Origin of the sequence: Spirosoma oryzicola (assembly GCF_021233055.1) — a bacterium.
Lineage (GTDB): Bacteria > Bacteroidota > Bacteroidia > Cytophagales > Spirosomataceae > Spirosoma > Spirosoma oryzicola.
The window spans coordinates 5,282,974-5,398,316 of record NZ_CP089538.1; the positions used below are offsets into that span (position 1 = coordinate 5,282,974).

The 115,343-nt window shown below is 49.8% G+C and carries 95 protein-coding genes (2 of these 95 only partly in view); 61 read left to right on the plus strand and 34 right to left on the minus strand.

Going from position 1 to position 115,343, the window contains the following annotated elements; genetic code table 11:
- The 18 genes from LQ777_RS22255 to LQ777_RS22340 form a co-directional block, all read left to right on the plus strand.
- A protein-coding gene (locus tag LQ777_RS22255; RefSeq protein ID WP_425276914.1) for a PstS family phosphate ABC transporter substrate-binding protein crosses the window boundary here: on the plus strand, positions 1–54 show its 3' portion. Its footprint begins 924 nt before the window's first position; 54 of the gene's 978 nt are visible here — the last part of the coding sequence; its start codon lies off the left edge, out of view; the stop codon is at positions 52–54.
- An 88-nt stretch (positions 55–142) separates the two neighbouring features.
- Positions 143–1,903: a tetratricopeptide repeat protein gene (locus LQ777_RS22260; RefSeq protein WP_232560137.1), complete on the plus strand. Its 1,761-nt coding sequence runs from the start codon at positions 143–145 to the stop codon at positions 1,901–1,903.
- A 174-nt stretch (positions 1,904–2,077) separates the two neighbouring features.
- Complete coding sequence (locus tag LQ777_RS22265; protein ID WP_232560138.1) at positions 2,078–2,656, plus strand: adenylate kinase; 579 nt, start codon at positions 2,078–2,080, stop codon at positions 2,654–2,656.
- A gap of 48 nt (positions 2,657–2,704) precedes the next feature.
- Positions 2,705–3,715 (plus strand): GTPase ObgE, encoded by a 1,011-nt coding sequence (gene obgE / locus LQ777_RS22270; RefSeq protein WP_232560139.1) that lies wholly within the window; start codon positions 2,705–2,707, stop codon positions 3,713–3,715.
- A gap of 61 nt (positions 3,716–3,776) precedes the next feature.
- Positions 3,777–6,746 (plus strand): sialate O-acetylesterase, encoded by a 2,970-nt coding sequence (locus tag LQ777_RS22275; protein ID WP_232560140.1) that lies wholly within the window; start codon positions 3,777–3,779, stop codon positions 6,744–6,746.
- Positions 6,747–6,911: 165 nt separating this feature from the next.
- Entirely contained in the window at positions 6,912–9,059 is a 2,148-nt protein-coding gene (locus LQ777_RS22280; RefSeq protein ID WP_232560141.1) for a T9SS type A sorting domain-containing protein, read from the plus strand.
- 218 nt (positions 9,060–9,277) lie between these two features.
- Positions 9,278–9,649: an NADH-quinone oxidoreductase subunit A gene (locus LQ777_RS22285; RefSeq protein ID WP_232560142.1), complete on the plus strand. Its 372-nt coding sequence runs from the start codon at positions 9,278–9,280 to the stop codon at positions 9,647–9,649.
- 62 nt (positions 9,650–9,711) lie between these two features.
- Positions 9,712–10,257 (plus strand): NADH-quinone oxidoreductase subunit B, encoded by a 546-nt coding sequence (locus tag LQ777_RS22290; protein ID WP_232560143.1) that lies wholly within the window; start codon positions 9,712–9,714, stop codon positions 10,255–10,257.
- A gap of 70 nt (positions 10,258–10,327) precedes the next feature.
- Complete coding sequence (locus LQ777_RS22295) at positions 10,328–10,828, plus strand: NADH-quinone oxidoreductase subunit C (protein WP_232560144.1); 501 nt, start codon at positions 10,328–10,330, stop codon at positions 10,826–10,828.
- Positions 10,829–10,899: 71 nt separating this feature from the next.
- Positions 10,900–12,132 (plus strand): NADH dehydrogenase (quinone) subunit D, encoded by a 1,233-nt coding sequence (gene nuoD / locus LQ777_RS22300; RefSeq protein ID WP_232560145.1) that lies wholly within the window; start codon positions 10,900–10,902, stop codon positions 12,130–12,132.
- Positions 12,133–12,186: 54 nt separating this feature from the next.
- Positions 12,187–12,690, plus strand: coding sequence for an NADH-quinone oxidoreductase subunit NuoE family protein (locus tag LQ777_RS22305; protein WP_232560146.1), 504 nt, complete (start codon positions 12,187–12,189; stop codon positions 12,688–12,690).
- 3 nt (positions 12,691–12,693) lie between these two features.
- Positions 12,694–14,034, plus strand: a complete 1,341-nt coding sequence (gene nuoF, locus LQ777_RS22310; RefSeq protein WP_232560147.1) for an NADH-quinone oxidoreductase subunit NuoF — start codon at positions 12,694–12,696, stop codon at positions 14,032–14,034.
- Between the two features lie 64 nt (positions 14,035–14,098).
- A complete protein-coding gene (locus LQ777_RS22315; RefSeq protein WP_232560148.1) occupies positions 14,099–15,181 on the plus strand; it encodes an NADH-quinone oxidoreductase subunit G in 1,083 nt (360 codons plus the stop codon).
- A gap of 90 nt (positions 15,182–15,271) precedes the next feature.
- Positions 15,272–16,438: an NADH-quinone oxidoreductase subunit NuoH gene (nuoH, locus tag LQ777_RS22320; RefSeq protein WP_232560149.1), complete on the plus strand. Its 1,167-nt coding sequence runs from the start codon at positions 15,272–15,274 to the stop codon at positions 16,436–16,438.
- A 72-nt stretch (positions 16,439–16,510) separates the two neighbouring features.
- Entirely contained in the window at positions 16,511–17,077 is a 567-nt protein-coding gene (locus LQ777_RS22325; RefSeq protein WP_232560150.1) for a NuoI/complex I 23 kDa subunit family protein, read from the plus strand.
- A 39-nt stretch (positions 17,078–17,116) separates the two neighbouring features.
- Positions 17,117–17,671 carry an NADH-quinone oxidoreductase subunit J family protein gene (locus LQ777_RS22330; protein ID WP_232560151.1) on the plus strand — a complete coding sequence of 185 codons (555 nt, stop codon included), beginning with the start codon at positions 17,117–17,119 and terminating at the stop codon, positions 17,669–17,671.
- Between the two features lie 71 nt (positions 17,672–17,742).
- Positions 17,743–18,612, plus strand: coding sequence for a CE1 family esterase (locus LQ777_RS22335; RefSeq protein WP_232560152.1), 870 nt, complete (start codon positions 17,743–17,745; stop codon positions 18,610–18,612).
- A gap of 127 nt (positions 18,613–18,739) precedes the next feature.
- On the plus strand, positions 18,740–19,918 hold the full coding sequence (locus LQ777_RS22340; RefSeq protein WP_232560153.1) for an acetyl-CoA C-acyltransferase: 1,179 nt from the start codon (positions 18,740–18,742) through the stop codon (positions 19,916–19,918).
- Between the two features lie 53 nt (positions 19,919–19,971).
- On the opposite strand, the gene LQ777_RS22345 is transcribed toward LQ777_RS22340, so the two are convergent.
- A complete protein-coding gene (locus LQ777_RS22345) occupies positions 19,972–21,954 on the minus strand; it encodes a LysM peptidoglycan-binding domain-containing protein (protein ID WP_232560154.1) in 1,983 nt (660 codons plus the stop codon).
- Between the two features lie 230 nt (positions 21,955–22,184).
- Here LQ777_RS22345 and LQ777_RS22350 point away from each other — a divergent pair, with 230 nt between their 5' ends.
- The 8 genes from LQ777_RS22350 (at position 22,185) to LQ777_RS22385 (ending at position 33,366) form a co-directional block, all read left to right on the plus strand.
- Entirely contained in the window at positions 22,185–23,999 is a 1,815-nt protein-coding gene (locus LQ777_RS22350) for an acyl-CoA dehydrogenase family protein (RefSeq protein ID WP_232560155.1), read from the plus strand.
- Between the two features lie 140 nt (positions 24,000–24,139).
- Complete coding sequence (locus LQ777_RS22355; RefSeq protein ID WP_232560156.1) at positions 24,140–25,264, plus strand: Gfo/Idh/MocA family protein; 1,125 nt, start codon at positions 24,140–24,142, stop codon at positions 25,262–25,264.
- Between the two features lie 370 nt (positions 25,265–25,634).
- Complete coding sequence (locus LQ777_RS22360) at positions 25,635–27,905, plus strand: TonB-dependent receptor (protein ID WP_232560157.1); 2,271 nt, start codon at positions 25,635–25,637, stop codon at positions 27,903–27,905.
- A 123-nt stretch (positions 27,906–28,028) separates the two neighbouring features.
- Complete coding sequence (locus tag LQ777_RS22365; protein ID WP_232560158.1) at positions 28,029–29,408, plus strand: HmuY family protein; 1,380 nt, start codon at positions 28,029–28,031, stop codon at positions 29,406–29,408.
- Between the two features lie 121 nt (positions 29,409–29,529).
- Positions 29,530–30,405, plus strand: coding sequence for a heme/hemin ABC transporter substrate-binding protein (locus LQ777_RS22370; protein WP_232560159.1), 876 nt, complete (start codon positions 29,530–29,532; stop codon positions 30,403–30,405).
- A 4-nt stretch (positions 30,406–30,409) separates the two neighbouring features.
- Positions 30,410–31,510 (plus strand): FecCD family ABC transporter permease, encoded by a 1,101-nt coding sequence (locus LQ777_RS22375; protein WP_232560160.1) that lies wholly within the window; start codon positions 30,410–30,412, stop codon positions 31,508–31,510.
- 12 nt (positions 31,511–31,522) lie between these two features.
- Entirely contained in the window at positions 31,523–32,344 is an 822-nt protein-coding gene (locus LQ777_RS22380; RefSeq protein ID WP_232560161.1) for a heme ABC transporter ATP-binding protein, read from the plus strand.
- The gene (locus LQ777_RS22385; RefSeq protein WP_232560162.1) at positions 32,341–33,366 is read left to right on the plus strand and encodes a hemin-degrading factor; all 1,026 of its coding nucleotides are present in this window, start codon (positions 32,341–32,343) and stop codon (positions 33,364–33,366) included. The genes LQ777_RS22380 and LQ777_RS22385 overlap by 4 nt, the downstream gene beginning before the upstream one ends.
- A 74-nt stretch (positions 33,367–33,440) precedes the next feature.
- On the opposite strand, the gene LQ777_RS22390 is transcribed toward LQ777_RS22385, so the two are convergent.
- Positions 33,441–34,163: an ABC transporter ATP-binding protein gene (locus LQ777_RS22390; RefSeq protein ID WP_232560163.1), complete on the minus strand. Its 723-nt coding sequence runs from the start codon at positions 34,161–34,163 to the stop codon at positions 33,441–33,443.
- Between the two features lie 39 nt (positions 34,164–34,202).
- Positions 34,203–37,238 (minus strand): tetratricopeptide repeat protein, encoded by a 3,036-nt coding sequence (locus LQ777_RS22395; protein WP_232560164.1) that lies wholly within the window; start codon positions 37,236–37,238, stop codon positions 34,203–34,205.
- 175 nt (positions 37,239–37,413) lie between these two features.
- On the opposite strand from LQ777_RS22395, the gene LQ777_RS22400 reads away from it, so the two are divergent.
- Positions 37,414–38,406, plus strand: coding sequence for an aldo/keto reductase (locus LQ777_RS22400; protein WP_232560165.1), 993 nt, complete (start codon positions 37,414–37,416; stop codon positions 38,404–38,406).
- Positions 38,407–38,505: 99 nt separating this feature from the next.
- On the opposite strand, the gene malQ is transcribed toward LQ777_RS22400, so the two are convergent.
- Positions 38,506–40,104, minus strand: coding sequence for a 4-alpha-glucanotransferase (gene malQ, locus LQ777_RS22405; RefSeq protein WP_232560166.1), 1,599 nt, complete (start codon positions 40,102–40,104; stop codon positions 38,506–38,508).
- Positions 40,105–40,391: 287 nt separating this feature from the next.
- Between malQ and atpD the strand changes: the two genes are divergently transcribed.
- The 8 genes from atpD to LQ777_RS22445 all read left to right on the plus strand — a co-directional run bounded on the left by atpD (position 40,392) and on the right by LQ777_RS22445 (position 47,263).
- The gene (gene atpD, locus LQ777_RS22410; RefSeq protein WP_232560167.1) at positions 40,392–41,918 is read left to right on the plus strand and encodes a F0F1 ATP synthase subunit beta; all 1,527 of its coding nucleotides are present in this window, start codon (positions 40,392–40,394) and stop codon (positions 41,916–41,918) included.
- Positions 41,919–42,021: 103 nt separating this feature from the next.
- On the plus strand, positions 42,022–42,690 hold the full coding sequence (locus LQ777_RS22415) for a hypothetical protein (RefSeq protein WP_232560168.1): 669 nt from the start codon (positions 42,022–42,024) through the stop codon (positions 42,688–42,690).
- 84 nt (positions 42,691–42,774) lie between these two features.
- Positions 42,775–43,020, plus strand: coding sequence for an ATP synthase F1 subunit epsilon (gene atpC / locus LQ777_RS22420; RefSeq protein ID WP_232560169.1), 246 nt, complete (start codon positions 42,775–42,777; stop codon positions 43,018–43,020).
- 166 nt (positions 43,021–43,186) lie between these two features.
- Positions 43,187–44,293 (plus strand): sensor histidine kinase, encoded by a 1,107-nt coding sequence (locus LQ777_RS22425; RefSeq protein WP_232560170.1) that lies wholly within the window; start codon positions 43,187–43,189, stop codon positions 44,291–44,293.
- A complete protein-coding gene (locus tag LQ777_RS22430; protein ID WP_232560171.1) occupies positions 44,290–44,997 on the plus strand; it encodes a LytR/AlgR family response regulator transcription factor in 708 nt (235 codons plus the stop codon). Before LQ777_RS22425 ends, LQ777_RS22430 begins: the two co-directional genes overlap by 4 nt.
- Positions 44,998–45,191: 194 nt before the next feature.
- Positions 45,192–45,950, plus strand: a complete 759-nt coding sequence (locus LQ777_RS22435; protein WP_232560172.1) for a dioxygenase family protein — start codon at positions 45,192–45,194, stop codon at positions 45,948–45,950.
- 60 nt (positions 45,951–46,010) lie between these two features.
- Entirely contained in the window at positions 46,011–46,535 is a 525-nt protein-coding gene (locus tag LQ777_RS22440) for a hypothetical protein (protein ID WP_232560173.1), read from the plus strand.
- 5 nt (positions 46,536–46,540) lie between these two features.
- Entirely contained in the window at positions 46,541–47,263 is a 723-nt protein-coding gene (locus LQ777_RS22445) for a pirin family protein (RefSeq protein ID WP_232560174.1), read from the plus strand.
- Positions 47,264–47,345: 82 nt separating this feature from the next.
- On the opposite strand, the gene gcvP is transcribed toward LQ777_RS22445, so the two are convergent.
- Positions 47,346–50,264, minus strand: a complete 2,919-nt coding sequence (gene gcvP, locus LQ777_RS22450; RefSeq protein WP_232560175.1) for an aminomethyl-transferring glycine dehydrogenase — start codon at positions 50,262–50,264, stop codon at positions 47,346–47,348.
- 397 nt (positions 50,265–50,661) lie between these two features.
- Between gcvP and LQ777_RS22455 the strand changes: the two genes are divergently transcribed.
- The 9 genes from LQ777_RS22455 to LQ777_RS22495 all read left to right on the plus strand — a co-directional run bounded on the left by LQ777_RS22455 (position 50,662) and on the right by LQ777_RS22495 (position 60,104).
- The gene (locus LQ777_RS22455) at positions 50,662–52,479 is read left to right on the plus strand and encodes a hypothetical protein (protein ID WP_232560176.1); all 1,818 of its coding nucleotides are present in this window, start codon (positions 50,662–50,664) and stop codon (positions 52,477–52,479) included.
- Between the two features lie 121 nt (positions 52,480–52,600).
- A complete protein-coding gene (rfbF, locus tag LQ777_RS22460) occupies positions 52,601–53,371 on the plus strand; it encodes a glucose-1-phosphate cytidylyltransferase (protein WP_232560177.1) in 771 nt (256 codons plus the stop codon).
- A 10-nt stretch (positions 53,372–53,381) separates the two neighbouring features.
- Positions 53,382–54,488, plus strand: a complete 1,107-nt coding sequence (gene rfbG, locus LQ777_RS22465; RefSeq protein ID WP_232560178.1) for a CDP-glucose 4,6-dehydratase — start codon at positions 53,382–53,384, stop codon at positions 54,486–54,488.
- Positions 54,485–55,036 carry a dTDP-4-dehydrorhamnose 3,5-epimerase gene (gene rfbC, locus LQ777_RS22470; RefSeq protein WP_232560179.1) on the plus strand — a complete coding sequence of 184 codons (552 nt, stop codon included), beginning with the start codon at positions 54,485–54,487 and terminating at the stop codon, positions 55,034–55,036. The genes rfbG and rfbC overlap by 4 nt, the downstream gene beginning before the upstream one ends.
- Positions 55,037–55,040: 4 nt before the next feature.
- Positions 55,041–56,267, plus strand: coding sequence for a class I SAM-dependent methyltransferase (locus LQ777_RS22475; protein ID WP_232560180.1), 1,227 nt, complete (start codon positions 55,041–55,043; stop codon positions 56,265–56,267).
- Positions 56,261–57,124, plus strand: a complete 864-nt coding sequence (locus LQ777_RS22480) for an NAD-dependent epimerase/dehydratase family protein (RefSeq protein WP_232560181.1) — start codon at positions 56,261–56,263, stop codon at positions 57,122–57,124. Before LQ777_RS22475 ends, LQ777_RS22480 begins: the two co-directional genes overlap by 7 nt.
- Positions 57,121–57,858, plus strand: coding sequence for a cephalosporin hydroxylase family protein (locus LQ777_RS22485; protein WP_232560182.1), 738 nt, complete (start codon positions 57,121–57,123; stop codon positions 57,856–57,858). Before LQ777_RS22480 ends, LQ777_RS22485 begins: the two co-directional genes overlap by 4 nt.
- 4 nt (positions 57,859–57,862) lie before the next feature.
- Positions 57,863–58,900, plus strand: a complete 1,038-nt coding sequence (locus tag LQ777_RS22490; protein ID WP_232560183.1) for a glycosyltransferase family 2 protein — start codon at positions 57,863–57,865, stop codon at positions 58,898–58,900.
- Positions 58,901–58,907: 7 nt separating this feature from the next.
- On the plus strand, positions 58,908–60,104 hold the full coding sequence (locus LQ777_RS22495; RefSeq protein ID WP_232560184.1) for a glycosyltransferase family 4 protein: 1,197 nt from the start codon (positions 58,908–58,910) through the stop codon (positions 60,102–60,104).
- Here LQ777_RS22495 and LQ777_RS22500 read toward each other — a convergent pair.
- The 4 genes from LQ777_RS22500 to LQ777_RS22515 are packed head-to-tail and all read right to left on the minus strand — an operon-like array spanning position 60,097 to position 64,102.
- Complete coding sequence (locus tag LQ777_RS22500) at positions 60,097–60,861, minus strand: glycosyltransferase family 2 protein (protein ID WP_232560185.1); 765 nt, start codon at positions 60,859–60,861, stop codon at positions 60,097–60,099. The two genes, LQ777_RS22495 and LQ777_RS22500, sit on opposite strands and share 8 nt — an antisense overlap.
- 1 nt (position 60,862) lies before the next feature.
- Entirely contained in the window at positions 60,863–61,270 is a 408-nt protein-coding gene (locus tag LQ777_RS22505; RefSeq protein WP_232560186.1) for a DUF2304 domain-containing protein, read from the minus strand.
- Positions 61,270–62,004: a glycosyltransferase family 2 protein gene (locus LQ777_RS22510; RefSeq protein ID WP_232560187.1), complete on the minus strand. Its 735-nt coding sequence runs from the start codon at positions 62,002–62,004 to the stop codon at positions 61,270–61,272. The genes LQ777_RS22505 and LQ777_RS22510 overlap by 1 nt, the downstream gene beginning before the upstream one ends.
- Positions 62,005–62,014: 10 nt before the next feature.
- A complete protein-coding gene (locus tag LQ777_RS22515) occupies positions 62,015–64,102 on the minus strand; it encodes a DUF7657 domain-containing protein (protein WP_232560188.1) in 2,088 nt (695 codons plus the stop codon).
- Between the two features lie 125 nt (positions 64,103–64,227).
- On the opposite strand from LQ777_RS22515, the gene LQ777_RS22520 reads away from it, so the two are divergent.
- Positions 64,228–65,238, plus strand: coding sequence for a lysylphosphatidylglycerol synthase transmembrane domain-containing protein (locus LQ777_RS22520; RefSeq protein ID WP_232560189.1), 1,011 nt, complete (start codon positions 64,228–64,230; stop codon positions 65,236–65,238).
- On the opposite strand, the gene rhaM is transcribed toward LQ777_RS22520, so the two are convergent.
- Complete coding sequence (gene rhaM, locus LQ777_RS22525) at positions 65,226–65,540, minus strand: L-rhamnose mutarotase (RefSeq protein WP_232560190.1); 315 nt, start codon at positions 65,538–65,540, stop codon at positions 65,226–65,228. The two genes, LQ777_RS22520 and rhaM, sit on opposite strands and share 13 nt — an antisense overlap.
- A 137-nt stretch (positions 65,541–65,677) precedes the next feature.
- A complete protein-coding gene (locus LQ777_RS22530; protein WP_232560191.1) occupies positions 65,678–67,306 on the minus strand; it encodes an amidohydrolase family protein in 1,629 nt (542 codons plus the stop codon).
- Between the two features lie 144 nt (positions 67,307–67,450).
- Here LQ777_RS22530 and LQ777_RS22535 point away from each other — a divergent pair, with 144 nt between their 5' ends.
- Together LQ777_RS22535 and LQ777_RS22540 are read left to right on the plus strand one after the other, a co-directional pair.
- A complete protein-coding gene (locus LQ777_RS22535; RefSeq protein WP_341871360.1) occupies positions 67,451–68,338 on the plus strand; it encodes a hypothetical protein in 888 nt (295 codons plus the stop codon).
- 19 nt (positions 68,339–68,357) lie between these two features.
- Entirely contained in the window at positions 68,358–69,140 is a 783-nt protein-coding gene (locus tag LQ777_RS22540; RefSeq protein ID WP_232560193.1) for a hypothetical protein, read from the plus strand.
- Between the two features lie 2 nt (positions 69,141–69,142).
- Here LQ777_RS22540 and LQ777_RS22545 read toward each other — a convergent pair whose 3' ends face one another.
- The 7 genes from LQ777_RS22545 to LQ777_RS22575 all read right to left on the minus strand — a co-directional run bounded on the left by LQ777_RS22545 (position 69,143) and on the right by LQ777_RS22575 (position 81,726).
- Positions 69,143–70,018, minus strand: coding sequence for a metallophosphoesterase family protein (locus LQ777_RS22545; protein ID WP_232560194.1), 876 nt, complete (start codon positions 70,016–70,018; stop codon positions 69,143–69,145).
- Positions 70,019–70,075: 57 nt separating this feature from the next.
- The gene (locus LQ777_RS22550) at positions 70,076–70,798 is read right to left on the minus strand and encodes a hypothetical protein (protein WP_232560195.1); all 723 of its coding nucleotides are present in this window, start codon (positions 70,796–70,798) and stop codon (positions 70,076–70,078) included.
- Between the two features lie 4 nt (positions 70,799–70,802).
- Positions 70,803–72,068, minus strand: coding sequence for a glycerophosphodiester phosphodiesterase (locus tag LQ777_RS22555; protein WP_232560196.1), 1,266 nt, complete (start codon positions 72,066–72,068; stop codon positions 70,803–70,805).
- On the minus strand, positions 72,065–72,766 hold the full coding sequence (locus LQ777_RS22560) for a hypothetical protein (RefSeq protein ID WP_232560197.1): 702 nt from the start codon (positions 72,764–72,766) through the stop codon (positions 72,065–72,067). Before LQ777_RS22560 ends, LQ777_RS22555 begins: the two co-directional genes overlap by 4 nt.
- A gap of 226 nt (positions 72,767–72,992) precedes the next feature.
- On the minus strand, positions 72,993–76,412 hold the full coding sequence (locus LQ777_RS22565; protein WP_232560198.1) for a VCBS repeat-containing protein: 3,420 nt from the start codon (positions 76,410–76,412) through the stop codon (positions 72,993–72,995).
- Between the two features lie 67 nt (positions 76,413–76,479).
- Positions 76,480–78,333 carry a RagB/SusD family nutrient uptake outer membrane protein gene (locus LQ777_RS22570; protein ID WP_232560199.1) on the minus strand — a complete coding sequence of 618 codons (1,854 nt, stop codon included), beginning with the start codon at positions 78,331–78,333 and terminating at the stop codon, positions 76,480–76,482.
- 90 nt (positions 78,334–78,423) lie between these two features.
- Positions 78,424–81,726 carry a SusC/RagA family TonB-linked outer membrane protein gene (locus LQ777_RS22575; RefSeq protein WP_232560200.1) on the minus strand — a complete coding sequence of 1,101 codons (3,303 nt, stop codon included), beginning with the start codon at positions 81,724–81,726 and terminating at the stop codon, positions 78,424–78,426.
- Positions 81,727–82,129: 403 nt separating this feature from the next.
- Here LQ777_RS22575 and LQ777_RS22580 point away from each other — a divergent pair, with 403 nt between their 5' ends.
- On the plus strand, positions 82,130–82,717 hold the full coding sequence (locus LQ777_RS22580; RefSeq protein WP_232560201.1) for a DUF308 domain-containing protein: 588 nt from the start codon (positions 82,130–82,132) through the stop codon (positions 82,715–82,717).
- A gap of 54 nt (positions 82,718–82,771) precedes the next feature.
- Here LQ777_RS22580 and LQ777_RS22585 read toward each other — a convergent pair whose 3' ends face one another.
- The 3 genes from LQ777_RS22585 to LQ777_RS22595 all read right to left on the minus strand — a co-directional run bounded on the left by LQ777_RS22585 (position 82,772) and on the right by LQ777_RS22595 (position 86,406).
- The gene (locus tag LQ777_RS22585) at positions 82,772–84,244 is read right to left on the minus strand and encodes a TonB-dependent receptor (protein WP_232560202.1); all 1,473 of its coding nucleotides are present in this window, start codon (positions 84,242–84,244) and stop codon (positions 82,772–82,774) included.
- A gap of 194 nt (positions 84,245–84,438) precedes the next feature.
- Positions 84,439–85,911, minus strand: a complete 1,473-nt coding sequence (locus LQ777_RS22590; protein ID WP_232560203.1) for a S41 family peptidase — start codon at positions 85,909–85,911, stop codon at positions 84,439–84,441.
- Positions 85,912–86,052: 141 nt separating this feature from the next.
- Positions 86,053–86,406, minus strand: coding sequence for a YraN family protein (locus LQ777_RS22595; RefSeq protein WP_232560204.1), 354 nt, complete (start codon positions 86,404–86,406; stop codon positions 86,053–86,055).
- A 90-nt stretch (positions 86,407–86,496) separates the two neighbouring features.
- Between LQ777_RS22595 and lipB the strand changes: the two genes are divergently transcribed.
- The 5 genes from lipB to rnr all read left to right on the plus strand — a co-directional run bounded on the left by lipB (position 86,497) and on the right by rnr (position 91,052).
- A complete protein-coding gene (gene lipB / locus LQ777_RS22600; protein WP_232560205.1) occupies positions 86,497–87,255 on the plus strand; it encodes a lipoyl(octanoyl) transferase LipB in 759 nt (252 codons plus the stop codon).
- Between the two features lie 45 nt (positions 87,256–87,300).
- Positions 87,301–87,705: a hypothetical protein gene (locus LQ777_RS22605; protein ID WP_232560206.1), complete on the plus strand. Its 405-nt coding sequence runs from the start codon at positions 87,301–87,303 to the stop codon at positions 87,703–87,705.
- A 104-nt stretch (positions 87,706–87,809) separates the two neighbouring features.
- A complete protein-coding gene (locus tag LQ777_RS22610; protein WP_232560207.1) occupies positions 87,810–88,391 on the plus strand; it encodes a 3'-5' exonuclease in 582 nt (193 codons plus the stop codon).
- Complete coding sequence (locus tag LQ777_RS22615; RefSeq protein ID WP_232560208.1) at positions 88,392–88,547, plus strand: hypothetical protein; 156 nt, start codon at positions 88,392–88,394, stop codon at positions 88,545–88,547.
- A gap of 72 nt (positions 88,548–88,619) precedes the next feature.
- Positions 88,620–91,052 (plus strand): ribonuclease R, encoded by a 2,433-nt coding sequence (rnr, locus tag LQ777_RS22620; RefSeq protein ID WP_232560209.1) that lies wholly within the window; start codon positions 88,620–88,622, stop codon positions 91,050–91,052.
- A 102-nt stretch (positions 91,053–91,154) separates the two neighbouring features.
- Here rnr and LQ777_RS22625 read toward each other — a convergent pair whose 3' ends face one another.
- Entirely contained in the window at positions 91,155–93,344 is a 2,190-nt protein-coding gene (locus LQ777_RS22625) for a tetratricopeptide repeat-containing sensor histidine kinase (protein ID WP_232560210.1), read from the minus strand.
- Positions 93,345–93,822: 478 nt separating this feature from the next.
- Here LQ777_RS22625 and LQ777_RS22630 point away from each other — a divergent pair, with 478 nt between their 5' ends.
- The 3 genes from LQ777_RS22630 to nth all read left to right on the plus strand — a co-directional run bounded on the left by LQ777_RS22630 (position 93,823) and on the right by nth (position 95,410).
- Positions 93,823–94,422, plus strand: coding sequence for an RNA polymerase sigma factor (locus LQ777_RS22630; RefSeq protein WP_093826131.1), 600 nt, complete (start codon positions 93,823–93,825; stop codon positions 94,420–94,422).
- The gene (locus LQ777_RS22635) at positions 94,397–94,648 is read left to right on the plus strand and encodes a hypothetical protein (RefSeq protein ID WP_232560211.1); all 252 of its coding nucleotides are present in this window, start codon (positions 94,397–94,399) and stop codon (positions 94,646–94,648) included. Before LQ777_RS22630 ends, LQ777_RS22635 begins: the two co-directional genes overlap by 26 nt.
- 96 nt (positions 94,649–94,744) lie before the next feature.
- Positions 94,745–95,410: an endonuclease III gene (nth, locus tag LQ777_RS22640; RefSeq protein ID WP_232560212.1), complete on the plus strand. Its 666-nt coding sequence runs from the start codon at positions 94,745–94,747 to the stop codon at positions 95,408–95,410.
- Positions 95,411–95,494: 84 nt separating this feature from the next.
- On the opposite strand, the gene LQ777_RS22645 is transcribed toward nth, so the two are convergent.
- A complete protein-coding gene (locus LQ777_RS22645) occupies positions 95,495–95,914 on the minus strand; it encodes a nucleoside-diphosphate kinase (protein WP_232560213.1) in 420 nt (139 codons plus the stop codon).
- 133 nt (positions 95,915–96,047) lie between these two features.
- Between LQ777_RS22645 and LQ777_RS22650 the strand changes: the two genes are divergently transcribed.
- The 3 genes from LQ777_RS22650 to rdgB all read left to right on the plus strand — a co-directional run bounded on the left by LQ777_RS22650 (position 96,048) and on the right by rdgB (position 98,718).
- On the plus strand, positions 96,048–97,064 hold the full coding sequence (locus LQ777_RS22650; protein WP_232560214.1) for a DHH family phosphoesterase: 1,017 nt from the start codon (positions 96,048–96,050) through the stop codon (positions 97,062–97,064).
- Positions 97,065–97,143: 79 nt separating this feature from the next.
- A complete protein-coding gene (bamJ, locus tag LQ777_RS22655; protein ID WP_232560215.1) occupies positions 97,144–98,067 on the plus strand; it encodes a BamJ family beta-barrel-assembly machinery protein in 924 nt (307 codons plus the stop codon).
- 69 nt (positions 98,068–98,136) lie between these two features.
- Positions 98,137–98,718 carry an RdgB/HAM1 family non-canonical purine NTP pyrophosphatase gene (gene rdgB, locus LQ777_RS22660; protein ID WP_232560216.1) on the plus strand — a complete coding sequence of 194 codons (582 nt, stop codon included), beginning with the start codon at positions 98,137–98,139 and terminating at the stop codon, positions 98,716–98,718.
- Between the two features lie 78 nt (positions 98,719–98,796).
- Here the strand turns inward: rdgB and LQ777_RS22665 are convergent, their stop codons facing one another.
- The 7 genes from LQ777_RS22665 to LQ777_RS22695 all read right to left on the minus strand — a co-directional run bounded on the left by LQ777_RS22665 (position 98,797) and on the right by LQ777_RS22695 (position 106,818).
- Positions 98,797–100,911 (minus strand): peptidylprolyl isomerase, encoded by a 2,115-nt coding sequence (locus tag LQ777_RS22665; RefSeq protein ID WP_232560217.1) that lies wholly within the window; start codon positions 100,909–100,911, stop codon positions 98,797–98,799.
- Between the two features lie 70 nt (positions 100,912–100,981).
- Positions 100,982–101,707 carry a DUF3291 domain-containing protein gene (locus tag LQ777_RS22670; RefSeq protein ID WP_232560218.1) on the minus strand — a complete coding sequence of 242 codons (726 nt, stop codon included), beginning with the start codon at positions 101,705–101,707 and terminating at the stop codon, positions 100,982–100,984.
- 169 nt (positions 101,708–101,876) lie between these two features.
- Positions 101,877–102,425, minus strand: a complete 549-nt coding sequence (locus LQ777_RS22675; RefSeq protein WP_232562897.1) for a sll1863 family stress response protein — start codon at positions 102,423–102,425, stop codon at positions 101,877–101,879.
- An 81-nt stretch (positions 102,426–102,506) separates the two neighbouring features.
- Positions 102,507–103,127: a thioredoxin family protein gene (locus tag LQ777_RS22680; protein ID WP_232560219.1), complete on the minus strand. Its 621-nt coding sequence runs from the start codon at positions 103,125–103,127 to the stop codon at positions 102,507–102,509.
- A gap of 324 nt (positions 103,128–103,451) precedes the next feature.
- On the minus strand, positions 103,452–104,561 hold the full coding sequence (locus tag LQ777_RS22685; protein WP_232560220.1) for a fibronectin type III domain-containing protein: 1,110 nt from the start codon (positions 104,559–104,561) through the stop codon (positions 103,452–103,454).
- Positions 104,562–104,629: 68 nt separating this feature from the next.
- Positions 104,630–105,802 carry an AIR synthase related protein gene (locus tag LQ777_RS22690; RefSeq protein ID WP_232560221.1) on the minus strand — a complete coding sequence of 391 codons (1,173 nt, stop codon included), beginning with the start codon at positions 105,800–105,802 and terminating at the stop codon, positions 104,630–104,632.
- Positions 105,803–105,849: 47 nt separating this feature from the next.
- Entirely contained in the window at positions 105,850–106,818 is a 969-nt protein-coding gene (locus tag LQ777_RS22695) for a Gfo/Idh/MocA family protein (RefSeq protein ID WP_232560222.1), read from the minus strand.
- A gap of 107 nt (positions 106,819–106,925) precedes the next feature.
- On the opposite strand from LQ777_RS22695, the gene LQ777_RS22700 reads away from it, so the two are divergent.
- Positions 106,926–107,768, plus strand: coding sequence for a DUF481 domain-containing protein (locus LQ777_RS22700; protein ID WP_341871361.1), 843 nt, complete (start codon positions 106,926–106,928; stop codon positions 107,766–107,768).
- Positions 107,769–107,817: 49 nt separating this feature from the next.
- Here LQ777_RS22700 and LQ777_RS22705 read toward each other — a convergent pair whose 3' ends face one another.
- The 4 genes from LQ777_RS22705 to LQ777_RS22720 form a co-directional block, all read right to left on the minus strand.
- Complete coding sequence (locus tag LQ777_RS22705) at positions 107,818–108,648, minus strand: LysM peptidoglycan-binding domain-containing protein (protein ID WP_232560223.1); 831 nt, start codon at positions 108,646–108,648, stop codon at positions 107,818–107,820.
- A gap of 12 nt (positions 108,649–108,660) precedes the next feature.
- A complete protein-coding gene (purE, locus tag LQ777_RS22710) occupies positions 108,661–109,143 on the minus strand; it encodes a 5-(carboxyamino)imidazole ribonucleotide mutase (RefSeq protein WP_232560224.1) in 483 nt (160 codons plus the stop codon).
- Between the two features lie 124 nt (positions 109,144–109,267).
- Positions 109,268–110,470, minus strand: coding sequence for a DUF1501 domain-containing protein (locus LQ777_RS22715; protein ID WP_232560225.1), 1,203 nt, complete (start codon positions 110,468–110,470; stop codon positions 109,268–109,270).
- 52 nt (positions 110,471–110,522) lie between these two features.
- On the minus strand, positions 110,523–111,974 hold the full coding sequence (locus LQ777_RS22720) for a DUF1800 domain-containing protein (protein WP_232560226.1): 1,452 nt from the start codon (positions 111,972–111,974) through the stop codon (positions 110,523–110,525).
- Between the two features lie 237 nt (positions 111,975–112,211).
- On the opposite strand from LQ777_RS22720, the gene LQ777_RS22725 reads away from it, so the two are divergent.
- Positions 112,212–115,343 carry the 5' portion of a S8 family serine peptidase gene (locus tag LQ777_RS22725; RefSeq protein WP_232560227.1) on the plus strand. The gene runs 900 nt beyond the window's last position, so the window shows 3,132 of its 4,032 coding nt (coding positions 1–3,132); its start codon is at positions 112,212–112,214; its stop codon lies beyond the right edge, outside the window.

A 115,343-nucleotide genomic window follows, 5' to 3' on the forward strand; every position in this document is an offset into this window, starting at 1 on the left:
TTAGGTCTGTGGCCATCCGTACCGTATAATCGGGAAGTAAATCTAAGAAAATAAGCAATTTTTGGGTTTGCCCGCAATTTTTTAGTTTTGCTAATTGTTAACTAGTCATAAAACCTTTTTTCCATTTTCCAACCTGTAATACATGATGAACAACCAGAGAAAATCGCTGTTGACCATCCTGTTCGTAGGAACGTCCCTAGCTGCTCCACTTATGGCGCAGGATGTTCAAACGGCATTGAAAGACGTGGAGGCTGAGCGGTTTAATAAAGCGGGACAAACGCTTACTCAGCTAGCAACCAGCTCACCATCAGCAGAGAATCAATTTTATCTAGGCTATTATTATCTAAGAAGCGGACAAATTGATCAAGCTAAAGCAGCCTTTGAAAAGGGTGCAGCCGCTGATAAGAAAGACCAATTAAATAACATTGGTTTAGCTGGTGTTGCTCTGGCAAAGAAAGATCGTGCGACGGCTAAAACATTAATCGACAACGCTGTTTCGGCAACGAAAAGCAAGGACCAGAACGTACTGCTCCGGGCTGGCGAAATGTATACGCTGGAAGAAACAAACGATCCAGCAGAAGCGATTCGCCTTCTGACCATTGCTGACGAAAAAGACAAGAAGAACGAGAACCCAGAGATTGAAATGACTCTCGGTGATGCATACTTCTTGAAAAACGACGGTGGTAATGCTATTTCGAAATATGAGAATGCATTAGCAATCAGTCCGAATCTGGCCGAAGCGAACTATAAAATTGGTCGGCTTTACCTGCGTGGTAAAAACTACACGAAAGCACAAGAGTACTTCAAGCTAGCGATTCAAAACGATCCTGAGTTTGCACCTACTTACCGTGCGTACGCAGATGCACTTGCTAACTCTCGGGCGTACAAATCAGCTGCTCAGAACTACGAACTGTACGTTCAGAAAAGCGGAACAACGGATCCAGAGCAGTTACTTGACGTAGCTCGTTATAAGTTCTTGGCTGAAGATTATCAGGGTGCTACAGCTTACTTGGATCAACTGAAAGGGAAAGTAAACAACCCAATCATTGACCGCATGTACGGTTGGGCATACACGGCTACGGGCAAAAACAACGAAGCTGTAGAAGCGCTGAACCGCTTTATTACGTCGTCACCTCAGAAAGTAATGTCTGATGACTATAAGTATCTAGGACGTGCGTACGGACAGTTAGGTACTCCAGAGGGTGATTCATTAGGCATCGCAAACTTGGAAAAGGCAGCTTCTCAGGATACGACGGATAACTTATATCGTGAAATTGCTAAGAAGTACTACGATTCGAAGCGTTTCGACAAAGCTAGCGATTACTACACGAAGACGATTCAGCGCGATAAAAAGCCACAAAACAACGATTTCCTGTGGCTTGGCCTGTCGAGCTATCAATACGCTCCTCGTGTAGGTCGTGACAGTTCAGCGGCTCCAATGGATACAGCTCAGATCCGTCAGGTGAAACAGCAGTATTACATGAAGGCAGATTCAGCTTTCGGCCAGATGGCCCAGCGTATCGAAGCAGATGGTAAGACATATCCGTTGGCTTACTACTACCGTGCTATGTCGAATTACTATGCTTACGCTAAAGAACCAGAGAAAGCTAGTAGCTCAGCTACACCCTATTTTGAGAAGTTCATCGAGCAGGCTACTACGCCGAAGGATGCATCCGACAAAACGGATTACTCAAGATATCTGGTAACAGCTTACAAAACGCTGGCAGGTTTCAATATTGCGAAGAAAGACGACGCCAAGGCGAAAGAGTATTTCAATAAGGTATTGGAAATAAATCCAAATGATCCTGATGTGAAAAAAGCTTTGGAAGAGCCAAAAGCAGCTTCCCCAGCGGGCAGACCAGCAACTAAGGCACCGGCGCGCAAAAGCACGGCTGGAAAATAATCCGGTTCGCATGCAGTAAATAAAAAAGGGCAGACGATTGGTCTGCCCTTTTTTATTTAGTTTCCAGTTGATAAAATCCTGTTACTCATTACGAGTGCATCTATTATTTTAGAAGGGGAATCGTAACTTTGCGGGCGCAATTTTTTGCCCAGACGAATACTTAATCAGAGCTGTATGCTTAACCTTGTACTGTTTGGCCCGCCTGGTGCTGGCAAAGGGACCCAAAGTGAAAAACTGATCAATACCTATAACCTTGTCCACTTATCGACCGGCGACCTGTTACGCTCTCAAATTGCTGCTGGTACCGAGCTGGGTCTGAAAGCAAAGCAACTAATGGATCAGGGTTTGCTGGTTCCTGATGACGTAGTCATTGGAATGATCGAAAGTAAATTACAGGAAAATCAGTCCGCAGCAGGATTTATCTTTGACGGCTTTCCCCGGACAGTACCACAAGCTGAAGCGTTAGACAAACTGCTGGGTCAGTACGATACACAGATCACTACAATGGTGGCGTTGGTCGTAGATGATGAAGAACTCACCCGCCGTCTGCTATTAAGAGGAGAAACCTCCGGTCGACCTGATGATCAGAATGAAGAATTGATCCGTCGGCGCGTAAAGGAATACAACGAAAAAACAACGCCTGTTGCTGACTATTATAACAGCCAGGGAAAATTTGCAGCTATTGATGGTATTGGTGATATTGATACCATTTTCAATCTGATTTGTAGTAAAATTGAGCAGGCCGTCGGTTAACGAAGCGAATTTCGTTGCCTTCAGACGCTAGCAGTAGTACAATACAATATGGCTTCATCCAATTTCATAGATTACGTAAAAATAAATTGTCGTTCGGGCGCAGGCGGAGCGGGATCGGTTCACTTCCGACGTGAAAAACACGTTCCTAAAGGCGGACCAGATGGTGGCGACGGTGGACGAGGAGGTCATATTATTTTAAAAGGTAACGCTCAGTTGTGGACGTTACTTCACTTGAAATACCGCAAGCACATCAAGGCAGAGAATGGAACAGCGGGTGAAGGTGGTAGACGTAGTGGAGCACAGGGTCAGGATGTAATCCTGGAAGTTCCACTTGGTACCATCGCCCGCAATCCAGACACGAGCGAGCAGCTTGCCGAGATTACCGAAGATGGACAGGAGATCATTCTATTTCCTGGCGGCAGGGGTGGTTTAGGTAATGACCACTTTAAAAACTCAACGCAACAGGCACCCTATTACGCGCAGCCGGGTGAACCTGGCCTAGAAGAATGGGTTGTACTTGAGTTAAAACTACTCGCCGATGTTGGTCTGGTCGGTTTCCCTAACGCCGGTAAATCGACGCTCCTGTCAGTTGTGTCAGCTGCGCGTCCCGAAATTGCTGATTATCCGTTTACAACCCTTGTACCCAATCTAGGGGTCGTAGCTTATAGGGATTATAAGTCATTTGTTATGGCGGATATTCCGGGCATTATCGAAGGAGCTTCACAAGGCAAAGGACTCGGTCTTCGCTTCCTGCGGCATATTGAGCGAAATTCGGTGCTCTTGTTTGTAATACCCGCCAACAGTCCCGACATTCGACAGGAATACAACACGCTGTTGAACGAACTACGCGAGTATAATCCAGAATTGATGGACAAAGATCGTCTACTGGCAATCTCGAAAATAGATCTGGTTGAGCAGGACGAATTAACACGAATTAAAGAGACATTACCGAAGAAATTACCCGTAACGTTTATATCAGCAGTTACCCAGCAGGGGTTAGATGAACTAAAAGATAGCATCTGGCAACGACTGACGGCAACGCCTGAGCTAACAGATTGAAACGTGCAGAACTCTAGTCATTCTGGTCGCTGAGTCTACAACTTGGCAGCATTCAATAGTTATGAAACAATTTTCATTAGTCTGCTGTCTCGTCGTAGGGCTACTGTTGCCAACATACGCGACAGCTCAGATTCAGGTATCGTTTCCTACCAGCCGAGCTGTTTTCCAGCGTAATGCAAGTAACCAAGCCACTTTTCGAATAACGGGGTATTACACCGTGCCTATCACGCAAGTTCAGGCTCGTGTCCAGGCCCGTAACAACCAGGGAACGTCTACGGATTGGCAGACCATACTTGACAATCCAAGCGGAGGTATTTACACTGGCGATTTAACCGTAACAGGAGGCTGGTACGATCTTCAGGTTAGAGGACTGACTAACGGACAGCAAGTTGGAGACGTTACGACGATTGAGCGCGTTGGCGTTGGCGAGGTGTTTGTCATTGCTGGCCAGTCGAATGCGCAGGGCGTTCATTACAGTGCTCCCGTTTCTACCGATGACCGGGTCAACTGCGTCAATTACAAATACCCGGAGAATGCCTATCCGAACGATCCTCCCGTTCCCCAATTTTCTCACTTAGATAACAGTGACGGCTTCATCGTCGCACCACGTGGCATGGGCAGTTGGTACTGGGGACGTTTAGGCGACCTGCTAGCGACCCGTCTGAACGTGCCGATCATGTTTTTCAATGCCGCCTTCACGGGTACTTCCATTCGAAACTGGAGCGATAGTGCTCCCGAGGGAGGAGCCGCCTATGGGTACGGTGGTAGCCCTTATCCAGCCCGGCAACCATACGCTGGCCTGAAAGTAGCCTTGCAGTCTTACGCCAACATACTGGGCATCAGAGCTGTCTTGTGGCACCAGGGCGAAGCGGATAATGTGTTCAACACAACTACGCAAAGCTACGTCACCGATCTCCAGTTTGTCATTAACCAAACCCGACAAGATTACGGGCGAAACATCTCCTGGGTCGTTGCCAGAGCCTCCCATTACGATCCGTTGGGTGCTAGCAACCGCATCATTGCCGCGCAGAATCAAGTTATTTCCACAGTACCGAACGTATTTCCCGGACCGTCTACCGACACGGTTCAGGTTCCACGGTATCGGGCACCACTTTTTGATCCCGACCGTGTTCACTTCGATTACAATGGCCTGGTTACAGCCGCTACTTTGTGGAACGGTAGCCTCGATGATTCCTTTTTTCAACGATCAACACCGTTTGGACCTGCTTTAGCACCTACCGTTTCGGTAGCTTGCGCAGGCAACAATCTTACGTTTACAGTTAACGGTACTTACTCCTCAGTTCAGTGGGAAGCGGGCGAAAGCGGGCGCACTGTAACCAAAGGTCCGGGGGCACTATACCGGGCTAAAGTGAAAGATGCCTCGGGTAATACAAACTATACAGGGTATCTAAGGGTGTCAGATACCCCAATAGCTAGTGTAGCCAATAACCGCTTACCCATCATTTGTGCCGGTACGACGCTCGCTTTAACGTCCAACTATGATAATGTAACCTGGTTAAGTCAACCAAATAACGTGAGCGTCGCTTCAGGAAGAACGTTCAACGCAAGTTTAGTCGGAAGCTATTCAGCTCGCTACCGCGATGTCAGTGGTTGTGACTTCACGTCAAATACGCTTCAATTGACGACTAGTCCTCTCCCGGCGACTCCGACTATAACAAACGGCAGGTCTACTACGTTTTGCCAGGGCGACAACACAACCTTGCAGGCATCCAGTAACAATGTCGTTTACAACTGGAGCGATGGGCAAAAAGCAAAGCAGATCACCGTTACAACCTCTGGTTCCTATACGGCAACGGTCACCGATCAGAACGGATGTACTTCGTTACCCTCCAACGTCATACAAGTAGTCGCCAATCCAGTACCGGCAAAACCAACCATTACGGCGAGTGGTGCCACTACGTTCTGCGCTGACCGAAACGTTGTCCTGACTGCACCTACTGAAGCCGTGTATGCGTGGAATAATGGACAAACGGTACAAAGTCTAACCGTTACCCAGTCGGGTGACTATTCGGTTGTGACCAGAAATCGGTTTGGCTGCACTTCCGAACGGTCCGACGTAGTAACTACGAAGGTAAACCCGCTTCCCGCAACGCCCAGCGTATCGGCGGGTGGCGCAACGACATTCTGCGCAGGAAATAGCGTTACCTTAAACGCAGCCTCACCGTTAAACGTGGTGTGGTCAAGTGGTCAAACGAGCAAAGCAATCAGTGTAACGCAGTCCGGTAACTACGCAGTACAGTCGCGTGACCAAAATGGCTGTCTATCTACCTTTTCACCCAGAATCAATGTACGCGTCAATGCGTTACCCAATGCGCCAACCATCGTATCCACTCCTTCGGCAACCATCTGCCAGGGCGATCGGGCAACGCTTACGGTAGAAGGTCCGTACACCGTTTTTTGGTCAACCGGTGACTCTACACGCGCTATCACAACAGGACAAGCCGGCAATTACTCAGCCCGAATTCGCGATCAGAACGGTTGTGTTTCTACGCTGTCTGCTGCTACAACAGTTGATGTCAGGGCACTACCCCCCGCTCCTACCATAAACGCAATCGGTACATACACGCTTGAAGCGGTTAGCTCAACGAACGGCGAACGTTTTCGGTGGCGCCGGGATACGGATTCACTGGCCGTCCAAACGGCAATCATTAAGGCTGGTCGTTCGGGCAATTACACCGCCCGTTCATCCATTGTTTACTCAAACACCCTTACCTGTTTCTCCCTACCTTCGGCACCATTTTTGTACACGATAGATGCAAGCTTTGAGGGGCTAAGTGTGTATCCTAACCCGAATCCAAATAAGGTTGTCACGCTAGAAACACAGGAAAATTTATCCAACGCGACAGTTACGCTCTACAAGCCTACTGGGCAAAGAGTATTAACCAGAAATGTGGGTTTATTTGACGAACGAAAACAACTAATCTTGACCGACTTACCCTCCGGAGTTTACATTTTACGCGTAGAAGCGGCTGGTTTTAGCAGAACCAGACGAATTTTGCTCGGATTGTAATATAAAACCCGGTATACCGTTTAATCATAGAATCCCCGGTAGAATTTGTATTTTGCCGGGGATTTTACGGTATAGCCAAATAAAGACTAGCTGTTCAATACCGAACGTATTGAGCCTGATAGCTTTCAACAAACTAAGTGAAACAGGGTAAGACAGGAGCGACACATGAAAAAATGTTTTAGTGTATATATTTTTCTGCTATTTGGTTTAATAGCTACGCTCTACCGCACGCAGGCACAAACGACCAACCAGATAGTTAAGATCACTTACCCCGAAAGCCGTGCCGTTTTTCAACGAGGTAATGATGATTTCAGCACCATTTACATTTCGGGAAATTATTACCAGCCCGTAGACAGCGTCCAGGCCCGCGTTGTTGCGGAGCAGTCGGGTCAGGGAATCAATACCGAATGGGCCACTGTTCAGCGGAATCCCCAGGGTGGCATCTTCCAAAGCTCCTTACGGGCAAAGGGCGGCTGGTACCGGCTGGAAGTGCAGGCTTTTTCGGGGGGCGCAATCGTAGGTACGGATGTTATCCGTAAAGTTGGTGTCGGCGAAGTGTTTATCATTACCGGACAGTCCAACGCACAGGGTTTTCAGAATTTTGGCGCATTGGGTGCTTCGGATGATCGAGTGAACTGCGTTACGTATGACAACAGTACGGCTAACTCACTGAACGATCCGCCAGCTCCTACTTTTCAGCAACTAGGTGCAAGTTCATTGATCGGTCCACGGGGGCAAAGCGCCTGGTGCTGGGGTGTTCTTGGCGACTTGATTGCTAAGCAGTACAACGTTCCCGTATTGTTTATCAATACAGCCTGGCAGGCAACCACCATAAACAACTGGAAAGAAAGCGCGGACGGTCAAATAACTAAAAACATATTTGCCCTTGGTACGCCCAACGAGAATTTTCCCGCTGGAATGCCCTACGCAAACCTGCTGATTGCCCTCCGCTACTACTGTTCCCTTCAGGGATTGCGGGCAGTGCTGTGGCAGCAGGGCGAAAACGACAACGTCCCGCTGCATTCCAGCCGAAAAGTGTATAGCGAGGGGATGCAGTACTTGGTCAATAAGACCCGCTCTGATACAGATCGCTATCCAGCCTGGGTGCTGGCCCGGTCGTCGTACAACGTAGGCGAGGTTAGTCAGGACATTATCCAGGCTCAGAACGACGTTATCAACACCTATAACAACAACGTATTTGCAGGACCTTTTACCGATAATATTCAGATTCCCCGTTATGAGGGTAATGTACACTTTGGTGGTGAAGGCTTACAGCAGCTCGGCCAAGCCTGGTTTAATAGTTTGAACGCCATATTTTTTGCGACATCGCGCCCGCTCACTCCGCTTCCTTCGCCTGCGGTAACCGTAGCTTGCGGGTCGAACAATAACTTAACCGTTAGCTTGCCCAGCTTATACCGATCATATACGTGGAATAACGGTCAGACATCACGGACCATCAACGTCAATCAGCCCGGCGTTTATCGGGCAACCCTGAAAGACAATACAGGCAATACCTACCTGTCACCAGCCATCGATGTACAGGGTATTATTCAGCCAACAGTTCCTACCATCGCTTTGAACACGCAGCCGAATCAGGCAGCGACTTCTCAGCAACAGGTCTGCGCCGACTCGGCCTTAGTGCTCACGGCTAGTTCGTCGGCGGGTAGCATACCCTTGTGGAGTACAGGAATCAGTAGTAAAACAATATCATTGACGGCATCGGGCACTTACTCGGCTCAGGCAATCAATGTGTACGGTTGTAAATCAGCCCAATCGTCGCCTATTACCCTGACGGTTCGTCCTAAGCTGTTCGTTCCTGTTGTCGAGCAAGTCGGTACATATTCGCTGGAAGCCGCTTTACCCGCACCAACCAGTGGTGGTACTGACCAGTTCGACTGGCGACGGGCTAATGACCTCATTCCCCAGACTAGTTCAGTAGTCAAGGTTATCGTCAGTGGCAGCTACTCCGCCCGTACCAAAACGACTTTCACTCTGAACGGTAGCCAGAATTTGACCTGCTATTCGGACTATAGCGCACCCAGAGAGTTTGTATTTGACCAGACTACTGGTGGCGTCAGCGTTTATCCGAACCCGTCAACGGATGGTATGGTAACCGTTGAAACTGAAGAGAACCTGAAAGATGCGCTCGTTGACGTTTACTCCATGACCGGCCAGCAATTATCCTCCTACGTGGTACCGTTGTTCAATGAGCGAAAAGCGGTAGACCTGTCAGGACTTGCTAAAGGTGAATACATTATCCGGATTCGGGCAGCTGGGTTCAACGTATCCCGGCGCGTGATCGTTGCTCAGTAATACGTCGAACAATAACCTACTTACCAAGAAGTCCTTTTCACTGAAAAGGACTTCTTGTTTATAAGCATTCTAAGTAACAGTTGACTGGGAGCTATCTGTTGAAAAAAAGGCGGTTAGCCTGTATATTTGGAGGATGTTCGGATGAACGTCCGGGCAGCAATTAAATGTGCTTATTGGTTTTATCGCTACCTTTGTAGCACTACTTTTAATAGTACTGTATGAACGCGACTTACCTACCGGCCGACTATCTGCCGGTGCTCATTCAGCTTGGTTTAGCCCTTGGTTTCATCATCACAACGATGTTTGTAACCCATGCCATTGGTCCCAAGCGGAACAGTGAGAAAAAAGATGATCCATTTGAGTGCGGTATTCCTGTTCAGGGTGATGCACGCACGCCAATCTCGATCAAGTATTTTCTGATCGCTATCCTGTTCGTTTTGTTCGACGTGGAAGTAATCTTTTTGTACCCATGGGCTGTTAATTTCAAAGGGCTTGGCATGACCGGTTTTATTGAAATGGTTTTGTTTATGGGCTTGTTGCTGGCTGGTTTCTATTACATCATCCGCAAGGGTGTTTTGAAGTGGGAATAGCAGCAGTAAATGAATTTTAGTACATTCTTATTCGTTGTTAGAGTAATCAAACACAACGTTTTATGGCAACTGACATTAAGCTGGCCGAAGCTCCGCCTAGTTATGACGGGCAGGGATTCTCTGCCACTTCTTTCGATAAAGTAATTGGACTGGCCCGGGCAAATTCGCTCTGGCCACTGCCATTTGCAACCTCATGCTGCGGCATTGAATTCATGGCTACCCTGGCTTCCGACTGGGATTTAGGTCGTTTTGGCTCTGAACGGAACAGCTTTTCGCCCCGTCAGGCTGATATGCTTCTGGTAGCCGGTACCATTGCAAAAAAAATGGGACCTGTTGTCAAGCAGGTATATTTACAGATGGCTGAACCGCGCTGGGTGGTGGCTATTGGGGCATGCGCGTCGAGCGGTGGTATTTTCGATACCTACAGCGTGTTGCAGGGTATTGACCGGATCATTCCGGTTGACGTATACGTACCTGGTTGCCCACCACGTCCTGAACAGATTATTGAAGGAGTCATGCAGATTCAGGAGCTGGCCAAAAACGAATCGCTGCGCCGTCGTAATACAGAAGAATACCAGAAGTTGTTGAACTCGTATAATATTCAGTAATAACCACTTTACGTGAGATTGGTCGCCACAGATACTACCAATCCCGCATAAAGTTGTCTTACCCACCCCTATGCTGACGAACGAATCAGTCGCGCAAACCATCATTACTCAATTTGGTGAAGCCGTTAGTGATTTTGACGATCCTTATGATCTGCTAACATTTTCGACTACCCGCGAGACAATCATTTCGCTCATCACTTTTCTGAAAGAGCACTCGACTTTGCAGGTTGGTTTTCTGACCGATATCACAGCCGTTCATTATCCTGATTCTCCCGGAAAAGAGTTCTGCGTTGTGTATCACTTGCACAGCCTGATCAACAACCTCCGGCTACGCGTTAAAGTCTATCTGTCGAACGAGGATCTTCACATTCCAACGGCTATTCCGCTGTTCATGAGCGCGAACTGGATGGAACGCGAAACTTTTGACCTGTTCGGTATTATCTTCGATGGTCATCCGGATTTACGTCGAATCCTGAACATGGAAGAAATGGATTATCACCCAATGCGCAAAGAATATCCGCTTGAAGATCAAACTCGGGAGGATAAGATCGACGCCTTGTTTGGACGATAAACGTGCAAAGGACCGACCCGTAATTTTATATTTACCACTCGTCCGTTCTTTTGCTTTTTACCCTTTGACATATGGTTTCTGAAGAACTCGATATAGCGAATAAAAACCTGCCTGCCGAACAAGGTCCTGTTCAGTACGTTAACGAACTGACCACGCTTAACCTTGGGCCAACGCACCCTGCTACTCACGGTATTTTCCAGAACATTCTGCAAATGGATGGGGAGAAAATCGTATCGGGCGAGCAGACAATTGGCTATATCCACCGGGCCTTTGAAAAAATTGCAGAACGGCGTCCTTTCTACCAGATTACGACGCTTACCGACCGCATGAATTACTGCTCGTCGCCCATCAACAACATGGGCTGGCACATGACGGTTGAGAAACTGCTCGGCATTGACGTTCCTAAGCGCGCTCAATACATCCGTGTCATTATGATGGAGCTGGCCCGCATTGCTGACCACATCATTTGTAACGCCATTCTGGGTGCTGATACGGGTGCGCTCACCGGTTTTACGTACATATTCCAGGAGCGTGAGAAAATTTACGATATCTACGAAGAAGTTTGTGGAGCTCGTCTGACGACTAACATGGGCCGGATCGGTGGCATGGAGCGCGACCTTTCTCCTACTGCTATTCGGAAGATAAAAGAATTCCTGGACCGTTTTCCAAAAGTACTGACTGAGTTTGAAAACCTGTTCAACCGCAACCGGATTTTCATGGATCGGGTTGTGAACGTCGGTGGCATTTCGGCAGAACGTGCGCTCAGCTACGGTTTCACGGGTCCGAATCTACGGGCCGCCGGTGTTGACTACGATGTTCGCGTTATGAACCCGTACTCGTCGTACCAAGATTTCGAATTCGACATTCCCGTTGGTCAGAGCGGTGATACGTATGATCGTTACATGGTTCGTGGGGAGGAGATGTGGCAAAGTCTGCGCATCATCAAACAGGCGATTGACAACCTGCCCGAAGGCTCTCATTACGCCGATGCCCCTCAGTATTACCTTCCTCCCAAACAGGAAGTTTACAAAAACATGGAGGCTCTTATCTATCACTTCAAGATTGTGATGGGTGAAATCGACGCCCCTGTTGGTGAGGTTTACCACGCGGTTGAAGGTGGTAACGGCGAGTTGGGCTTTTATCTGATCAGCGACGGGGGCCGGGCTCCTTACCGGTTACACTTCCGTCGTCCATGCTTTATCTACTACCAGGCTTACCCTGAAATGTGTAAAGGTATGACGCTGTCAGACGCCATTATTATCATGAGTAGTATGAACGTCATTGCTGGTGAATTAGATGCGTAATGTAAGTTTCACCAAGCCGTGGCTGGCCCACCCAAGCGGTTTATAGTTTCAGTTATGAGTAAGACTGTTGAAAATAAAACGGTAGTTTTTACACCGGAGCGTGTAGCAAAAGCACAGGAAATAATAGCCCGCTATCCGGCAGATCGGCAGAAATCGGCTTTGTTACCCTTACTTCACCTGTTGCAGGAACAAGAAGGCTGGACAAGTCCGGAAGGTATGGACTACGTAGCCCGGCTACTCGATATCCAGCCCATTGAGGTGTATGAAGTAGCGACGTTCTACACCATGTACCACATTGATCCCGTTGGTCAGCATGTAATTGAATACTGCCGTACGGGTCCATGCTGCCTGATGGGTGGCGAAGATGTGCTAGCTCACCTGAAGCATCGCCTTGGCATTGATACCGGTCAGACAACGGTGGATGGGCGTTTTACGCTTAAGGAAGTAGAATGCTTAGCGGCTTGTGGCATGGGTCCGGTATTTCAGATTCGGGAGAAGTACTACATGAATCTGACCAACGAGCGTGTAGACGAGATTATTGACGAATTGTCGAAGTAACACATGGCTACTAAAATATTAACTGAACATATTAACGTTCCGGGCATCGAAACTTTTGATGTATACCGGAAACAAGGTGGCTACACCGCCGTTGAGAAGGCACTAAAGACAATGACACCCGATGAAATTGTCGAAGAAGTGAAAAAAGCGGGTGTTCGGGGCCGGGGCGGAGCAGGTTTCCCAATGGGGATGAAATGGAGCTTTCTGGCCAAACCGGAAGGTGTTCCCCGTTATCTCGTTTGTAACGCTGACGAATCGGAGCCCGGCACATTCAAAGATCATTATCTGATGAAAAATCTTCCTCACCTATTGATTGAGGGAATGATTGTTTCATCGTTTGCGCTTGGTGCCAACAAGTCGTTCATCTACGTGCGGGGTGAACTGATGTACGTAATCCGTATTCTCGAAAAAGCCATTGCCGAGGCAGAAGCCAAAGGTTTCTTGGGAAAGAATATCCTCGGTACCGGTTATGACCTCGAACTGGTCGTGCAACCCGGTGGTGGTGCGTATATCTGTGGTGAAGAAACCGCTCTGCTGGAATCGCTGGAAGGAAAACGTGGTAACCCACGGAATAAGCCACCGTTCCCAGCTGTCAAAGGTTTGTACCAATGCCCAACGGTAGTCAACAACGTCGAATCGATTGCGACGACCTCCTGGATTGTCAACAATGGCGGTGATGCGTACGCAGCGATTGGTATTGGTCGTAGTACGGGCACCAAACTGATTTCGGCTTCTGGTCACATCAACAAACCGGGCGTTTACGAAATTGAGTTAGGAGTTCCAGTCGAAGATTTTATCTACGCGGACGAATGGTGTGGTGGCATCCGGACTGGTCATAAGTTTAAAGCACTCGTAGCGGGTGGTTCTTCCGTCCCCATTCTCCCGGCGAATCTGGCCTTGACACTAGCCAACGGCGAAAAGCGGTTGATGAGCTACGAATCGTTATCCGATGGTGGTTTCGCAACAGGTACTATGCTCGGTTCGGGCGGGTTTATTGTTTTCGACGAAACGTCCTGTATCGTTCGTAACACATGGAATTTCTCCCGCTTCTACCACCACGAGTCTTGTGGCCAATGCAGCCCCTGCCGCGAAGGTACCGGTTGGATGGAAAAAGTACTGCACCGGATCGAATACGGTCATGGCCATCAGCAGGATATTGATCTGCTGGTAGATGTAGCCAAGAAAATTGAAGGAAATACCATCTGCCCGCTTGGTGATGCTGCTGCGTGGCCTGTTGCCAGTGCGATACGGCATTTCCGTGATGAGTTTCAGTGGCATATAGACAACCCATCCGAAGCGACACAGCCCGGTGCTGTTTATCGGGGCGAGATGGCTTTGGTATAAAGTAAGACGGCCCACAAGCCGCAATAGACTAATTAGTGAGTGGCTAAAAGCCGCAGCATACTATATGGAAGATGTAAAGCCGCAACTGTTGAAAGTCACCATCGACGGAATCGAAGTCGAGGTGGAACCGGGCACAACCATTTTGCAGGCCGCCCGCAAAATTGGTCCGGAGGTGGCTCCTCCTGCCATGTGCTATTATCAGCCCTTGAAAGGCAGTGGCGGCAAATGTCGGGCGTGTTTGGTTCGGGTAGCCGCAGGTTCGGCTAAAGACCCACGGCCAATGCCTAAACTGGTCGCTTCGTGTCTGACAGCCGTACAGGATGGTATGATCGTCGAGAACACAACCAGCCCACAAGTAATTGACGCCCGCAATGGTGTTGTTGAATTTTTGTTGCTTAACCACCCGCTGGACTGCCCCGTTTGCGATCAGGCCGGCGAATGTGATCTTCAAAACTTTTCTTTTGATCATGGCAAAGCAACGACACGTTACGAAGAAGATCGCCGGACGTTCGAGAAAAACGACCTCGGTCCCTACATTCAGTTGCACATGACGCGTTGCATTCTGTGCTATCGTTGCGTGTATACAGCCGATCAGATCACGAACAAACGCGTTCATGGCGTGTTAGGTCGGGGTGACGCAGCCGAAATCGGAACGTACATCGAAAAAGCGATTGATAACGATTTCTCGGGTAACGTCATCGATGTTTGTCCGGTTGGTGCACTAACCGATAAAACCTACCGGTTCAAAAACCGGGTTTGGTTTACAAAACCCGTCGATGCACACCGCGATTGTCCAACCTGCTCGGGTAACGTAACGCTTTGGTATCGTGGCGACGAGGTGATCCGGGTAACGGCTCGCAAAAACGAGTGGAACGAGGTTACCGAGTTTATCTGTAATACCTGCCGCTTCGAGAAAAAGAAAACCAGTGACTGGACGATTGAGGGACCAACCAAGATCTCACGCAGTTCTGTCATTTCGGCCAACAAATACCGGGCAGACACGATTAAACCGAGTTTCGGTCAGCGGTTAGCAGCAGCGGAGTATAAAGAAATTCACGAAGAGCGGGATACGTCGCAATTGAAAATTCAACAGTTGCCACCTGAGCGTTTTGCCAAGTTGCCGTCGGCAATGGAGCCCGAACCTTGATAAGTTTATAGGTAAAGCGTTTTCAGTTTCCGGATAGTTGGTACACAAAAGCCTAGCTATCGAAAAACTGAAAACCGAAAACTTTTAGAAATGGATCTGACCGTATTAATCGTTAGAGGAATCATTATCCTGGTACTCTTTGTGATAACGCTCGTCATCGCAGCCTACTCCACTTATGGAGAGCGTAAGGTAGCCGCGTTCTTGCAGGATCGTCTTGGACCAAACCGCGCAGGCCCCTGGGGGCTGATGCAACCCCTTGCCGATGCGGGCAAGATGTTTTTTAAAGAGGATTTCATTCCTTCCCAGGCGAGCAAATGGCTTTTTATTCTGGGACCTTGCCTAGCCATGCTGACAGCACTGATGTCGAGTGCCGTTATTCCGTTTGGCGACAGCATCCGGTTTGCCTGGAACAACATCAACTACGATGTTACTCTACAAGGTACTGAAATCAACATTGGCGTACTGTACATTTTCGGCGTAGTATCACTGGGCGTGTATGGCGTTATGGTTGGCGGCTGGGCGTCGAACAACAAGTTTTCGTTGCTGGGTGCCATCAGAGCGGCTTCACAAAACATCAGCTACGAGATCGCGCTGGGTCTTTCCATAATCGCGATCCTGATGATGACTGGTTCTTTGTCGCTGCGGGCCATCGTTAACGAGCAAGCTAGCTTTTTTGAGTGGAACGTATTCACCCAGCCGCTGGGCTTCGTCATTTTCTTGACCTGCGCTTTTGCGGAGTGTAACCGTACCCCGTTCGACCTACCTGAGTGCGAAACGGAACTTGTTGGTGGTTACCATACCGAATACAGCTCGATGAAGCTTGGCTTCTACCTCTTCGCGGAGTACATCAACATGTTTGTTTCATCGGCATTCATTTCAACGTTGTATTTCGGTGGCTTCCATTACCCATTCATGAACGAAGTGGGAGCCGCTCTCGAAACTAGTCTGGGCGCAGTAACCGGGCATAACTTAGCCACGGCTATTCAGTTTGTGATTTTCTTCGGTAAGATCTTCTTCTTTATTTTCTTCTTTATGTGGGTACGCTGGACGCTTCCTCGCTTCCGCTACGACCAACTGATGAATCTGGGCTGGAAGATGTTTATTCCGCTAGCGATTCTCAATGTGATTGTGACCGGAGCAGGCTTGCTTTTCAATATCAAATACGCGAGTTGGTTAATCGCTATTGTGATGATTGTACTCGCTGCAACATCAATGTCACGCGCGCCTAAACGAGAAATTGTTCCGCAACAGTCCTAACAGGTTATGGCTTTTGCTGGACGGTTTTACAAAAGACCGTCCAGCAAAAGCTGATTCTGAGCTCTGAAAAACATGCAACTAACGAATCGCTCAAAACAAGTCAGCAATAAAGAAATGACGCTGGCGGAAAAAATGTACCTCCCCGCCGTTATCAGCGGGTTGGGTATAACGATCCGTCACTTGTTTCGGAAGAAAGTGACTATTCAATACCCGGAGGTAAAAAAATACCTGGGTCCAATTTACCGTGGGCATCACGTTCTCAAACGTGATGAGCAAGGCCGTGAACGCTGCACCGCCTGTGGTTTATGTGCGGTTGCCTGCCCAGCCGAGGCCATTTCGATGGTAGCTGCCGAACGCAAGAAAGGCGAAGAGAAGCTCTATCGGGAAGAGAAATACGCTGCGGTTTACGAAATCAACATGCTGCGTTGTATCTTCTGTGGCCTCTGCGAAGAAGCTTGCCCCAAGCAGGCCGTTTATCTGCGTCACGACCGCATGGTACCTGTCTTTCAGGAGCGCGATCAGGTTATTTACGGTAAAGATCGTCTTGTCGAGAAAATGGATGACCGGTATGTTCGCGCGGCCAATTCAGAAGTAAAAGCTACGCCAACAGAACCTAGTCTGACACGGGCTGCCACCTAGCCAACTATCGTCACCCATCGTTCTTCATTCACCCGGACTATGACAGAATTTTTAAATTTTTTTAAAACGTTAACGCCTACTGGCTATCTGTTTCTGGCGCTGACAGCCCTTACTATTTTTAGCGCTATTGGCGTTGTTACCGCTCGCAATCCGATTTATAGCGTGCTTGCTCTGATCGCTACATTTTTCTGCCTATCAGGCCACTATGTATTGTTAAACGCTCAGTTCCTGGCAGCGGTCAACATCATTGTGTACGCGGGAGCAATCATGGTACTCTTTCTGTTTACGATCATGTTTCTGAACCTGCGGAAAGAGGAAGAAGAGTCAAGAACCAATCTGACCAAAATGGCGTCCGTGATCGTCGGTGGTCTGCTTATGGTGATGCTGATTACCATTTTCAGAGCAAAAAGCGCGCAAGTTCCAACGGTCAGCCAAGGATCATTTAATGCCAAAACGGGTCTAGTAGAAAACCTCGGAAGTTTGCTGTACAGCGATTACATTCTGCCATTTGAATTAGCATCAGTCCTTTTCCTGATAGCCATGGTTGGTGCAGTGCTGCTGGGCAAACGGGAAGCGGGCGACCGTCATTTTTGATTTCTTTTATAAGTTTTCAAAATACCTTAATTTACGAGCCGCTCAATGAGCGGCTCATTTAGTTTACACGTATGCTACGCTACCTATTACTCATATCGTTTACGCTGACGATTACCCTCAGCCGGGGGCAGCTACAAGATGATTCGGTTCAGATTGAGGGGCATCAACGAACGTTTCACTTTCTGAAACCAACTCAGTCCGGTGCTTCATTGGTTTTTGTTTTGCACGGCTCAGGCGGTAATGGGAAGGGTATGCGAAGCGGGGCTCAAAAGCTCGAAGCTATCGCGCCGAAGGAAAATATCTTACTCGTCTATCCCGATGGTTACAAGAAATACTGGAACGAATGCCGCAAAACAGCACAGTCGGCCGCCAATCTGGAAGACATCAACGACAATGCCTTTTTTGAGGCTATGATCAAGTACTTCAGTCAACACTACCAGATCAACACCAAGCAGGTTTTCGCCGTTGGAACGTCGGGAGGTGGTCATATGGCGTATAAGCTTGCGTTGACAATGCCGGAGAAGTTTCGCGCCATTTCGGCGCTTATTGCGAACCTACCCGATACCAACAACCTGGATTGTCCGGAGAAACGCATAGCGATTCCCGTTATGATTGTAAATGGTACTGCCGATAATGTCAACCCGTACAACGGTGGCGAAGTGCTCACGAACAACATCAGCTTGGGTATGGTCCGCTCTACGGATAGAACCTTTCACTACTGGTCCTCGCTGGCGGGCTACAAAAATGAGCCTACCAAAAAACTTCTCCCCGACACCGACCCTGCCGATGGTAAAACCATTGAGCAATACACGTATTCACAAAAAGGAAAGCCAGAAATTACACTGTTAAAAGTACTGAATGGTAAGCACGATTATCCCAACGATATTAATGTTTACCTCGAATCCTGGGCCTTTTTCAAAAGACAGTTGGGTGTTAAGTAGATCTCGGAAAATGCGTGTAAAATATAGTATGCTTGCATAATAATTTTGGCGAATAGTGTAATTATTCCCGCAAAAAATGAGTTATTGCAGTGAGTTTCCTGCTTAATCAGTAACCAACAGTCTATTTATGGACGCATACATTGTAGCCGGATATCGCACAGCCGTTGGTAAAGCGCCACGGGGCGGTCTCCGTTTCACCCGCCCCGACGATATGGCGGCTGAAGTTATCAAGCATTTAATTAGCCAAGTTCCTAATCTGGACCCCGCTCGCGTTGAAGATCTTGTTGTCGGAAACGCCGTTCCGGAAGCGGAACAGGGAATGCAAATAGCCCGGTACATTGCGTTGCTATCCTTGCCAAACAGCGTACCGGGAATGACAATCAATCGTTATTGTGGGTCGGGGTTAGAGGCCATTGCTATCGCATCGGCAAAAATCCACGCCGGTCTGGCGGATTGCATCATTGCTGGCGGGACCGAATCCATGTCGATGGTACCCGTGATGGGCTGGAAAACAGCCTTGAACTATGAAATCGCAAAAGCGCATCCCGACTATTACATTGGTATGGGACTGACCGCCGAGCAAGTCGCCCAGCAATTTAAAATCAGCCGCGACGCTCAGGACGAGTTCGCTTATGAATCGCATCAAAAAGCATTAGCCGCGCAGAAAGAAGGAAAATTTACGGATGAGATTGTTCCTATCAGCGTGAGCGAAACCTATTTTGACCCCGAAAGCGGTAAAAAGAAAAGTCGGGAATGGACCGTTTCGCAGGATGAAGGTCCTCGGAAAGATACCAGTGCCGACGGTCTTGCCAAATTGAAACCCGTGTTTGCAGCGGGCGGCTCGGTAACGGCGGGTAACTCGTCGCAAACGTCGGATGGTGCTGCTTTCGTGCTAGTGATGTCAGAACGGCTAGTTAATGAGTTGAATCTGCAACCAGTTGCCCGAATGGTTTCTTACGCAACAGCAGGCGTTGAGCCACGCATTATGGGTATCGGTCCAGTAGCCGCCATCCCGCTGGCGTTACAAAAAGCGGGTATCAAGCAAGACGATATTGATTTGATCGAACTGAATGAAGCGTTCGCAGCTCAGTCGCTGGCGGTCATTCAGGAATTGGGACTTGACGCAAGCAAAATTAATCCAAACGGTGGTGCCATTGCCCTGGGTCACGCTCTCGGCTCGACTGGTGCACGCTTGTCCGTTCAGTTGCTGAATGAGATGCGTCGCCGTGATCAGAAGTATGGCATGGTCTCAGCCTGCGTCGGTGGTGGACAGGGCGTTGCGGGTATATTCGAGCGGTTGAATTAAGCTGACCTACGATTTTGTCGCAGCCGGATAGAACTAGGTTCTGTCCGGCTGTTTTATTTTCGAATCAGTAGCTTTTGACCAACTTCGATAATATTACTGACTAGGTTGTTCCAACGCTTTAGATCGTCAACGCTCACCTTGTTGATAACGCTAACCCGGTATAGAGTTTGACCGGGCTGTACGATGTGGTACGTATCTGGCTTGAGCGGTCTGACAGGTATCGCTCTTTCGGGCGAAACAACGTACAGGTTAACCAGATTGTCGCGCTTCGGCTGTTTTTTTGCCACTGGCTTAGCTGCCTTCGGGCGCTCTTTTTCGCTTACATCGACGATAAGTTCTTGCCCTGTCTTGAGCGGTGTTCGTAGAGAAAGGTTATTCCATGCACAAAGCTGGCTAACCTTAACGCCATACTGACGAGCGACGGTAAAGTAGGTCTGGCCAGCGGTTACAACGTGAAGCTTTATTGTGCCTGGCATTTCCTCCAGGGGTACTTCTACCTTGGCCAGCGAGTCATCAATGGCTGTTAAGTCTTCATCCAGGATCTGAGCAGCGGTATCACTAGTCACGGGCGGATTAGCAACCGACGGTTTCACATTGGATTGAGCGACAGATTCATTTTGACGAGTAATATTCTGAACGGTATCAACCGAGCGGGGTGTCGGTGCGGGCTTCTCCACGACAACGGGATCATCCGGATGATTGATATACTGTTCATCTACCGGAAGCTGGCGGTACTCTGCGGGTCTATCTGCCGGGCGTTTGTTTTGTAGCCATAATACGCGCCCAATCTGAATCCGTTGCGTAGGCGTAAGGTGATTGAATTTTAGCAACGAACTCAACCGGACGCCGTACATATTCGACACTTCACGCAAGGTCTGATTCTTTTGTACGACGTGATAGGGCACTTTGGCTCGTTTTGCTTTTCGTTCGAGGTAATAGATTTCACCGGGCCGGGCAACATCTTTTACACCAAGATCATTATACTTCAGGAATGCGTTAACGGTAACATTTCCGTAGAAAGCCAACGTAATAAAATTGTCACAATTTTGTGCCTGAACTCCCCTACGATCGTTGATCGTGTAGAAAATAGCCAGTGATCGCAGTCCTTCACCTTGTTCATCCTGCTTGACCAGTATCGGAAAACCAACGTCAACCTGCCGTCCCCGGCCTGACTCGGCCACCGCCCGAACTGCCGAAAACTCATCGGGTGTTACCTGAATCAGCACACTATACTCTTTGTCAGTTGGGATAGCCGCTGTTTTAAGCCACCTGTTCAGCGGATCGATTCGTTCTACAGGAACCCGCAAACGCTCCGCAATCGTTCGAAGCGTTTTTCCCTCCCCATCCTGGTACTCAAACAAAACATACGTATTCGTCGGGTGATAGGTAGGTTGCTCATAATCGAAAACGAGTTTTCGAGCCAGAATTTTCCAAAGCAACGGCGGACTCTGCGGAGAAACCAGAAGATAGGTTGGATCGATCCGGCTAGGAGCAGCCGGTCTTCTTTCGCCTTTGAGGTACTGTATGAGAGACAGGACGTAGTTACCCTGCGTTTTTTGCAGACGGGCCAAGTTAGCGAGCACCGCTTCCGTACTTAAGACGGGATGATAGCGCTCATCGACCGTATTGTCGATGCGAAGCTTAAGGTCTTTAGCCTGCGCTGACGTTATTCCCCAAAAACCCAGCGAATCAATATCGGTGAAGGGCAAGGCAGCATAGCGAAAATCGTCGGGAATATCCGCTTCTTTGAAAAGAGGTTTTATAAGCGTAGTCAACTGCTGAAGCGTACTCATCTCCGCCTGAATCTGGCCTCGATTTGCGTACATCGAACGTACTTCCTGCTGCACCTGTAACCGGCTCGGCTGAGTTAGGTGAACCGAAACGCCGGCAAATTCAATATCGAAGGGCACTTCCGGTAGCGATTGCCCAACGGTAAACGAAGCAGAAAGGATTACACACGCAGCAGAAAGCAATAAATGGACAAACGTCTTAAGGCCATTTGAAACAATTGACGGATAAAACGATATGAATCCCATTCTTAATAACATTCTGTTGTAATAATTCCCCGAATATAGTTTACAAAGTAAAAGCACAGCATGTAAGCCTATAAGATCATAGGTACTATTTTTTAATTTATGCTGAAAATTTTTCTAGTAAGTGGGCAGTTTAACCTTTGTATTTTACCGTTAGTATGCTTGCATACTATTTACAAAATTCGTTTCTTTGTCTAGTGATTAGTATGCACGCATAACAAAACCCTTTCAAGATGATTTCGACGGAACCCAAAGCCTCCATAAAAGGTGGTGAGTTTCTAATTAAAGAAACTGACGCGACTCACGTTTTTATTCCCGAAGAATTTACCGAAGAGCAGCAAATGATTGCCGCTAGTAGCCGTGAATTTCTGGAACGTGAAATCTGGCCGCGGTTAAACGAAATTGATAATGCCAAGTCACCTGAGCTGATTTCATCGCTGATGGACAAAGCGGGTGAACTGGGCCTGTTAGGTACATCGGTCCCTGAAGAGTTTGGCGGATTCGGCATGAATTTCAATACCTCCATGCTGGTCGCTGAAGTAACCGGAGCGGGCCACTCCTTTTCGGTAGCCTTATCGGCTCATACCGGTATCGGAACGTTGCCGATTGTTTATTACGGCAACGACGAACAAAAATCGAAATACTTACCGAAGTTGGCTACCGGTGAATGGAAAGCGGCTTACTGCCTTACCGAACCGGACTCCGGCTCCGACGCCAACTCAGGAAAGACCAAAGTCACGCTAAGCGAAGATGGTCAGTTCTACGTGTTGAACGGCCAAAAAATGTGGATCACCAACGGCGGTTTTGCGGACGTGTACATCGTGTTTGCCAAAGTATATGACGAGAATGGGCAGCCGGACAAAAACTTGTCCGCTTTCATTGTGGATCGCACCTTCGACGGCATCACGATGAATGAGCCGGAACATAAGATGGGCATCAAAGGCTCCGACACCCGCCAGATTTTCTTCAACGATGTAAAAGTACCCGTTGAGAACTTACTGTCGGAGCGGGGTAACGGTTTCAAAATCGCCGTTAATATTCTAAACATCGGCCGGATCAAATTGGGTATTGCAGCGGTTGGCGGCTCGAAAGAAGTGATCAACAATGCCATTCGCTACTCAAACGAGCGGAAGCAATTCAAGACGCCAATTTCGCAGTTTGGTGCGATCAAGCACAAGTTGGCCGAAATGGCGCTTAAAGTGTACGCTTCCGAAACCGCGAGCTACCGGGCGGGGCAGAACATCGACGAACTGATCGAGGATCTGAAAAGCCAGGGTATGGAAGACGGTCCGGCTAAGCTGAAAGCGCTGGAGCAGTTTGCCATCGAATGTGCCATCATGAAAGTACACGGTTCCGAAGTGCTGGATTATGTCGTTGACGAGGGCGTTCAGGTGTACGGCGGCATGGGTTATTCAGCCGATGCGCCCATGGATCGTGCTTACCGGGATGCCCGCATCAATCGGATTTTTGAGGGTACGAATGAGATCAACCGAATGCTGGTTGTCGATATGCTTTTGAAGCGGGCGATGAAAGGTGAACTGGACCTGATGGGTCCTGCAATGGCCGTCGCTAAAGAGATCATGTCTATTCCGGATTTCAATACGGAAGAGGAAGAAGGCATTTTCATCGCCGAGAAGAAAGCCTTGCGCAACCTCAAGAAAGCCGCGCTGATGGTAGCCGGAGCTGCCGTGCAGAAGTTCATGATGACCCTCTCCAACGAGCAGGAAATTCTGATGAACATTGCCGATATGGTTATTGAAATTTACATTGCCGAATCGGTATTGCTACGCGTTGAAAAGCTGATCGGCATGAAGGGTGAAGAGTCAGTTGCGCTGCAAAAACAGATGGCACTGATTTATTTACACGAAGCCGTTGAGAAAGTTAACAATGCGGGCCGTGCAGCAATCACCTCGTTTGCCGAAGGCGACGAACTTCGTGGTATGCTGATGGGATTGAAACGGTTTACCAAGATAGACCCGATGAATCTGAAAGACGCACGTCGTCAGATTGCCGATGCGATGATTGCCGAAAACAAGTATATTTTCTAGGTCGTCAAGTCAGGTTACCAAAACGCGGAACAGTCGCTTGTAAAAAGCCACCTTTGTAAACAAGGGTGGCTTTTTTTGCATTAGGTAGATAAACTCGCCTGGCGTCTTTTCGGAACGAGTTATACAAAATCGGCTCATCTATGCTATTAAACTCACTTTCGCGCAGAAATTTTCTGGCAGGCCTTGGCGCATCGGCTCTCACGATGCCAACTCTGACCGATGTATTCGGCAATCCCATTCAAATCGATTCGCCTAATCAGGGACGGAAGCTGGGGATTGCTTTACTTGGTTTAGGAAGCTATAGTAAGAATCAGCTGGCTCCTGCTCTACAGCAAACCCAAAATTGCCGTCTGGCGGGAATCGTAACGGGAACGCCTTCGAAAGCAGAAGAGTGGATGCAGAAGTATAACATCCCGAAGGCCAACGTTTATGACTACAAAAACTTCGACCGGATTGCCGATAACAAGGATATCGACGTTGTTTACGTCGTTACGCCCAATTCGATGCATGAAGAATTTGTGATTCGTGCGGCTCAGGCAGGCAAACACGTCATTTGTGAAAAGCCGATGGCGATTACTCCTAAAGCTTGTCAGAATATGATTGACGCCTGCAAAAAGGCCAACAAGCAGTTAGCTATTGGCTACCGGCTTCACTACGAACCATTCACGAAGGAGGTAATGCGGCTCGGTCAGGAAAAGGTTTTCGGCCCAATCAAATTTGTCGAAAGCAGTGATGGCTTCCGCATCGGCGATCCGACGCAGTGGCGCATGAAAAAAAGCATGGCGGGCGGTGGACCACTGATGGACGTTGGTATTTACGCCGTACAGGGTGCTCGTTACGTAACCGGCGAAGAGCCCATTTCTGTCACGGCGCAGTTCTCCCCAAAAACGGAGCCAGATAAATTTAAAGATGTAGAAGAGACGATGTTCTGGCAGTTCCAGTTTCCGAGCGGAGCCGTCTCCAACTCGACTACGAGCTATACGGCGGGGATTGAACGGCTGTATGCTTCCTGCGAGAAAGGCTGGTTTGAATTAGCACCCGCTTTCGGTTATGGCCCGCTTAAAGGGCGCACCAGCAAAGGACCGATTGAGCAACCCGTTGTAAACCACCAGGCGATGCACATGGACGGTGTATGTAAAGATCTGCTGGACGGCAAAAAACTGCCTGATCATATCACGGGCGAGGAAGGTCTACGCGACGTTCGACTGTTGCAGGCTATTTACCAGGCTGCCGAAACGGGCCGAAAAATTAGCTTGAAATCTTAACGTAACGATTCAGATACCCCATTTCTACACTAGTCCCGTTGATCGGGACTATTTTTTTTGCCTATCCCGAAGCTCCTGCCCTCACTTGCTAGTGGTTACCGTTCATTAAATTTATTAAGACAAATTCTAAATAATTCTTGCTTCATACAACAGGACGCTTACTTTTGCAGTCTATTTATAATAAGTCTTAATAAAATCTCTTCCGAAAGACTTTTCTTCTTTGGAGATTCGACATAGTACTTCATCAACAGACTTGTTGATCATCAATTGATTACGTCAACGTAGCGCACAAATAAACCAGTTAAACCTTCCTAGCAGTACAAACGAACCAGCGTCCCTTATGAGATATACGTATACACACTGTTTATCAATGATCGTAACGCTGCTGGTATTGACTATACCTACCCTGGTTCGTGCCCAGCAACCCGCTAGCCGTATCGAAGGAACAATCCTCTTAGCCGATGGTACGCCTGGAAGCGCTGCTACGGTACAGATCAAGTCGCTCAAACGGGCCACTACGGCGGATAACAACGGCCATTTTACACTAGACGGCTTAGCTTCGGGCCGGTACGAATTACAAATCTCGATGGTCGGCTACAAACCGACCAGACAGACCGTCGACGTGGAAAATAATAAGTCTAGCACCGTCATAATCCGCCTTAAAGCCGCTCAGAATCAACTGGACGAAGTGGTTGTAACAGGGCAATACGAGCCTCAATCGATGAAAAAATCGGTCTATCAGGTACGGGTAATCAACAGTGAACGCATTCGTTTACGGGGGGCCGTCAACGTGATCGGCGTCCTGAACAATGAGTTAGGGTTTCGCTTTTCGAACGACCTTATGCTAGGTACAACCGATGTTCAGCTGATGGGTATGTCGGGCCGAAACGTAAAGATTCTACTGGATGGCTTACCAATGGTAGACCGGGGCGACACCCGCGAAAGCTTAAACCAGATCGATATTAATTCAATCGAGCGGATTGAGATTGTAGAAGGCCCGATGTCGGTTTCGTACGGTTCGGATGCGCTGGCGGGGGTTATCAATATCATTACCAAAAAACCGGGCAACGAACGGCTTGGCATTAACGCTCGCGTTCAGGAAGAAACCGTTGGTAACGAGTACAGCCCTTTCGCCAACCAAGGCTTACACCTCCAGACAGCGAATGTTACGTGGCAGAAGAAAGGCTGGAACGTATCGGCTGGAGCTACGAACAATACCTTCGGCGGCTGGCAGGGACAAGCCACTGGGCGCGCTAAAGACTGGCTTCCTAAAGACCAATTATTTGGGCATGGCAAAATCGGCTATCGCAACGAAAACCTGACTGTGTATTACCGGCTGGATGCGCTGAAAGAGGACTTACTAAGCCAGGGTATTGAGAATGTCAACACGCGTCAGGCCCGCGACCAGCGGTACATTACCCACCGTTACGTTCATCAAGTACAGGGCGACTGGAAATTGAGCGAACGTTTGCAACTCAATGGACAAGCGTCTTACACGGACTACCAACGCCGGACCCAGACAACAATGCTGGATCTGAGTACAGGCCGACGCACGCTTTCGCTGGGCGAAGGCGAACAGGACGTGTCTATTTTCACTAGCCAGACCTACCGCGCTACAGCTTCGTACAAAGTTTCGTCGGTAGTTTCTTTACAACCCGGCGTCGATATCAATCTGGATGGCAGTTCCGGAGCGCGAATTTCAGGATCACCCACCATCAATGACTACGCTTTTTTTGTCTCTTCGACAATCAATCCAACCGCAAAGATTAGCATCCGTCCGGGTTTACGCTTCATCAAAAACTCAGTCTACAACGCACCACCGGCTATTCCTTCCCTGAACGCCAAATTTGCGCTTTCTCCCCGACTGGATTTACGCTTAGCGTACGCACGGGGTTTTCGCTCACCTGCCCTGCGCGAACTGTATTTCAACTTTTTCGATGCCAGTCACTCTATTCGCGGCAATCCGAATTTGAAAGCGGAAACCTCGAATAGTATCAATGGATCGCTGGTGTGGCAGGCAGGTCGTCAGTTTAAATCGACGCTTGGCGGTTTCTATAACGTTTTCAATAACCTGATCAGCTACGGAATTGACCCAAGCGACCCGCGCGTTTCGATGAATATCAACATCGACAAGTTTAAAACGACCGGGGTAACGCTGGAGAATGTCTTTACCTGGAAAGCGCTTCAGGCAACGGTTGGCTTCTCCTACATTGGTCGCTATAATAATTTGCTGACGGCAACGGACACCACAAACTACGTAGGCGGCTTACCCTCGTTTATGTGGTCGCCGGAAGTAAATACGAACCTTACGTATACGCTACCAACGCTTGACACCAAGGTCAGCCTTTTCTATAAATACTCCGGCAGACGGCCAAGCTATCAGACTACTGTAACGGCGGATAATCAGGTATCAGCAACGCTAACTGAAATAGCGCCATTCCACTGGGCCGACATCACATTGACAAAGCCAATCGCCAAGTATCTGACTCTTACCGCAGGCGCTAAGAACCTGTTCAATATCACCCGGCTGGCCAACACATCAACCGATACGGGTATTGCCCATAGTTCGGCAGGACCAGTACCGCTTAGTTACGGACGTTCTTATTTTCTGGGGCTTAGCTTCCAGTGGTACAAAAACTAATAACCCTACTCTCTTTCAACGACTCAATCCTCAATTCCAATCGAAACTTCCGCTTCGACAGTCCGACATTTCGGTGGTCCGGCACTTCGGTGGTCAAAGCGGTTTCTCAAAATCCCAAATTCTATGAAAAAAGTATTTGCCTTCCTGCTTTTTGCCGCTGTAAGCACGTTGAACGCCTGTAAAGAAAGCGACCCGCCGTTGCCGGATAACGTTGTTCAGTTCGAAAGTGCCGAACAGGGTATGGATGCGGCCACCAAAGAATCCACGATCAAGCTAAAGCTATCACGTGCCGTCGATGCCGCTACGCCTATAACCATCCAAGTCGCTCCTACCGGTATCACGTACGGAACGCAGTTTACCACAACCCCAGCAACAACGAGCAACACGTTATCGCTGACCGTTCCAGCAGGTAGCAGCGAAACATCCTTTAAGCTGACTAAAGCCGATAATCTCTTCCTGAACGGAACCGAAACGATTGGCTTTACCATTGGGTCGGCGGGTAGCCCGGTTCTGGTTGGAACGACTAACAAACAGACCGTTAAGTTCACCTCGATTGTGTCGTCCGGCACGAATCTAACGCTCGACGGCGGTACAGGTGGCGCCAGCGCCGTCAATGCCGTATTCGTTGATTTGAGCAATAATGCTCAGAATGCCGCGAAACGGGCGAGCTGGGATCTGGGCTTTTATTCGGGTACCGATTTCCGGGTTATCCTCAACAACATGACCGGGGCCAGTGCGATTGCTTTGGCGAAAAACGATTTAACCCAAGTCACTGCGGCTGATACGGTCGGCTTATCCCTTACATTGGGCTTTGATCCATCGGGATTGAAATTAGTAGACGACGTAACAGGCGACCTCACCAAAACGGTCATCCCGGCGATTTCCGCGACTGATGCCGATAACAAAGTATACATTATCAATCGGGGTACGAGCGGAGCGACACCCGCTAAAGGCTGGGTAAAAATCAGAGTATTGCGCAACGGTACTACCGGCTACACCCTCCAGTACGCGGGTATCAAAGAGGCTACTTTCAAGACTGTGTCGATTCCGAAAGACAACGCGTATAACTTCCGCTACGTATCGTTCGATTCGGGTGCTCTGGTTGATGTAGAACCCGCTAAAGCGCGCTGGAATATCGTCTGGACGGGAGCTATGTACAAAACCAGCGATGGCACCAATGACATTCCCTACTATTTCTCGGATCAGGTATTGATTAACACACTAGGCGGTGTAACAGCGGCTGAAGTGACGACCAGTACGGTTTCGTATGACGCCTACGCCGAAAGCAATATTGCCACAACGACCTTCAAGAGCGACCGTTCGGTAATCGGAGCCAACTGGCGGGCTACGACAGGTACAGTCGGTGTCAAAACCGACCGGTTCTACGTCGTAAAAGATGCCGCTGGTAACGTGTACAAAGTGAAGTTTGTCAGCTTCACAACGCAGGATGGCGGTGAACGCGGTAAACCCAAGCTCGAATACAAGCTGGTTAAGAAAGTATAAAAGTCAATCCGTGCTGTATTGTGGTGTCAGTTTTTAGAAACTGACACCACAATACAGCATTTTACCGAAGTGGTGTTAGCTCCCCGAAACTGACAGCACTAGCTTATTAACTAAAATCGCCATGAAAAAGTCATCCGTTTTCGTCACCTGGCTTACCTGTTTTGTGCTGGGCCTATTCAGTAGCGCCCATATCGTTTACGCAACCAAGCCGTCGAAAGATGAGCCGGTTCGTATTGTTTCGCTGGACGGTACTGTCAGCGAAATTCTTTGCGACTTAGGGCTACAATCACACCTGATCGGTGTCGATGTGACGAGTACATACCCGGAGTCTTTGCAAAAGCTACCCAAAGTAGGCCACAACCGCACAATCTCAGCCGAAGGAGTTATTTCCCTCAAACCCACATTAGTGCTAACGACTCAGAATGCTGGCACCAAACCCGAAGTAATTGAACAAATCAAATCGGCGGGTATCAAAGTGATTTCCTTTCAGCAGGAATACAGCGTTGCAGGCGCGAAAAAACTGATTCAGGACGTAGCCACAACCTGTCAGGTTGGTTCGAAAGCCAAACCACTGATCAAGAAGCTGGATACCGATGTAGCCCAGGTTAAGAAAGCGACCAATAGTCCCAAAGTATTGTTTATCTACGCACGGGGTACTGGTACGATGATGGTATCAGGTCGGGGAACGCAGGTCGATAAAATGATTGAGCTGGCGGGTGGCGTCAATGCAACGCCTGACTTTGACAATTATAAACCGCTGACGGCTGAAGCTTTGGTAACGGCCAATCCTGATGTGATTCTGCTGTTCGACAGCGGTCTGGAAAGTCTGGGTGGTACGGCGGGTTTACTAAAAGTTCAGGGTGTAGCCCAAACCAACGCCGGAAAAAATAGCCGGATTATTGAAATGGACGGTCATTTACTGACTGGGTTCTCTCCTCGTTTGGGAAAAGCCCTTCAGGAACTAGCCCAGAAAATCGCCCAAAAGCCTAAAGCCTAGATCGATGATATCGGCAACAATAAATCCTCCCTCTACCGCTCGCTCAACCACAAAATCGGCCTTTCGAACCACCATCAATCCGTGGTTGATGCCGACTTTGGCCGTCGCGTTGGTAGCGACAATTGTGCTGGCGGTTGGTGTTGGTGCCGTGCGGGTATCTCCTTACGAAATCGGGCTGATCATAAGCAAGACATTCGGTTATTCAGCGGAGGTTGACAGTACCAAAGAAGCCATATTGCTGGCAATCCGTCTGCCACGGGTGTGTCTGGCCGTGCTTATTGGAGCCGGTCTGGCCATATCGGGAGCTGCTATTCAGGGCTTGTTTCGGAATCCGCTTGCCGATCCCGGCCTGATTGGGATTTCGTCGGGGGCGTCTTTGGCAGCGGTGATGATGATTGTGCTGGAAGTCAAATTTTTCCAGACGCTGACGGGTATGTTAGGCATGTATGCCTTATCGGTGGTGGCTTTTTTTGGAGCTTGCGCTACTGCTTTTCTGGTGTACCGCATCGCCCGAGTAGCGGGGAGAGACGTAATCACAACCATGCTGCTTACGGGCATTGCTATCAACGCCTTGTCCGGCGCACTGACTGGTATTATGACGTATCTGGCTACGGATGAACAGCTTCGCAACATCACGTTCTGGAGCCTGGGAAGCTTAGGCGGTGCCAGTTGGACTTCGGTACTCGCCATTCTACCGTTTACAATAATCGCACTGGTGGGTATTCCGCGCTTAGCAAAATCGCTGAATCTGCTTGCGCTCGGCGAAAGTCAGGCGAGTATGCTGGGCGTCAACTTAACGGTTACCAAGCGTCAGATTATTATTTTCTCGACGATGGCTGTGGGTACGTCCGTTGCCGTTGCGGGCGTTATCGGCTTTGTGGGGCTGGTTATTCCGCACTTGATTCGGATGGGTGCCGGTTCTGACCACCGTCGCGTACTGGTCGGATCGGCTTTGGGTGGAGCTATCGTACTCACGCTGGCCGATACCCTCGCCCGAACACTAGTAGCGCCTGCCGAGCTTCCGATTGGTATTCTTACAGCCCTCATCGGAACACCCGTTTTTCTGTGGATTTTGTTTCGGGAAAAGCGCCGGACAGTCGCCTAAAATCGTACTGCTATGTTAGAAGTCAAAAACCTGTCTTATCGCATTCGAAACCGGCAACTACTCGATGAGGTTTCTTTTCGGGCCAATTCCGGTGAATTACTGGCAGTTGTTGGTGCTAATGGCGCGGGAAAATCGACGTTGCTCAAGTTATGCACCCGCGAACTAAATGCCACAGAAGGCGAAATCAAGCTGCGTGAAAACAACATCAATGCGTATTCGGAAAAGGAGTTATCCTTAGTTCGTGCGGTATTGCCGCAGCAAAACGCGGTTAGTTTTCCGTTCCTGGTCAGCGAGTTGGTCCTGATGGGCCGGTACCCTCACTTTGATTTCCACCCCGCCGAGCAGGATTATTTTATTGCCGAGATGGCGCTCAAGAAAGTGGGCATGTGGGATTTCGCCAATCGCGTATTCACGACCTTGTCGGGTGGTGAGCAGCAGCGCGTTCAACTTGCTCGTGTACTGGCTCAGATCTGGGACGTTCCGCAGGGCATTCTGTTTTTGGACGAACCTACTACCGGCCTGGATCTACTGCATCAGCAACAACTGCTCGAAGTAGCGCGTGAGTTTACCCAGAAAGGCTTCTGCGTCGTTGTAATTCTACACGATCTGAACCTGGCCGCTCAATACGCTGACCAGATCATTATGCTGCGGAAAGGACAGATAGAAGCGGCCGGTCCGCCACGCGCGGTGATTACTTCCGAAAATATCCTGCGCGCTTTCAATTTAAACGTGTGGCTCATTGAACACCCTGAACTGGACTGTCCGATGATTGTTCCGCACTACAACCAATTTTCTGCTAATCAACGACCAACTCAAACTGTACATACCCGATGACGACAACACAAAGTCTTAAAGAACGCTGGGCTGCTTTCAAGGAACAAAACCCAAAAACAAGAATTCGCGACGCAGCCAAAGAACTGGGCGTCAGCGAAGCCGAGCTGCTGGCTACACAGATCGGCGAAACCGTTCAACGGCTGGATGGTGACTTCCGTGATCTGTTGAAAGAAGTCCCAACGTTGGGTTACGTGATGGCCTTGACGCGCAACGATAGCATTGTGCACGAACGCAAGGGTATCTACGAAAAAGTATCGTTTAACGAGCATACCGGCCTGGTTCTTGGACCGGACATTGACTTGCGGTTGTTCATGTCACGCTGGCACTTCGGTTTTGCCGTGGATGAAAACAGTCGCAAAAGCCTTCAGTTTTTTGATCAGGATGGCACAGCCGTTCACAAAATCTACCTGACGGATAAATCGAATGATGCCGCTTACGAGGCTCTGGTACAAAAATACCACGCTGCCGACCAGACAGCACCCATCGTTACGATACCCTATCCTGAGAAAGCAGCTGAGATAACGAACGAAGACATCGATGTTCAGGGCTTCCAGGCTAGCTGGCTGGCGATGCAGGACACGCACGAATTCTTCGGTCTGTTACGCAAATACAAGCTTGGCCGTGAGCAAGGCATCAGTCTAGCCCCGGAAGGTCATTCTCAGCAAATTACCGTTGATCAGCTTATAAAAATATTCGAAACGGTAGCGCAACGAGAACTGCCGATTATGATCTTCGCGTCGAGCGTAGGCTGTATCCAAATTCATACCGGGCCGGTTAAGAAGCTGGTCAGCATGGGTCCTTGGTACAATGTGCTTGACCCTGAATTTAATATGCACCTGCGTGCCGATCAGGTACACAGCATCTGGGTTACCCGAAAACCAACCAAAGACGGTATTGTCACGGGCCTGGATTTGTTCGACAAGGACGGCAACAGCATTGCGCTGGTGTTTGGAAAACGGAAACCCGGCATCCCCGAAATGAAAGAGTGGCAAGATGTAGTCAACGAAGTTGTTGCTGCTTAACTACCGGCAAAGATCCCAGAAAAGAAAGGGAAGCCCTGCGCAGGGCTTCCCTTTCTTTGTCGCTATAAGGCTGTTTATCCTAATGATTGCATCAAGGTCTGCGCCTTGCGGATGTTTGTATTCACCCGGTCGGTTTCAATCAGACCATCGCGAAGCCGGATGATTCGATGGGCATACTCGGCAATATCTTCTTCGTGAGTAACCATAATTACCGTGTTGCCTTTGCTATGGATCTGGTCGAAAAGGTCCATGATTTCGTACGAGGTCTTGGTATCCAGGTTCCCGGTCGGTTCGTCGGCGAGCAGAATACTCGGATCATTGACCAGTGCCCGAGCTACGGCTACCCGCTGACGCTGTCCTCCCGATAGCTCGTTGGGTCGGTGCCCAGCCCGTTTCTCCAGACCAACGTTTTTGAGCGCCTGCATGGCTTTCTCCGTCCGGTCGGCTTTGTTGTACCCCGCGTAGATAAGCGGTAAGGCTACATTTTCGAGCGAAGTCTGACGGGGTAATAAGTTAAACGTTTGAAATACGAAGCCAATTTCTTTGTTCCGCACTTCAGCTAGTTCGTTCTCGCCCATGCTACTCACATCCTGATTGTTCAGAATGTATTGACCCGACGTTGGCGAATCCAGACAACCGACAATATTCATCAGCGTTGATTTTCCCGAACCCGACGGTCCCATGAAGGCAACATATTCGCCTTTTTTGATGCTGATTGTAATGGACTTGAGCGCGTCTACGACTTCGGTGCCCATGACATAGCGTTTGGCGATACTATGCGTTTCAATGATGTTCATATCGGTGTCTGCTGACTTAGGTTAATAAACAAAGCTACTTTATTGCAGGAATTTTTGACGACTGTTTTCGATTGACGCTATTTTTTCCTGATAGGTTGTCAGAAACGCCTGATAATCGGCAGGCGTTGTCGCGAGTTGCAATTTCGCCAGACCATCTTCGGCATAATCGAACAGACTCAGATCGAGGCTGAGATTGACGTACGTCTTAAGCAATTCGGGACTGTCTTCGTTGTAAGGTAACGCTTTTACCACAAAATCATATGCCGTTTTAGACTGCTTTTGGCTTCTTTCGAGCTGAGCGGCTGCTGAAACGATTTGCGGATTTAACGGGGCTAATTGCAGCGCTTTCCGGTAAGCCTGCTGCGCTTTATCCACCTGACGCGTCCGCTCGTAGGTTTGCCCAAGCCAGTATTGTTCCTCCGCCTGATAACGCGGCAGAATCGGTTTGCCCGCCATCGTCTCCGCCGACCCTACGCTCCGCCGAAAAGCAGACAAACGCAGAGCCGCAATCGTACGCACCGATACCGCTACCGGGCTTAGCTGCTTAGAATCGGGTAAGCCAGATAGGATCAATTGCGCATTGCGCCACTGTAGCTGGTCAAGGTAATCATTTGCCAGCGCTACACCCGCCACCGTTTTCAGACTCGGCTCCTGAATAGTTTCCCAATAGGCACCCCGGTTCGGATCATCCAAGCGATAAGTCGCGTAGAAGGCTTTTTCAAAATCGGACGTCGGTTTCCGTTCCCGGTACAAGACCTGTTTCAGCGAAGCAACCGCCGGATCGTTCTTAGAGGCCGTTTCCCAGAACGACTGTGCCAATGCCAGTTCATTCGCTTTGGTCAGCGCTACAGCCCGGTAATAGATCGACGTTGTATCCGAGTTATACTCAAAGGTTTCAGCGGCACGTCGATACAACCCCTGATCAAGAAGCCACAAACCCGCCATCGAACGGTAGCTTGCTCCGTTTTGCTGGTCACCTTCTGCCAACTGATCGAGCAACCCAAAGGCCTCTAACTGATCATGCCGGTTGTAATCAATGACGGCTCGCGCCAACAACAAATCATCCGTAAAGTCCTGATTGACGGGAGCCACCGATAATTCTTTAATTGTTCGGGCAATACTCGTATCCGGCTGTTGATTCGTCAGCGCGTAATTGTACAGACTTGCAAAACGTCCCACACTCAGTCCCTGATCAACAGCAACATCACGTAGCCAGGCAGGTTTAACGGGTTGGGTCGTATCGGCCCGCTTTAGTTGGGACTGAGCCACCATTCGAAGTACCAATGCGTTGGCCTGATATGACTCGTAGGTCGATTTGGTCGTGTTGGTAGCTAAACTGGAATCAGCAGTCAGCACGTTTGCATTACGGGCGTAGAAAGCCAGTAAGTTTGACTCGGGCACTTCATCGCGGGAAACGTTTCCCGTTGCTGCCTTCAGGTAGTAATAGGCTGAGTCGGCCACGCTTGTCCGGGCGTACAGATAGCCCAGATTGTTTTGCAATTCGCCACTATTCGGGAAAGCGCGAAGGCCACGTTGCAGCGTTTTAACCGCTTCGAAAAACAGATCGGTTTGCAGATACGTCTGACTCAACCCAGCGTAGTCCTGCGGATTAGGCTGTTTCAGCAAAGCCTGCTGAAAGTAAAAGGCCGCTGCGGTCTGGTTGTTCTGCGACAAAGCCAGCGACGCCAGCGAGTAATTGGACTTATGGTTTTGAAACTCCTGTTCAAGCGCCAGATTGTAAAATGCGTTCGCCGAGGTCGGTTCATTACGGGTTACGTAGTAGTCACCGAGTCCGTTGTAATAGCCAGCTACACCCTGCCGGAAAGAAATCAATCCACCGTAGGCTACCAATACAACTACAACGACGAAACCAACAATCCGAAACAGACTCAGTTCGAGCCGTCTGGGTTTGTAGAGAACCCGATAAACGGGTAGGTTCTGCTGGTAGATAGGCAAGAAGTTGATAACAACATAGGTGACAAAGCACAACCCCATTGCCAGGTGGGTATACACAATCGCATCTTCAAACATCTCAACCAGCGGATCGTTGGCGGTGGCGAAGGCATAGGCCATCGTGAGCGTGGCGAGCAAAGCCAGACCTGTGTATAGGTACGCACCAGAGTCCCGGAACGATACCGCTTCCTGCTGCTCGATCAACCGACGAAAGCCCCAAACACCCAGCGTGACCGAAATCAGATAAAGTGCAAACGGGCTGATCGCTAACACGTCCCAATCAATGGACTTGGTATTTTTGAGCCAGATGAGCACTAGGTTAACCAGATACAATAGGCTGGCGAACAAGAAGTTATTGAAACCCAATGTCCGCCGTTGACCCGCCTGAGCACTCCCCTCCTCGGCCCTGTCTACCGACGTAACCCAAACCAGTCCGGCAATAATTTCGGCGGCAATAAAGAAAATAAAGCCAATGCTGAATACCAGCAGTACGGGCATTCCGTAACTAACAATGATCATGGCTGGAAACGCAACGGGCGATAACGAGCCAAGCGCAACTCCTGCGAGTATTGTCAGCAGCGCAAAAACGCCAAATCGCACACCAATCGAATAATCGGGTCGAAAGGCGTGGAAGTAATAACTCACCGACCCAAAGAGGAAAGTTAAAATCAGAAACAGGTAGTTGCCACCCAGCCCCGGTATTTCGAGCATTTCCCAGCGGAAGAAAGCCAGCCCAAGAATCAGGACGGCCATACTGACCAAATAGCGCATCCGATCAAACCGCGAGATCGCGCTGATTAGCAGCACGAACGCCACGCTTATGCCAACCAGCAACGCAGTAGCCACGTTGGGACGAATTCGCATAGCCGACGCGACAAACTGCTCCGATACGGCGTATGCTTTGCTATTCACTGCGTATTCGAGCAGACCGTCCGAAATGGTTTGAAACGTAACGGGTAGCTCGTTCAGCTCACTTAGAACATCCCAATTAACGACATTACCCAAGCCTTTTGCCCAGGCAACAACGAAGAGAATCAGACTAGAAATGACAATAAAAAGACTCAGTAAATACGTAAACCGATGGGTTCGGCCCCACGCAGACCAGAAAAATAAGGATGACATGCAACAGAAACGTCAGTAACAGTTAGTTAGTGCCTAAATAGGGAGCTTGTTGTTCAACCTGCCGACGACCTACTTGTGCAGCCGGTTTGCTGGCAACATCGTATACGCTCATTATTACTAACAAAACAAGGTATATTTTCTTTTATTAAAAGACTTTATCTCTTATACAGAACGCATGGAATACAGAAAACTGGGCGACTCGGACTTATCCGTTTCTGCCATCACGTTTGGAGCATGGGCCGCTGGTGGCTGGATGTGGGGCGGAACTGAACAAAAAGGGGCTATTGAGGCCATTCGCGTGTCGTACGATTTGGGTGTAACATCCATTGATACGGCAGCTATTTATGGGCAGGGTGCCAGTGAAGAAATTGTTGGCGAAGCAATCAAAGGGTTACCACGTGACAAAATTCAGATCCTGACCAAGTATGGTATGCGCTGGGACTTAAAAAAAGGTGATTTTGCCTTTAAGAGTCAGGACAACGCGGGTACTCCAATCGACGTATACAAATATTCGGGCAAGGAAAGCATTATCAAAGAATGTGAAGATAGCCTCAAACGGCTAGGTACCGACTACATCGACTTATACCAGATGCACTGGCCCGAATCGACCACGCCCATCGAGGAAAGCATGGAGGCCGTTTTGCGATTGATCGAACAGGGAAAAGTGCGTCAGGCCGGTGTAAGCAACTACACGGCGGAACAGATGCAGCAGGCGGAAAGCGTTCTGAAGCTAGCGTCGAACCAGGTTCCGTTTAGTATGCTCAACCAGGGAATCAACGAGTCGCTGGTTCCTTATTGTCTTGAGCACAAAAAAGGCATTTTAGCGTACAGCCCCATGGAGCGGGGACTCTTGACGGGTAAAATCAAACCCGGTCATCAGTTTGCCGAAGGAGATCACCGGGCGAACTACCGCTTTTTCAAAGACGAAAACATCACCCAGGCCGATTCTCTCCTACAGAAACTAAAACCGCTAGCCGACGAAAAGAACGCTAGTCTAGGTCAGTTGGTGATTCGGTGGACCATCGAACAGCCCGGTATCACGGCGGCTCTGGTAGGCGCACGGAATGCCGAACAAGCTACCCAAAACGCAAAGGCCATCGCTATTCAGCTATCAACCGATGAACTGGATTTCATCAACCAGCAGTTAGGGCAACTGGCGTTGGTATAAGTAACGCAGATGTCCTGTCCGTAGAGCTGTAGCGTGAGTGGTAGCGATTATAAAGTCAACCACAATCTAGCCTGCGGCTTCACGGACAGGATGTCTGGGTTACGATTGCGCGCCTTCTACTCGGCCCGTCATTATTGTCAATTTCAATAACTTCTCGGCAACTTCTTCCGTCAACTGGTCCGGCTTCAAGCGCCACTGCCAGCTTTGACCGCCCAAACCTGGCGTGTTCATTCGATTTGTTTCATCCAGATTCAATATGTCCTGCACGGGCATGATAGCAAGCCGAGCTACCGATTGCATCGTCCTTCGACAAATTTGATCGACCACATTATCGTCGGTGATCGGAAAACCGAAATAATCGTCCAGATGCTTACGCATCTCTTCCGACGCTTCGTGAAACCAGCCGAGCGTAGTGTTGTTATCATGTGTCCCCGAATAGGCAACCACATTTTCGGTGTAATTATGGACCATGTGCGACGAGGTCGACATATCGATACCGAAACCAAACTGAAGCACGCGCATGCCCGGAATACCGTAATGCCGCATGTGCGGTTGCGTGTCTGCCGTACGGGCACCAAGGTCTTCAGCGATTACAGGCAAATGCACGAACTGACGGTACATTGCGTGCATAAATTCCTCAATGGGGGCTCTGACCCACTCACCTACTTTTGCCGTTGGTTCGTCAGCGGGAATTTCCCAGTAAACAGCGAAGCCTAAGAAGTGATCCAACCGCGTCAGACTGTACAAGGACATCTGATGCCGTAGTCGGTGTCGCCACCAGGCAAAACCCGTACGCTGATGCTCTTCCCAGTCGTAAATCGGATTGCCCCAGCGCTGTCCGTATTCACTGAAATAATCGGGTGGAGCACCTGCCACAAACAAAGGCTTCAAATCCTCGTCTAATTTGAACAACGTCGGATTGGCCCACACATCCGCACTGTTGAACTGCACGTAGATCGGTATGTCGCCAATCAGGTGAATATTGCGCTGATAGCAGTAGGCGACAAGCTCATTCCATTGCCGCAGAAAGAAATACTGCAAAACTTTAATTTCTTCGATTCGGTCGTGAAGCAGTTCCGTCTGCTGGGCGAGAGCCTGCGGGTCACGGCGAACGATTTCTTCCGGCCAGTGCGACCAGACTGGTTCACCCGTTTCCTCCTGAAGTGCCGAAAACAACGCGTAATCGTCGAGCCAATGCGCCTGCCAACCACAAAACCGATCATAATCGGCGCGTTGGCCGGGCGTTGCCGTGCGCAGAAACGTCGCAGCAGCCTGTTGCAGTAAGGGCCTTTTCTTTAACCAGGCCGCATGCAACGTTGAGGGAGCAAGCACAACCGATTCAGTCAATACCGCAGTCACGGCTTCATCTAATGTTGAGGGCGCTTCGGTCACGGTAACCTCCTGTACTGGCTGATCGTTAAACCCGGCTAAGTCTTGCTCACTTAACCAGTTCTCATCGGCCAGCTTTTCCAGACTAATCAATAAACTATTCCCCGCAAAAGCCGATGGACTGCTATAGGGCGAAAAGCCCGCACCCGGATCAACGGGCGTAAGCGGTAGTATCTGCCAGTATGTTTGACCCGCTGCGTGCAGGAAATCGGCGAACCGGTAGGCTTCTGGGCCTAAGTCACCAACACCATGCGCCGAAGGTAATGATGTGATATGAAGTAAGAGACCGCTTGAGCGTTGTTGAAGCATGAAAAGAAGTGGTTAATAACCCGTTGTGGCTTAGCTGACAGCGATTAATCATCCATAAACATCCGTAATGATTCCACGTTCGACTAACCGCCAGCAACTATCTTTTGTACAAATCCGCTCAACGCCGGTTTTGTTTATTCCTTAGGATAAAAACCTAACTACCAAATACGTTCCGTAGCCTAAAAACCATAAATTGAATAAATAGCACCTTGCTCTTACGCTGTTTTTCTCCTACTTTTGCAGTCCCAAACAATGGGTAAATTTTTAATAAGCTACATCACATATAAATGAGTACGGCAACGGCAGTAAATACGGGTAAGATTACGCAAATAATCGGGCCAGTTGTGGACGTGAGTTTCGAGGGCGAAGGCTCGCGGATTCCGGCTATTCTGGACGCCCTTAGAGTAACGAAAGCCAATGGGCAACAGGTGATTCTGGAGGTTCAACAGCACCTCGGTGAAGACCGTGTTCGCGCTATCGCCATGGACTCGACTGACGGTCTGTATCGCGGCCTAGATGTCGATGACCTAGGTCACCAAATTACTATGCCAACCGGTGATGGCATCCGGGGACGGCTGTTCAACGTCGTTGGTGATGCTATCGATGGTATTCCGCAGCCTAAAAGCACGGGTACTGGCTTACCAATCCACCGGGCGGCTCCCAAATTCGAAGATCTTGCTACGTCGACCGAAGTTTTATTTACGGGTATCAAAGTAATTGACCTGCTGGAGCCTTACGCAAAAGGTGGTAAAATCGGTCTTTTCGGTGGTGCTGGTGTTGGTAAAACGGTATTGATTCAGGAGTTGATCAACAACATCGCCAAAGCATATGCCGGTCTGTCGGTGTTTGCCGGTGTGGGCGAACGTACTCGTGAAGGAAATGACCTGCTGCGCGAGATGATCGAAGCGGGTATTATCAAATACGGCGAAGCGTTCAAACATTCGATGGAAGAAGGCGGCTGGGATTTGAGCAAAGTGGATATGGACGAAATGGTTAAGAGCCAGGCTACGTTCGTATTCGGACAGATGAACGAACCACCAGGAGCCCGTGCTCGGGTTGCTTTGTCGGGTCTGACCATTGCTGAACACTTCCGCGATGGCGACGGTGAAGGTGCTGGCCGTGATATCTTGTTCTTCGTCGATAACATTTTCCGGTTCACCCAGGCTGGTTCAGAAGTATCGGCTCTATTGGGCCGGATGCCATCAGCCGTAGGTTACCAGCCTACACTGGCTACGGAGATGGGTGTCATGCAAGAGCGGATTACCTCAACCAAGCGCGGTTCGATCACATCGGTACAGGCCGTTTACGTACCTGCCGATGACTTGACCGACCCTGCTCCGGCTACGACATTTGCTCACCTTGATGCAACTACGGTATTGAGCCGGAAAATTTCTGAGCTTGGTATTTATCCAGCGGTGGACCCTCTCGATTCGACATCACGGATTTTGACGGCTGAAATTCTGGGTGACGAACACTACAATACGGCTCAGCGCGTAAAGGAAATTCTGCAACGCTACAAAGAATTGCAGGATATCATCGCCATCCTGGGTCTGGAAGAATTGTCAGAAGAAGATAAACTGGTTGTTGCCCGTGCTCGTCGCGTACAACGCTTCCTGTCGCAGCCATTCTTCGTTGCTGAACAGTTCACCGGTTTGAAAGGCGTTCTGGTTCCCATCGAAGATACGATCAAAGGGTTCAACGAGATCATCGACGGCAAGCATGACCGTCTTCCAGAGGCAGCGTTCAACCTCGTCGGCACGATTGAAGATGCCATGGCGAAAGGCGAACGGATGCTGAAAGAAGCTGGTCAGTAACATTATTTCGGTCTGTGACCCTAAAAATTTTATGGTCACAGACCGAAACGTATTACCTGCAATCAAGTCTAATAGTCCACATACAAAAAACATACCCTGTTTTATGAAAACGTCGATTAGACTTCGTTCAGGAATACTCGTTTTATCTGCAAGCCTCTTCTTTGTTTCTGTTACTTCGGCCCAAATCACAACGGAATTAGCGATGCCCGTTCGGTCGATAGGCACCATCAACGAAAAGTCAATTACTCCGGCTTTACAGGATAGTTCGTCTACGGCTCATTTGGATAGTGCTGTAGCAGCGCTGAAGAAAGGCGATAAAGAGACAACGACGCAGGAGCTTAAAGAAGGGATTGCTGGACTGGAGGCCGAAGCGCAACAAAAGCCAACTTCCTTCAAGACAAAGTTACTAGCTCAGGTTAGCAAACTAAAAGCGCTACTACCTTTAATACCAACAGGTGCTTTGGGCAGCGGTGTTCTCGGGAAAGCGGTTGATCTGGCGAAATTAGCGTCGGGAGGAAACCAGCTCGAGAGCCTGCTAACGGCTGGCTCACTGATCGGGAAAGGTAGTCAGTTAACAAGTGGTTTAAGCGGAATTGGCAGTGTATTGTCGTCGCTGGGCGGTGTAAGCCAGTCAACGGGTCAGTCACTGATTTCAAAAGCGCTGGGAACTGTTAGTAAGCTTGATCAGGGTGGTTTAGCGGCAAAAGCGGCTGAGCCAGCGGCAAAAACCCAACTAAGCAGTATCCTTAATCTAGTAAAAGGAGTGCTGTAAGCTGATGTTTGATGTATGATATAAAGCAGGTGACCTGCGATTACAGCAAATCATAGATCATACATCGTATACTCTATCATCTTTATGACTCTCGATATTATTACCCCCGACCGTAAGGTCTTCTCTGGTGAGGCTACCGCCGTTACATTTCCGGGTAGCGAAGGTCAGTTTCAGGTTCTGAACAACCACGCTCCGCTGGTAAGTACGCTGGACCGAGGCCCAATCGTTGTACAGACAGCCTCTGGTCAGCAGACATTTTCTGTGGACGGCGGTGTAGTTGAAGTATTACAAAACAAAGTGCTGGTTCTGGCCGAAGCGATCATTGCTTAGGTCGTCAGTTCTCATTGATAAAACGCAACGGGTTGCTCACAATGAGCAACCCGTTGCGTTTTGTGGTATTCATCATTCGCGTGTTTACCGGCAGAACTCATTGATTGACCGATATTTCGGTAGTGAGTGAAGCAGGTTCTGTAACTTTCCGTATTGATTTTCACAAATGAACAGGAAAGTATTACTGGTTGCTACGCATACCTTCGGCTGTCTGACGTTTCTTGCTCTGCCGTACATCTTCGCGGAAGACGGCTTTTCGAAACTGTCCGAACTCGCTTATAATCCCCATGAGCAGCGTAATCTGTTTTCCTACCTGCTTACAATTGCGTTCTTCTACCTAAACTATTACGTGCTGATCCCACAGTATTTTTTTGCGCGTAATTACATCCTCTACGTTTTTTGCCTGCTTAGCTGTTTTATCATTATTGAGCAAACACTGGTCCGAATCAATCGCCGGACATCGACTCCGCTAGCGATAGCTCCGCCACCTCCGCCTGGGTCAACTGGATCAGGTCCTGGTTTCGGCCCGCCTGACCGCCCTCCTCTGCCCCCACCTGGCAGTTTCCCAAAGCCGCAATCGCAACAGCCTGGACTTCCGCCAGAAATAAGCCAGACGTTTCTTCTCTTTTCAATTGGCCTCTTGTTGTCACTTGCTATCCGCGTCAACAACCGATGGCGGGAAACAGAACGGGAAAAGCTAAACACCGAACTGTCGTACCTGAAAGCGCAAATCAATCCACACTTTTTGTTCAATACGCTGAATAGCATCTACTCGCTGGCGATTGAGCAGTCGGATCGAACCGCCGAAGCGATCACGCGGCTTTCGGCGCTGATGCGTTATGTAATCCAGGATACGGCAGTCAAGCAAGTACCTCTGTCGAAAGAATTTGACTACATCAGCCATTACGTAGCCCTGCAACAGTTACGGTTGGATGATACGGTGCGCGTTGACTTCTCGATTAACGGTAAGGCCAACGGGCAACAGATTTCGCCATTGATTCTAATATCCTTTATTGAGAATGCCTTCAAGTACGGTGTCAACCCGAGTGAAGACTCATCTATTCGAATTAAGCTGTCGATTCAAGGCAACGAATTGCATTGCCACGTCTTCAATAAAAAAGTGCGTGTTGCCCAGGAAGCCGTTACGACCAGCGGAATTGGCCTGACAAACACAAAAGCGCGACTTGCGTTAGTATACCCAAACCAGCACCGACTATTAATTACCGATCAGCCCAGTGATTTCACGGTCGATCTATACCTGACCCTGCCATGATTCGTGCTATTGCCGTTGACGATGAACCCCCTGCCCTTCGGGTGCTTACCAATTTTTGCGGTCGAGTCGATTTCATTGATTTGCAGAAAACGTTCGTCCGTCCCGACGAAGCGTTGGCTTACTTGGCGAACAATCCGGTTGACCTACTTTTCCTCGATATCAACATGCCTGCGCTGTCAGGGCTCGACTTTCATAAACTTTTACCTAAACCGACCCTTGTTATTTTCACGACGGCTTATGCTGAGTACGCTGTCGAAGGCTTTACGCTCAACGCAGTTGATTATCTGCTCAAACCGTTTACGTTCGAACGATTCGAGCAATCTGCTCAGAAAGCCCGCGATGCCTATCAATTCAGGCAGCTACATGAGCAGGATAAGCCCGTTTATCTGTACGTACGAGCCGATTATCGGTTGTATCAGATTCCCTTATCTGACATTTTATTTATCGAAGGCTTGGATGATTATCTCAAAATCTATCGAAAACAGGATAAACCCATTGTTTGCCGGATGACGATGAAAGCAATGATGGAGCAACTGGCCGGTCTCAACACCTCTTCTGAACGGTTTATTCGCGTGCACCGGTCGTACATTGTACCGCTCAACCGCATTGAAGCCGTTCAAAACAAAACCATCTTACTGGCTGAACGCGAGATTCCCATTGGAGCCAGCTACGAAGCTGACTTTTTTCGTCAGTTTGGAGTCTAAACCAGCTGGTGGGGTCAGGTTTGAGAACCTGACCCCACCGGGCACAACCTATTCAGAGATTACTTTGCCTACCTATTTTTCAAGATTAACCGACACAATTGTTCGATTCACCTCAAAGCCATTCCTCAGCACAACGATTCCTTATTGGTCAGCGTATTGGGTTATATATCAACTCCAGAATAGCAGTAACCCCTATGGAACGTAAGGAATTTTTGAAGCGAGGATTTAGTAGCTTACTTGGCATCGCTGCGGTTGTACCGATGATCGAGAGTTGCTCATCAACCGAAATCGACCCAACAAGTACGACCACGACTGGATCAGGAACAAGCTCGTCTACTGGCTCTACCAACGGTAGTTCATCCAGCGATTGCTCGGTAACGCCCAGCGAAACGGAGGGTCCTTTCCCAACGAAAAAGCCAGCCAACTTTGTCCGGAAAGACATCCGCGACGACCGCACGGGTGTTGCCTTCACAATGAACATCACCATTAAGAACGCGAACAGCAGTTGTGCGGCCCTCGCCGGAGCACTGGTCGATGTCTGGCACTGCGACAAGGATGGCAACTACTCGGAATATGGCGGAACAGGCATGCAAAGCACCAACTACACCAACGTAGACTTTTTGCGGGGGCGTCAAACGACCGACTCGAATGGTCTGGTTTCCTTCACATCGATCTTTCCGGGCTGGTATTCAGGGCGCGCTCCGCACATTCACGTCCATATCTACAATTCGTCTGGCAAGTCGTTGCTGGTAACTCAGATTGCTTTTCCGTACGACATCGCAAACACAGTTTATACAACCGGGCAGTCCTACGGTTACACGAAAGGCGCACAGGATACCAAAAACGAAAAAGATAACGTGTTTGGCGATGGCTACACTACGGAGCTAGCGACCGTATCAGGTAGTTTGTCCGGCGGTTACACATTGACGCACACTATTGTTGTTAGCGCATAGCACAACCAATAGCCGAAAGCATCGAGCATCCACTTGGTGCTTTTCAGGCGAAATGAATACATGATAAAAGGGCTTATTCGGTTGAGTTACCGTAAAATTATCGACGCATCGTCCCAGAAGGCGTGGGACAAGTACGTGTTTGACGATACCTACCAAGAGTTTTACATGCAGGCGCAGTCTTACAATCAGGATAATACGTATAGCACCTTTCAGGAGTTGTTAACACACGTTCCTGAGGCCGACAAGTTGCATTACCTGACCAGCAGAGCGGCAATCGGTTATATCAGACAGCTAAATGGTATTGTTCCCGAAATTGTCAATGCGTCGGGAAAACTGTGCTTGCCTTTTACTCAGTTCAAGTTCGAGATTTTACAGTCGCACCTTCAGAACAAGGAGCTGCACAAAGTGGCTATCTCTTTCTACAGTGAGCCCCTTACCTGGATTGACACTATAGGCAATTCGTTACTGATTGCCTATGGTGATCAACGTCAGTCCCTACACGAAGGGAAAGAGATAGAAACTGACCTGCTGGCGTTGCAACCTTACCTGAACGTTTCATTCGTACAGACCGGAACGTTAGCCTGAAAACGATGGATACGCAAACGCAAGCTCAGATCTACCTGTCGGACCAGCGCGGATGTTCACAACTCGACTCGTTTCGTAGCTTTCACAGCTTTAATTTCGGGTCTTATTTTGACGAAAGTCGCAAACCATTTGGCCCGCTTCAACTGGTCAACGACGATACGTTGAAAGCAGGTCACAGTATTAAAATGACCGTCGAGACCGATACAGAAGTATTTATTCTTCCAATTGCTGGTGGACTTGAATACCGCAGCGCTTTAGGAGACGGTTTCCTGGAAGCCGGACAAGTACAGCTTTTCTCACTAGCTGCGGGCATGACGTATGAAGTCGTTAATCCGTACGAAACCGAGTTTATCAACTTTCTGCACATCTGGCTATCGTCTGATTACACTTCATTTGCGCCCGCTTTGAAACAAACTAGCTTCGATCTAACCAACAAAAACGAGTTATTGCCCATCAATCCACTGGCTAGTACCAGTGCGAGCGGGTTGGCTGCTTTTATCGGTCGGTATGATGGGCGGCACGAGGTTAGTTATTCCGTCACAAAGTCCGGTGAGCCAGCGAAAGTCAATGGCGTTTTTGTGTTTGTGATCAGCGGTGTTTTTGAAGTACAAAATCGATTGCTGCACGAACGGGACGGTTTAGCGCTAACGGATATCAAAAATGAAGAAGTCGAGTTTGAAGCCTTATCCAATGACGCGATTCTTTTGCTGCTGGAAGTGTCGGTATAGCTGCTAGACTCTGAACGAAACATTACAAACAAAAAGCCAGTCTGTTCTCCGCAGACTGGCTTTTCACAATACTTAAACCGAATTAGGCTTGCTGTTCCATACCGGCTTCTTCAGCAACTTCTGTTGCGTAAGCGTCCGTTGGTACGCAGGAACAAACCAGATTCCGGTCACCGTACGCCGAGTCAATCCGGCTAACACTCGGCCAGAATTTGCGAGCCTGCACGTATGGCAATGGATAAACGGCTTTCTCACGCGAGTAAGGCCGGTTCCAGTTGTCAGCTAATGCCACCGTTGCCGTGTGCGGTGCATGTTTCAGCACGTTACTATTCCGCTCAGCAACGCCCGTTTCAATTTCGCGAATTTCTTCACGAATGGCGATCATCGCATCGCAGAAGCGGTCAAGCTCGGCCTTTGATTCGGATTCGGTTGGTTCAATCATCAACGTTCCGGCTACCGGGAACGAAACCGTTGGCGCGTGGAACCCGTAATCCATCAACCGCTTAGCAATATCTTCAACTTCAACGCCCGCAGCCGCTTTGAACGGACGGCAATCAACGATCATTTCGTGCGCAGCCCGGCCATTGGCTCCGGTGTATAGCGTATCGTAATGACCATTCAGCCGCGCCTTGATGTAGTTCGCATTCAGGATAGCCCGCTTCGTAGCGTTGGTCAATCCTTCGCTACCCATCATGGCAATGTACGCGTAGGAAATGACGAGAATACTGGCCGAACCGTACGGAGCTGCCGACACCGCATGAATTGCCTGATCGCCACCCGTTTGCACAAGCGCATGACCGGGCAGGAACGGAGCCAGATGGGCCGCCACACCGATTGGTCCCATACCAGGGCCGCCACCACCGTGAGGGATACAGAACGTCTTGTGCAAATTCAGGTGACACACATCGGCCCCAATCGTTGCGGGTGAGGTCAGACCGACCTGCGCATTCATATTGGCACCGTCCATGTAAACCTGGCCACCATGCTGGTGAATAACTTCGCAGATTTCTTTAATGCTTTCCTCAAAAACACCGTGCGTCGATGGATAGGTCACCATCAGACACGACAGATCATTGCTGTATTGTTCAGCTTTTGCTTTCAGATCCGCGACATCAATGTTGCCACGCTCATCGCATTTAACGATCACAACTTTCATACCTGCCATAACGGCACTGGCGGGGTTGGTACCGTGCGCCGACTGCGGGATCAACGATACCGTACGGTGATGATCGCCCCGGCTTTCGTGGTAAGCCCGAATTACCATCAAACCAGCGTATTCGCCCTGCGCACCGGAGTTTGGTTGCAGCGACATAGCGGCAAAACCCGTGATTTCGCACAGCCAATCGTTTAGATCGCTGAAAAGCTGTTGATAGCCCAACGTCTGATCCTTTGGCGCAAATGGATGCAGTTTGCCGAATTCAGGCCAGGTTACCGGAATCATTTCGGCAGTAGCATTCAGCTTCATCGTGCAGCTACCGAGTGAAATCATCGAATGAACCAGCGAAAGGTCTTTCTCTTCCAATGACTTCAGATAACGCAGCATTTCGTGCTCGGTATGATGCGTATTGAAAACCGGGTGCGTCAAATAATCGGACTGACGAACAAGGCGCTCAGGCCAGGTGATTTCCAGGCTATCGATAATCGCGTCGAGATCGCATTTTACGCCAAAGATCGACATCAGTTCAAGAACGTCGTCTACGGTCTTCGTTTCATCAAACGACACGCTGACATGCTCACCATCGGGCAAATACCGTAGGTTTATCTGCGACGCCCGCGCCGATTTTTTGATCGACTCAACATCACCGACTTTTACGGTTACCGTATCGAAATAGTTTTCGGTGCTAAGCTCGTGAGCGCTCCAGCGTAGCGCTGTCGCGAAGGTTTTTGCCAGCGCGTGTACTTTTTCGCCAATCGTCCGGAGCCGTTGCGGACCGTGGTACACCGCGTAACTACCCGCCATGACGGCCAGCAGAACCTGTGCCGTACAAATGTTTGATGTCGCTTTTTCGCGCCGGATGTGCTGCTCACGCGTTTGCAGAGCCATCCGTAACGCTGGTTTACCTTCGGCATCCTGCGAAACACCGATGATCCGACCGGGAATCTGGCGTTTGAACGCATCGCGGGTCGCGAAGTAAGCCGCGTGTGGGCCACCAAAACCCATCGGAACGCCAAAGCGCTGCGCCGAACCAACGACCACATCAGCGCCCATTTCGCCGGGAGGGGTTAGCAGCGTCAGAGCCAGCAGATCGGCGGCAACAGCTACCGTGATGCCCAATTCATGCGCTGCCGAAATAAGATCTGTATAATCGAATACTTCGCCGTCAGAAGCCGGATACTGAAGCAGAACGCCGAAAATTTCGGCGTTCGTAAGATCGACCGAACGGTGATCGCCAACCAGTACGTTGATTCCTATTGGCGTCGCACGGGTCAGGATAACATCGATCGTTTGCGGATGGCAACGCTCCGAAACAAAGAACGTACTCGCTGTCTTTTTGGCCGCCGGACGCATCGCGTACAGCATGTGCATGGCCTCGGCTGCGGCAGTCGCTTCGTCTAACAGCGAGGCATTTGCCAGATCCATACCTGTTAGGTCAGATACTACTGTCTGGAAATTGAGTAACGCTTCCAGACGCCCTTGTGCAATCTCGGCCTGGTAAGGCGTGTAAGCGGTATACCAGGCCGGGTTTTCCAGAATATTCCGAAGAATAACGTTCGGTGTAATGGTATCGTAGTAACCGGTACCGATATACGATTTGAAAACCTTGTTCTGGCCAGCGAGCTTCTTGAAATCCGCCAGGAATTGCGTCTCCGATTTAGGCGCGGGCAGATCAAGGGGTCGGGGGAGCCGGATGGTAGCCGGAACCGTCTGGTCAATTAGTTCGTCGATGGATTCAACCGGTAAGCCGGTCGCTGAAATGGTTTGGAGCATTTCGGCATGAGCCGAATCGGTTTGACCGTGGTGACGGTCTTCAAATGACTCCTGGTAACGAAGGTTTAACTTCATCGAAAGATAGCTTCTGTATAAGATGCAAATTTACACAACCGTCCCGTAAAAAGAGGTATAAACTAAGCCGCTTGTCAAAGGATTCTATGCTAGTCAAACGCAATTAGTAGCGTTGCAGTTCGCGCTTCCACCTACCGATTACCGGTGCATTCTACTAACTGTGAATGAATAGGTTAGCCATAGACTAGATGCTACAGAGCAGGATTTATCCTGTTATATCAATTCAACCCAACTCTATCTTGGCTGCGTCTTATAAATACCGTTTTTGGAACAACGGGTAAACAGTAGGTTCTACTCTGCTATCACCCCTGCGCTAGGATCACAGACGCGCATTTTCCTTGTCTGCTAGTGGATAATCCGCTATACTTACCACCTCAACTTTCGACTACTTTACTAAATGGTAACGCCTACAACCGGGGCTACCCACCTGTTTCGACTTTTAGTACCCATCAAAAAATACGGGCGATTAGAAGCCCGGTCTATTGATCCTTCTACCGGATTGAAGACCCCGTCAGCAGATTTGTCAGCAGAATCAGGGCGGGTATCGCCCGTATTAGCCGTTTTCTTTGGCGTTTTACTGCTTGTACCAGCCGTCATCTATTTCGTAACCATCGTTGAGAACGCGTACAATTTTCCGTACGAGGACGATTTTAATAGCGCACTAAGTTTTGTTTCGGACTACGCATTTGGCAACCTGACATTTGGTGGAAAGCTTATACTGCTTTTTTCGCAGTATAACGAGCACCGCATCGTCTTTGACCGGCTGGTCTTTCTGGCCGATTATGCCTTGTTCGGCGAATTGAATTTCAGCCATTTGATACTTGTTGGTAACCTTTCGCTCGTCCTGATTTGCCTGCTCTTTTTTAAAGCGTCCTTTCGGGGATTTCCACTGCATCAGAAGTTGCTTTTTCTGCTGCCGGCAGCTTATTCACTCTTTTTATTTCAATACTGGGAGCTATCGACCTGGAGCATGGCTGCTCTGCAAAACCTGTATGTCATTCCATTTGCCATGCTTAGTTTATACAGCCTGAGCCGACCCGGTCGGGGTGCATTTGCCCTTGCCTGCGGAGCGGCTATCCTGGCGACGTTTACGAGTGGTAATGGTATGTTTACGTTTGTAACGGGTGCCGCTCTGCTCCTACTGATCCAATCGTACAGACAGCTCGTTTTGTGGCTGGTAGTCAGTGCATTGACAATCGCTTTCTACTTTTTGGGATACATCCGGCCACCCTACCACCCTGATGTCGTTGATTCGTTGTTCAACCATAGCGGACGGGCTATTGCGTACTTTTTTACGTTGACCGGCATGATTTTAGGTCCCGGACGGCCAACGGCCAGTCTGCTCTTTGGAATCGCGTCGCTGCTTTTCTCACTTGGTTTACTCGGCTACGCCTGGTATACGAAGCGCATAAGTAGCAATTTACCCGTCATCGGCTGGCTGTTATTTCTATATCTGACCTGTTTGTCGCTTATGGCAACCCGTTCGGGAATGGGTCTCGGACACGCCACAACACCACGCTACGGTATTGTCGTCGTTATGCTGTTTGCTACGCAATCGGTGCTGGCACTCCAGCTCATCGAACACCGTTTGCTGCGCCTTGGCGTCTTAGCGGGTTATACGGCCCTTGCGGTTTTTGTGTATATATCGCCCATCAATCAGGGCAACCGCCAGCGTATCTACGACCGAACACGCACGATGCGTTACAGCAGCGCTTTTTACAACAACAACCCCGCGAATCTGTCCTTTCATTGGTCGAATCAAGAGTTTCCGAAAAAGATCTACGCCACGGCTCACAAACAAGGTATCTACCAAATACCGCCGGTCACCTTCAACGATCTGAAAAGCGCCCCTCAACCATTCGATCCAACCCATCTAAAGCAGACAAACAGCGTTACGTACGAAGCGAAGCCAGTAGAAGCAGGTAATTTCCTGATTTTCTACCGGTCTTGGGCGTTGGTCAATGGCACATTTCCCCGGAAGGCATCGGTCCAACTCGTTGCTCGGTCTTCGTCAGCCTGTTACGCTTTCGCTACTCAAGTTCATACCTGGAATGATCAGGAGGATCGCCTGTTATCCCGTCACTACACGCAACCAGGCTTTTCCTGCATTCTGGACAAAAAAGAGCTCAAACCAGGTCATTATAACTTATGGTTACGCATTGACGACGGGCAAACGCAAACAGACCAGCTGCTCGACAGCACGTTGGACGTATAGCGAGTTCTTTATCTGCGGTTAAAAAACCATTGGTTTCTGACCGCTCAACGGCAACCTTGCATGATATTTGCACGGCCACTAGTAACTTCTTATTCCGAATTGGCACCTTAAACCAGGCTGTATGAAAGTTGTGATTCTTGCCGGAGGCTTAGGCACTCGTTTGAGTGAAGAAACCGTCGTCAAGCCCAAGCCGATGGTAGAAATTGGCGGTATGCCCATTCTCTGGCATATCATGAAGATCTATTCGGCTCACGGTTTCAACGAATTCATTGTTTGCCTTGGCTACAAAGGCTACCTGATCAAAGAATACTTCGCCAATTACTTTCTGCATCAGTCGGATGTAACAATCGATATGCGAACCAATCAGGTTCAGGTTCACAATTCGCAGGCCGAACCCTGGAAGATTACGCTGGTAGACACCGGTATCGATAGCATGACGGGCGGACGACTCAAGCGGGTGCAACATCATATCGGCAATGAGCCATTCCTGATGACCTACGGTGATGGCGTCGGCGACGTTGACATTACCCAGTTAGTTGCTTTTCATCAGGCACAGGGAAAACGATGCACGTTAACGGCGGTACAACCTTCGGCTCGCTTTGGCGCTTTGGACGTTGACGATGCCAATGGTGTTCGCTCGTTTCTCGAAAAACCAAAGGGCGACGGAGCCTGGATAAACGGCGGTTTTTTCGTTTGTCAGCCGGAGGTGTTTGGCTACATTGCGGGCGACAGTACCACCTGGGAACGCTATCCGATGGAAACCCTGGCTGCCGAAGGAGAGCTTATGGCCTTCAAACATCACGGCTTCTGGAAACCGATGGATACCCTTCGCGACAAACTAGAACTGGAAACGGCCTGGAGTGCGGGCACGGCTGAGTGGAAAATCTGGTAAAGGCTTCTGCATGACAACGTTATTCGCCGATCAGTACCGCAACAAAACCGTATTACTTACCGGCCATACGGGTTTTAAAGGATCGTGGCTTGCCTACTGGCTACACGAACTGGGTGCCAATGTGGTTGGCTATTCGCTGCCCGCTCCGACCCATCCGAACCATTGGGAATTGCTTCAACTGCTTCAACTGCCCATAACGCATGAGCTAGGCAACATCACCGATCAGCAACGGCTACAAACGGTTTTTGATGCGCACCAGCCCGATGTAGTCATCCATATGGCGGCTCAATCGTTGGTTCGCTACTCGTACCGGAACCCATTGGAAACAATCGAAACGAACATTCTGGGAACGGCTAAAATACTGGACTCCGTTCGTCAGACGCCATCAGTACGGGCCGTTGTGATTGTGACCAGCGATAAATGTTACGAAAATCCGGAAGATGGCCGACCCCTGAATGAGACTGACCGTATGGGTGGCTATGACCCGTACAGCATGTCCAAGGGAGCCGCTGAACTGGTGACGAATAGCTACCGAAACTCATTTTTCAATCCGACCAACTACGGCAAAACGCATCAAACGCTGGTAGCCAGTGTTCGGGCCGGTAACGTTATTGGCGGTGGTGACTGGGCCGAAGACCGGCTGATTCCTGATCTGATCCGGGGTAGCGTTTCCAATCAGCCCGTTACGATCCGAAACCCCGAATCGGTGCGGCCCTGGCAGCATGTGCTGGAACCGTTGTCGGGTTATTTGCTCGTAGGAGAGCGCTTACTCATGGGCGACATAACCGCAGCAACCGGCTGGAATTTTGGTCCACCGCCCGAAGACATTTTACCCGTACGAGCCGTTGTGCGACAGGCGCAAACCCGCTGGTCGGCTATCAATTACCACGAAACACCTTCGCCTGACAATCCGCACGAAGCCCATTTGCTCCGGCTCGATTGCACCAAAGCGCACGAGCAACTCAATTGGTACCCGGTTTGGGATATGCCAACGACTATTACCCGCACCATCGACTGGTACCGTGCCTATTACGAGCAAAACCAGCTTCTCACAACCGCTGACCTGACGGCCTATGTACAACAGGCACAGGCCACAAACCAGATCTGGACCCGATGACGTTTACAGAAACTTCTTTACCGGGTGCTTACCTGATCGAGCTATCACCCCGCAGCGATAACCGGGGCTGGTTTGCCCGTACGTACGACAAAGCGGCTTTCGCACAGATCGGCCACCACGACGACTGGGTACAGATGAATCACTCCATGACGTGCCAGACCGGAGCCATTCGCGGTATGCATTTTCAGCACCCGTCCAACGCCGAAATCAAATTAGTTCGTTGTGTTGCCGGTCGGGTGTTCGACGTTATTGTTGACTTGCGCGCCCAATCGCCGACGTTTGGGTGCTGGTTTGGCACCGAATTATCAGCCGATAACGGACATATGCTTTACATTCCGAAAGGATTTGCGCACGGATTTCAAACGCTCACGACGGACTGCCAGTTGATTTACTGCCATAGCGCCTATTATTCACCCGATCACGAAGGAGCCATTCGGTACAACGACCCACGAATTGGCATCACCTGGCCCCTGCCCGTCAGCGACCTTTCGGACCGGGACGCCAGCCATCCACTCCTGAACGACCAATTTACTGGTTTAACTGTATAGCCTCATGCATTGCCGCTTTTGCCAAACGCCCCTTCAGCACGTTTTTATCGATCTGGTCAATTCGCCCGCGTCGAACTCGTTTTTGACACGTGAGCAGTTAAACGAACCGGAGACGTTTTATCCCCTGAAGGTATACACCTGCCCCAATTGCTTTCTGGTTCAGATTGACGAGTACAAAAAGTCAGATGCTATTTTCGACAACGAGTACGTGTATTTTTCGTCTTTCTCAACCAGTTGGCTCGCCCACGCCAAACGGTATGTAGCGGATATGACCGGACGTTTTGGTTTAAATGCCGACTCGCAGGTTGTTGAGATTGCGTCCAACGATGGGTATTTGCTTCAATATTTTGCCGAAAAGCAGATTCCGGTACTGGGCATCGAACCAACGGCAAACACGGCTGCGGTAGCCATTGAAAAAGGAATACCGACCATCACCCGCTTTTTCGGAACCCAACTGGCTCATGAGCTGGCACTGACCGACTCCAAAGCGGATCTGCTGTTGGGCAACAACGTTTTGGCGCACGTACCAGACATTGTAGATTTCGTGGCCGGCATGAAAATACTGCTGAAGCCAACGGGTGTTATCACGATGGAGTTTCCGCACTTGTTGAACCTGGTCGAGCAGAACCAGTTCGATACGATTTACCACGAGCACTTTTCGTACCTCTCGTTTTATACGGTCAGCCGGATTTTTGAATCGCAGGGGTTGGTACTGTTCGATGTTGATGAACTCCCAACGCACGGCGGCTCGTTACGCATTTACGCCAAACACGCGGATGATCCGACGAAACCGATTTCGCCAAACGTTACGGCTTTGTTGCAAAAAGAAACAGCAACGGGCTTGACGACGATGGCTTATTACGCCCATTTTCAGCAGCGAGCCGAACGCGTAAAAATCGACCTACTTTACTTTTTACTGGATCAAAAGCGGGCGGGCAAATCGGTAGCGGCTTACGGCGCTGCAGCCAAAGGCAATACGCTACTGAATTTCTGCGGTGTTAAAAATGACTTCATCGACTTTGTGGTGGACGCCAATCCGGCCAAACAAAACAAGTTTTTGCCCGCCAGCCACATTCCAGTCGTTCACGAAGACCAACTCAAAACGCAGAAGCCCGACTACGTATTGATTCTACCCTGGAACCTGCGCGACGAAATCACGCAGCAATTGGCGTATATTCGTGAATGGGGCGGTCAGTTTGTTGTCGCCATCCCTCAACTGACGGTATGGTAAACAACGTCAAGACAGTACTGGTCACCGGCGCAACGGGTTTTATCGGCAACCATGTCGTAGAGCAGTTGTTGGCAACGCATGATGTTCGTGTCATTACTACAGCGCGTACGAAGCCTACTGGTGCGCCCTGGCTATCGAACGTGACGTTCATTCCATTCGACATAAGCACTGATTTTTCGGAAAAAGACCTATTTACTTACTTTGAACGACCTGACGCGGTCATTCATTTAGCCTGGCAAGGCTTGCCGGATTACAAATCATTGGCGCACCTGGACACATACTGGCTGCAACACTATCGATTTTTAACCAATCTGCTGACCAATGGCCTGACGGACCTCACCGTGACGGGAACCTGTCTGGAATATGGCCTGCAAAGCGGTTGCCTTACGGAAGACCTACCAACGCAGCCTACGACTGCTTACGGCTTAGCGAAAGATACGCTCCGCAAAACCCTTGACCTGTTCGTAGCCGATCGGAATATTTTGTTCAAGTGGGTACGGCTGTTTTACATGTTCGGCAAGGGGCAAAATCCCAGGTCGCTTTTGGCACAGGTCGAAGCAGCTGCGCTACGAAACGAGCCGGTTTTCAACATGTCGAAAGGCGAGCAGCTGCGCGATTATCTACCCGTAACCAGCGTAGCCAATAACCTCGTACGAATAGCGTTGCAAAAGCAGATTACCGGCATTATTAACTGCGCCAGCGGTCAACCGATTGCTGTACGGACGCTGGTGGAACGATTTATGCAGGAGCATCAATACGCGTTAACGCTAAATCTGGGTTATTACCCGTATCCCGATTATGAACCGCTGGCCTTCTGGGGCCATCCAGCCAAACTTCAATCCCTAACTAACCCATGACAAGCACCGACCCGATCACTGATTTCAAGAACGAATGCGCCGAACGAATTGCGTCTTACCCAGAGAAAACCGATCTGGTAGAAGCTGCGCGGGCCTTCAACATTGCCTCGAATCGCGAGAAATACTCTTATAACTTCACCTGGATGGGACGTCCTATCATTCAGTATCCGCAGGATATGATTGCCATGCAGGAACTAATCTGGCGCATCCAACCCGACCTGATTATCGAAACGGGCATTGCTCACGGTGGTTCGCTGATTTTTTATGCGTCACTGCTCGAACTGATCGGCAAAGGTGAAGTTATCGGCATCGACATTGACATTCGCGATCATAATCGCCGGGAGATCGAAGCGCATCCGATGTTTAAACGCATCACGATGCTACAAGGCTCGGCTATCGATGAAAGGTTGGTGGAAGAAGTCAAAAAACGGGCGGTTGGCAAGCAAACAGTGATGGTCTGTCTGGATTCGAACCACACCCACGAGCACGTCCTGCGCGAACTGGAACTGTATTCGCCCTTCGTAACGGTCGGATCATATCTAGTTGTGTTCGACACGATTGTCGAAGATATGCCCGCCAGGATGTACGACCGTCCGTGGGATCAGGGCAACAACCCCAAAACAGCCGTGTGGGAGTTTATGAAGCAAACCGACGCGTTTGAAATCGATCACGCCATCGACAATAAATTATTAATTTCAGTAGCCCCCGAAGGCTACCTGAAGCGTGTGAAGTAAGATTATGCTTAGTCCGTCGCAACCGCTTTTCAGCATCGTCATTCCGCTTTATAACCAACAACTGCCGTTTTTTCAGCAGGCGTTGGAAAGTGCGCTGAATCAGACGTACCCGCACATTGAAGTGATTGTGTCGGACAACCATTCGACAAACGATGTACCTGCTTTTCTGACGACAATTCAGGATCCTCGCTTACGTGTAGTAAAACCACCGGAGTTTCTGCCAATGGTCCGGCATTTTCAGTTTGCCGCCGATCAGGCCACGGGCGACTACATTTCGTTTCTCTGCTCCGACGACTGGATTTACCCAACAGCGATTGAAACACTGGCGGACCAGTTGCTGGCCAATCCAAAAGCAGCGGTGGCTTACTGCGAAATTGAAAACGTTGACCACAAAGACATTACAAAGGTTCGCCTGTACACCAACCGTAAAAAATCGGGAGTTCGCTCAGCAGCCGAATCATTAACCGAACTGCTTCACTCACGACCTTTTTTCGCCTGGATTCCGGGCGGTATCATGAAACGTTCGGCTTATGAACAGGTACGTTATTTGCTGGATGGTGCGATCACATATGCCTTCGATGTAGCCTTGTTGTTCAAACTGCACGAGCATGGCGATGTCATCTATATAGATAAACCGCTAGCCAAGTTTCGGGTATGGACCGCCAAAGACGGAAAATTGGGTGGAGCGCGATTACTCGAAAATATTGGCGACTTGGGCAAGAGTTGTCAATTGCTGGAAGAGTCGCCACGGCTTATTAATTACCTACCTAATGGCGTTCAAGACATTACGGAATGGCGCGCTTATCAGGCCAAGCGGTGGATAATGGCCCTGCTGGTGGGTATTATTACCGGCACAATCGATGCCCAAACCTGCCGCGAAGGAATCAAAACGATTGACAAACACATTTCGCCGAACCCAACGGGATCTACTGCCTTAGCTGCGTTGATTGCCAAGCCACAAATTTACGTCGTCAAGCCCGCGCTTAACCTGTTATATCGACTGTATTTGTCTATTCAATACCGAACAAAACGAGGAATTTAGCACCATCATGACAAAACGAGTTACGTTTTTGCATCCACACTGTATGCTGGCTGGAGGGTCCACTACCTTTCTGCTACAGGTTTGTTTGCAACTTATTCGTCATGATTGGGAGATTACTATCGTATCGGTTCGCTCCGATCCGGCCATTGTCGCGGAAGCCCGGCAGGCGGGCGTTCGTTTTGTCGACGTAGGCGGCCCACTATCTTCGTCGATCTGGTTCTGGGTACTTTATCCGCTTATGTTCTGGCGAATCTACCGGGCTGCACGCGCGCTCGATACACCCGTGATTGTTTCAGAGCCGTTTCCGGCTAACTGGTGGGGCTGGTTTTACAAGATGCTACGCCCAAAGGTTACGCTTATTTATGTCTGTCACGAACCAACGGCCTTTATCTTCTCCAAAGCGTGGATCGACTCCATCAAACCAACCTACATGCGCTGGGGGCTGAAGCTGGTCAATCCGTTGTTTCGCTGGATCGAACAGACGCTAATGCCCGTCACCGATCTGGTGGAAGTAAACTCTCGTTTCTCGGCTGAGGAAGTAAAAACGACCTTTCCAACGCTTGCAGCCGACAAAATCCGACTTATCTACGGGGGCATTGCTCATGACGTTTTTCACACGCGCCCAACCGTCAAGCGATTGCCGCAGGTCGTCATGGTCGGGGTGTTATCAAAATTCAAAAACACGGATTTAGTCATCCAGGCCGTTCATCTGCTCCACCAACAGGAAAAATACCGACATATTAAGCTCGTTATCAAAGGAAAAGGCTTCGAGAAGGCTACGCTTACCGAACTCGCGGCCAATCTTGGTATCGCACATTCCGTGCAGATCATCGACGAATTTTACACGGATGAGCAATTAGCCCATTTACTTTGCAGCAGCCGCGTGCTGGTCCATGCTGCCCATAATGAACCGTTTGGGTTATCGGTCATCGAAGCACTGGCCTGCGGTACGCCCGCCGTTGTTACAGGAACAGGTGGAACGGGCGAAACCGTCGCGGATGGTCAATCGGGTCTTTATTTTGAATCAGGAAATGCCCGCGATCTGGCGGATAAACTGGCGCTGTTGTTCGATGACCAAGCGTATTGGCAACAGTTATCGGTGGGAGCTGTTGAACAGGCCAGTCATTTCACCTGGGAGCAGACCGATATTCATTTCCGTCGGCTACTAGACGAAGCCATCGGAAAGTCGCAACCGACTATTTGATCCGTTTGTACACTTCGACAATTGCCTGGTTGTGCCACCGATGCAGGGCGCGAACCATTGGCGATTTGTAGTGACGCAGCAGCGTTTCGTAATCCTCCGCAAACTGCTTTTCGAATTCGCTTCCCCCTTTCGACGCCTGGTGAATTCGAAAAGCAGTAAACAACTGGCGACTGACCGCTGGTGGCTGACACGTCAATAAGCGCAACCACCAATCGTAATCCATCGTGTACCGCAGTGATTCGTCGAGGTAGCCAAGCTGCTCGTGAACCGACCGACGCCAGAACGTTGCGGGTTGGCAGATTGTATTCGTTACGCCCATATATACCGCCGGCACTAGCGACCGCAGCAGTCGTTTATACTGCCGAACCGGCTCCTGAATCACTTGACCACTCTCGTTTACAATCTGACAGTCACCGGTCAGCCAGAGCGCATTGGGGTGATTACCAAAAAACTGCCCTACGGCCATCAGCGTACCGGGCAGAAAGTAATCGTCGGAGTTAATCCAGCACACAACATCACCGGTAGCTAGCCGAAGTCCCTTGTTGATAGCATCCGTTTGGCCCCGATCCCGCTCGGCTACCAGCGTCAATCGATTGCCGTACGATTTCGCAATAGCAAGAGTATTGTCGGTTGATAAGCCATCGACAACGATGTATTCGAGTCTGGGGTATTCCTGAGACAATACCGATTCGATGGTTTGGCGAATAAACTGACCCTGATTGTAGGAAGGCGTAATGACGCTGATGGACGGAAGCATATTACTCAGATGTCGCGGCTGGTTCAGCGATTTGGCTGGTTGAAGCCTCCTTCACCGCAGTACGGCTTTCGAGTTCGTGGCGAAGCAGCGCAACTTCCTGCGACAGCGTTTTGATCTGGCTTTGCAACCGGGATACAACCACCGATAAGTGTACCAGAAACACCAGAACGGCGAATATGGCCGCCAGGAAAACAAGAGAAGGCGGATAGAATACGCCCAACGTAAGTGCAATCTGCTCCAGTCCCCGACGCCAAACCGAAAAAACGATCAGGATAATCGTACAGACAATCCAGAGTATAGCATATTCTTCCCGTAGCTTTCCGCGCACGATCAGCCGACCGATGAACAGCATCACCAGAAAAGCCACCAGCAGGCTGATAACCTGTATCGTTATGGGCAACGTAGCCATCAGTCAGCGCGTTTATTTACTAAACGAAAATACATAAACAATATGCCAAGCGATACCTTGAGCATGTAATAAAACGCCCGGCTGGTATTGATCGATGAGACGCCTTCCTGCCGGTGCCGCATTCGAACCGGTACTTCTTTGATGCGTAACCCTTGCAATCCAAACTGAACAATGGATTCCGGCTCTGGGTATTCGTCGGGATAATAGTTGTTGGCAATCGCTATCGTTCGTTGGTTAAACGCCCGGAAGCCTGATGTACTGTCGTGGATGGTTTTCCCGATCAACAACTGATTGAGCCAGCGAAAGTATTTGATGCCTACCCGACGGCTGAAGGACGATTGAAACCCCTCCCGATTGATAAACCGTGATCCAATCGAAATATCGGCTTCCTGCTTAAGAATAGGTTCCAACACGGTTGGTAACTCATCGGCGGGATGCTGGCCGTCGCCATCCACCTGAACAGCAATGTCGTAACCATGCAGATAGGCATACCGGTAGCCGCTGTGCATCGCCCCACCAATCCCTAAGTTAACCGGCAAATTCAAGTACAGACAAGGCAGCGTCCGAATTATGTCCATCGACTTATCCGTCGAACAGTCGTTGACGACGAGCACGTCCAGCTGATACCCCTCCCGCTGGCGAACCGCTACCAGATCGCGCACGACACTGGCAATAGCACCCTGTTCGTTGAAACACGGTACGATTACCAGAATGTTGGGCTTTGCAGGCTGCATAAGCGGATCGTTACGGATTGGCCTGATAGATCGTCAGCGAACCAAGCGTCGCCACCGATTTCATGCAGCGCACTTCCACGGGTTGCGGCTGGTGATCGAATACCTGATACTTCACGTTGAGCTTCTTCATCCGGGGCGAACAGGGGTCCATTGCAATCACGTACCCATCTTCGTACTGGTTGACGATGATCACCGAATCTTTCCCATCGATGTAGCTTTGGTTCGTAACGTGGGCGTAGCGATTGTAGGCCGAATCACGTTTCATCTGCGGGTCCAGCACGCTGAAAACATGCTTGCGGTCAGGAATGTATTTAACGCCCGTAATCTGTTTGGCTCCCGTGGCCGTAACCATGTACGAAATGAACTGACTGCCATTAACAAGCCAGCGAGCCTGCGGGTCCTGCACTACCAACTGCCGAACCGTCTTATAAAAGCTGTTGTCGGTAATGGGGCTAAGCCCTTTCGACAGTGGGTTTGCTTTTACGTTTGGTAGCAGGAAAATTAATAATCCAGCGCAGAAAATAGCCGTTCGGTAGCGGAAAGGAATAGTAAACACCAGCAACGCGTTCATCAGCGAGAAAAACACGACCGGCATAAACGTCTGGTAAGGTTTGATCAGTCCGTCGGAATCATTCACGTTGACGTAAGCAGTGTAGGCCACAAAAGCAATAACGCCCGCAATCGCCAGCGCATTCGCCCATAGCGGAACCTGCTGATAAGCATCGCGAATTGCCCCCAGGTACAGAAACAGCAGCACGATACAGCCCACACCCATCGGAATCTGCGCCCGACGCGTCGGCACCATGCTCATCAGACTGGTTTTGGCCAGTCCGGCGGGAAAACCGATTTCAATCCATACCCACATCAGCACGACAAACAACGCAGCCGCAGCGAGCATCCAGTCGATCCGGCGATTCAGCACAAACAAGGCAATGGTCAACGGGATAATAACGGGTGCAAAATTCAGGTAATGCGACAGTTCGCAGATGTTGAGCCAGCTTTTGGGAAACACCTGATCGGAGAAAAACCAGCTGTAGTACTCCGAATACCAGTTGGCGATAAAGCCCGTACCGCCGGTTTCGCTCCGCTGGCCAGGGTACACGGTGCTTGTTACCGCTTTCAACGTTTCCTGCACATCAGAAAAGAAACTCGACAGTACCAACGCAGCTAAACCAACGGCTCCCGCAAGCATGACCAGCTTCAGCCCGACCGCTTTAAGCGGAAAAATGGTCTGCCGATTGTTGATGATATAACCGACGAGCGCCATACCGAATAAGTACGCTAACGGGATCTGATACGGTGGGTACAAAATCAATGCATACACGCAGACGATCCAGATCAGTAACAGCGAAAAGAGCGCGATGCGGAGCGGTTTTCGTTCGTAGAAAAGATAAACGGCAACCACAAAAGCCGCACAGCAATAACCAATGATAGCAGACGGAATGAACGACCACCGAACCGTACCGGACGAGAACAACAACGTTAGCGCTCCAGTCAGCGATAGCCAGTACTGGTTTCGGGAAACGAGCAGGAAAAACAAGAAAGCACTGATTACTAAGACAAAAGGACTACTATCGTACATCCAGGCGTAACCCCGTTCGGCATCCAGAAACGAAAAACCCCAGTAGCCGATCTTGAAAACAGAAACCGGATGTTTGACGGGTACGGTCAATAACGGCGTCTTTAGGCCACCAATCGCTTCGTTTTCTTCGGGAAACCCATTGATCACGTTCGATAGAATCCAAGGCGCTCCCACGGCGTAGTCGTCCATCCGAATCTGCTTGGGCGTACCGGCTACCAGACCCCGCGTCGGTGCTGAACCGTCCGGCAGAATGGTGTTCCAGATCGGTAGTGATACGTAATGCCATTTTAGCAAAACAAACAGCAAAAATAGCCCGGCAAATGCCCCTAAGGTCCACTTCACGCGTTTATCGAACCAAATCAGCGCATCGCTGGGGGGAGTTGGTCTAGGTTTGGGAGGAGTAGGCTCACTCGACGGCGTAACCGGGAGTTTAACACTGGACGACTGGGGCGGGGTAGAAACAGTGGCAACAGGCCGAACAGCGCCGGCAATTGGTTTCTTTCCTTTTTTAGCCATTACTAGTAAGTACCGGATTGGGTTAGCGGTAAACAAATTTAGGGTTTTAGCCGATATGCAGCTATAGCTCTAATCGTTATTTTGCGGTCTAAAGACGTACTCACCTTTCTACAAAGCCCGTGCCAATGAAGGCAATACTAAAGCGATTCCTGCCTATTTTGTTAGCACTTGCTTTATTAGTGTATACTTTACGAGGACTTCCCTTAGCTGATCTTACCAGCCAGCTAAAGCAGGCATTGCCCGAATGGATCATCGGAGCGGCTCTTATTGTAACCACGCAGACGCTACTACGAGCTATCCGCTGGAAAATGATGCTGAACAGCCTGGGCTTTCGGCCAACGCTCGGACGGGCGCTACTAGCGACCATGGCGGGTAATGTCGCGGGGCTTATCATTCCGGGTACGGGCGAACTTATCCGGTGTACGCTCCTATACCGGTCGGATGGTGTTCCGATTCCGCAAAGCGTCGGTACGGCAGTTGGCGAACGAATCGCCGACTTAATGGCGGTTGCTGTTATTTTATTATTAACGTTGTTGGTGCAGACCAATCGGCTAGTTAGCTACGTCAGTCAGTACACATCTCTTAACGAACGTTACCAGCAGCTTTCGGGGCTACAACTCGTTTTGCTTATTGCCGGAGTTGTTCTGGCCGGATTACTTGGTTTGTGGCTTATCCGCTTGTGCTGGTTAGCTCTTCCCGAACGGTACAAGTTTCGGGATAAGCTGGCAGGATTGCAGAAAGGAGTCAGCAGCGTTTTCAATATACCGAATTTACCGGTTTTCCTGCTCGTTAACATCCTCATTCACGGTTTATCATTGGTAGCCATTTATGTTTTGTTCCTTGCGCTGCCCATCACGGAAAACTTACCTTTTTCGGCAGCCTTGACCATCGTAGCTGTTACATCACTGGGTAGCATCACTATTCCTACGCAGGCGAATATTGGCTCGTATCATTTCCTGGCGAGCCGCACCCTGTTGATGTATGCTGTCAGCCTGAACAACGGTGTTATCTGGGCTACGTTCTCGCACGCGGTTTTTACACTGACCAGCTTAGGGCTAAGCTTGATTGGCGTCTTACCGGCTTTGAAGTACCTGAACAAGCGTCAAGACGATAACCAGACGGTTCAGTCCAAATGAAACATCCGTTCCAGCGACTGCACGACCGGCGAGTTATCCGAATTGGTATCCATCAGGTCAGCCATGTATTGCCACCAGCGCTGCACAACAGGTAATTCGTGGAGCAATTCGGCGGAGTGGCCATCCACGCGCTTCTGCACGGCAAACAACGTGTTCGTGGTACGATCCAGATAGATCGAATAATCACGCACTCCGGCTTCGGTCAAAGCCATCGACAGCTCCGGCCAGATTTCGTCGTGACGCCGTTTATATTCCGCTTCAACGCCGGGTTTTAACTTCATGGTGAAGGCAACTTCTTCCATATCGGTTTGGTATTGTGGTTTAGCTGAACAAAGTAATCCAGGTCGAATCTTTACGCATTCGATGCATTCTGTACCTACAAAAAAAGCTGGCCCAGGTTATGCTCAGGCCAGCCTTATTTAGAGATTATGATGGCCCATTAATTTTTGCCGCCTGATATTTTTCCCGGTTTGGGAGCTACGCCCGGCTGACTAATTTCGAAGTTCTCTTTCGCTTTGGCATCGGCAACCATCTTGCGTACATCGGCCAGCAATTTCTTGGCATCGTACACCACACCGTCTTTTACCGTGTACGTTACACCGCCAACCCGTTCTACTTCGTTTTTATCGTTTAGGTGGATGGCCCCCGTTCCGTAAAGCACTTTCAGGTTAGCCAGCGGATTTTGATCGACAATGACAAAATCCGCTAGTTTACCTACTTCGACCGAACCGATCTGATCGACCATGCCCAGGGCTTCGGCACCTTTCAGCGTAGCCGCCCGGATCACTTCGAGGGGGTGAAAACCAGCTTCGCGCAGGAGTTCTAACTCACGGATGTATGCAAAACCGTATAGTTGATAAATGAAGCCGGAATCAGATCCCGCCGTAACACGACCACCCCGGTTTTTGTACTCGTTGATAAATTCCATCCAGAGCTGGTAATTTTTCTTCCAGGCTACTTCTTGCTCGGTTCCCCACGAATGCCAGTAGGACCCATGCGAAATTCGGCTGGGGCCGTAGAAGCGCCACAGACTCGGCATGGTGTAGTCATCGTGCCACTCAGCGCGTCGGGCCAGCATCAGCTCGCGGTTGGCTTCATAGATATTAAACGTTGGATCAAGGGTAAAATCGAGGGTAATCAGTTCGTCCATCACTTTGTTCCAACGTTCGCTACCGGGTTTGGCAGCCTGTTGCCAGAGATTTCCGGCCTCTTCGAAGCGGTTCTGTTCGTTGCTGTAGTTGTACGTTGCCGGATAGTTTTGGACGGTCTTGTTGTCGAACAAGGCTTCGGGCAGGCCATACCAGTGTTCGAGGGAGGTGAGACCAGCTTTAGCGGTAGCCAGCGCATTCATGCGGGCCACTTCCAATTGCGCGTGATGGCAAGCCGAGCGCAGACCTAATTTTTTATTTTCTTCCAGGGCCGCCCGGAAAATATTTGGTTCTGCGCCGAAAAACTTGATTCCATCGGCCCCGCGTTTGGCGTTCTGCTGTACCCAGGCGCGTGCCTGTTCGGGCGTACTGATCGGCTCTTTTGCGCCTTGCCCAAAAACGGTATAGGCTTTTATTCGGGGCGCCGTAATCTCGTTGCGTTCGCTTTTGGCGCGGTGTTCGAGTACCCAGTCGAGCCCATTCCCGCACGACGGGTCGCGGATGGTAGTGATGCCATGACCAAGCCACAGCTTGAATACATACTCCGCATTGGCACCCTGTGCCTGTCCACCAATATGTCCGTGCATATCCACGAAACCCGGCATCAGGTACATTCCTTCGCAGTTTAGTTCTTTGTCGCCGGGGTTGGCTTTCGGGCGGCTTTTTGCGTCAATCGGAACGCCCGGATAGCCGACTTGCCGGATCTGGGTAATCCGGTTTTTTTCGACCACAATGTCCATCGGGCCAACGGGCGGTGCACCCGTACTATTAATCAGCGTAACACCTCGAATGATGAGTTTGCCAAACGGGCCTTCGCCTTCCTGACGCGCCGGGGCTTTCTCAACCTGGGCGAATAGCGACCGAAAAATGAAACAGTAGCAGCAAACAATTAACAGGAGTCGCGAGTAAGGTTGTATCATGATTGGGTAATTGTTTGGGTAAAGAGTTGTAAGATAAGCGAAACTGCCAGACTTTTGCCCGGCCGAATCCTCAAGCGCCTTATGTTCGTTCAGAAAAACTTTTTGCTTATCGTACTTGCCCTCGCGGTTGTTTTCGCCTTTGCCATGAGAGCAACTATCTTTCAGCAGTCGGCCAGTAGTACAACAGTACCAGCGAATGACACACCAAACGGATTCGACAACTATTGGTCTACGGGCAAAGCAGAAGTAAACAGCTACCGGCTCGAACAGGCGCAAAACGGGGCCTTGAATCCGGGCGAAGCGGTATTGCTTTTCGAAATCGAGGCTTTTCGAACGGATAAACAGGTAAAAGCTCAGACGCCCGATGGTCAGGAAAGAGCCATTCCTGTGCTAAAGACAACGCTATCGAAGAAGTTTGTTACGGGTCTGACGGAGCATTCGCTTCTCACGTCCGTTTTCACGCCCATCAACAATCCTTTGTTTCCCAATACGTTGAAAATTAGCGCATCTGAACAGGGTTGGAGCGGCCATAGCTACACGCAAATCAACTATCGCAACAATGGATATGTGGTGATAGGGAAGTCCTATGAAGAGTCAGAAGCGGATGAAGAGTATACCTTTGGCAAAGGTATGCTAGAGGACGAACTTTGGAATCGCATTCGAATCAATCCGGACAAGCTACCCAAGGGTCAGATTCAACTCGTACCGGGAACGACTGCCGCCCGATTGCGCCACAAACACCTTGCCCCCCTAACCGCCAACGTTAAGGTAGCGAATTACGAAGGTGTTTTATACCCCGGCAAGTTTCTTAACTCCTATACCATCGAATATCCGACCGACCACCGAACGCTGGTTATTATTTTTGAGAGTCGGTTTCCGCACAAAATCGTCGGTTGGGAAGAAACCTACAAGAGCAAAGACAACCTTCTGACCTCCAGAGCCGTTTTAAAGAAAACTATTTTGACTGATTACTGGCATCATAACGCCCCCGCTGACAGCACCTTACGGGAAGCGTTTGTATCGAGCCGGTAAGTTTTTGCGTTACTGCACTATGAAACGTACGTTCATCATCAGCCGGGTCCTGCTCGGCTTTTTCTTAGTTACCCTGCTGGCCTGCTCCGGCGATGGCGATAAACCCAAAGTGAATACGGAAGGGCCAACGTATACGCTGATCTTTCTGGATAAAACCCGCAGTGTCAACATCAATAAAGCGTTTGTAGCCCAGAAATATCAACAGGCAATTACGGATCTTATCGAACAGAATATCCGGCAAAAAGGCGACCGGCTTGAGGTCTATTTTATCCACGAAAACACCTCCAAGGCGCGGGCGCTTAACCTGACCGTCCGGTCGGAGCTGGAAGATGTCTCAGCAGCAAGCGCCACGGACCGCGAAGCCGCCGAAACGGAATTCTCCTTATCACTCAGCCGCGAGAAAGCGCAGATACGTCAGCGGGTTCTTCAACAACTGGTAGTCCAGAACTCCGGCTCGTCGAATCAGGAAACCGATATCTGGGCGAGTCTGCCGGTAATCGCCAAGGCTAACGAAACCGGAGCTACCGTAAAAGTTTATTACCTGAGCGATATGATCGAAAGCGTTAAAGGCGCAGGTCGTCGGGATTTTCAGGTAAAACCGCCTAAGGACAACGCACAAGCCGACGAATGGGCTAAAGCCGATGCCGAGCAATTGAAGCGATACACCCTTGGCAGCCCTGACATTACCATGATCCTGCCTTTCGAGCCGAGCGCATCTGTCAAAGAAAACAACCCCGCCGTGACCCAGTACTGGCAGACATTGTTCTCGGAATTGGGCGTTGGAACAGTAAACGAGGAGTGATCTTACGTGGCTGGAACTTCCGCTGGAATCTCAAACTCATAGCCTTTGTCGAAACCCGAAAAGTCTTTGCGGAGACAGTACGAGGTTAGGTGCAGGCCGTTGTCTTCGCGTCGAACGGACAGGTAGTGAAAAAGGGGCTTGTAAGGCGTTGCCAGATCGGGTAGTCGGCTCGGCGACATGTTCAATGGCTGACGCAGGCCACCACCACCGCCAATAACCAGAAACTCCTTGCCTTCGAACTGGTAACGCTCGAACGCGTGCGAATGACCGGTGATAAACAGCCGCGCTTTCTGCGACTGAATATAACCCGGCACAAACCGCTGTTGAACCAGCTTCGACGAACCGACCAGCTTGCTGTTTGAATAAGGTGCGTGGTGACAGGTAACGATGACGACTTTTATGGCTGGGTCGGCATCCAGTTCCTGTAGCGTTTGTTCATACCACGTTTGTTGCTTTATCAGATCGGATACCGAGAGCGTACTAAAATTTGAATTCAGCATGACCACGGCGATGCTGTCCGTTGTTTTCACGTAGCCAGTCGGGATATGCTCAGGAAAACGCATCTGGAAATTTCGGGCACCTTTCCGGGGTCGGCCCATCACATCGTGGTTACCCATGATTGCGTACACAGCCGTACCAACTTCCGTGCATTTTGCCAGAAACTGATCAATAATCCGCCATTTGTTGTTTCTGTAACCCAGCGATACAATATCCCCGAGCCAGTACAACACAGCAGGTTTCAGCCGTATAATTTCAGCAAAGATGGTCGTCGTCGCTTTGGTGTTCTGGTGCGTCCGCAATACCAGCCGCTCTACCCACATGGGTGCCTGCGTATCACTTAAAAACAGAATTTCTTTTTTCGGATCGTCTTGATTCATAACGTGCATCAGGATTCAGGATACTATTTCAGCATCACGGAGAATAAATCAACTAACCTACCAGGAATGGGCGCGCCAGACGAGTTGCAGCTCCGCTGTGAACGCAGCGTTTTTAACCGCTACCGCGTCGAACCACTTTAGTTCGCCCGCTACTCTAAAACGTCGGCCAATTGGATACGTGTATGACGTAGCAGCCATCCAGCCGGTACTGATCGTGTTCGATTCTACCGTTCCGGCGTAATCGAGTCGCGAGTGATTCACGTAAACACCCGTTCCCACCGTCACTGCCATACGACGCACCAGATTGCGCTCGATACCTTTGATCCACGCCAGCGGCATCGAAAAAACCAGCAACACAGGCACTGCTGATACGTAAACACGCGCTCGTTCGCCATCGACCCGGCCCCGGTAGCTGTACATGCTTGTCCAACCCGTTTCCAAACCTACCCGCAATCGATGATCGGGATACCACATGACCCGTAGGGAAGCCGGAACCCCAAATCGGCTGATACGGGCTTGTTCCAGCCCCACTGGCATACCCAGGTGCGTTGCGTAATAAGAAAGACCTCCACCAGCCGTTACGACAAGCGCGTAATCCCAGCGTCGGGTTCGGATCGAGTCGGCCAAACGGGGTCGAAACCGCGTTGAGTCTGATGATAAGCGCCAGGAGCGCCGGGTCCGCGTTGAATCCGTCGACCGACGTTGTCCTTGCGCCCGAGCGCCATCGGTCAGCAACAGCAGACAAGCGACCCATCCTACTATGTGTAAACGAATGTTCATGCCCTTACTGATCTATGTAGTGATAATAAGCTACCACCGTCGGGTAGTTTGAGAGGATACCGTCGAACGTATTTTCAGCGATGAACTCCCGAATAAACTCCGGTTCGTCGAGTGTCCATACGAACACCGTCCGCCCTTCTGCCTGCATTGCTTTTACTTCGTCGGTCTGCGGTCCTAGTGTCCAACGGGGCGCCCAGATTCGAGCGTCCAGACTACGCGTAATGGACGTGTCCAATTCACAGAGAATCGGTGTGTTATCCTTATTGCTCAGTGCCTGATACGACGCGACGGCATCTGTACTGGGTAGACCAATAATGATCCGCAGATTCCGCCGAGCCAGGGTGGCCTTTTGCTGGAATTTCTGCTGAATGGCCTGGACTTTGTCCATTGGGCCGATGTATTTCGTGTCAAGCCAGACAAAGTTCAGCGCGGTGTTATTCACCACCGTTTCCATAGCTTCTTCCAGCGTCGGAATTTTCTCGCCGTTAATTAGCCGGACTAGTGAAGTCAATTGCTGATAGGTATAGTTTTCGATGGGACCTGCCAGCCCGTTTTTTTGGATTAGCCGGAGGTTGAGCGTGTTGTCATGGTAAAGAATGGGTACACCATCTTTCGTGTAACGAACATCGATTTCGATACCCGTAGCGCCCAAACGCGATGCCAGCTTGATAATCTCCACCGAATTTTCGGAAGCGGGCAGCAGGTCGGAGGTACGTCCACCGCTCCGATGCGCCATAATCGAAAAGGGTCTTGGATTGATTGGTCTACGATACTTAAAGCGTATCGTTTGAGTTGGCTCTCCTGTCTTACCACCGTAGGCACCATTTACGACCAGTGTATCGCCTTCAAGCAGGTTACCCGTAAACGGCTTCAACTGACCGTTGTGCTGAGTTTGAACAGCTAATCGGGCCAACCCAGTCTCTGTATTGGTCAATTTCCGCCAGTACCCCGACATGGCCAGGCTATCGGCCTTTGGATCGATTTCCAGGTTGAAATAGCCCGCGTCCACGCCTGTGAAAATAGATAAATAGTGCGTTGTATCGCTACCTTCATGGGTGTACGTCCACTTCAACACAACCTGATCACCGAATTGACCGGCTCCTTCCGTAACACTGTAAACGCCTTCCATCGCCTGTCTGACCGCTGGCGTAAACCGCCCCTGTCCCGGCTGGTTAGCAAAATTGTAGGGTACGGGCGCTTCGTAGTCTTTCCGGCATCCGAACAGGAGCAACGGCAACAGGCCCGCTAGTATATAAATAAACCGTCTCACAGGATAAAGCCGAAAATAAGTTGTGGGTATAGTAGGTTCCGGTCAAACGTGTCGTAAAGTGACCAGAGTTGCCAGTTGAAATTGGAGTATGCCGCCCGAAAGCCAACCGACACATGCTGGTTGTTGTAAAAAGGCTGTTCGAGCATCACCGTGAAGGCAACGCCGTTGATCTGCCGTCGATCATAAACAACGGCCAGCGTGCCGACTTTTGATCGGTAATACAGATCCATGATGGCTTCTGACCGGAGTGTAACCTCCAGATCGCGCGTCAGGCGGTAACCCACCGATAAGCTGGGCAGACTCTGTGCGCCATAAGCCTGACTGTTAAAAACGTCTTTGATTTTTAACGCTCCGAACCAACCGCTCAGGTCGTAACCGACGGACATGTGCAGGCGATCCGTCAATGGCGTGGCCCAGCGTAACCCTACGCTAACGTTGCTTTGCACAATCTGCGTTTGTATCCGGGTAGTCAGGTACAGATGCTTGGTCAACCCGCGCTGAACATTGAAGTCGATGGCAGGAACGCTTACCCGTACCTCTTCCGTCAGCTCGGGTGGCGTTGTCGTAAAAACAGCACCGATGGATTTACGCCATTTGCCGGGAGTAGGAGCCTGAGGAAAATAAATTTCTGGCTGATCAGGCCATTCTGTGGCCGGTACTTGTGCAAAAGCAGCCGTTGCTGGTAAAACCAACAGCATTCCAAGCCAGCAGTATCTAGTAAATATAGTTCGAATGGGACCCACTTAGTTACGTGATAAAATGAACGCACTAACGGCTTTAAACTACGCAGGTCGCTATTATGTTATTGATCCGCGAGTGAGTCGGCTAGCTGATAAGACCGCTACCCGCTCAGGTTCAACGAAAAGGAGGTGTCGGTTTCTCAAAACCGACACCTCCCGAGTGACCCCATCGACACGAAACGAGCTATGGCTTTACGTTTTGATAAGCGCGCAGAGGCTGCTGATTGATACCAATCAGAACGGTATTGGCAATCGGTAAAACAGCCCGTACATCACCCGTTAGCTGGAAGCCGGATTGTTGCTGCGATACCGCGTCAAAGCTGCCCTTACCATTCCCTTTCAGCAACAAGCCCGCGTTTGCATCGGATCGACCAAACCGGAGTCGAGCCTGTGTCGTGTTTCCGCAGAGCAGCAAATCTTTCTGGCCGTCGTGGTTATAGTCAAGAGCGGTCAATGTGAAGATAGGTGACGTCTGTACGTCTAATGGTAACGGTTTCTCAGCAAGTTTACCGGACGGGGTACTGGCGAAATAAGCCGTCTTGAAATAAGTAGCTGTCAATTTCTTTGCATCCTTCAGTTCCTCTGGCTTAAATACATCGGTCAGCGTAGCATTCGAGTAGCTGTCGTAATTAACAAAGCGGTGACGCAGCATTCCCACCTGCTCAAGTAGCTCGTCGCGGGTCGCGTGAGGGTAGCTTTTCCCCTGTACGTACAAACAAAGAATAGGGTCGATTTTTCCGTTGTTATCGAAATCTTTGTAGTACAATTCGGCAGGCTCCTGCTCACTGGCCCGGCACTGGGTATTCAACCCCTGATTACCGACAACCAGATCAGGCCGTCCATCGCCGTTAAAATCGTCTATCAGCAGCTTGTTCCACCAACCCCGGTATTCCTTGCCCAGATACGCTTCTGTCTGATCGTTTAGTTGGTTGTTGTTCCAGCTGAGTACGGTTATGGGCATCCACTCCCCTACCACGACTAACTCGGGTTTGCGGTCAGCATTGAGGTCGGTCCAGGCGGCATCGGTTACCATCCCAATTTGCTCAAGCATCGGCGCAAGCTGAGCGGTCTTATCGCTAAAATGCGGTGTTTTTCCCTGTCCGTCGTTTATCAGCAGATAACTCCGGGGCGACTCCGGATAACGTCCCGGCACAACCCTTCCTCCAACGAATAGATCAGGCTTTCCATCGCCGTTCACATCGGTCACGCGTACGCAGCCCGCGCTGGTTTTCAAGGAAGGCAACGCATTCGTGCTTTTCGTAAAATTTCCCTTGCCATCGTTTAGATAGAGTCGATCCTGTAGCCGTACATCGTCTGTAGTGAAATCGCCGTAATAACCGCTGCACACGTATAGATCCGTAAAACCATCGGTGTTGGCGTCGAAGAAAACAGCATCAGCATCGTTATAGGCTTTGTCGGCCTCGAATGCTGGTTCAGGCAGGCGGCTGAACTGGCCATTTGCCTGTTGAACAAACAAAGTACCCGCCTGCCCACTGCTCCCCCCGGTGTAGACATCCTCACGTCCGTCACCATTTACATCGGCCTTGACCAGACAAGGGCCGTTGAATGACTGTGCATTGACCAATAACGTCTGTCGCTTAAAATCATTCGTTGTATTGGCCGGATCTGTGAAGGCCAACGGCGCTTTTACTTCCTTGAAAATAGCGGGCGTAGCTTGTAGACCTTTATATAGCATACGTGCGTCTTTTTCCTGAACCGTCAGCTGCTGATCGGCTTTTACGTTAGTAAGTAGCTGTTGTTTCCCCGTTGCCCAGACCACCCGGAGCGAATCAATATTCGCATCTGTACCTAGTCCGAAGTGCAGGCGGGGCGATACGCTCGACTGGTAGCCACGCGTGGGCATCTGCTCAACGTATTGCTGTTTGCCGTTGCGGTAAAGAGTAGCTTTAGCGCCCACACCCTGCGTATTGGCCCCAGCACCTACGAGACGCACGGACAGATAGTGATGTTTGCGTTCCTTACTGGTTTCGTTTTGAAAGATAAAGGCCGGTTGATTCGTGTTATTGACAATCAAATCAAGATCACCGTCATTGTCTAGGTCGGCGTAGGCGGCTCCGGTGCTGTTAGAGGCCTGCATGAGTCCCCAGGATGAGCTCGCGTTGTCGAACGTGACCGCCCCTGCCCTTTCTCCGCCCCGGTTGCGAAACATGTAATTCGTGACGTTCGACGAGGGTATTTTGTGCACGAGTTCCAATACGTCCTCCCGGCTAAAGTTGGCCGGACGGTTGTGCATGTAATCGGTCATGAACTTCAAAAAGTCCTGGTTGGTGTAATCCCGGACGTAGCCGTTCGTTACGTAAATATCTTTCCAGCCGTCGTTATCATAATCGGCTAATAACGGTGACCAGCTCCAGTCGGTATTGGATACGCCCGCCAGTTGCCCGATTTCGCTAAACGTGGGTATCGTTTTGCCATTTTTTGTTTCAACACCTTCGTTAATCTGAAGCATGTTACGCATGTGCTGGTAATAGAACCCCGACTCCACGGCCAGATTAAACTTCTCGTAGTTGTCGGGAGCCATCAGCAGTTTCTGCCGTCGGTTGTCTTCGGGAAGCATATCGAGCGTCATAATGTCGGGTCGCGCATCGTTGTTGACATCAGCCACGTCGTTCCCCATCGAAAAGTGAGACGTATGCCGAACACTATTTTTCAGTTGATTGGTAAACGTCCCATCGTGATTGTTTAGATACAGATAATCGGGAATGGTATAATCGTTGGAAATGTACAAATCAGGCCAGCCGTCGGCGTTCAGGTCGGACACGCCTAACCCCAAGCCATAGCTCAATACCGAGCTGCTCAAACCGGATCGTTCGGTAACGTCCTCGAAGCGCTTGCCTACATTGCGGAGAAGCCGTACGCCAATTTCCGGATTGCTTTGTTTCAATAAAGCCGCCGTTGGCCCCGGATCGAGCACGGGCAACAGACGTGGATTATGGTTCAGCAGAAAAAGGTCGAGATCGCCGTCGCGGTCATAATCGAAAAAAGTACCTTGCGTTGTCTGACCGGGTTTATCGAGTCCCCACTGTACCGTTTGGTCGGTGAAATGCGGTATACCCTGCGCGTCGGAGCCATCGTTGATAAACAATTGCGGAACTCGCTTGAATGGTGGCAGACTGCCCGAATAGCAAACAAGAAGATCAAGTCGGCTATCGCCGTTCACATCAGCCATCGAGACACCCGTTCGCCAGGGGCCTTCCCGACCTGCTACGCCCGCCGATGCCGTTACGTCCGTAAACTTCATGCTTCCTTTGTTCAGGTAAAGCTGATTAGGAACCATGTTGCCACTAAAATAGATATCGTCTAATCCATCGCCGTTCAGATCACCGACGGCTACACCACCACCGTTGTAGAAATACTCATACATCAGCACGTTCGTATTCAGCCCTTCGGTCAGGTTGTTAGCGAACGTAATGCCAGTCTGGTCAGGAGAAAGTGAAGTAAAAAGCGGACGACCAGCGGGTTCGGTAGTTTTTTCGGTCGATGTTTTATCCGAACAACCCGTTAGGCAAAGAATACTGGCAAAAAAAAGAGAATAAACTTTAGTTGTCACGTAAGGCAGACTTTTTTTGAGTATAAATCCCATAAAAATAAACGAAAAATGCCAGTACACAAGGTACCGGCATTTTTGTCATTAACTTATTTTACGCTCCTTAATAACCAGGGTTCTGAATCAACTTGCTGTTCCGGTTGACCTCATCCCGGCTAATAGGCAGGAAGTACAATTTATCGTTCCACTTCCGGTTCTCTTTACCGACACCCAGGTCCTGTACGCTGTACGAATACGTATAGTTGTCTTTACTGTATTTGTACGTCGAAACCGTCTTGCCCGACTTGAGTTTACCCGTGACTACTATGATCTTGGCCTGACTACCCAACGCGGTTGGAGCAATCATCCAGCGACGAACGTCATAGAAACGCTGATCTTCAAAGAGCATTTCCACATTGCGTTCGTTCTGGTAGCGGGTCATCAGGGCGGAACCCGTTTCGGTCATCGCTGGCATACCCGCCCGGAACCGAACGGCATTGATCCATTTCTTGGCTTCCGCGTCCTGACCGAGTGCCATACAGGCTTCGGCGTAGTTCAGCACGACTTCGGTATAGCGGATCTGAATCGATGGAACTTCCTGACGAATGCTCATGTCCACCAGCGTTGGATCGGGGTCCATGAACCGACGAATACCGTAACCTGTCCAGGTACCGTTCCAGTTTTCGATGGTACTGTTCCGTGTGTCCAGTCCGGCAAACGGCGTTACCGTTCCACCGCCCGTTCCGGTTTCGTAGAAGCCCATCTGAATCTGACCAGCCGGATCGATACCAGCGCCATCGGGCGTACGAGGTTTCCACTGCGCACCGTCGTACAGAATCGACTGGTAGAAACGAGGATCGCGGTTTTCGTACGGAGCAGCCGCGTGCGTTGGGTTCTTCCAATCGAACTTTGTACCGTCCATCATTTCATAGCTATCAACGAGCTGCTGCGTTGGCTGGCTGGATGTCCAACCGTGGTAACCGTTAGGCATGTTGTTACGCGGGTACCAGGAACCCCAATCGTCGAACGAAGGGCGGATGTAATATTTCAGGAAAATACCATCTGCTTCGCCCCCATTGCGGGAGATCGATAAATTGAGGTAGTTCTGCTGGCCTTCGGCTGCCGTAACAGGGGCCGACAGGTTCAGCTTGTAGCCGTACATATTCAGATCCATCACCGCTTTCGCAGCCTCCTGCGCTTTCTTCCAGCGGGCCGTCCGGTCACCACTAACGTAACCGAGCAGCTCAGGATTAGAAGCACTGGCGATCACGCTCGATTTCGCTTTAGCCGTTGGGATGTCGTGCAGATCACTGGCTGCGTAAAGCAGTACGCGGGCTTTCAGCGCCATAGCCGCACCCATCGTAGCCCGACCAGCTGCCATTGTTCTGCCTTTCAGCAAAATACTCGCTGAATCCAAGTCACTAACAATAGCGTTGACGCATTCTTCATACGTATTCCGAGGAATGTTGAAATCCGCTTCGCTCAACGTGTATGCCGTTTTAAGAATCGGAATACCGCCGTAATAACGGAGCAGCTGGTTGTGATAATAGCCGCGCAGAAAGTACATCTCGCCTTTCATCCGATTGGCAACACCGTTCGAGTTATCAAACTTAGGATTAGCCAGATTAGCCAGAGCAATGTTAGCGGCCCGGATACGCTGGTACATCGCGTTCCATTCCATCGTGTTTTTGACAGTTCCCAGGTTTGACGGACTCACGTTGGCTTCGTTTACGTCCTGCTTACCGAAACTGTACAGGGCGTTGTCAGTCTGGCAATCGAAGCTCATCTGATCCAGAATACCATCCCGCAAACCGTTATAGACATCTGTAACAAACGCTTCCGACAAAGAGGCATCTGACCAAACGGCACTACCCGATACTTTATCGACAGGCTGCGTGTTCAGGAAGTCATGGTTACAGCTGATCAGCGTCGCCCCCAGCAGCATTCCCCCAATCAGACTTTTTAGTGTATAAGTCATTTTGATTCTTATTTGAAGTTTGAGAATCGGGGTTGCCCTTGTCAGTCGTGGCAACGTTAAACCCCGATTCTCGATCATTAAACTTGTTTGTTAGAAGCTCAGAGCCAGCCCCGTGTTAATGATGCGCGACTGTGGATAGTACTGGGCATTACCGCCAGCGGATTCGGGATCGAATAATCCTTTCATCGCTGGTGCGAACGTTGCCAGGTTCAGTGCGTTCACGTAAACGCGCAGGTTGCTTAGCCCAATCCGATTGCCTACTTTGGAAGGTAGCGTATAGCCTAACTCCAGGTTTTTCAGACGGATGTAATCCGTGCTCTTGAGCCAATAGGTCGTCCCGTTCGAGAAGTACTGGTTGCTGCGGTCAACGATACGGGGATGAACCGTGCTCGGGTTGTCTACCGTCCACCGGTTGTCGTAGCTATACTGGAGGAAGTTACCAATCGTACCCGACTCCGTTTGCAGGAAGATCTGTCCACCCGTTGCCGCCTGGAACAGAATCGTCAGGTCAAAGTTTTTCCAGCGCACGTTTCCGTTAAGACCACCCTGGAAGCGAGGCAGGTTGTTGCGATCAGCGCGTACCCGGTCGTTAGCATCAATTTTACCGTTTCCATCGATATCCTTCAGACGCATATCGCCAGGACGCAACGTGCTCGCTCCTACGCCACTGTAATCGATTTTGTTCGCGTCGATATCAGCCTGCGTCGAGAAAATACCGTCGTACTGATACATCAGCGATCCATTTTGCTGGTTTGGATCATTGACATCCGTTGGGATAGGCTTACCGGTTGACCGTTGCCACTCAGGTGCTCCGGGTGTTTCGTCCCAGAACGTGATGGTGTTCTTGGCATACCCACCGTTCACGCTTACACTATATTTGAAATCACCAGCCTGACCATTGTAGCCGACATTAAACTCATAACCAGTGTTGGATACTTTACCGATGTTGGTAGCGGGTAACGTAGCGCCCGTAGTCTGAGGAATTGATGCGCTCTTCCGCCACAGAATATTTGACCGCTTGTTCTGGAATACGTCGAATTCGAAGAAGATCTTACCGTTCAGCAGCGATCCTTCCAGACCTATGTTAGCGTTGTTTGCTACTTCCCACGTCAGTGCCGTGTTCGGTACGCCATTTTCGTAAAGCGTTTGCGCGACTTGGTTACCAACTACGTAACCCCAGTTGGCATTGACGGCATCACCGTAAGCATAGGTCGGCAGGTAATCGTACTCCCGCAGAACCGATGGATTTCCGAAGTATACCTGGTCGTTACCCAACTGGCCCCATGATGCACGCAGTTTGAGGTTGCTAACCACGGGTAGCGCTTTCTTGAAGAAACTTTCTTCGGAAATACGCCAGCCCGCCGATACACCGGGGAAGAAGCCCCACCGGCTAGACTCAGGGAACATATACGACGCATCGTAACGTCCAAGGAATTCAAACAGGTACCGTTCCTTGTAGTTGTACGCTGCCCGGCCAAAGTAGCTCATGCGTGCACGCTGCCACAGTGGGGTTTGCGAAGGACTGTTTCCAGAGTTTTTCTCGGCGCTACCACCCGCAAATAGCTGATCGATAGCCGTCGAAGCAAAGTATTTCCGGAAGGCGAAGAAGCCGTTTGAGTTCGACTGCTCTTTCGTGATACCGGCCAGCAAGGTGATGGCGTGGTCAGCCGCGAAGGTACGGTCGTACGTCAGGATACCCGACAGCAGCGAGTTGAACTGGTCGTTCGTATACTGGTTAAGCTCAGCCTGAGCCGGACCTTTTTGTACACGTTGCAAAATCGGCTGTTTGTTCGCGTCGTAGGACGTATAATCCCAGCTATACACGTACCAGGGGGTCTGCCACCGCTTACCCTGCTGAATGTACTTATCCAGCGCGACGCTACCACTAAATTTCAAACCGGCGATCCAAGGGTTGGTGATGTTTACCGTAGCGTTGCTTTGTAGGTAGTAGCGCGTGTCTTTATCGTAGCCCGTCGCGCTCGTCGTTACCAGTACAGGCTGCTGACCGTTTTCGATGTCGGGAGCAGGCAAGCCGTTAGGCCAGAAGGCAGGCCGGTTAGGATAGCCCCGCATCAGCATCCGGAAGATATCACCCGCCCCTACTGTTGGAAAAGCACGGTTTTCCTGACGACCAACAACGCCCGTTACCAGATTGATATACTTACTAATCTTGGCATCCAGGTTCAAGCGAAAATCATACTGCTTGTAGCCCGTTGCCGAGTTTTTATAGTAAGCATCCTGATTCTGATAGTTGGCCGAAACCAGGTATTTGATGTTTTCACCGCCACCGTTGAGCTGCAAGGTGTGGCGCGACTGAGGAGACCAGGTTTTTAGGGCGTCCTTGAACCAATCCGTGTTGGGGTACTTCCAGGGATCAGAACCATCCTGAAACTTCTTGATTTCATCAGGCGTAAAAGCCGCTTTCGCTACTGCACCGTTGTCAGGACGCGTGTAGGTTCCTGTTGTGTTGAAGGCATCAAGCGCTGGCTTCCAGTACTGCGAGGGCAGGTTATAAGCGTTGATTTCATTGTTCAACTGTGCATACTCAGCCGCCGACGCCATTTTAGGAATTACGGTAGGCTGCGCGAATCCCTGGTTGAAGGTATACGATAGTTCAGGCTTACCCGTTTTTCCACGCTTGGTTGTTACCAGAATAACGCCGTTAGCCGCCCGCGAACCATAAATAGCCGCCGATGCGTCTTTTAGGACTGAAATACTCTCGATGTCGGCTGGATTCAGTCGATCAATCCCCCCCGCCCGGGCTGGTACACCGTCGATAACGATCAGCGCGTCGTTGTTTCCCAGCGTGTTCGAACCACGGATTCGGATAGCCGATCCATCGTACCCCGGTTCACCACTGCGGTTAGTGGCAATAACGCCCGGCATCCGACCGGCAATGGAGTTGGTTAGGTTTACCGCTGGTGACTTTACCAGGTCATTCCCTTTCACCGTTGCCACCGAACCGGTTACGGTTTCTTTCTTCTGCTCACCATACCCAACGACGACAACTTCACTCAACATTTTGTCGTCCGAAGCCAGCGTGATGTTGATCGATGACCGACCATTTATAGGTATTTCCTGTGAGCTATACCCGATATACGAGAAAACCAGCGTTGAATTCGCGTTAGGAGCGTTCAACGTGTAATCCCCCTCCGTACCCGTAACGGTACCTGTGGTTGTACCTTTTACGAGAATGCTTACGCCTGGCAATGCTAATCCTTGACTATCAACTACTTTACCAGACACCTTTGTTTGCGCAAATGCACTAACCGAGCTTAAAAGGCAAAAAAAGAGCAGGAAACCAACAGTGCTCCCACGAGCCTGCCCTGCCTCTTTTCCACAAGATTGCCTCTCAAAATAAAGAGATACCTTGTTGGTAAACCATCGTTTCATAAAATTATCCTGTTTTTGTTCAACAGGATAAAGCAAAAAGTACTACCTGTATACTGACTATATATTGACTACTATACAGTTTTTTTTACCTTATTTTATCTTTAATATAATATTTCCCTCAGATAAAAGGTAAAAAAGAATCAGTCTTCAAAAATTCGTTAAGTGTTTTTACTCAGCTTGTTACCTATCGAGGTCTGCAACTAAGTAGAGCCAGCTTTGTTTTAGAAAGCCTTTAAAGTCAAATCTAGGCAGTATAGACCCCATAAAATTTTTGTTGGCCACGGTTAGCGTAAAATCTACACTAATCGTGATCGAATGGTCCTTCCCTGACCCAGACAAACAATCTACTTATTCTATTGGTTAAGCACCAAAATTCAGTAAACAACTTAACGAACTCAATATCATGGTACATCCTAATCAATCACCACGCTGGTGGCTATTGCTGGCCAGGGGGGTACTTTACCTAGCGATTGGCGTATTCCTTCTTGTTTCTGCCAATGGCTATTCCGAACAGCTAGGCCACATAGTTGGCGCGCTGGTTGTTCTGGCGGGTATTTCCCAATTGGTTTTTTCGCTTACCAACCACGCTCCAGAGAGTACTAATTTGTGGGGCATTTTGCACGGCGTCGCTGATTTAGGATTTGGTGTCGCTATCTACATCAATTCCAATGAAGCGATAAGAGGCTTTGTTGATATGCTTGGTTTTTGGGGAATGATGTACGCTTTTTTGCAGGCAGTGCAAGCCATGTACGCAGCCATAGCAGCGCGGGGTGCATCGGGGGTACACCTGTCTACTATGATTGTTCACTTCGTTAATGTATTGGTAGCCGGTGGATTGTGTTACGTACTGCTGTTTTCACAAGCTAGTTCCAATGGTTCGCTCGGGCTTGCCGGTCTGTTCCCGGCTGTGCTTGGCGCGCTGATTATTGTACTGACGCAACAGATGAAAACACAGGCAGACAACAGTCAGCATAGTCACCGGATGAGCTAGGCTAAACAAGTTAAAACAAACCGGCCGGAGGACATGTCCTCCGGCCGGTTTGTTTTAACTGCCTGCAACCTGTTCTTCCTGCTGCTGTTGCCGAACTTGCTGACCAATAGGAATGTACTCTACCTCGCAAGGGTAACCAAACAAGCAATTGTCCTTAATCTGCTTGGCGACGCGTTCTGGTACCATTTGCTCCCATCCATCCTCGCCAGTCTGTATCATTTCTAATACCTGATCGGTCGAGATATGCAGGTTCTGCTCGTTATAATCGCGGATGTCCTCGATTTTGTCGTTGCGGAACAAATAGTGGAACAGCGGCTCTAGCGTTGGCGGCAACTGAAACTCATTGCAAGTATATATTTTGCCATCCCGCAGGGTTGGATAAACAAACAGCTTGACCTTCCGGCTGAATAGCGTAGCGAAAGACTCCAGAATCCCCCCCGGCAGAAACTCGTAGTGTCCTTCTTCAAAAATGTATTCCAGATTCGGGATACCAACGATAAGACCAATTTTTAACCGCGTGAGACGAGCTAAATAGGCGACTAGTTTGTAATATTCTAAATAATTGGAGATCATTACCGTCTGACCCATCGAACACAGAATATCTACCCGGTCCAGAAAGTCTTTTTCGTCGATACCCTGCTCGTTAGCTTTCAGATTGTGAAGCGTCAGCTCCGCCATCGATACCACACGATTTTCGTCAACATCGGACTCAGCTTTGAACTGCTTCAACCCATTCTCAATCATGTCCATCTGAACGTTTGTAACGGGTCGCAAACGTCCTCGCATCACCAGAATATGCTTTTTGTAAAGCGCTTCCGAGGGCTGCAATACCTGTCCATCAGGGCCAAACAGCGCAGCGTCCGTAAATCCGTTTTTTACCAGATGCAAGGTCATAAGCCGATTGTCAACATCCGCAAAATCGGGACCGCTAAACCGGATCATATCGATTTGAATGCGCTCAGGAGCGAGATCATCCATGAGCGACAGGACAAGCGTCTCGGGCGACTTAGCGTAATAGTAACACCCGTAGATCAGGTTGACCCCGATTACACCCAATGCCTGCTGTTGCAGGATGTTTTCGTTATCCAGCATTCTGACGTGAATGATCACATCGTTGTAGCCCCCCTGGGGCGTTAGCTGAAACCGGCAGCCAATCCAACCGTGCGCATCGTTTGTTTTCTGGTAGTTCAGGGCAACTACCGTGTTGGCAAACGCAAAAAACGTGGTATCGGCACCACGTTTTTCAGCTAATCGTTTTTCTAAAAGGCTGAATTCTTTACTAAGCATTTTGACCAGCCGTGATTCAACAACATAGCGGCCGCTTTCTTCGACGCCATATATTGAGTCACTGAAGGTCATATCGTAAGCCGACATTGTTTTGGCAATTGTCCCCGACGAACCACCAGCCTTAAAAAACATGGCCGCCGTCTCCTGACCTGCCCCAATCTCCGCAAAAGACCCGTAAATACGGCGGTCCAGGTTGATTCGTAATGCTTTTTGTTTTGTGCCTATATTTTTTTCGTACATGGTGTTAGCGACTGACTTGCTGATGCTAAAATTACAGATACAAAAGAACAAAAGCCATGCCTCTCATAAGGTCAAACATCGATTATGAAATTGTTGTTCTCTCGCTTGGATTTATTTGCTTTACCAACGTTTAGCCTGACAAGCAAAAAGGCAACCCTATGAATTGCCTTTTTGCACTGATCCCAGAAATCTTTTTATTTTACTGACTCGACCTTTCTTTCCAAGAACATATTGCCTCCTCCTGCTTTCTGGTCAATCGATGAAGCAACGACAGGTAACGTTTCTGCCGCTGAAACGCCACGACGGGCGGACAGACGAGTTCCGGTAATCTGATTGATCGCTTCGCCTAACAGTGCTTCGTTTATATCACCAAGCGCCTTCATCCCGAACGACGGCTCTTTAACCTCAACGGCGGGTGTAAAACCAGTGGCATAATCCGAGAATCCCTGCGCGTTGGCCGATTTAAATGTAAGCGGCTGCATACCCCATTTTATTTTACCACTGTTGTCGGAAATGGTAATGGAACCCACATTCTTACCCGTGGTCTTCGTTCCGATAGTCGTTACGGTCATGAAAGGACGAAGCCCGTTGACGATTAACTCACTCGCTGATGCCGTCCGGTCGGTGGTCAGAACGAACAACCGGCTCAGGTTAGCACCCATATTAGCCGCCTTGTTGGTAAAGTTCTGCGTATTCCAGCCCGAACCGTATTTCTTGTTATAGTCGGCCGTGACGGTGCTATTCCACTGCTGCGCATAAAATACCTTCGACGCGTCAATATTTCTGCCGATCAGACTGGCCAGATTCGTTGACGAACTTACGTAGCCACCGGGATTGTAACGCAGGTCCAGAACAAGTTCGTTAACGCCTTTTTGCTTGAACGTACTAAATACGTTATCGAGCTTGTTGTCGTAAGTTTTGTCAGCCGTCCCGTTTTTGAAAATACCCGGAATGAACTGGTTATACACGATGTAGCCAATCGTTTTGCCGCCAATCGTGTAGGTTGTATCAAGCAGCACGGGATCTTCCTGAAAAACAACGGGTGATACCTGTTTGGTCTGATTAGTTTCTGTAAGCGTACCGTTCACTACGGAGGCCATACTCAACGTCAGCGGGTCGGATGCCAATAAACTGCTGTACGTATCAATCATTAACGACTGTCCGTTCACCTTCGTGAAAACATCTCCGCGCTTGATGCCTGCCGCAGCCGCCGGCGATCCCGGCAACACGTACAATACCGATCCAACAATACTGGTTTTCGCCTGATCTTTATAATAGAGCTTATACTCCATACCCGTTGTTTTCGACTGCCCACCGAGCGACGCTTTTAGTTCGTCAGCGCTTTCCCGAATCCAGGAAAAGCGATCCCGGTTTACGTTGGCGGTATTGTTCCAATCGTAGAGAAGCGAGTTGAAAAACTTATCGGGCGCCAGGGTTGTGTCGGGACTAGGCAGTATCTTATCATTCCAGAGGTAATAGTACCTCATGTTCGCCAAAATCCAGTTGTTTACGGAACCGTTATTGGTCGTCGTAGTTGTGGTATTAGCCAGCAAACCAGCGGTATTCGTGGCTGGATTGACATCCGTATCTTTTTTGCAGGAAGTAAGCAAAAGGGCACTCGAAAACGCCAGTAGTAAAGCTGGAAGCAGCAAAAAATTTCGTGTCATAGGATTTGTTAAAGCCAAGCCGAATTGCTTTACACTAAAAACGTTAACAGCCTGAAAAAGATTTATCAAAAGGTAGTTAAATTGATCTTTTGCAGCAAAAAATACAGTTAAACGTTTCAGCCACATGTCGGGGGCACGTACTCAACAAAACGCATCTTCGATGTGCTTGATTTGTAGCTGGGCATTGGTCATCGTTACCGCAACAATGTCGAAACGAACATCATATAGCCAATCATGTTTGAAGATGTACTGCTCAGCGGCTTTCATGACCAGTTGGGCCTTGGTGTAGGAAACAAACGTTTCGGGATTGCCGTAGCTTAGATTTGTGCGCGTTTTCACTTCTACGAAGATCAGCAGCTTTCCTTTTTTGGCGATCAGGTCAATTTCGGCGTGCTGGTGACGGTAGTTGCGGGCTACAATTTCATAGCCGTTGGTTTGCAGATAGCGCACCGCTTCGGCTTCGCCCTGCTTGCCCGTTTCGTTGTGTTGAGCCATATACAGTGTGGATTACAAGTTACGAATCGAACGAAATAAGCCATTTTTCTTGTTATTTAAAGAACGGAGATTCCGTTTTTCGGTAAAGCAATGAATAGTCGCATCAATAAGCAAGTTGAGGTTCGGGAATTAGGATTAGTTGATTATCAGACCGCCTGGGATGAGCAGGAACGCCTGTTTGCTACCATCGTCAATCAGAAACTGCTCAACCGATCGCTACCAGTAGACGAGCAGCAACGAACCCCCAACTATCTGTTGTTTTGCGAACACCCTCATGTGTATACGCTCGGCACCAGCGGGCACGAAGACAATCTGCTGGTCGATGAAAAGCGGCTGACCGAAGAACTGGGCGCGACATTCTTTAAGATCCGACGTGGGGGTGACATTACCTACCACGGTCCTGGTCAGTTGGTGGGTTACCCGATCCTGGACCTGGACAATTTCTTCACTGATATTCACCGGTACATGCGTCTGCTGGAAGAATCGATTATTCTGACGCTGGCCGATTACGGATTAAGCGCCGGTCGAATCGACGGACTGACGGGGGTATGGCTCGATTTTGACGGCGGAGCCAATCCCCGCAAGATCTGTGCAATGGGCGTTAAGGCGAGCCGTTGGGTAACGATGCACGGCTTTGCGTTGAATGTCAATACCGATCTACGTTATTTTGGTCATATTGTGCCCTGTGGCATCAGCGATAAAGCCGTTACCTCGCTGGCCACAGAGCTGGGGTACGCGGTACCGCTGGAAGATGTTTCCAGGCGTGTCCGGCAGCACATGGCCAGCTTGTTTGAAATGAATTTGGTCGAGACTAATGATGCAATAACCAAGGTCGTGTCTACCCAATAGACGTTGCAACCATTCGTTAATCATCGGCTGTGTAGCATTTTATTTATGAAAAAAGACATTAATTTTTTGCCCGTTGAGGGCGTACAGATAGTAATAGCCCGGAAAGAAAATGAACTAGGTCAGTATGACTGGCAGGTGTTTCTGATCAATCAAAACGACGTAGCAATCAAAACCGTGTTTGTGACGTCGAAGGGGTACGGGCAGCGAAACGATGAAGAACAGAAAACCTCAACGTTGCGCCATTTCTTTACGGAAGTAAATCCGGGTTCGTATGAAGTTGTTGAGACCATCATGCCCGATGTTTTTCACCTCAACAATGAGTATTGGGTAAGCTATTTTATTGGCGATCAGATTTTCGATAAAAAGTTTATTTTCGTACCCGATAGCATTATCGAAGAAAATCTCGTTACGGTACCCGCTTTAGGACTGGAAGGGATTTTGCACGATTAAGCATCAGGGCTGATTTTCAGACGTCCGGAGCGATGCGAACGTGATAACTTGTAGTTTGAACTTGTATGCTCGTAGGTTCTAACCGCATTACCTAAACACCTTTTATGCCCCAAGCCATCTCCTGGAAACGACGACTCAAAAACTTTTTATTTATTGACCTCAAAACGGTGGCTGGCGAGCCATCATTGCTGTCAGTAGATTCCCGATTACAGCGTCAGTGGGAAGAGAAAAGCCGTCATTTCAAGAGTGAAGAAGAACTATCCGCAGCTGGCTGGTACGACCGGCGAGCCGCTTCCTACGCCGAGTTTGGCAAAATAATCTGCATTGGCGTCGGGGGTTTGTTTTTTGATGAAGAGGACAAGCCACACCTGAAAGTCAAATTGTTGAGCAGCGATGATGAGGCTACCATTCTACAGGAGTTTTTAACCATCGTCAATCGATACCCACCCGGTGAGTTGACCTTTTGCGCGCACAACGGTAAGGAGTTTGATTACCCTTTTCTAAGTCGTCGCCTGATGATCAATGGTTTGCCACTACCACCCGCCTTGCAGATTTCGGGTAAAAAACCGTGGGAAATCCTGCACAAAGATACCCTGGAACACTGGCAGTTTGGCGACAAACGGCATTTTGCTCCGCTCGATCTGCTGGCCGCTGTCTTGAATATACCGACCCGCCCACTCGAATGAATGGGTGACCGTACCAGTGAAATGTACTACCGTGAACACGACTGGCCGCGCATTGAGCAGTACGCGCGCGACTCGGTGGTCATGCTTGTTCAGGTGTATATGCGCATGGTAGGTGCCCCGCTCGTGGCCGACGAGCACATTGTCATGAGTGACTAAACAGACAATTGATTTACACGTTGTACTGATTATGTTACTCCGTAAAACACGGTAAAAAGGCCGTGATAAAAAATGAGAAACGGAAAACCGAAACAAAATAAATACACCAAAACCTCTGCGGCAAAATCGACGGCTAGCCGTCCCCGCGAACGAGGTTCAGACAAGCAGAATAAGTCCTCGGGAGGAGTGAAAGCCATTCATCAGGCCGACTCCTATCTGGACGAACTGAAAAATGATTTGATGGCCTTTTTCCAGATAAACGACGAACAGTCATTTACGCAGGAACAGGTACTAGAACATTTCGATGTATACGACCGGAAAATGAAGCTGATCGTCCACGGTCTTATGGGCGAACTGACCGACGAAGGCTCGCTGATTCGGCAGCCAGATGGTAGCTACCGAGCCGATGAAGATGCCAACCTGATTGAAGGAGTCGTCGATCACGTCAATTCCCGGTTTGCGTTTGTGGTTCCCACCTCGCCAATTGGGGGTCGGGCCGATCGCAACGATGATATTTGGGTATCGACGGAAGATCTGGCCGGGGCCGTTGATGGTGACCGCGTGCGTGTTATACGCTTCACGGATTCCCGTAACCGGAGCCGTCGGGTTGAAGGAAAAGTCGCAAATATTCTTGAGCGCGGACGTACCGAACTCGTCGGGCGCATCGATGTGTGGCCTACCTATGGCTTTGTCATACCGGATAGCAAAAAGATCTACGACGATATTTTTATCCCGCAGGAAAAGCTTGGTGCGGCTAATGATGGCGACAAGGTTATTGTCCGCTTGACCAAATACCCTGACCCCCGCAGCAGCAAACAGCAGTTTGAGGGAGAAGTTGTAACGGTGCTTGGTGCGGCTGGTGAGAATACGACGGAAATGCACGCAATTCTGGCTGAATTTGGGTTACCGATTCATTTTCCGGAAGACGTTGAGCGGGAAGCCGAAGCTATTCCTACCAAAATTCTGAAGAAAGATCTGGCTAAACGGCGCGACATGCGTGAAGTAACCACCTTCACCATCGACCCTGTAGATGCTAAAGATTTCGATGATGCCTTGTCAGTGCAGATGCTCGACAATGGTAACTACGAAATCGGTATCCATATTGCCGATGTTACGCATTACGTCCTACCCGGCTCAAGGCTGGAAGACGAAGCGTTCAAACGGGCAACTTCGGTATACCTGGTTGATCGTGTAGTACCGATGCTGCCCGAAAAGCTGTCGAACGGTTTGTGCTCACTACGCCCGAATGAAGATAAGCTTACCTTTTCGGCGGTATTTGAGATGACGCCCGACGCGAAGATCGTGAACGAGTGGTTTGGCCGGACGGCTATTCATTCCAACCGGCGGTTTTCGTACGAAGAAGCGCAGGAAATTCTGAACAACAGCAAAGGCGACTATCTGGCCGAACTACAATTGCTCAACGAGCTGGCCTATAAGCTACGTGATGAACGTTTCAAACACGGAGCTATCAACTTCGAAACGGTCGAGGTGCGGTTTAAGCTAGATGAGAACGGAGTGCCGCTATCGGTTTACCCAAAAATCCGGCAGGACACAAACAAACTCATCGAAGAGTTTATGTTGCTGGCTAACAAGCGCGTAGCGGAGTTTGTGCATTCATTGTCGAAGCGAAACAAAGGCGGAGAAGAAAACACGATGGTTTACCGGGTGCACGAAGGTCCCGACGATCAGAAGTTACAGCAATTCGCCGATTTTGCCGGACGTTTGGGCTATCGGCTTAAGTTGGATGACGACCATTTGTCTAATTCGATGAACCGATTCATGGCCAGCATCGAAGGCAAACCAGAAGCGAATATGCTTCAGCAACTGGCCGTTCGGACCATGTCCAAGGCGCGGTACAGCACGGAAGATTTAGGCCACTTTGGATTGGCATTCCGGCGGTACTCGCACTTTACGTCACCGATCCGGCGCTACCCCGATATGATGGCTCATCGGCTGTTGCAGCATTATCTGGACAAAGGCAAACCCGCTGAGCGTGACCAACTGGAAGATCAGTGTAAGCACGCGTCGGCGCGGGAGAAAATGGCCGCTGATGCAGAACGGGCGAGTATCAAATACAAACAGGTCGAGTTCATGAGTCGTATGGACCCCAACCGGACGTTCGAAGGAGTTATTTCGGGCGTTACTGAATTCGGCATTTTTGTGGAGATCACCGAGAACAGTTGCGAAGGACTCGTGCGTATGCAGGACCTAAGCGACGATTTTTACGAGTTTGACAAAGACAATTACCGCATCATCGGTCAGCGCAACAAGAAGATGTACACCTTCGGCGATCAGGTAGAGGTGCGCGTAAAAGAAACAAACCTGGCCCGTCGGAGTATGGACTTTGTCCTGACAAGCGATAAAGCCGGTTTTGCGCCGACTTCAAGTTCCGATCGCCGATCAGGCCGACGCAGCGACGAACGGCCAGCCAAGACGTCCTCACGGCGTAAAGAAAGCACTGCGGCAAAGGGTGAGAACCGGCGCGGGGGCCGAGGCCGTCGTTAATCGTTGGCTAGTACCGTCAAGGTGGTCAGCATGATATTGAAAAAGCCACTCCTGTTGGGGTGGCTTCCTGTTTTTACAGTCATCTAGCGATGCAGCGTACACTTAGTTCAACAGCGACGGCGTGCGGTCGGACAGCGTAGGCAAAATAAAGATAAACGTTGTTCCTTCATCAACGCCTGAATGAACTTCGTATCGCCCCCTGATCGCATCCATCCGCGCCTGGATGTTTCGTAGCCCCATCCCCGTCGCGTCCGCAGGGTCCATACCACAACCGTTGTCTTTCACGATCATGTTCAATTCATTGGCGAAGCAGCGGAAAATAATATCCGCTTCCGTAGCTTCGGAATGCCGGAGGATATTGCTACACAATTCGATGCAGATCGAATACAGGTTGAATTCGGTGGTTTTATCGAGCCGGGGAAGCTGTTCGTTGTCAAGCCGAAACGTAACCTGCTGGGATAAATTAAGCTTGTAAACCAACCGTATAAGCGCTTCCGACAAGCCTTGCTTCTCCAACTCGTCAGGCTGCAAGTTGTGTGACAGGTAACGCACTTCCGCGAATGCCTCCTTGGTCATACCCAGCAGGTTCCGGTAAATCTGCTGTTCTCGCTCCGGTAACTGCGTTGGGTTTAAGGCCGATAAGCTTACCTTGATGGCTGCCAGAAGACCACCCAGACTGTCGTGCAGGTCGGCAGCCATCCGCTTACGTTCGAGGGTTTGCCCGCGTAACAACGCTTCTTCAATTTCACGGTTTTTCGCCCGGAGCTGATCATTCGCTAACTTTAACTCAACCGTCCGTTCGGCCACTTTATCTTCGAGTCCTCGATTCAGCCCTTCGATCTGTTGTTTCTGACGGTTGATAAACTGGTTTTTCCGGTAATAAACCGCAACGAAAACGAGCAGCATGGCCAACCCGCAAACCAAGAACAGGCGCATCAAGGATTCCTGCTCGATGGTATGACTGAGCGACTCAATCCTGGCCCGCTGCTCAAGCCGGCTCCGTTGCGAATCAGCCCGTAGACGCTCCGTCTCAATACGCTGCCGTAGTTGGTTCATCCGGTTTTCGCCAGCGATCTGCTCCCGCTCCGCTTCGGACCGTAAGCGAGCTATCTCAGCCTGGCGACGAACATCCATAAGCTCCCGTTGCTGAAGCAGCTTGTCTTTCTCCGCTTCGTCACGCACCAAACGAATGGCGTATTCATTTTGCAGGGCCAATGTTTCCTCAACGCGCTTCTGCTTATTGAGACTATCTTTGACCATGTTGAACTCTTCAAAATGAACCAGTGCCTTCTCCGGTTGTCCATCCGCCCGGTACGCATGATAGAGAGCCTGACTTGCAATCTGCCGGATACGCAAATTTTCCTGCCGACGGGCAACGGCCATGGCGCGCTCTCCGTAAGATATGGCTAGCGCTACATTCTTTATTTGTGCGTAACACTCTGCCAGACGCGCCCAAACGGACGCTTCACCAACCGGATTATTTAATTGCTTCCAACCGATCAACGACTCCTCGTAATAGGAGATGGCCTTTTCAGGCTGATGACGTGTATTGTAGAAATCCCCCAACCGCTCCTCGGCGTAAACGATATTGCTCAGCGAACTCGTTTCCCGATTTATTCGACGGCTCTCTTCAAATTGAAGGCGGGCCGCGTCAAACTTCTGTTGGCGTTCGTAGACCTCACCAATTTGCATAACCACCTGTGCCATTAATAGCTTGCGGTTCTGTTTGGAGACAAGCGTATTTTGGGGAAGGAGCGCTAAGGAGGACTGATAGCTTTGCAATGCCTTGGGGTAATCGCGCAGCATCACGTAGATGTCACCCATGTTCATCTGCACCTGCCAGAGAGGTGAGCTGGTTTTGGGCAAGCCAGCGCACAGCGCCGACGCCTGTAAATTTAGTTGAAGTGCTTTGGGGTAATCGTTTTTTCGGACGCGGTAATAATATTCTTCGAACATCAGCCCGCGAACCTGATACAACGAATTGTAAAACGAGTGGGCTAGAGTAACGAGCTTAGTGGCATAATGCAGGCTGCTGTCGCTTGTGTTGTTACGCCATTGCTTAAATACGATGGCCATAAAGCGTAATCCTTCCAGACGTATAGTGTCATTGCGTAAGGAGCGTGGCAGTTGCTCTGTGGTACGAATATACTGGTGACCTATCACGCGTAAGCTGTCCATGTAGTGATCATTACCCCGACGGTCGAAGTTAAGATCAGGCAATACCGGTTTGGTTTGCGCCAGACATAGCCCGACGTGGCTGAACAATAAAATCCAGATTGCCAAACTCCTCATAGATCACCACACAAACAAGAGCCCTGAAAAAGAGATGCTAAAAGTAAGCATTGGAAGCAGATAATCAAGCATTTACCGTAAAAAATAATTCTACTTTTCGCTACCGGTATATACGTAAATGCTTGAGTTGGTCAGACTACGATCTTGGCCGCTGAATAGGTAATTATTTTTTTTAGCAGCCTGCTTTAAACATTTTGGTTCGTCAAGGAATCTATAGAGTGTCTTCTTTCGTAAGTGCAATATTTCCTACACATGTTTATGCAGGGTAAAAATTTATTTTTTTATTAATTTATTTGGCTTGATAAGCCAAATCACCAAAATAGTACCGATTATTGAATAAGTTTTTTGCACTATTCATTTGCAAATGAGCTAAAAAACACTTTATTTTGATATCTGCATTATCCGGTTTTACAAAAAACATAACCCACACACACACTATAGGAACACAGCTCTACGTTACCTAATTGTCTTACTGAAAATGGAAAAAGCCCAGGTAAACGACAGTGAGTTGATTTCCCTGTATATCCGTGGTAATGAAAAAGCCTTTGCCAAATTAGTGCAACGGCACAAATCGAAGATTTACACAACTATTTACTTGATCGTCAAAGATCAGTACGTGGCTGAAGACTTAATGCAGGACACCTTTATCAAAGCGGTGGACACGCTCAAGTCGGGTAAATACAACGAGGAGGGAAAATTTCTACCCTGGATTATCCGAATCGCTCACAACTTGGCAATTGACTATTTCCGAAAAGATAAACGCTACCCCAGTGTGGTGTTTGAAGACGGAAGCAGTGTGTTTAACACGCTTGAGTTTGCAGAAGATTCGGTAGAATCCTTGCAGATTCGCCAGGAAACACACGAGCATTTGCGCGAGCTGATTCAGCGATTGCCGGAACAACAGCGTCAGGTGCTCATCATGCGGCACTACGAGGAAATGAGTTTCCAGGAGATTGCCGATGCGACCGGCGTCAGCATCAACACAGCTTTGGGACGTATGCGTTATGCGTTGATTAATCTGCGCAAACAACTGAGCAAACGTTCGCCGAGTTATGATAAAAACATTTACCCAAGATGATGTGATCCGGTATGTCTATGAGGAGACCTCGCCAGAGGAAAATCTGCTCATTGAAGACGCTATGATGTCTGAACCGGAGTTGATGACCTTCTTCTTAGAAGCACTGGAATTACGTGCTTTGATGAACAAGATTGAGCGGCAACCCCGCGAAAATACCGTTCAGTCCATTCTAAATTACTCTAAAAATTACCCCGCAAGCCCACCAGCCCGATTGCGCCATACGTAACGAGCTTGTGGGTTTTGCTGTAGTCAGACATTGGCTAGTGACGATTGATAGGCTCATCCAGGGCCTGGGTTCGTCACTAGCTAGTGGCCTTATTGTATGCAAAAGAAAGAACGCTTCCAGCGATTTCTCGATTATTTCACTCAGCATTATCCAGAGCCTAAAACAGAATTAAACTTCGGCAATCCATACGAGTTGCTGGTCGCGGTTATTTTGTCGGCTCAGTGTACAGATAAGCGGATCAACCAGGTTACACCTGCCCTGTTTGCTCGTTTTCCAGAAGCGGAATCATTGGCGGCAGCGTCGGTTGACGAAGTTTTTTCGTACATCCGTAGTGTGTCCTACCCGAACAACAAGGCCAAGCACCTCGTTGGAATGGCGAAGTTGCTGATGGAGCGCTTTGGCGGAGAAATTCCGGCGACGGTTGAAGAGTTACAGACGCTGCCGGGTGTAGGCCGGAAAACAGCACACGTCATCTTGTCGATTGTGTACAACGAACCCACGATGGCCGTTGATACGCACGTGTTTCGCGTTTCGCATCGGTTGGGACTCGCTCCATTGACCGCGACGACTCCGCTTGCCGTTGAGAAAGCACTGATGGCTCATATTCCGAAGCAGTACGTCCCCAAGGCTCACCACTGGCTTATCTTACACGGGAGGTACATTTGTCTGGCACGGACGCCCAAATGCCCGGCATGCGACCTACGCGATTTTTGCAAGTACTACGAAAAGCACCCCGAGTTAGGTCATTCAGGATTAAAATGATTGGCAGGATTTATCACAGAGGAGCCTCAAAGAAGCGAGCTCAAATCAGCAAAATCATTTTAATCCCGAAAATTCTGGTTCAGACTAGTACCGGTCAGTTGTCGCAAAAAAGAAGCTGGCTTCAATCTCCGCGTTCTCATCCGAATCGGAACCGTGCACAGCGTTCTCCTGCATCGATTTCGCGTACAGCTTACGAATGGTACCTTCTTCGGCCTGCGCTGGATTTGTAGCGCCGATCAGCTTCCGAAAATCAGCAACCGCATTTTCTTTTTCCAGAATCATAGGCACAATGGCTCCTGACGACATGTACGTACGCAGATCGTTGTAAAATGGCCGCTCGCGATGCACGGCGTAAAATTGCCCCGCCCGCTCCGGCGTTAGCTGCGTTTTCTTGATTGCAACGATACGGAAACCCGCTTCTTCAATCAGTTTGATAATTGCTCCGGTATGACCGCCTTCCACTGCGTCGGGCTTGATCATGGTGAACGTTAGATTCGTAGCCATTAGGGGATTTATCCAATGTTAGTTAGGCGCAAAGGTAAACACTTTACCTGAAATGCCACGTCGACGGATTAGCCCGCTGATATCCAAATTATTCGTACTTTTGGGTTTCGATTGCAGCTTCGGCTGTTTGTTTATGCAAGATATTGAAGCAATTGGCGCGGTTATCGCAGAGCCGCAAACCGTGCTGATTACAACGCACCAGAATCCCGATGCCGACGCAATGGGATCATCGCTGGGGCTGGCAGGTTACCTTCGCAAAAAAGGCCACCGTGTGACGGTCGTAACGCCTACCGATTACGGGCAAAATCTCTACTGGCTATCCGGCAATGAGGAGGTGATCGCTTTCGACGAGAAAGTACGGGTTACCGTAAACCAGTTGTTCGATGAGGCCGACGTAATTTTTTGCCTGGATTTTTCGAGCTTAGATCGCATTCGCGACTTAGCACCGCTGGTACGTCAGTCCCGCGCCCGTAAAGTTTTGATCGACCATCACCTGGAACCGGAGTCATTCGCAGAACTGGCTTTGTGGGACCCAACTGCTGCGGCAACCGCTGAACTCGTTTTTCGGCTTATCGTCGCGCTAGGCGATAAAGCATTGATCGACGTTCCTATTGCGGAGTGCTTGTACTCCGGGCTTATGACCGACACCGGTTCGTTTCGCCACTCGAATACAACGGGCGATGTTCATCGTATGGCTGCCGAACTGGTCGACCTTAAGATTGACGTTAGCAGCATTCACCGGCGCATCTTTGATAACGTATCAATCGATAAGTTTCGGTTGCTCGGCTACGTGCTGAACGAAAAGCTGAACGTACTTCCCGAATACCGGTTCGCTTACATCACCTTGACGGATGCAGAGTTGAAACAGTACCGATCCAAAACGGGAGACACCGAAGGGATGGTTAACTACGCCCTGTCGGTTGAAGGAGTTGTGATGGCCGCTATCTTGATTGACCGCGTTGACGAGATCCGCATTTCATTCCGCTCCATCGGCGACTTTTCGGTTCGGGAGTTGTCAAACAAGCATTTTAACGGCGGTGGCCATCGCAATGCAGCGGGTGGCCGCTCGAAGTTATCCCTGGCTGAAACCGAGCAAAAGTTGCTGGCCATTCTTCCTGAGTACAAAGAGCTACTGTTTAAAACAGTCTGATGGTAGTCGCTTACTTGAGATCATATTATTCATTCAATCACCGGTACCATAGATAATTACAATAAAACAACAATAAAACATGTCTCTTAAAAATTTCGGGAAAGCCGCCCTGATTGTCGCTGTGGTAGCGGCCTGCGGTAAAAACCGCGTTCAGGTAACGGACAACGGCCTGAAGTACCAAATTCATGAGCAGGCTGACAGCCCACGCAAGGGTAAAGTCGGTGACATTCTTACGCTTCACCTGACGCTGCTCAACAACAAAGATTCTATTCTCCGCGATACTCATAAAGAAGGTGCTCCCTTCCAAATGCTGTTGCAGGTTCCTCCATTCAAAGGAAGCTACGAAGAAGGATTGACCATGCTTGGCAAAGGCGATAGCGCAACGTTCTACGTAAGCGCCGATTCGCTATTTACGCGGGCCATGCAACCACTTCCTCCAGGCGTTCAGAAAGGTACAGATATCGGTATCGCAGTAAAGGTGATCAATGTTCAGTCGGAAGACGAATACAAAAAAACGCAGGCGGCTGATTTCGAAAAGCAAAAAGGAATCGATGCTAAAATTATCGAAAACTACGTAGCGAAGAACGGTTTGGCCGGTAAAGTACAGAAAACTGAGTCGGGCGTTTACTACGTAATTACGCAGCCGGGCAGCGGCCCTGCGCCTTCGCGTGGTGACCTTGTTCAGGTACATTACACAGGTAAATTATTGGACGGAAAAGTATTCGATAGCTCGAAGACAAATCCACAGTCGGGTGGCAAACCCGTTCAGTTCCCAGTCGGTGTTGGTCAGGTAATTCCAGGTTGGGAAGAAGGCGTTATGAAAATGCACAAGGGCGAAAAAGCAACGCTTATTATTCCTTCGACGCTGGCTTACGGTCCACGCGGAAACCAGGGTATTCCACCTAATTCTGTCCTGCTGTTCGATATTGATCTGATCGATATTCAGAAAGGACAGGCGGGTCAGCCTGGCATGCCACAAGGTATGCCGCAGCCCGGTCGTTAATCGACGCTCTTATTGTTCGTTTCTTTCGAAAGCCGTTCGTAGTTTTACCACGAACGGCTTTTCTTTTGTATGGAACTCTGCTTTGCCACGAACAATCAACACAAATTAGACGAGGTGTCATCCAAGCTGGGTGACACTTTCCAGCTCAAAACACTAAAGAATATTGGCTGCCTGGACGAGCTACCGGAAACCACGGGCACCATTCCCGGCAATTCGCGTCAGAAAGCCGATTATGTCTGGACGCATTTTGGTGTGTCCTGCTTTGCCGACGATTCGGGATTGGAAGTCGAATCCCTGAATGGCGAGCCCGGCGTTGATAGCGCTTTTTACTCGGGGAGCCGCAACGCAGAGAACAACATCGAGAAGTTATTGACTAATCTGGCGGGACAATCAAACAGAAAAGCCCGTTTCATTACGGTCTTTACGCTGGTGCTCCACGGGGTCGAACACCAATTTGAAGGAACTATAGAAGGTCAGATTGTAGAGGAGCCACGCGGTACGGGTGGATTTGGTTACGACCCGGTATTTCAGCCGGATGGCTACGACCGTACATTTGCTCAGATGAGTCTGGAAGAAAAGAATGCGATAAGCCACCGGTCGCGGGCGCTTGCCAAGATGATCGATTACCTGAAAGACCAGGTGTTTTCCTGATCCTATATTGACCAGGTTGATAAATAAAAAACCCCCGCAGATCGATCTGCGGGGGTTTTTGTCACTATTTATGCGCTACTAATAAAACTTAGCCCGGCGATCTTCTACTTTCGCAGCCTCTTTGATAGCTTCGTTAATGTAGAATCCAGTGCGCGATGCGTTGTTCTGCTGAATCTGTGTTTTATACAGAGCGTAATCCGCAACGGCTGGAGCAGGTGTCACATTTGTCGTTTCGACGATCAGCACGCCAGCGTCGCCCGCGAACGGTTTCGAACGCTTGCCAGGCTTGAGGCCAAACGCTTTACCCAAAGCGACAGGATCAACACCGGCGCTACGAAGGAAACCCGTTGCCAGATTTACATCTTCTACATTCTCAACCAGCGCGCCAGCACCGTATTTCTGAGCAATCGCTTCCAACGTGCCGCTGGCATTACCAAGCTTGCTGATGATCTGCTCACCTTTCAGCTCGTTCCGCACTTTTGCGGTTAGTTCAGCACGGTAATCGTCAACCTTTACGTCATCTTTATTCGTCTTGTTCGTCAGCACAGCAATAACGTACTGATCACCAATCTCGAATGGTTCCGATACCGAATTAACATCCGTTTTGTCGTCAAACGCCCAGCGAACAACCGAACGGGCATCAGCCAGCGCGTTAATGTTGCTGGCGTTTTCGGGAATCCGATCAGCCGTTGCGACAACAATTGACTTATCTTCTTTTACTTTGGCGTCAAATGCTTCTTTCGTTCTTACGTCAGAAGCGAACTGATCCGCTTTGCGCAGCGCTTCGTCACGCGTTGTCTGGCTAGGTGTGATTGATTTACCAATAGCCGCAACCCGGTAAAGTACGTTCGTTTTAGGCTGTGTCACCTTAATGATGTGATAGCCAAAATCCGTTTCAACGATGCGTGGGATCAACCCTGCTGACGTAGCTCCAAAAATAGCCGACTCAAAAGGCTTCACCATCTGACCGTTATTTTTGAAGTAGCCAAGGTCACCACCGTTTTGCGCCGAACCATCGGCACTGTTGGTTTGCGCTAATGCTTCGAAGCTAGCACCACCCTGAATCTGTTGCAAAATGCCTTCTGCCCGGCGACGAGCATCTGCTTTTGCCGAATCCGTCTGCGCCGTCGGGCGAATCAGGATATGGCTAGCACGTGCGGTAAAGCTGGTATCTTTTTTCGTACCACCATACTTGTAGATAAAGTACGTGTTGCCTTCCCGGAATGGACCGTAGATACCACCCGGTGAGAATGTTGGGATCGACGCCCGCAACTGTTCCGGCATTTCACCCGCTGTTAGGTACAAGGGCACCCGCACATCGCTGTTTTGCTGGGCAAACGTTGAGTCGTTCGTAGCCGCACCAAGTCCCCGTGCCAGCGACTTAATCTGGTTGTAAAGCGTTGCGCTGTCTTCTTTTGACGGAGCAACCGAGAAAGTTACGTACTGAATCGACCGTGTATTAGCACCCGGAAACTCGTCCTTGTGTTTGTTGAGGTAATCCTGCAACTGCGAATCCGTTACTTTTACCGTCGTATCGTTAATGGTATAGTACGGAACGAACAGGAATTTAAGATCAGCTTTTGAGTTTTGAGCCTGGTATTCTTTCTGCGCTTCGGCTGTTGTAGCGAATACCGACAGGCGCATCAGTCCTTCGTATTTTTCGCGTAACCGATCCGAACTCAGGTTTTGCTCAAAGTTGGCCCAGGCTGCCTGCTGTTGCGGAGGCAAATTCTTTAAGCCTTTGAGGTAGTTGATAATCGTACTCTTGTCGAATACGCCCGTCTGTGGGTTCGTAAAGGCTTGCCGAACGGCTGGGCTGATGTTGTTACCCTGTACCATGTCGACCAGTTCTTCCGGCGACACTTTCAGACCAAGTTTGTCGAACTCTTTCTGGTAAGCAATCTCGAACAACAGCTGATTCCAGGCTTGTTCACGGAGCTGTACAAGATCCTGTTCAGCCGGAGCGCGTCCTGTTTGTTGCTCAAACTGAGCCCGAAGCTCGTCTACTTTGGCATTGAATTCTGGGTAATCAATGGATTGGCCAGCAATTTCGCCGACCTCCTGTTGGTTTCCGCCGAACAGCAAACTACGGCCTCCGAGCAAATCCCCCCCCACAATGAACAGAATCAAGCTGACGGCGATAACACCTACGGCCAGTCCTGAACGTTCTCTGATCTTGTTAATGACAGACATTTCGCGTTATACATACAATTTAGCCCGCAAAATAACAATTTTCCCCGTTGGAATACAAGCAGATTAACAGTTAGATAGCACAGATTATACGTTGAATGTCTGTAAATAGCGTACCTTCTGCCTTGAATACGGAAAAACGAGCGAATAATTCCTCGCTATACCACTGGCGCTGTCGGGTTCGCTGTACAACTTCCCGATGCCCCGCTTCCCGATACGCGTATTGATCGACAGCTTTCGCCGTTCGCCATACGCTAATTGTACATTGTTGTACAAGGGGTACTTCGCCGACGCCAATACCAAACAGCAAATTTTCCGAATGAGCCTGTAAGCGCTGACGAGCCTGAGGTACATGACGCCAGAAATCCGGCAAAGCACGATAGCGAATGGTCGCTCTGGTCAACACCGCTACGGGTGTCGCATCGGAAGCGACTGGTTGCGTCGATTTGACGAACGGGCTTTGACCATCCCAGTGCCCGTGCGCCCGCTGCGTACGAAGATAGAGCGTACCGGTTTGATCAGTACCCTCCTGCAAATGCCGGTAAGTAGCTGACTGTAAAAAAGCATCGGCGTGAGCGTCGCTTTTCCAGACAGCTAGAAAAACGTATTGGGAGAAATCCGGAACAAGACCAAAATTTTTACCGCTACCCATAAGCTTGCAGAACACCATTCCTTCTTCCTCAAACGGTTTCATGAGAGACCGTCCCATATTGGCAAACGCCTGAAACCGAGTGTACGATTCGTAATGAAACACGGTCACTGTCGTGACGGGTAATGAATCAGGATCACTTAGTCCCATCTGTATCGCTTTAGGTTTTTATAAACAGATCTACATTTTTTTGTAAGCACGCATTGATCAATTGTCAGGACATCCATTTTTGTAGAAAGTTCGCCACACCATTCCACAAAAAACCGTCGATCACAAATTGTGATCGACGGCCTTAGGATATACAATTTGATAGTTTTGACTAGTTGTCTTTATCCAGTTTATCACCGGCTTTGTCGAATGCGTCACCTACTTCACGACCAGCCCGTTTAAAGCCAGTTTTTATATCTTTCCAGGCATCAGCCGTAGCATTTTTTGCCTTGTCTATATCCTGCCGCAGATCGTCCCGTTCGTCTTCAAGCTTGGCAAGCTGCTCTTTCGATTCGGCTTTTGCCTTTGCTCCCTGACGCTTGATATCTGCCTTCATTTCGTCGATTTTAGCGTCCAATTTATCTTTTTGAACGTTCATCTTGGCAACTGCCTCGTCGCGTTCTTCTTTAAAATCAGCAGCAGCTTCGTCTGTTTTCGCTTCAGCTTTGTCACCTGCTTCTTTTAAATCTTCCCGGGTTTCAGCGGTAGCTTCTTTGGTATCGGCTTCAATAGCATCGCCCGTTTTTTCCATCGCGTCTTCGGTACGAGATTCTTTTTTACCGTCCGATCCACAGGCCTGTAGTAAGGTCAGCGATGCCGCTAAAAGAATTGTACCAGCAACCTGTTTAAATTGAGCGAAACCTAGTTGAGACTTCTTCATGATAGATGTGTAGTTTGATTGTATCAACAGGTTTCGCAAACGATGTGCCAAAAAGGCCACAGTGCAATATGGTAGGGTTTTCTAGTTCTTCCATTTGACGGCGCAGCCGATTGGCTTGGTCAACGGAGACTGTACCGGACGGCCAGCCAACAAGCTGGTAACCGCTTCATCAACGTAACGTCGCTGTACGTTTGTCCCATCTTGCGGGCTATCGTCAATCGTACCGATGTATTCGAGTATGAACTGTCCGTTGGTATGCTTTAATACGTACACTTCTGGCGTCCGGGTAGCGCCAAATGCTCTCGCTACAGCCTGCGTCTCGTCCATTGCATACACGAAAGAGTATCCTTTATCACGCGCCCGATTTTTCATGTTTTCGAACGAATCATCTTCGTAAGCGGCCGGATCGTTGGGCATGATTGCCAGAACCGGATAGCCCTGCGGGGCAAATTTTCGGTCAATGGCTATCAAACGATCCTCGTATGCTTTAGAAAATGGGCAGTGGTTACTGGTAAAAACGACGATCAACCCTTTTTGCGCTTTATAATCGCCAAGCGAAACCGTCTGTCCGTTGGTGCTTTTTAAGCGAAAATCAGCTACACCATCGCCAATCGTGTATCCTCTGGGGAGTTGAGCATACGAAACAGTCGCAATTCCTACAATCAGCCACATCAAAAAGGGCAGATGCAACCAGCGATTCATAATAAGTTGTCCTTTTAGCATTTGTTTGTTAGACAACGAATGAAGCCAAAAGATTAACCGGATGATTCCTAGTCGAATACCTGCTTTTGTGCCGACAAGCGTTTACTGCCCAAAGCTAACAAACCTATTGATAGTAGCTGTAACTGACAGCTAGTAATTTAAGGACTTAGTAGTTTAATAAATTGACCAGCCGATTTTCTGCCCTTAATGGTCACCGAAAATCAACTGGATTGATGGAACGTGGGCAAAGAGCCCTATTCAGGCTGATTGATGGGTAAGATCGACTGTTCGGTACAAACTAGCACCGGTTTGGTCTTCCTTCTTTTAGTCGACAACAATTCTCTGAATCAGGCGTTTGGTTCCGGCTTCAGCCCACAGAAGATACACACCCGGCACGAGCGGCTGGTTAGGTTTGAGCAGTAAAACTCCACCGGATTGGTCAACCAACGTCAAAGGCAATTCCAGCCCGGTTAGCGTTGTAAGACGGTAGGTGGCCTGATGCATATTTCGTACAGATACGCGAATTTCTTCTCGACTTGCTGGATTTCCTAGTACCTCCAGTGATGGTGTCAGGTTGTCCATAACCGCCACCGTAATCGTCGAGTATGCGATCTGCCCATTTGTATCTACCTGCCTGAGCCGGTAATAATTGGCACCATCAACGGGGTGACCATCTGTAAAACCATAGTACCGGTGCAGGGTTGAATTACCCTGGGCATCGATTCTTCCAATCGTTATAAATTCGGTTGCATTAGCACTTCGCTGTACGTCAAAGTAGTCGGCGTCGCGTTCCCAGGCGGTTTCCCAACTTAGTTGAACGTGCTCTCCTTGTGGCTTAGCCCCGAACGAGACAAGTGTAACGGGAAGCGCCTGGGCATTGATGACAATTTCGTCCAGCCGCATTGACCCATTAATCTGATTACGCTGGCAACCATAAAACCGGAATGCTACCGAACCCGCATTATTCGTAAAGCCACTGTTCAGGCCAGAAAGCGACAGAGACACCGACTGGTAAGGTACTGCCTGAGCGGTAATCGCTCCGTTGAAGATATCGCTGCCAAAATTATCAACGCTGGAACGTACCCGAATCAAATTTGGCCCCTGCGCCGAACGGCTGTAGTAAAATGACAGCGTGTACAGCGTAAGCAAAGCGCCATTCTGTGGGCTAACACTTATTTCCAGGTACTCGTCTCCGGCACAATTGGCATTGGACCAGTTCTGGACGTTGATGGCTTTACCAACCTGACCGCTGGGAAAGCCACCTACACTGGGAACAAGTACGTTGACGGGCGATGCGTCACTGGCAACAACATTAGAAGATGTTGACACCCCGCTACGGCTTCCTTCGAAACTCCACGAAGCGGTAAAGGGGGTAGTTTGGCACCAAACTATGTGCGTTGTTAAAAGAAGGATAAGAGTAAATAGCTTTTTCATAGCAGATGTTACGGCATTATGTCACTAACACCTGCAATCTAGCTACTTATCCCTTACTCACAAGAAAATCAATACAAAAATGTACCGTGCTCCGAATTAATAGTGACTTGTTTCCCTGAGTAAGCTTCTACATGGCCAATAATTTGCGCGTCAATACCGAATGACTTCGACACGTCAATCACTTGCTGAGCGAGGCCTTGAGGCAAATAAACTTCCAGACGATGGCCCATATTAAAGACTTTATACATTTCCTGCCAGCTCGTTCCGCTTTCCTGCTGAATAAGCGCAAACAACGGCGGAGTTGGAAAGAGATTGTCTTTGACAACGTGCAGATTGTCAATAAAATGCAGCACTTTAGTCTGCGCCCCACCTGAACAATGCACCATGCCGTGAATATGGGGTCGTAGCTCGTCAAGCAATGCTTTCACTACAGGTGCGTAGGTGCGTGTTGGCGACAGAATCAGTTGGCCCACGGTTACATTCTCGCCAGAACCAACGGCAATTGAATCAGTCAACCGCTTCGATCCGCTGTAAATAAGGTTCCGGTCAATCGCCGGATCAAAACTTTCCGGATACGCATCAGCCAGGTAATGCGCCAGTACGTCATGGCGAGCCGATGTCAGACCGTTGCTACCCATACCACCATTATAGACCGATTCGTACGTTGCCTGACCGAACGAAGCCAGCCCGACAATGACATCACCCGCCTGAATACGGTCGTTGCTGATTACCTGATCACGGCGCATCCGGGCAATGACGGTGCTATCAACGATGACAGTACGGACCAGATCGCCAACATCCGCCGTTTCGCCCCCCGTGCTATAAATCTCAATACCGTGATCACGAAGCGTTTGTAGTACTTCTTCGGTACCGTTAATGAGTTCGGCAATCACCTCACCCGGAACCAGATTTTTATTACGGCCAATGGTTGATGATAACAGCATTGGCCCCGTTGCACCTACACAGATCAGATCGTCGGTATTCATCACGACCGCGTCCTGCGCAATTCCCCGCCATACGCTCAGATCACCCGTTTCGCGCCAGTAGAGGTAAGCCAGCGACGATTTTGTTCCGGCTCCATCGGCGTGCATGATCGTACAATAATCCGGATCGCCAGCCAGCGTATCGGGTACTATTTTACAAAACGCCTTTGGAAATAAGCCTTTATCGAGTTGGGCAATGGCGTTGTGAACGTCTTCTTTACTGGCGGAAACTCCGCGTTGGGCATAACGGTCGGTCATGCTGCAAAGGTAAGGAGAAAAAAAGATGCGGCTCGCCCAACAATTCGCTATTCGTACACAATTCCGGCTTCAGCCCTGATTGCGTCGAGCAAGGCCATCAAATTCAGACTATCCTCCAGCGACCAGAGCGGGCTTTCGGTTCGGCCTGCGCTCAGGCATTGCATCACGTGGTTAGCCTCATAGTCATACCCGTGCGTCGTCCGGTCGAAATCAAACGTAGCTGGCTCCTCGCCTTCTACGTGGAGGGTCACTCCTTTCGTTTCGTGAAAGCGACTATGAATTCGAATTTGTCCTGACTCGCCCTGTATGATGCCGACACAATCCGTTTTCGCTCGTAAGGTACAGTCCAGTAAAGCGAGCTGTTCGCCTTCGTAGGTCATCACCATACCGCACTGCTCATCCGCGTCGGTTGCGCCGAAGATGGCCGATGCTTTGATGGACGTTGGTTTTCCCAAAAACAGGTACGACAGAAACAGCGGGTAAATACCGATGTCGAGCAGAGCGCCCCCACCCAATGCTTTGTTGAACAAGCGACCTTCGGGCGAAAATTGCGCTTTGAATCCAAAGTCGGCCTTTACCGAAACAATCTTGCCAATAACTCCTGATTGGGCCAATTCGAGCGCGCGGACGATTCCCGGCATAAATCGACTCCAAAGCGCTTCCATCAGAAACACCTTTTTTGAACGGGCTATTTCGACCATTTCGCGTACCTGCTCACTGTTCATGGCAAACGGTTTTTCGCCTAGCACGGCGACGCCACCCTTGAGCAGCATCAGCACATTTTTGTGGTGTTCTGTGTGCGGAGTAGCCACGTACACAACATCCAGATCCGGCAGGGTGAGCAGATCGTCATACCGGCCAAGCGCATGAGGAATCCCGTATTGTTGGGCAAATTCGTCGGCGCGTTGCTGGTTTGACGAAGCGACGGCGTACAGCTGCGCATCGGGTACGGTTAGCAAGTCTTGAGCAAACTTATGGGCAATGCGTCCTGGTCCTAAAATTCCCCAGCGTATCATAGGTCTTATCCGATTGAGTAAAGGGCGGTTGAATAAATTGGGCTGTTAACCGTCGACCAAATCTATAGTTTTTTCCTAAGTTGCGGCCCTTACCGTCTCAATATCCTGTGAAAAACATTCAAATTCTTAGTGTAGTCAGTGTGCTTTTTTTCTGTTTTTCCAGTGTCTTTGCCCAAATCGTTGAACAGCCCGACCCGTTACGCCCGTCAACGCCCGATTCCGTTAAAACCGATTCAAGCAACGTAGCGACCACCCGCAAGGACACCATAAAAGCCGAGGTTGCCAAGCCCGTGACGCCTATCTTCCGGTATCGATTCACCGCCGACGGTACATTTACGTCTGGTAACGTCAATCGGGCCTTATTGCAACTAACCAGCGCCGTCGACTATCAACTAAGTAATTATTTCAAACTGTCCAGTAATCCGTCGTTTGTGTACGGTAAACAAAACGGTCTATTGGCCGAACGCGAATGGTTCGGTGATCTGCGTACGACGTATCGCCACGAACAACGATTGTATTATCTGGCTTTTGGCTCGTACGAACGCAGTAACCTTCGGCAAATCAATCACCGCTGGACTATAGCGGGCGGGGCTGGTTTTAAGGTCCTGAATCGCAAGCGGGCTTATATTTCGATTACGGACGTGCTGATGCAGGAATACACGGACTTTCTGGAGCTGGACGACATCAATATTTTTCGTAATTCAACACGACTGTACGGCGAGTACGTCTTTGGTAAGGACCGCTTCACAATTACGCACACGGCGTTTTACCAACCGGCTCTTGGCCAATACAATGTTCGCTGGAATGCCAGTGTGAGCGTCCAGGTCAAACTAACAGCAGCGACCAGCCTACGGACCACCTTGGCAAATGCATACGAAAGTCTGGTTGTACCCGGTCGGCAGAATAACGACCTTCGCTTTACGGTCGGATTGGTTTACGAGAAAAAATAAAAGGGAGGCCGTCAGTTGATGGCCTCCCTTTTATTTTTTCTCTTGTCGATTATTGTCTGTCAGGAAACGGAATAATCAATCGTTCACCCCGCGTTGCAATGTCCTTGTCGCGTTTGTTGGCGCGCATGATGGCTTCTTTGCTGACGCCATATTTCTGGGCGACTACCCGCAAAACATCACCCGGACCAACGGTATGAACCGCCATCACTTTAACGTTCAACTTCGTCACCCCGGCTTTCACATCGCTTTCGGCTACGCCCGGATTTAACGCTTTCAACGTACTGACTTTCATGTTGTACCGATTCGCTACGCCGTAAAAGGTTTCTCCCGATCCAACCGTATACGCAGTGGATACCCCCCCCGGCTTAACTTTCGGTTTAACGATAGCGACCTCTTCTTTTGGCTTCTCGGCCTTAGGCTTTTCTTCCTTCGGTTTTTCCTCTTTCGGCTTCTCTTCCTTTTTTGCCACTACAGCCTTCTCGGCCGCTGCTTTCTCGGCGTCTGATTTCTCATTTGGCCCTGGTTTGCCATCGGTCGTTTCGCGATTACCTTCGGCGACTTCTTCTGCCTGTGCGTTGGCTTCGGGAGCGTCGGCGGGTGGTTCCGCCTGCGACAAATCAACCGGCGCGGGCTGCGACGATGTATCGACGTTTTCGGGAGCCATCAGCATTTCGCCGTTATCCTGTGCAATGGGTTGCTGCGATGTGGTATCGAGCGCTACATTCGTCAGTTCGTCGGAGCCGTTGGTATCGTCAGAAATGTATTCATAACCAACGTAAAGCAAAGCCGCGATCAGTCCCACCAGTACGATAAGCGTAAGAGCGGGCAAACCGGAACTCCCGGTCGGACGTGGGTTTGTCGTTTGATTATCAGTTTCCATTCGGATGTATGGTTAAGGTGCAATCAGCTGACGGCTCATCTCGGCCACTTTTTCTTTCAATTCGTCTTTGAACTGCGCCAACTTTTGAGCAACCCGCTCATCGGTGCTTCCGACGATCTGTGCGGCCAGAATTCCGGCATTTCGCGCGCCATCGAGGGCCATTGTAGCCACCGGAACACCAGCGGGCATTTGTAAGATCGACAGAACCGAATCCCACCCGTCAATCGAATTGCTGGATTTGACCGGAACCCCGATAACGGGTAAGGTTGTCAACGAAGCAACCATGCCGGGCAGATGCGCTGCGCCACCAGCCCCGGCTACAATAACCCGTATGCCCCGGTCGCGGGCAGTCTTGGCGTACTCGACCATCTTTTCGGGTGTACGGTGGGCCGATACGATATCCATCTCCCAAACTACACCCAGTGTTGTTAAAACGTCGGCAGCTTCTTGCATGACCTTACGGTCAGAAAGGCTACCCATAATAATGCCTACCATTCAGCGAAATACAAATTGACTCTTTGCGAAATAACGCAGTTTATAGCAGACTTTTACGGTAAGCACCGAAAATATTATTGTAGTACCGAACGCATCGAAATCCTATCGGACAGGGGCCATAGGCTTAAACAATCTTTAGCGAATCAAATCGCCGACCCAGAATAGCTACATCGTCGGCCCCGAGGTAATCGCGAAGCAACGTGGCGTATATCTGACGAAAATCGACGGTGTACGTCAGGTCGCCATCGGTGAGGTTTGTCAAGGCGGGCGCTTCGTTCAAAACCCGACGCGAAGGCAAGCCGCCCCCGATCAGAAATACGTTATTGGCGGTTCCGTGATCGGTTCCATTGCTGGCATTTTGCTTAACACGCCGGCCAAATTCCGAGAACGTCATAAGCAATACGTCATTCTGCCGACCGGTGGTTTTCAAATCATTCATAAACGCGCTAACCGCTTCGGCATATTGACCCAGCAGCCGCTCCTGCTGGCCGGGTTGGTTGATGTGCGTGTCGAACCCGCTGATGGAAATATAGTAAACGCGCGTGTCGATCCCCGACTGGATCAGTCCGGAAACGGTTTTGAGCCGGTTGCCTAACTCATGATTTGGGTAATTACCCGCTGAGCGCTGAATCTTAGTTTTATCGAACATGTACTCCGCCGACGAAACCGTTTCGGCCAGTGTTTTATACAGGTAAGATACCGATTCGTGTCCGTCGTGATACTCGTGGCTCGACTTCGTAATCAGGCCGTTGCGTGTTTGGTCGTAGAGTTTTTTCGGGTCTAGTACAGCCATTCCGTTGAGGTCATTTCCTTTGAGAGCAAGACTCAACGTGTCGTCTACTTCAATCGTTTTAAAGGGCTGTCCCTCCTTTCCGTCGCAGGCCGCGTCCAGATAACGACCAACCCAGCCGGTACGTAAATACTGGTTCGAATCGCTGGCGGTTTGCCAGATGTCCATTGAGCGAAAATGCGATCGGTCGGGATTCGGATAGCCAACGTTGTTGATCACCGTTACCAGCCCATCGTCATAAAGAGCCTTCAACGGCGTCATGGCGGGGTGCAAACCGATTTCGTCGTTAAGCGTCAGCACTTTTTCGGGACGAATGGCAATTGTTGGGCGTTCGCGGTAGTAGATGTCATTGCGGAACGGGACCACGGTATTCAGCCCATCGTTACCACCCGACAGCTGCACTATAACCAGAATTTTACCATTCGATCCGGCAGCCTGCCCCATTGCCTGCGTTTCGTAGGCTTTCAGAAAGTGCGGGATCAGCATCGTTCCCGCCGTTGTCAGGGCCGATTGTTTGATGAAGTCTCTGCGGTTCATGAGTCAACGAGTGAGGAATAAAAAGGTGCGTTAAATTCAGTACAATCAGCCGTTAGGTGAGTTGGTATTCGGGTAAGCTCATCAGGGCTGCCGTCAACGCATGGATGCGTCCGGAGCGATCCTGAATCACACTCATTTGCCGGTCGATCAGCAACCGCTGGTCGGCTTTGAGTGGAAAAGGCAGTAGGGTCGATGCAATGGCATCAGTCAACCGGTCGTCTGGAATGTTGGCAAAGGCCGTTTCAAACCCTTTCCAATCAACCCTGACCTGAAATTTTTGTCCACCTTTTCGGGCCAGCAACTGCGTGTTAACGTCGCCATCCTCTTTAGGTCGCACGGTTACGTCAACGGCCTTGAGCACGTAGTTCGGCAACTGCATCCGAAACAGCAGGCTCGACGAGTCGATCCAGTTTTTACCACCCGGCCACCCGGCTACGTTGGGCGGGTAGAACAACAACTGGCCTAATGTCCGTTGCACGAAAATCTGGGTTTGCGGCTGTTCAAACGTCAGGCCCAGCGTGTGGCGCATTCCTGCCAGCAGTTCGACTGGCGATTTGATGTGCGTTCCCACGTTTGATGTCTCGTAGAACCAGTCGGCAGTAAAAATACGTTCCAGTAGTCCGGCAACGTCGTAGCCGCTTTCGTAAAAGTTTGCAGCCAGCTGGTCGATGCGTTTTCCGGTTTCCGAAGCCGTCGTAGGGTTATCCGTTACAAAAAACTGATAGATTTTACCGGTTATGAAGCGAGCCGTCTGCCTGTTTTCCAGCAACATGGCGATGACATCTTCCCCTTTGAATGGACCTGTTTTAGCGAAAATCGTTTTTTCGCCTTCATCATGGACACGCTCCCGAAACACAAATTGTCCGTCAGGCGTAAACTGCCATCCCGTGAAGGCGCGGGCGGCTTCTTTGATGTCGAACTCCGAGTAATTGCCGCGCCCCAGCGTAAACAACTCCATGACTTCGCGGGCGAAATTCTCATTCGGCGCGTTTTTGCGGTTCTGCTGATTGTTCAGAAACTGTAGCATAGCCGGTTCTTTCGACACGGCCATCAGTAGATCACTAAAGCGTCCCAAGGCATGTTTCCGAATCGTGTTGACATACTGCTGCATTAACAGTGGGTTCTGTCCCATTGTCCGGCAGGCGAAATGACCGTGCCAGAATAAGGCCATCTTTTCGCGCAAAGTCCCTCGTCCGGATGCCATCTGATCGAGCCATTGCAGGTTAAGGTCCCGGACTTTCTCAGTATTCATCCGAATACGCTCTTTCAGCATCTCTCGATCAAGCTGGCCATCACGCGCCAACTTTTTCAGCGCTTGCTTCGTCCTATTTTCGTCCGGTTCAACGACGCGCAGCTCCGTAAACGATGCGCTGTCCCGGAGCAATTGTCGTACCACTTTGCGGAGCGGTTTGTGCGTGGCTTCTTCGAGTTCAGCCGGTGTCGCGCCGAAACCCGCTCTCGCCAACAGGTAACGGGCGTGTTGTTGTTTACTTAGCTTGTCCATAGGCCTGTAGATTAACTCGGTCAGTAAGACCGAAAAACAGGGTAAACGTTTAATCGGCAGGAAAGCTAATTGCACGCCATAACGAACTACGTGTCAACAGCTTACAAACAGTTACCATTAAAATTTAATTTAATTGATTTTGTGCTCATTCTGTTTCGCAACACAACCATCCCTTTTATCGTATACACATACACAGTGTACTTTCATTAGCCGGACCAAGCAGTTCGATTGTATTCTATGCGACAACATTTACGACCGCTGGCAGGTCTGCTTTTTGTACTAATCACGTCAACGCTCAAGGCACAACCTTTGCCCCAATACACAATTCAACAACGAGCGAATCAACAAGCTTTACAAAAAACACTTACCCAGTTCCAGACCAATAATTATCAGCAGGCGCTTACTCTTGCCCGCCGTCTCAATCGCCCCGTTGAGCAGCGTCATCCGGACGGTACAGTCTCGGTACTGCGCGGCATTACGGAGCGGGGTGAACTGCTCTATGATAAGACCATCAGCGTAACCCGGGCGGGTCAGACCACCCGAACTGATGCGCTCTATACCGGTGGCAGTCTGGGTTTATCCTTATCGGGTAGTACACTGAGAGACAAACTTGCCATCTGGGACGGTGGGAAGATCCGAAATACGCACTATGAATTTAGGAGCGGTACCTCAAGCCGGGTTACGCAAGTCGATAATGCCACGACGCTCGATGTACACGCTACGCACGTGGCCGGTATCATGATGGCTGCGGGCGTCAACACGCAGGTACGTGGAATGGCGTACGGTACCAACCTGCGGGCGTATGATTTCAATAGTGACCTGTCAGAGATCAGCACGGCCGCTCCTAACTTATTGGTTTCTAACCATTCATACGGAGCCAAGGCGGGCTGGACTTATAACGATAGCCGAACAACAGCGACCAAGTGGGAATGGTATGGCGACACGACAATCAGCAAAACGGAAGATTATAAGTTTGGGTTGTACGACGCAAATGCCGCATCATGGGATCGAATTGCAATCAACTCACCGAATTTTTTGTTGGTAAAAGCCGCTGGAAATGATCGGGGAACAAACGGTCCGGGTGCCGGGCAACCTTATTATCTGGGCAGTAGCAATGTGCTTAGTACAGCCCCCCGCAACGACCAAAACGGGTACGAGCTGGTAAGTACGTACGCTACGGCCAAAAATATTCTGACCGTTTCTGCGGTGAGTTATCTGGCAAATGGTTACAACCAGCCTTCAGACATTTCGCTGGCCGATTTTAGCAGCTGGGGCCCAACCGACGATGGCCGGATCAAGCCCGACATTGCGGGTGTGGGCGTGTCCATATTGTCAACGAGTTCGGCTAGTGACAGCGCCTATACAACCTTGAGCGGTACGTCGATGGCCTCGCCCAATGTGGCAGGATCGGTACTGCTGTTGCAAGAACTGTTTTCGCAACGGAACAGCGGGCGTTTTCTTCGTTCGTCAACGCTCAAAGGCTTAGTACTGCATACCGCCGACGAAGCCGGATCGGCTCCTGGTCCGGATTACCGCTTCGGCTGGGGATTGCTAAATATGGAAAAGGCCGGACGCGTGATTCTGAACGCCGACCAGAGTCATTTGCTGGACGAACGTACCATGAACCAAGGCGAAACCTACTCACTGACCGTTGTCGCATCTGGGCGGGGGCCACTCGTAGCGACAACCTGCTGGACCGACCCGGCCGGAACTGCCAATACAGGTTTGAATAACCGAACACCCAAGCTCGTTAACGACCTTGACCTACGCATCAGCGACGGACAAACGACTTCGCAACCGTGGGTGCTGGACCCAACCAACCCAGCCACTGCGGCAACCCGTGGCGACAACATCCGGGATAATGTTGAGCAGGTACTGGTTGCTAACCCAATTCCAGGAAAAAGCTATACAATTACGGTTAGCCACAAAGGAACCCTGAGCGGAAGCAAGCAGGACTACGCCTTACTGGTAAGTGGCATTGGCGGCACGGCCTACTGTGCTTCGGCCCCCACCTCAACCGCCGACACCAGGATTAGCCGGGTGCAGTTCGGAGCGATCAACCAGGCGGGTGCCGATGGCTGTACATCCTACACCGATTTCACGGGCGTAACGACTACCGTTCAGGCAGGGCAACAACTGCCGCTGACAGTTTCGCTGGGGACCTGTGGTACGACGAAAAACGCTATCGTAAAAGCGTTCATCGATTGGAATCAGAATGGCAGCTTCGACGATGCGGGCGAAACCATTGCTACCTCAAATCTTATCAGCAATACGTCGCAGTTTGTCGCAACCATTCCGATATCGACCAGTGCGCAGAACGGCCAAATCCTGCGGCTTCGTATTATCGCCAGCGAAACCGACAACGCGGCTACTGTGCTTCCCTGCGGTAACTACGCCAACGGTGAAACACAGGATTACGTACTCAACGTGGTGCAGACGGCTAACGATCTGAGTACGGTTGCCTTGGTATCGCCCCAGGCTAATTTTTGCGGCCAGACCAATACGGAGCTGATTGTCTCCGTTCGCGTACGAAATTTGGGCACGGCTGTGCAACGGAACGTGCCGGTAACGGTGCAGATCACCGATGCCAGTAATACCTTAATTACCTCGCTTACGAATACGATTGGGCAAATCGGTGCCTTTCGCGACAGCGTTCTAACCTTTCAGGTTCCGGCCAGTACGACATTGGCAGCTGGTCAGACCTACCGCTTTACGATCACAACGAACCTGAGCACAGACCAATATCCGGCCAATAACGTCTTAACGGAAACCCGCACAACTGCCCCTGCTCCAACGAACGGAATTTTTAGCGCGGTCCGCTGTAGCAACGATGCCGCTATTTCACTGCGCAATACCGGCGGTGGTGTCGCATTCTGGTACGATGCGCCCGTTGGTGGCAACCTTCTTGCAGCCGGGAATCAAACAACGGCCCCAGCATTGCCAGCCACAGGCCAATTTTACGCCACGCTGAATGAGTTTTCGGCAATTGTTGGTCCAACTGACAAACGCGCTTTTGGCGGAGGTAGTTACAGTGGTAATTTTGGTCCGGCTCCGCTGATTACGACTACCGTTCCTGTCGTTCTGGAAAGTGCTCGCCTTTACATTGCCAGCGCGGGTCAGCTGACATTTACCGTCCGACGATACGATAACACGGCGATTTCGAGCGTCACGCTGGATGTAGCACCAACCCGAAATCAGAGTCTAACGGCCACTGTCAATGGGCAACTGGTTGATGATCCAAATGATCAAGGCGCTGTTTATCCGCTTAATTTACGAATTCCAGCATCGGGCGAGTACCAGATAACGATCGATTATGCTGGTGGCGCATCCATCTTCCGCAGCAATACCGCCGTTACAGGCTTTCCGTTT

What these genes read in the sequence shown, in the direction of transcription:
- LQ777_RS22260 (WP_232560137.1), top strand. Translation starts at nt 143, where the DNA reads ATGATGAACAACCAGAGAAAATCGCTGTTGACCATCCTGTTCGTAGGA.
- LQ777_RS22265 (WP_232560138.1), top strand. Translation starts at nt 2,078, where the DNA reads ATGCTTAACCTTGTACTGTTTGGCCCGCCTGGTGCTGGCAAAGGGACC.
- obgE (WP_232560139.1), top strand. Translation starts at nt 2,705, where the DNA reads ATGGCTTCATCCAATTTCATAGATTACGTAAAAATAAATTGTCGTTCG.
- LQ777_RS22275 (WP_232560140.1), top strand. Translation starts at nt 3,777, where the DNA reads ATGAAACAATTTTCATTAGTCTGCTGTCTCGTCGTAGGGCTACTGTTG.
- LQ777_RS22280 (WP_232560141.1), top strand. Translation starts at nt 6,912, where the DNA reads ATGAAAAAATGTTTTAGTGTATATATTTTTCTGCTATTTGGTTTAATA.
- LQ777_RS22285 (WP_232560142.1), top strand. Translation starts at nt 9,278, where the DNA reads ATGAACGCGACTTACCTACCGGCCGACTATCTGCCGGTGCTCATTCAG.
- LQ777_RS22290 (WP_232560143.1), top strand. Translation starts at nt 9,712, where the DNA reads ATGGCAACTGACATTAAGCTGGCCGAAGCTCCGCCTAGTTATGACGGG.
- LQ777_RS22295 (WP_232560144.1), top strand. Translation starts at nt 10,328, where the DNA reads ATGCTGACGAACGAATCAGTCGCGCAAACCATCATTACTCAATTTGGT.
- nuoD (WP_232560145.1), top strand. Translation starts at nt 10,900, where the DNA reads ATGGTTTCTGAAGAACTCGATATAGCGAATAAAAACCTGCCTGCCGAA.
- LQ777_RS22305 (WP_232560146.1), top strand. Translation starts at nt 12,187, where the DNA reads ATGAGTAAGACTGTTGAAAATAAAACGGTAGTTTTTACACCGGAGCGT.
- nuoF (WP_232560147.1), top strand. Translation starts at nt 12,694, where the DNA reads ATGGCTACTAAAATATTAACTGAACATATTAACGTTCCGGGCATCGAA.
- LQ777_RS22315 (WP_232560148.1), top strand. Translation starts at nt 14,099, where the DNA reads ATGGAAGATGTAAAGCCGCAACTGTTGAAAGTCACCATCGACGGAATC.
- nuoH (WP_232560149.1), top strand. Translation starts at nt 15,272, where the DNA reads ATGGATCTGACCGTATTAATCGTTAGAGGAATCATTATCCTGGTACTC.
- LQ777_RS22325 (WP_232560150.1), top strand. Translation starts at nt 16,511, where the DNA reads ATGCAACTAACGAATCGCTCAAAACAAGTCAGCAATAAAGAAATGACG.
- LQ777_RS22330 (WP_232560151.1), top strand. Translation starts at nt 17,117, where the DNA reads ATGACAGAATTTTTAAATTTTTTTAAAACGTTAACGCCTACTGGCTAT.
- LQ777_RS22335 (WP_232560152.1), top strand. Translation starts at nt 17,743, where the DNA reads ATGCTACGCTACCTATTACTCATATCGTTTACGCTGACGATTACCCTC.
- LQ777_RS22340 (WP_232560153.1), top strand. Translation starts at nt 18,740, where the DNA reads ATGGACGCATACATTGTAGCCGGATATCGCACAGCCGTTGGTAAAGCG.
- LQ777_RS22345 (WP_232560154.1), bottom strand. Translation starts at nt 21,954, where the DNA reads ATGGGATTCATATCGTTTTATCCGTCAATTGTTTCAAATGGCCTTAAG.
- LQ777_RS22350 (WP_232560155.1), top strand. Translation starts at nt 22,185, where the DNA reads ATGATTTCGACGGAACCCAAAGCCTCCATAAAAGGTGGTGAGTTTCTA.
- LQ777_RS22355 (WP_232560156.1), top strand. Translation starts at nt 24,140, where the DNA reads ATGCTATTAAACTCACTTTCGCGCAGAAATTTTCTGGCAGGCCTTGGC.
- LQ777_RS22360 (WP_232560157.1), top strand. Translation starts at nt 25,635, where the DNA reads ATGATCGTAACGCTGCTGGTATTGACTATACCTACCCTGGTTCGTGCC.
- LQ777_RS22365 (WP_232560158.1), top strand. Translation starts at nt 28,029, where the DNA reads ATGAAAAAAGTATTTGCCTTCCTGCTTTTTGCCGCTGTAAGCACGTTG.
- LQ777_RS22370 (WP_232560159.1), top strand. Translation starts at nt 29,530, where the DNA reads ATGAAAAAGTCATCCGTTTTCGTCACCTGGCTTACCTGTTTTGTGCTG.
- LQ777_RS22375 (WP_232560160.1), top strand. Translation starts at nt 30,410, where the DNA reads ATGATATCGGCAACAATAAATCCTCCCTCTACCGCTCGCTCAACCACA.
- LQ777_RS22380 (WP_232560161.1), top strand. Translation starts at nt 31,523, where the DNA reads ATGTTAGAAGTCAAAAACCTGTCTTATCGCATTCGAAACCGGCAACTA.
- LQ777_RS22385 (WP_232560162.1), top strand. Translation starts at nt 32,341, where the DNA reads ATGACGACAACACAAAGTCTTAAAGAACGCTGGGCTGCTTTCAAGGAA.
- LQ777_RS22390 (WP_232560163.1), bottom strand. Translation starts at nt 34,163, where the DNA reads ATGAACATCATTGAAACGCATAGTATCGCCAAACGCTATGTCATGGGC.
- LQ777_RS22395 (WP_232560164.1), bottom strand. Translation starts at nt 37,238, where the DNA reads ATGTCATCCTTATTTTTCTGGTCTGCGTGGGGCCGAACCCATCGGTTT.
- LQ777_RS22400 (WP_232560165.1), top strand. Translation starts at nt 37,414, where the DNA reads ATGGAATACAGAAAACTGGGCGACTCGGACTTATCCGTTTCTGCCATC.
- malQ (WP_232560166.1), bottom strand. Translation starts at nt 40,104, where the DNA reads ATGCTTCAACAACGCTCAAGCGGTCTCTTACTTCATATCACATCATTA.
- atpD (WP_232560167.1), top strand. Translation starts at nt 40,392, where the DNA reads ATGAGTACGGCAACGGCAGTAAATACGGGTAAGATTACGCAAATAATC.
- LQ777_RS22415 (WP_232560168.1), top strand. Translation starts at nt 42,022, where the DNA reads ATGAAAACGTCGATTAGACTTCGTTCAGGAATACTCGTTTTATCTGCA.
- atpC (WP_232560169.1), top strand. Translation starts at nt 42,775, where the DNA reads ATGACTCTCGATATTATTACCCCCGACCGTAAGGTCTTCTCTGGTGAG.
- LQ777_RS22425 (WP_232560170.1), top strand. Translation starts at nt 43,187, where the DNA reads ATGAACAGGAAAGTATTACTGGTTGCTACGCATACCTTCGGCTGTCTG.
- LQ777_RS22430 (WP_232560171.1), top strand. Translation starts at nt 44,290, where the DNA reads ATGATTCGTGCTATTGCCGTTGACGATGAACCCCCTGCCCTTCGGGTG.
- LQ777_RS22435 (WP_232560172.1), top strand. Translation starts at nt 45,192, where the DNA reads ATGGAACGTAAGGAATTTTTGAAGCGAGGATTTAGTAGCTTACTTGGC.
- LQ777_RS22440 (WP_232560173.1), top strand. Translation starts at nt 46,011, where the DNA reads ATGATAAAAGGGCTTATTCGGTTGAGTTACCGTAAAATTATCGACGCA.
- LQ777_RS22445 (WP_232560174.1), top strand. Translation starts at nt 46,541, where the DNA reads ATGGATACGCAAACGCAAGCTCAGATCTACCTGTCGGACCAGCGCGGA.
- gcvP (WP_232560175.1), bottom strand. Translation starts at nt 50,264, where the DNA reads ATGAAGTTAAACCTTCGTTACCAGGAGTCATTTGAAGACCGTCACCAC.
- LQ777_RS22455 (WP_232560176.1), top strand. Translation starts at nt 50,662, where the DNA reads ATGGTAACGCCTACAACCGGGGCTACCCACCTGTTTCGACTTTTAGTA.
- rfbF (WP_232560177.1), top strand. Translation starts at nt 52,601, where the DNA reads ATGAAAGTTGTGATTCTTGCCGGAGGCTTAGGCACTCGTTTGAGTGAA.
- rfbG (WP_232560178.1), top strand. Translation starts at nt 53,382, where the DNA reads ATGACAACGTTATTCGCCGATCAGTACCGCAACAAAACCGTATTACTT.
- rfbC (WP_232560179.1), top strand. Translation starts at nt 54,485, where the DNA reads ATGACGTTTACAGAAACTTCTTTACCGGGTGCTTACCTGATCGAGCTA.
- LQ777_RS22475 (WP_232560180.1), top strand. Translation starts at nt 55,041, where the DNA reads ATGCATTGCCGCTTTTGCCAAACGCCCCTTCAGCACGTTTTTATCGAT.
- LQ777_RS22480 (WP_232560181.1), top strand. Translation starts at nt 56,261, where the DNA reads ATGGTAAACAACGTCAAGACAGTACTGGTCACCGGCGCAACGGGTTTT.
- LQ777_RS22485 (WP_232560182.1), top strand. Translation starts at nt 57,121, where the DNA reads ATGACAAGCACCGACCCGATCACTGATTTCAAGAACGAATGCGCCGAA.
- LQ777_RS22490 (WP_232560183.1), top strand. Translation starts at nt 57,863, where the DNA reads ATGCTTAGTCCGTCGCAACCGCTTTTCAGCATCGTCATTCCGCTTTAT.
- LQ777_RS22495 (WP_232560184.1), top strand. Translation starts at nt 58,908, where the DNA reads ATGACAAAACGAGTTACGTTTTTGCATCCACACTGTATGCTGGCTGGA.
- LQ777_RS22500 (WP_232560185.1), bottom strand. Translation starts at nt 60,861, where the DNA reads ATGCTTCCGTCCATCAGCGTCATTACGCCTTCCTACAATCAGGGTCAG.
- LQ777_RS22505 (WP_232560186.1), bottom strand. Translation starts at nt 61,270, where the DNA reads ATGGCTACGTTGCCCATAACGATACAGGTTATCAGCCTGCTGGTGGCT.
- LQ777_RS22510 (WP_232560187.1), bottom strand. Translation starts at nt 62,004, where the DNA reads ATGCAGCCTGCAAAGCCCAACATTCTGGTAATCGTACCGTGTTTCAAC.
- LQ777_RS22515 (WP_232560188.1), bottom strand. Translation starts at nt 64,102, where the DNA reads ATGGCTAAAAAAGGAAAGAAACCAATTGCCGGCGCTGTTCGGCCTGTT.
- LQ777_RS22520 (WP_232560189.1), top strand. Translation starts at nt 64,228, where the DNA reads ATGAAGGCAATACTAAAGCGATTCCTGCCTATTTTGTTAGCACTTGCT.
- rhaM (WP_232560190.1), bottom strand. Translation starts at nt 65,540, where the DNA reads ATGGAAGAAGTTGCCTTCACCATGAAGTTAAAACCCGGCGTTGAAGCG.
- LQ777_RS22530 (WP_232560191.1), bottom strand. Translation starts at nt 67,306, where the DNA reads ATGATACAACCTTACTCGCGACTCCTGTTAATTGTTTGCTGCTACTGT.
- LQ777_RS22535 (WP_341871360.1), top strand. Translation starts at nt 67,451, where the DNA reads ATGAGAGCAACTATCTTTCAGCAGTCGGCCAGTAGTACAACAGTACCA.
- LQ777_RS22540 (WP_232560193.1), top strand. Translation starts at nt 68,358, where the DNA reads ATGAAACGTACGTTCATCATCAGCCGGGTCCTGCTCGGCTTTTTCTTA.
- LQ777_RS22545 (WP_232560194.1), bottom strand. Translation starts at nt 70,018, where the DNA reads ATGAATCAAGACGATCCGAAAAAAGAAATTCTGTTTTTAAGTGATACG.
- LQ777_RS22550 (WP_232560195.1), bottom strand. Translation starts at nt 70,798, where the DNA reads ATGAACATTCGTTTACACATAGTAGGATGGGTCGCTTGTCTGCTGTTG.
- LQ777_RS22560 (WP_232560197.1), bottom strand. Translation starts at nt 72,766, where the DNA reads ATGCTGTTGGTTTTACCAGCAACGGCTGCTTTTGCACAAGTACCGGCC.
- LQ777_RS22565 (WP_232560198.1), bottom strand. Translation starts at nt 76,412, where the DNA reads ATGGGATTTATACTCAAAAAAAGTCTGCCTTACGTGACAACTAAAGTT.
- LQ777_RS22570 (WP_232560199.1), bottom strand. Translation starts at nt 78,333, where the DNA reads ATGACTTATACACTAAAAAGTCTGATTGGGGGAATGCTGCTGGGGGCG.
- LQ777_RS22575 (WP_232560200.1), bottom strand. Translation starts at nt 81,726, where the DNA reads ATGAAACGATGGTTTACCAACAAGGTATCTCTTTATTTTGAGAGGCAA.
- LQ777_RS22580 (WP_232560201.1), top strand. Translation starts at nt 82,130, where the DNA reads ATGGTACATCCTAATCAATCACCACGCTGGTGGCTATTGCTGGCCAGG.
- LQ777_RS22585 (WP_232560202.1), bottom strand. Translation starts at nt 84,244, where the DNA reads ATGTACGAAAAAAATATAGGCACAAAACAAAAAGCATTACGAATCAAC.
- LQ777_RS22590 (WP_232560203.1), bottom strand. Translation starts at nt 85,911, where the DNA reads ATGACACGAAATTTTTTGCTGCTTCCAGCTTTACTACTGGCGTTTTCG.
- LQ777_RS22595 (WP_232560204.1), bottom strand. Translation starts at nt 86,406, where the DNA reads ATGGCTCAACACAACGAAACGGGCAAGCAGGGCGAAGCCGAAGCGGTG.
- lipB (WP_232560205.1), top strand. Translation starts at nt 86,497, where the DNA reads ATGAATAGTCGCATCAATAAGCAAGTTGAGGTTCGGGAATTAGGATTA.
- LQ777_RS22605 (WP_232560206.1), top strand. Translation starts at nt 87,301, where the DNA reads ATGAAAAAAGACATTAATTTTTTGCCCGTTGAGGGCGTACAGATAGTA.
- LQ777_RS22610 (WP_232560207.1), top strand. Translation starts at nt 87,810, where the DNA reads ATGCCCCAAGCCATCTCCTGGAAACGACGACTCAAAAACTTTTTATTT.
- LQ777_RS22615 (WP_232560208.1), top strand. Translation starts at nt 88,392, where the DNA reads ATGGGTGACCGTACCAGTGAAATGTACTACCGTGAACACGACTGGCCG.
- rnr (WP_232560209.1), top strand. Translation starts at nt 88,620, where the DNA reads ATGAGAAACGGAAAACCGAAACAAAATAAATACACCAAAACCTCTGCG.
- LQ777_RS22625 (WP_232560210.1), bottom strand. Translation starts at nt 93,344, where the DNA reads ATGAGGAGTTTGGCAATCTGGATTTTATTGTTCAGCCACGTCGGGCTA.
- LQ777_RS22630 (WP_093826131.1), top strand. Translation starts at nt 93,823, where the DNA reads ATGGAAAAAGCCCAGGTAAACGACAGTGAGTTGATTTCCCTGTATATC.
- LQ777_RS22635 (WP_232560211.1), top strand. Translation starts at nt 94,397, where the DNA reads ATGATAAAAACATTTACCCAAGATGATGTGATCCGGTATGTCTATGAG.
- nth (WP_232560212.1), top strand. Translation starts at nt 94,745, where the DNA reads ATGCAAAAGAAAGAACGCTTCCAGCGATTTCTCGATTATTTCACTCAG.
- LQ777_RS22645 (WP_232560213.1), bottom strand. Translation starts at nt 95,914, where the DNA reads ATGGCTACGAATCTAACGTTCACCATGATCAAGCCCGACGCAGTGGAA.
- LQ777_RS22650 (WP_232560214.1), top strand. Translation starts at nt 96,048, where the DNA reads ATGCAAGATATTGAAGCAATTGGCGCGGTTATCGCAGAGCCGCAAACC.
- bamJ (WP_232560215.1), top strand. Translation starts at nt 97,144, where the DNA reads ATGTCTCTTAAAAATTTCGGGAAAGCCGCCCTGATTGTCGCTGTGGTA.
- rdgB (WP_232560216.1), top strand. Translation starts at nt 98,137, where the DNA reads ATGGAACTCTGCTTTGCCACGAACAATCAACACAAATTAGACGAGGTG.
- LQ777_RS22665 (WP_232560217.1), bottom strand. Translation starts at nt 100,911, where the DNA reads ATGTCTGTCATTAACAAGATCAGAGAACGTTCAGGACTGGCCGTAGGT.
- LQ777_RS22670 (WP_232560218.1), bottom strand. Translation starts at nt 101,707, where the DNA reads ATGGGACTAAGTGATCCTGATTCATTACCCGTCACGACAGTGACCGTG.
- LQ777_RS22675 (WP_232562897.1), bottom strand. Translation starts at nt 102,425, where the DNA reads ATGAAGAAGTCTCAACTAGGTTTCGCTCAATTTAAACAGGTTGCTGGT.
- LQ777_RS22680 (WP_232560219.1), bottom strand. Translation starts at nt 103,127, where the DNA reads ATGAATCGCTGGTTGCATCTGCCCTTTTTGATGTGGCTGATTGTAGGA.
- LQ777_RS22685 (WP_232560220.1), bottom strand. Translation starts at nt 104,561, where the DNA reads ATGAAAAAGCTATTTACTCTTATCCTTCTTTTAACAACGCACATAGTT.
- LQ777_RS22690 (WP_232560221.1), bottom strand. Translation starts at nt 105,802, where the DNA reads ATGACCGACCGTTATGCCCAACGCGGAGTTTCCGCCAGTAAAGAAGAC.
- LQ777_RS22695 (WP_232560222.1), bottom strand. Translation starts at nt 106,818, where the DNA reads ATGATACGCTGGGGAATTTTAGGACCAGGACGCATTGCCCATAAGTTT.
- LQ777_RS22705 (WP_232560223.1), bottom strand. Translation starts at nt 108,648, where the DNA reads ATGGAAACTGATAATCAAACGACAAACCCACGTCCGACCGGGAGTTCC.
- purE (WP_232560224.1), bottom strand. Translation starts at nt 109,143, where the DNA reads ATGGTAGGCATTATTATGGGTAGCCTTTCTGACCGTAAGGTCATGCAA.
- LQ777_RS22715 (WP_232560225.1), bottom strand. Translation starts at nt 110,470, where the DNA reads ATGAACCGCAGAGACTTCATCAAACAATCGGCCCTGACAACGGCGGGA.
- LQ777_RS22720 (WP_232560226.1), bottom strand. Translation starts at nt 111,974, where the DNA reads ATGGACAAGCTAAGTAAACAACAACACGCCCGTTACCTGTTGGCGAGA.